This window comes from Streptomyces gottesmaniae, assembly GCF_031845845.1.
Taxonomy (GTDB): Bacteria; Actinomycetota; Actinomycetes; order Streptomycetales; family Streptomycetaceae; genus Streptomyces; species Streptomyces akebiae.
This window is the reverse complement of sequence record NZ_JAVRFJ010000046.1, coordinates 1-90362: the sequence shown is the minus strand read 5'-3', so window position 1 is coordinate 90362 and position 90362 is coordinate 1. Positions and strand designations below refer to the sequence as shown.

At 70.4% G+C, this 90362-nt stretch carries 74 protein-coding genes and 1 pseudogene; 43 read left to right on the top strand and 32 right to left on the bottom strand.

Features of this window, described 5'->3' with window-relative positions:
- Positions 1-348: 348 nt before the first annotated feature.
- The 4 genes from dnaK to RM704_RS37770 all read left to right on the top strand — a co-directional run bounded on the left by dnaK (position 349) and on the right by RM704_RS37770 (position 4585).
- The gene (gene dnaK / locus RM704_RS37785; protein ID WP_033524480.1) at positions 349-2196 is read left to right on the top strand and encodes a molecular chaperone DnaK; all 1848 of its coding nucleotides are present in this window, start codon (positions 349-351) and stop codon (positions 2194-2196) included.
- Positions 2193-2879, top strand: a complete 687-nt coding sequence (gene grpE / locus RM704_RS37780; RefSeq protein WP_033524481.1) for a nucleotide exchange factor GrpE — start codon at positions 2193-2195, stop codon at positions 2877-2879. The genes dnaK and grpE overlap by 4 nt, the downstream gene beginning before the upstream one ends.
- A gap of 69 nt (positions 2880-2948) precedes the next feature.
- Positions 2949-4127: a molecular chaperone DnaJ gene (gene dnaJ / locus RM704_RS37775; RefSeq protein ID WP_033524482.1), complete on the top strand. Its 1179-nt coding sequence runs from the start codon at positions 2949-2951 to the stop codon at positions 4125-4127.
- Between the two features lie 5 nt (positions 4128-4132).
- The gene (locus RM704_RS37770) at positions 4133-4585 is read left to right on the top strand and encodes a heat shock protein transcriptional repressor HspR (protein WP_033524754.1); all 453 of its coding nucleotides are present in this window, start codon (positions 4133-4135) and stop codon (positions 4583-4585) included.
- Positions 4586-4732: 147 nt separating this feature from the next.
- On the opposite strand, the gene RM704_RS37765 is transcribed toward RM704_RS37770, so the two are convergent.
- Together RM704_RS37765 and RM704_RS37760 are read right to left on the bottom strand one after the other, a co-directional pair.
- Positions 4733-6796 (bottom strand): PA14 domain-containing protein, encoded by a 2064-nt coding sequence (locus RM704_RS37765; RefSeq protein ID WP_052145750.1) that lies wholly within the window; start codon positions 6794-6796, stop codon positions 4733-4735.
- A 199-nt stretch (positions 6797-6995) separates the two neighbouring features.
- On the bottom strand, positions 6996-8729 hold the full coding sequence (locus RM704_RS37760; RefSeq protein WP_033524483.1) for a fibronectin type III domain-containing protein: 1734 nt from the start codon (positions 8727-8729) through the stop codon (positions 6996-6998).
- A gap of 343 nt (positions 8730-9072) precedes the next feature.
- Between RM704_RS37760 and RM704_RS37755 the strand changes: the two genes are divergently transcribed.
- Positions 9073-9663, top strand: a complete 591-nt coding sequence (locus tag RM704_RS37755; RefSeq protein WP_311592400.1) for a Uma2 family endonuclease — start codon at positions 9073-9075, stop codon at positions 9661-9663.
- A 38-nt stretch (positions 9664-9701) separates the two neighbouring features.
- Here RM704_RS37755 and RM704_RS37750 read toward each other — a convergent pair whose 3' ends face one another.
- Complete coding sequence (locus RM704_RS37750) at positions 9702-12479, bottom strand: hypothetical protein (protein ID WP_157856626.1); 2778 nt, start codon at positions 12477-12479, stop codon at positions 9702-9704.
- A gap of 61 nt (positions 12480-12540) precedes the next feature.
- On the opposite strand from RM704_RS37750, the gene RM704_RS37745 reads away from it, so the two are divergent.
- A complete protein-coding gene (locus RM704_RS37745) occupies positions 12541-13113 on the top strand; it encodes a hypothetical protein (RefSeq protein WP_033524486.1) in 573 nt (190 codons plus the stop codon).
- Between the two features lie 16 nt (positions 13114-13129).
- On the opposite strand, the gene RM704_RS37740 is transcribed toward RM704_RS37745, so the two are convergent.
- Complete coding sequence (locus RM704_RS37740) at positions 13130-13411, bottom strand: GntR family transcriptional regulator (RefSeq protein WP_033524756.1); 282 nt, start codon at positions 13409-13411, stop codon at positions 13130-13132.
- 166 nt (positions 13412-13577) lie between these two features.
- Here RM704_RS37740 and RM704_RS37735 point away from each other — a divergent pair, with 166 nt between their 5' ends.
- Together RM704_RS37735 and RM704_RS37730 are read left to right on the top strand one after the other, a co-directional pair.
- Positions 13578-13883 carry a hypothetical protein gene (locus RM704_RS37735; protein WP_033524487.1) on the top strand — a complete coding sequence of 102 codons (306 nt, stop codon included), beginning with the start codon at positions 13578-13580 and terminating at the stop codon, positions 13881-13883.
- Positions 13880-14137, top strand: coding sequence for a hypothetical protein (locus tag RM704_RS37730; protein ID WP_033524488.1), 258 nt, complete (start codon positions 13880-13882; stop codon positions 14135-14137). The genes RM704_RS37735 and RM704_RS37730 overlap by 4 nt, the downstream gene beginning before the upstream one ends.
- A 99-nt stretch (positions 14138-14236) precedes the next feature.
- Here the strand turns inward: RM704_RS37730 and RM704_RS37725 are convergent, their stop codons facing one another.
- The gene (locus RM704_RS37725; protein WP_192829530.1) at positions 14237-14653 is read right to left on the bottom strand and encodes a hypothetical protein; all 417 of its coding nucleotides are present in this window, start codon (positions 14651-14653) and stop codon (positions 14237-14239) included.
- Here RM704_RS37725 and RM704_RS37720 point away from each other — a divergent pair.
- Complete coding sequence (locus tag RM704_RS37720) at positions 14646-15440, top strand: hypothetical protein (RefSeq protein ID WP_311592397.1); 795 nt, start codon at positions 14646-14648, stop codon at positions 15438-15440. The genes RM704_RS37725 and RM704_RS37720 overlap by 8 nt on opposite strands.
- A gap of 25 nt (positions 15441-15465) precedes the next feature.
- On the opposite strand, the gene RM704_RS37715 is transcribed toward RM704_RS37720, so the two are convergent.
- The 4 genes from RM704_RS37715 to RM704_RS37700 all read right to left on the bottom strand — a co-directional run bounded on the left by RM704_RS37715 (position 15466) and on the right by RM704_RS37700 (position 19922).
- On the bottom strand, positions 15466-16005 hold the full coding sequence (locus RM704_RS37715; RefSeq protein ID WP_311592395.1) for a hypothetical protein: 540 nt from the start codon (positions 16003-16005) through the stop codon (positions 15466-15468).
- Positions 16006-16120: 115 nt separating this feature from the next.
- Positions 16121-16714 (bottom strand): hypothetical protein, encoded by a 594-nt coding sequence (locus RM704_RS37710; protein ID WP_033524491.1) that lies wholly within the window; start codon positions 16712-16714, stop codon positions 16121-16123.
- 40 nt (positions 16715-16754) lie between these two features.
- A complete protein-coding gene (locus RM704_RS37705; RefSeq protein ID WP_033524492.1) occupies positions 16755-18872 on the bottom strand; it encodes a hypothetical protein in 2118 nt (705 codons plus the stop codon).
- An 18-nt stretch (positions 18873-18890) separates the two neighbouring features.
- Positions 18891-19922: a M48 family metalloprotease gene (locus RM704_RS37700; RefSeq protein WP_311592389.1), complete on the bottom strand. Its 1032-nt coding sequence runs from the start codon at positions 19920-19922 to the stop codon at positions 18891-18893.
- A 979-nt stretch (positions 19923-20901) separates the two neighbouring features.
- On the opposite strand from RM704_RS37700, the gene RM704_RS37695 reads away from it, so the two are divergent.
- Genes RM704_RS37695 through RM704_RS37675 form a run of 5 tightly spaced genes read left to right on the top strand, consistent with a single transcriptional unit; the run spans position 20902 to position 26726 of the window.
- Complete coding sequence (locus tag RM704_RS37695) at positions 20902-23697, top strand: ATP-binding protein (protein WP_033524494.1); 2796 nt, start codon at positions 20902-20904, stop codon at positions 23695-23697.
- Positions 23690-24943, top strand: a complete 1254-nt coding sequence (locus RM704_RS37690) for a C2 family cysteine protease (RefSeq protein ID WP_033524495.1) — start codon at positions 23690-23692, stop codon at positions 24941-24943. The genes RM704_RS37695 and RM704_RS37690 overlap by 8 nt, the downstream gene beginning before the upstream one ends.
- Positions 24940-25203 carry a DUF6406 domain-containing protein gene (locus tag RM704_RS37685; RefSeq protein WP_311592386.1) on the top strand — a complete coding sequence of 88 codons (264 nt, stop codon included), beginning with the start codon at positions 24940-24942 and terminating at the stop codon, positions 25201-25203. The genes RM704_RS37690 and RM704_RS37685 overlap by 4 nt, the downstream gene beginning before the upstream one ends.
- 7 nt (positions 25204-25210) lie before the next feature.
- Complete coding sequence (locus RM704_RS37680) at positions 25211-26461, top strand: C2 family cysteine protease (protein ID WP_033524496.1); 1251 nt, start codon at positions 25211-25213, stop codon at positions 26459-26461.
- Between the two features lie 16 nt (positions 26462-26477).
- A complete protein-coding gene (locus tag RM704_RS37675) occupies positions 26478-26726 on the top strand; it encodes a DUF6406 domain-containing protein (RefSeq protein ID WP_157856628.1) in 249 nt (82 codons plus the stop codon).
- Positions 26727-27182: 456 nt separating this feature from the next.
- Here the strand turns inward: RM704_RS37675 and RM704_RS37670 are convergent, their stop codons facing one another.
- From RM704_RS37670 to RM704_RS37620, 11 genes are all read right to left on the bottom strand, one after another.
- Positions 27183-27623: a hypothetical protein gene (locus tag RM704_RS37670; RefSeq protein ID WP_157856629.1), complete on the bottom strand. Its 441-nt coding sequence runs from the start codon at positions 27621-27623 to the stop codon at positions 27183-27185.
- A 254-nt stretch (positions 27624-27877) separates the two neighbouring features.
- Positions 27878-28147: a hypothetical protein gene (locus tag RM704_RS37665; RefSeq protein WP_033524497.1), complete on the bottom strand. Its 270-nt coding sequence runs from the start codon at positions 28145-28147 to the stop codon at positions 27878-27880.
- Between the two features lie 32 nt (positions 28148-28179).
- On the bottom strand, positions 28180-29799 hold the full coding sequence (locus RM704_RS37660; protein WP_033524498.1) for a WhiB family transcriptional regulator: 1620 nt from the start codon (positions 29797-29799) through the stop codon (positions 28180-28182).
- A 133-nt stretch (positions 29800-29932) separates the two neighbouring features.
- Positions 29933-30640: a hypothetical protein gene (locus RM704_RS37655; protein WP_078936872.1), complete on the bottom strand. Its 708-nt coding sequence runs from the start codon at positions 30638-30640 to the stop codon at positions 29933-29935.
- Positions 30637-30777: a hypothetical protein gene (locus RM704_RS37650; RefSeq protein WP_157856630.1), complete on the bottom strand. Its 141-nt coding sequence runs from the start codon at positions 30775-30777 to the stop codon at positions 30637-30639. The genes RM704_RS37655 and RM704_RS37650 overlap by 4 nt, the downstream gene beginning before the upstream one ends.
- 49 nt (positions 30778-30826) lie before the next feature.
- Positions 30827-32848, bottom strand: a complete 2022-nt coding sequence (locus RM704_RS37645; protein ID WP_192829516.1) for a hypothetical protein — start codon at positions 32846-32848, stop codon at positions 30827-30829.
- 227 nt (positions 32849-33075) lie between these two features.
- Positions 33076-33636, bottom strand: a complete 561-nt coding sequence (locus tag RM704_RS37640) for a hypothetical protein (protein ID WP_052145776.1) — start codon at positions 33634-33636, stop codon at positions 33076-33078.
- Positions 33637-33737: 101 nt separating this feature from the next.
- The gene (locus tag RM704_RS37635) at positions 33738-36734 is read right to left on the bottom strand and encodes an ATP-binding protein (RefSeq protein ID WP_033524500.1); all 2997 of its coding nucleotides are present in this window, start codon (positions 36732-36734) and stop codon (positions 33738-33740) included.
- Positions 36735-36819: 85 nt separating this feature from the next.
- Positions 36820-37302 (bottom strand): hypothetical protein, encoded by a 483-nt coding sequence (locus tag RM704_RS37630; protein WP_033524501.1) that lies wholly within the window; start codon positions 37300-37302, stop codon positions 36820-36822.
- A 98-nt stretch (positions 37303-37400) separates the two neighbouring features.
- Positions 37401-37673, bottom strand: coding sequence for a TrbC/VirB2 family protein (locus RM704_RS37625; protein WP_033524502.1), 273 nt, complete (start codon positions 37671-37673; stop codon positions 37401-37403).
- A gap of 59 nt (positions 37674-37732) precedes the next feature.
- A complete protein-coding gene (locus tag RM704_RS37620; RefSeq protein WP_078936873.1) occupies positions 37733-39520 on the bottom strand; it encodes a conjugal transfer protein in 1788 nt (595 codons plus the stop codon).
- A 355-nt stretch (positions 39521-39875) separates the two neighbouring features.
- Here RM704_RS37620 and RM704_RS37615 point away from each other — a divergent pair, with 355 nt between their 5' ends.
- The 6 genes from RM704_RS37615 (at position 39876) to RM704_RS37590 (ending at position 47374) form a co-directional block, all read left to right on the top strand.
- On the top strand, positions 39876-40544 hold the full coding sequence (locus RM704_RS37615) for a hypothetical protein (RefSeq protein WP_033524503.1): 669 nt from the start codon (positions 39876-39878) through the stop codon (positions 40542-40544).
- A 49-nt stretch (positions 40545-40593) separates the two neighbouring features.
- Complete coding sequence (locus RM704_RS37610; RefSeq protein WP_033524504.1) at positions 40594-40956, top strand: DUF4913 domain-containing protein; 363 nt, start codon at positions 40594-40596, stop codon at positions 40954-40956.
- A 319-nt stretch (positions 40957-41275) separates the two neighbouring features.
- The gene (locus tag RM704_RS37605; RefSeq protein ID WP_033524505.1) at positions 41276-41965 is read left to right on the top strand and encodes a hypothetical protein; all 690 of its coding nucleotides are present in this window, start codon (positions 41276-41278) and stop codon (positions 41963-41965) included.
- Between the two features lie 6 nt (positions 41966-41971).
- Positions 41972-44059 (top strand): peptidoglycan DD-metalloendopeptidase family protein, encoded by a 2088-nt coding sequence (locus tag RM704_RS37600; protein ID WP_033524506.1) that lies wholly within the window; start codon positions 41972-41974, stop codon positions 44057-44059.
- 62 nt (positions 44060-44121) lie between these two features.
- Complete coding sequence (locus tag RM704_RS37595) at positions 44122-45573, top strand: outer membrane protein assembly factor BamB family protein (protein WP_033524507.1); 1452 nt, start codon at positions 44122-44124, stop codon at positions 45571-45573.
- Positions 45574-45643: 70 nt separating this feature from the next.
- Positions 45644-47374, top strand: coding sequence for a type IV secretory system conjugative DNA transfer family protein (locus RM704_RS37590; protein ID WP_033524508.1), 1731 nt, complete (start codon positions 45644-45646; stop codon positions 47372-47374).
- A gap of 88 nt (positions 47375-47462) precedes the next feature.
- On the opposite strand, the gene RM704_RS37585 is transcribed toward RM704_RS37590, so the two are convergent.
- A complete protein-coding gene (locus RM704_RS37585) occupies positions 47463-49232 on the bottom strand; it encodes a glycosyltransferase family 4 protein (protein ID WP_033524509.1) in 1770 nt (589 codons plus the stop codon).
- 36 nt (positions 49233-49268) lie between these two features.
- A complete protein-coding gene (locus RM704_RS37580; protein WP_033524510.1) occupies positions 49269-50414 on the bottom strand; it encodes a hypothetical protein in 1146 nt (381 codons plus the stop codon).
- 225 nt (positions 50415-50639) lie between these two features.
- On the opposite strand from RM704_RS37580, the gene RM704_RS37575 reads away from it, so the two are divergent.
- From RM704_RS37575 to RM704_RS37565, 3 genes are all read left to right on the top strand, one after another.
- Entirely contained in the window at positions 50640-51146 is a 507-nt protein-coding gene (locus RM704_RS37575) for a hypothetical protein (RefSeq protein WP_033524511.1), read from the top strand.
- A 158-nt stretch (positions 51147-51304) separates the two neighbouring features.
- Positions 51305-51676: a hypothetical protein gene (locus tag RM704_RS37570; RefSeq protein WP_033524512.1), complete on the top strand. Its 372-nt coding sequence runs from the start codon at positions 51305-51307 to the stop codon at positions 51674-51676.
- On the top strand, positions 51673-51864 hold the full coding sequence (locus RM704_RS37565) for a hypothetical protein (protein ID WP_033524513.1): 192 nt from the start codon (positions 51673-51675) through the stop codon (positions 51862-51864). The genes RM704_RS37570 and RM704_RS37565 overlap by 4 nt, the downstream gene beginning before the upstream one ends.
- Before the next feature lie 91 nt (positions 51865-51955).
- Here RM704_RS37565 and RM704_RS37560 read toward each other — a convergent pair whose 3' ends face one another.
- Entirely contained in the window at positions 51956-57550 is a 5595-nt protein-coding gene (locus RM704_RS37560) for a glycosyltransferase (protein ID WP_311592367.1), read from the bottom strand.
- A 240-nt stretch (positions 57551-57790) separates the two neighbouring features.
- On the opposite strand from RM704_RS37560, the gene RM704_RS37555 reads away from it, so the two are divergent.
- Positions 57791-58291 (top strand): hypothetical protein, encoded by a 501-nt coding sequence (locus tag RM704_RS37555; RefSeq protein ID WP_033524514.1) that lies wholly within the window; start codon positions 57791-57793, stop codon positions 58289-58291.
- Between the two features lie 27 nt (positions 58292-58318).
- On the opposite strand, the gene RM704_RS37550 is transcribed toward RM704_RS37555, so the two are convergent.
- Complete coding sequence (locus tag RM704_RS37550; protein ID WP_311592364.1) at positions 58319-58885, bottom strand: hypothetical protein; 567 nt, start codon at positions 58883-58885, stop codon at positions 58319-58321.
- 601 nt (positions 58886-59486) lie between these two features.
- Here RM704_RS37550 and RM704_RS37545 point away from each other — a divergent pair.
- On the top strand, positions 59487-60644 hold the full coding sequence (locus tag RM704_RS37545) for a sugar ABC transporter substrate-binding protein (RefSeq protein WP_052145753.1): 1158 nt from the start codon (positions 59487-59489) through the stop codon (positions 60642-60644).
- Positions 60645-60832: 188 nt separating this feature from the next.
- On the opposite strand, the gene RM704_RS37540 is transcribed toward RM704_RS37545, so the two are convergent.
- Genes RM704_RS37540 through RM704_RS37530 form a run of 3 tightly spaced genes read right to left on the bottom strand, consistent with a single transcriptional unit; the run spans position 60833 to position 64193 of the window.
- A complete protein-coding gene (locus tag RM704_RS37540) occupies positions 60833-61711 on the bottom strand; it encodes a transglutaminase family protein (protein WP_052145777.1) in 879 nt (292 codons plus the stop codon).
- Between the two features lie 5 nt (positions 61712-61716).
- A complete protein-coding gene (locus RM704_RS37535) occupies positions 61717-62652 on the bottom strand; it encodes an alpha-E domain-containing protein (protein ID WP_033524515.1) in 936 nt (311 codons plus the stop codon).
- Complete coding sequence (locus tag RM704_RS37530; protein ID WP_033524516.1) at positions 62649-64193, bottom strand: circularly permuted type 2 ATP-grasp protein; 1545 nt, start codon at positions 64191-64193, stop codon at positions 62649-62651. Before RM704_RS37530 ends, RM704_RS37535 begins: the two co-directional genes overlap by 4 nt.
- 363 nt (positions 64194-64556) lie before the next feature.
- Here RM704_RS37530 and RM704_RS37525 point away from each other — a divergent pair, with 363 nt between their 5' ends.
- Positions 64557-65633, top strand: a complete 1077-nt coding sequence (locus tag RM704_RS37525) for a helix-turn-helix transcriptional regulator (RefSeq protein WP_192829517.1) — start codon at positions 64557-64559, stop codon at positions 65631-65633.
- Here the strand turns inward: RM704_RS37525 and RM704_RS37520 are convergent.
- Together RM704_RS37520 and RM704_RS37515 are read right to left on the bottom strand one after the other, a co-directional pair.
- Positions 65596-66588 (bottom strand): LuxR C-terminal-related transcriptional regulator, encoded by a 993-nt coding sequence (locus tag RM704_RS37520; RefSeq protein ID WP_033524518.1) that lies wholly within the window; start codon positions 66586-66588, stop codon positions 65596-65598. The two genes, RM704_RS37525 and RM704_RS37520, sit on opposite strands and share 38 nt — an antisense overlap.
- Positions 66589-66610: 22 nt before the next feature.
- A complete protein-coding gene (locus tag RM704_RS37515) occupies positions 66611-67624 on the bottom strand; it encodes a helix-turn-helix domain-containing protein (RefSeq protein ID WP_078936875.1) in 1014 nt (337 codons plus the stop codon).
- A 318-nt stretch (positions 67625-67942) separates the two neighbouring features.
- Between RM704_RS37515 and RM704_RS37510 the strand changes: the two genes are divergently transcribed.
- Entirely contained in the window at positions 67943-68278 is a 336-nt protein-coding gene (locus RM704_RS37510; RefSeq protein ID WP_033524521.1) for a Rieske (2Fe-2S) protein, read from the top strand.
- Between the two features lie 216 nt (positions 68279-68494).
- Here RM704_RS37510 and RM704_RS37505 read toward each other — a convergent pair whose 3' ends face one another.
- The gene (locus RM704_RS37505) at positions 68495-68908 is read right to left on the bottom strand and encodes a pyridoxamine 5'-phosphate oxidase family protein (protein WP_033524522.1); all 414 of its coding nucleotides are present in this window, start codon (positions 68906-68908) and stop codon (positions 68495-68497) included.
- 193 nt (positions 68909-69101) lie between these two features.
- On the opposite strand from RM704_RS37505, the gene clpB reads away from it, so the two are divergent.
- The 4 genes and pseudogenes from clpB (at position 69102) to RM704_RS37485 (ending at position 74168) form a co-directional block, all read left to right on the top strand.
- Positions 69102-71759, top strand: coding sequence for an ATP-dependent chaperone ClpB (gene clpB / locus RM704_RS37500; protein WP_052145754.1), 2658 nt, complete (start codon positions 69102-69104; stop codon positions 71757-71759).
- A gap of 149 nt (positions 71760-71908) precedes the next feature.
- Positions 71909-72445 (top strand): YbjN domain-containing protein, encoded by a 537-nt coding sequence (locus RM704_RS37495; protein ID WP_033524523.1) that lies wholly within the window; start codon positions 71909-71911, stop codon positions 72443-72445.
- Between the two features lie 526 nt (positions 72446-72971).
- A pseudogene (locus tag RM704_RS37490) lies at positions 72972-73926 on the top strand (hypothetical protein).
- An 80-nt stretch (positions 73927-74006) separates the two neighbouring features.
- Positions 74007-74168, top strand: coding sequence for a hypothetical protein (locus tag RM704_RS37485; protein WP_311592356.1), 162 nt, complete (start codon positions 74007-74009; stop codon positions 74166-74168).
- A 239-nt stretch (positions 74169-74407) separates the two neighbouring features.
- On the opposite strand, the gene RM704_RS37480 is transcribed toward RM704_RS37485, so the two are convergent.
- Complete coding sequence (locus tag RM704_RS37480) at positions 74408-75091, bottom strand: TetR/AcrR family transcriptional regulator (RefSeq protein WP_033524524.1); 684 nt, start codon at positions 75089-75091, stop codon at positions 74408-74410.
- A gap of 147 nt (positions 75092-75238) precedes the next feature.
- Here RM704_RS37480 and RM704_RS37475 point away from each other — a divergent pair, with 147 nt between their 5' ends.
- Positions 75239-76270 carry an NAD(P)-dependent alcohol dehydrogenase gene (locus RM704_RS37475; protein ID WP_311592353.1) on the top strand — a complete coding sequence of 344 codons (1032 nt, stop codon included), beginning with the start codon at positions 75239-75241 and terminating at the stop codon, positions 76268-76270.
- 80 nt (positions 76271-76350) lie between these two features.
- On the opposite strand, the gene RM704_RS37470 is transcribed toward RM704_RS37475, so the two are convergent.
- On the bottom strand, positions 76351-77604 hold the full coding sequence (locus RM704_RS37470) for a pyridoxal phosphate-dependent aminotransferase (RefSeq protein WP_033524525.1): 1254 nt from the start codon (positions 77602-77604) through the stop codon (positions 76351-76353).
- A gap of 876 nt (positions 77605-78480) precedes the next feature.
- Here RM704_RS37470 and RM704_RS37465 point away from each other — a divergent pair.
- The 11 genes from RM704_RS37465 (at position 78481) to RM704_RS37415 (ending at position 90100) form a co-directional block, all read left to right on the top strand.
- Positions 78481-78885: a hypothetical protein gene (locus RM704_RS37465; protein WP_033524526.1), complete on the top strand. Its 405-nt coding sequence runs from the start codon at positions 78481-78483 to the stop codon at positions 78883-78885.
- Positions 78886-79376: 491 nt separating this feature from the next.
- Positions 79377-79898 (top strand): DUF2617 family protein, encoded by a 522-nt coding sequence (locus tag RM704_RS37460; protein ID WP_033524527.1) that lies wholly within the window; start codon positions 79377-79379, stop codon positions 79896-79898.
- A 371-nt stretch (positions 79899-80269) separates the two neighbouring features.
- A complete protein-coding gene (locus tag RM704_RS37455; RefSeq protein WP_033524528.1) occupies positions 80270-81904 on the top strand; it encodes a polyamine aminopropyltransferase in 1635 nt (544 codons plus the stop codon).
- A 151-nt stretch (positions 81905-82055) separates the two neighbouring features.
- Positions 82056-82958 carry an SRPBCC family protein gene (locus RM704_RS37450; protein WP_107072181.1) on the top strand — a complete coding sequence of 301 codons (903 nt, stop codon included), beginning with the start codon at positions 82056-82058 and terminating at the stop codon, positions 82956-82958.
- Positions 82959-83039: 81 nt separating this feature from the next.
- Complete coding sequence (locus RM704_RS37445) at positions 83040-83834, top strand: aldose epimerase family protein (RefSeq protein WP_033524530.1); 795 nt, start codon at positions 83040-83042, stop codon at positions 83832-83834.
- 32 nt (positions 83835-83866) lie between these two features.
- Positions 83867-84421 carry an orotate phosphoribosyltransferase gene (gene pyrE, locus RM704_RS37440; RefSeq protein WP_033524531.1) on the top strand — a complete coding sequence of 185 codons (555 nt, stop codon included), beginning with the start codon at positions 83867-83869 and terminating at the stop codon, positions 84419-84421.
- A 166-nt stretch (positions 84422-84587) separates the two neighbouring features.
- Positions 84588-85610: a class II fructose-bisphosphate aldolase gene (fbaA, locus tag RM704_RS37435; protein WP_033524532.1), complete on the top strand. Its 1023-nt coding sequence runs from the start codon at positions 84588-84590 to the stop codon at positions 85608-85610.
- A gap of 129 nt (positions 85611-85739) precedes the next feature.
- A complete protein-coding gene (locus tag RM704_RS37430; RefSeq protein ID WP_052145755.1) occupies positions 85740-87272 on the top strand; it encodes an MFS transporter in 1533 nt (510 codons plus the stop codon).
- A 151-nt stretch (positions 87273-87423) separates the two neighbouring features.
- Positions 87424-87837 (top strand): DUF3151 domain-containing protein, encoded by a 414-nt coding sequence (locus tag RM704_RS37425; RefSeq protein ID WP_033524533.1) that lies wholly within the window; start codon positions 87424-87426, stop codon positions 87835-87837.
- A gap of 153 nt (positions 87838-87990) precedes the next feature.
- On the top strand, positions 87991-88836 hold the full coding sequence (locus RM704_RS37420; protein WP_033524534.1) for a tryptophan 2,3-dioxygenase family protein: 846 nt from the start codon (positions 87991-87993) through the stop codon (positions 88834-88836).
- Entirely contained in the window at positions 88829-90100 is a 1272-nt protein-coding gene (locus tag RM704_RS37415; RefSeq protein ID WP_033524535.1) for a kynureninase, read from the top strand. Before RM704_RS37420 ends, RM704_RS37415 begins: the two co-directional genes overlap by 8 nt.
- The last annotated feature ends 262 nt before the right edge of the window (positions 90101-90362 follow it).

Below are 90362 nucleotides of genomic sequence, written 5' to 3'. Positions count from 1 at the left end.
CATCCCCGGAGGCCGCGCCCCCGGCCCCCTGTCCCGCCCCGGCCGCTTCCGCGAACAGGAGGCGGCGGAGCTGGGGCGGCGGGGGTGGGTGGGGTAGGGGGAGCCGGGGGTCAAGGGGGCGGGCTCAGGGGACGGGCTGGCCCGGGGCCGCCGACGCACGTCCCGCTTCCGGTGACGCGCGAGCAGCCCGATGGGCGCCGCTGCGGTCGTATAAGTGCAGGTCAGCGGACGGTTGCGTATAAGGAAAACATAAGAGTTGAGCCTCATCGACTCAGCTCTGTTGACCCAACGGTGGGCGTCATGCACACTTGAGTCCGTTCCACTCAAGTCATTGTTGGAGGAATTGAAATGGCACGTGCGGTCGGCATCGACCTGGGCACGACTAACTCCGTCGTCAGCGTTCTTGAAGGCGGCGAGCCCACCGTCATCACCAACGCAGAGGGCGCCAGGACCACGCCGTCCGTCGTCGCCTTCGCCAAGAACGGTGAGGTGCTCGTCGGCGAGGTAGCCAAGCGCCAGGCGGTCACGAACGTGGACCGGACCATCCGGTCCGTCAAGCGTCACATGGGCACGGACTGGAAGATCGAGCTCGACGGGAAGCACTTCAACCCGCAGCAGATGAGCGCCTTCATCCTGCAGAAGCTGAAGCGCGACGCCGAGGCCTACCTGGGCGAGAAGGTCGCGGACGCGGTCATCACCGTCCCGGCGTACTTCAACGACTCCGAGCGTCAGGCGACCAAGGAGGCCGGTGAGATCGCGGGCCTGAACGTCCTGCGCATCGTCAACGAGCCCACCGCCGCCGCCCTCGCCTACGGCCTCGACAAGGACGACCAGACGATCCTGGTCTTCGACCTCGGTGGCGGCACCTTCGACGTGTCGCTCCTGGAGATCGGTGACGGCGTCGTCGAGGTGAAGGCCACCAACGGTGACAACCACCTCGGTGGTGACGACTGGGACCAGCGCGTCGTCGACTACCTGGTGCAGCAGTTCCGCGCCGGCCACGGTGTGGACCTCGCCAAGGACAAGATGGCGCTGCAGCGTCTGCGCGAGGCCGCCGAGAAGGCGAAGATCGAGCTGTCCTCCTCCACGGAGACCTCGATCAACCTGCCCTACATCACCGCCTCCGCCGAGGGTCCGCTGCACCTGGACGAGAAGCTCACCCGCGCCCAGTTCCAGCAGCTGACGGCCGACCTGCTGGAGCGCTGCAAGACGCCGTTCCACAACGTCATCAAGGACGCCGGGATCGCCCTCTCCGAGATCGACCACGTCGTTCTCGTCGGTGGTTCGACGCGTATGCCGGCCGTCGCCGAGCTGGTCAAGGAACTGACCGGTGGCAAGGAGGCCAACAAGGGGGTCAACCCCGACGAGGTCGTCGCCATCGGTGCCTCCCTCCAGGCCGGTGTCCTGAAGGGCGAGGTCAAGGACGTCCTGCTCCTCGACGTCACCCCGCTGTCCCTCGGTATCGAGACCAAGGGCGGCATCATGACCAAGCTCATCGAGCGGAACACGACGATCCCGACCAAGCGGTCCGAGATCTTCACCACCGCCGAGGACAACCAGCCGTCCGTGCAGATCCAGGTCTACCAGGGCGAGCGCGAGATCGCGGCGTACAACAAGAAGCTCGGGATGTTCGAGCTCACCGGTCTGCCGCCGGCGCCCCGTGGCGTCCCGCAGATCGAGGTGTCCTTCGACATCGACGCCAACGGCATCATGCACGTGACCGCGAAGGACCTGGGCACGGGCAAGGAGCAGAAGATGACCGTCACCGGCGGCTCCTCGCTGCCGAAGGACGAGGTCGACCGGATGCGTCAGGAGGCCGAGCAGTACGCGGAGGAGGACCACCGCCGCCGCGAGGCCGCCGAGACCCGCAACCAGGGCGAGCAGCTCGTCTACCAGACCGAGAAGTTCCTCAAGGACAACGAGGACAAGGTCCCCGGTGACATCAAGACCGAGGTCGAGGCGTCCGTCGCCGAGCTGAAGGAAGTGCTCAAGGGCGAGGACACCGCCGAGATCCGCACGGCCACCGAGAAGGTCGCGGCCGTCTCGCAGAAGCTCGGCCAGGCCCTCTACGCCGACGCCCAGGCCGCGCAGGCCGCGGGCGGCGAGGCCGGCGCCGGCGCCGGTGACGCCAAGGCCGACGATGACGTCGTCGACGCCGAGATCGTCGACGAGGACCGTAAGGACGGTGCCGCGTGACGGAGGAGACCCCGGGCTTCGACGAGCAGCAGCCGCAGTCGGCTCAGCCGCAGCAGCCTGATGTCCCCTCCGGCTCCGAGGACGCCGAGTCGAAGGCCGCCCCCCAGGAGGGGGCGGCCCCGGCCGGGGACGCGGCAGCGACGGCCCAGGTGGCCGGTCTGACGGCGCAGCTGGACCAGGTGCGTACGGCGCTCGGTGAGCGCACGGCGGACCTCCAGCGCCTCCAGGCCGAGTACCAGAACTACCGTCGCCGGGTCGAGCGCGACCGGATCACGGTCAAGGAGATCGCCATCGCGAACCTCCTGACCGAACTCCTGCCCGTGCTCGACGACATCGGCCGGGCGCGCGAGCACGGCGAACTCGTCGGCGGCTTCAAGTCCGTCGCCGAGTCCCTCGAGACCGTCGCCGCGAAGATGGGCCTGCAGCAGTTCGGCAAGGAGGGCGAGCCCTTCGACCCGACGATCCACGAGGCCCTGATGCACAGCTACGCGCCCGACGTCACCGAGACGACGTGCGTGGCGATTCTCCAGCCGGGGTATCGCATCGGCGAGCGCACCATCCGCCCCGCGCGGGTGGCCGTGGCCGAGCCCCAGCCGGGGGCGCAGCCCGCCAAGGCCGAGGGCTCCGAGGAGCAGGCGGCGGCGGCCGACGACAAGGAGAGCGGTGGCCCGGACGAGGGCTGACGCCGACGGCGTCGTACACGGCGAGGTGCGCGGCGGCGTGCACGGTGAGCGGAAGGAGGGACGTCGCGGATGAGTACCAAGGACTTCATCGAGAAGGACTACTACAAGGTCCTCGGCGTCCCCAAGGACGCCACCGAGGCCGAGATCAAGAAGGCGTACCGCAAGCTCGCCCGCGAGTACCACCCGGACGCCAACAAGGGGAACACCAAGGCCGAGGAGCGCTTCAAGGAGATCTCCGAGGCCAACGACATCCTCGGTGACCCCAAGAAGCGCAAGGAGTACGACGAGGCCCGCGCCCTCTTCGGCAACGGCGGCTTCCGCCCCGGCCCCGGCGCCGGCGGCGGCTCGTTCAACTTCGACCTGGGCGACCTCTTCGGCGGCGGCGCTCAGGGCGGTGGCCAGGCGGGCGGCTTCGGCGGGGGCATCGGCGATGTCTTCGGCGGCCTGTTCAACCGGGGCAGCTCCGGCACCACGCGGGTGCAGCCCCGGCGCGGCCAGGACATCGAGTCCGAGGTCACGCTGAGCTTCACCGAGGCCATCGAGGGCGCGACCGTACCGCTCAGGATGTCCTCGCAGTCGCCCTGTAAAGCCTGTTCGGGCACCGGCGACGCCAACGGCACACCCCGGGTGTGCCCGACGTGCGTCGGCACCGGCCAGGTCGCGCGGGGCTCCGGCGGCGGCTTCTCCCTGACGGACCCCTGCCCGGACTGCAAGGGCCGCGGTCTGATCGCCGAGCACCCCTGCGACATCTGCAAGGGCTCCGGCCGCGCCAAGTCCTCCCGCACCATGCAGGTCCGGATCCCGGCGGGCGTCTCCGACGGCCAGCGGATCCGGCTGCGCGGCAAGGGCGCCCCCGGCGAACGGGGCGGCCCGGCGGGCGACCTGTACGTCGTCGTGCACGTCGACCCGCACCCGGTGTTCGGCCGCAAGGACGACAACCTCACGGTGACCGTCCCGGTGACGTACCCCGAGGCGGCGCTCGGCGGAGAGGTCCGGGTCCCGACCCTGGGCGGACCGCCGGTCACCCTGAAACTGCCTCCGGGCACCCCCAACGGCCGTACGATGCGGGCCCGGGGCAAGGGCGCCTTCCGCAAGGACGGCACCCGCGGGGACCTGTTGATCACCGTCGAGGTGAGTGTCCCGAAGGACCTGTCGGGGAAGGCTCGTGACGCGCTGGAGGCGTATCGCGAGGCGACCGCGGGTGAGGACCCGCGAGCGGAGCTGTTCCAGGCCGCGAAGGGAGCATGAATGTGATGGACGGCCGCCGTAGGAACCCTTATGAGCTGACGGAAGAGACACCGGTGTACGTCATCTCGGTGGCCGCCCAGCTCTCCGGTCTGCACCCGCAGACCCTGCGCCAGTACGACCGTCTCGGCCTGGTCTCCCCGGACCGCACCGCCGGGCGCGGACGTCGCTACTCGGCCCGTGACATCGAACTGCTGCGCACCGTCCAGCAGTTGTCGCAGGACGAGGGCATCAACCTGGCCGGCATCAAGCGCATCATCGAACTGGAGAACCAGGTCGCCGCGCTCCAGTCGCGGGTGGCCGAGATGGAGGCGGCCCTCGACGGTGCCGCCGCGGCCATGCGCCAGCGCGAGGCCGCCGTCCACGCGTCGTACCGGCGCGACCTGGTGCCGTACCAGGAAGTGCAGCAGAGTAGCGCGTTGGTGGTGTGGCGGCCGAAGGGGCGCCAGGCAGCCGACTGACGGTTCGTCAAGTGTGGGCAGGGGCCCGGAGGTTCAGGTGAACTTCCGGGCCCCTGCTGTGCCCCGGCCCGATGTCGCACGACGTATGTCTGGGTGGGATCGCTGGGGGCCTCGGGTCCGTGGAGCGTGCGAGGGGACCTCGCGTGCTCAGGGGGCCAGGGCCACCCAGGCGTCGCCGGGGGCCGATTCGGTGCCGTCGGCGTGGAGGGCGGTCACCCAGTAGAAGTGGGTGGCGCCGGCGGCGGCCGTGGTGTCGGTGTACGACGTGCCGGTGACCGGGTCGGCGGTCAGGGGCTCGTAGGCGGCGGTGGCCGGGTTCCACCGGTACACCCGGTAGCCGGTGATGTCCGTCCCGTTGTACGAGCTGGACAGCTCCCAGGTGAGATCGACCGCGGCCGCGCCGTCGGCGGCCCGTGCGTTCACACCGACCAGCCAGTCCGCAGGGGTCTCCACGGTGGGCCGCAGGTCGAGCTCGGTGACGGTCGTGGACACCATCTTGTCGGCCGACGTGTAATTGGAGTTGCCCGAGGTGTCCACCGCGTCCACGAAGTACGTGTGGTGCTCGCCGTCCTGGAGGTTCGCCGAGTCGACGAGCCGGCTGGTGCCCGCCTTGACCGTGCCCACATGCGTGTACCCGGTCCCGTCGTCCACCGTGCTGAGCCGGAACACGTTGTACTCGGCGAGGTCGGCGACCGGGCTGTCGTCCCAGTCCAGGACCGTGCCGTACTCGGTGGCGGTGGCCGTGAACCCGGTGACGAGCGGCGGGGCGGTGCCGTCGCCGTAGCCGTGGGAGATGGTCTGCGAGGGGGCCGACTCCCGGCCGAGCGCGTCGACGGTCGTCACCCAGTACACGTAGAACCCGTCGTCGGGGCTCGGCACGACCGTGGTGTCGGTGCAGGTGTAGCTGTACTTGGTGCCGTAGGCGGTGTCGGCGAGCTTCGGTGCGCAGGGCACCACCTGGGAGTCGACGACGTCGAAGGTCCCGGTCGCCTCGTCGAAGCGGCGCTCCTCGCGGTGGACCCGGAACTCGCTCGGCGCGTACGGCGACACGTCCCAGCGCAGATCGACGCCGCCGCCGTCCTCGGGCCGGTTCTCCGTCTTCCAGAGGTACGGCACCGCGAGCGGCCTGGCGATCGACACCACCGACGAGTACGCGGTATTGCCCGCCGCGTCCGACACCGCGACCTTGTAGTACGAGGTCTCCCCGTACGGGGCGGTGGCATCGGTCGCCGAGTTGCCCCAGGGGCCCTTGACCTCCTCGAACGGCCCGTCGGGCGAGGCTGCCCTCAGCAGCCGGTTCGTCTCGGCCCCCTCGGACATCCACCAGAGGGACACCCCGTCGAGGGAGGACTCACCGCTGACCTTCAGATCCCGGACGGTCGGCGGGATCCGGTCCACCGTGGTGACCAGTTGACCGGCCGTGCCCGCCGACCTGTTGCCCGCCTTGTCGTAGGCGCGGACCTCGTAGTAGTACGCCGCGCCCGACTTCGGCAGCCCGGTGTCGGTGTACGAGGTGGAGGTGGTCGTCGCGAGCGGCGTGCTGCCGAACGAAGCGCCCTTGAGTCGCCGGTAGACCTTGTACCCGGCGAGGTCCATCTCCTTGTTCTTCGCCCAGGTCAGCTTGGCCTGGCCCGTCTCCGAGTCGTACGACACCGAAGCCCCGGCCGGGACAAGGGGCTTGACCGTGTCGACGGTGGCGGAGGTGCGGGGGGTGTACGTGAACTTGACCTTGGCGGAGCCGGTCCAGTTGACGTAGTCGACGCGGAGGGTGTGCTTGCCGGAGGGGATGGTGAGGTTGAGCGTCTTGGAGACGGTCGTCGAGCCGTTCTTCCAGAGGTTGATCTTGCGGGCGTCGGTCGTGCCCGGGTCCAGATGGACGCGGATCCCGTCCAGGCCGGAGACGGAGAGCGTGAACGGGCCGCCGGACCCGAAGTCCCGGGTGACGGTCCAGCGGACGCCGAAGTTGTTGGACGGCAGCCCGGTGGCGGGCGCGCCGGTCCCCCAGTTCTGGTCGATCGCGCTGTCGCAGTCCGTCTTCTTCGGGGTGCCGGAGAAGGTGGTGTTCGCGAAGAACTGTCGCTTGAAGACGGGGGAGGTGCAGGTCACGGCTGCGGACGCGGGGGCGGCGGTCGCGGCGAGCAGTCCACCAGCGGTGGCGAGCACGACGGCGGTCGCGCCGGCCGTACGTCTGACTGGGGTTTTCGGGATCACTTGGGTCCTTGGTCCTTCTGCGCCGGTGCCTGTGTGGGACGCCTGGTGCCTGATCGTCAGCGGTCAGGGACACTACCGCCGACGATCAGACAGCTGAGGTGGGGGATTGGTTGTACGGGGCCCGTGGGGCGTGTGTGCCGGACGAGGTCAAAGGCCCCGGGTGCCCAGGTATCGGCCGCCTGTTCGTAGGGAGCGCGCGTTACGCGTCCGGTGAGCCGACCGGTTCCGTCAGGGTGACGTACGAGAACTCCTCGCCGGTGTCGAAGCGGGAGTTGCGATGGATGTCCACGGCGACGACCGCCCAGCGGACGGTCTCGCCGCGAGAGCCATACAACTCCTGGACATAACTCAGGGGTTCATCGGGGTCCGTCGATCCCTCGTCCACGGAGTTCCACAGCTCGTACTGCCAGGTGCCGTCGACGAGTTGGCCCCGGTAGACGTCATAGTGGTCCACCTCGTCCGCCTCGGGGTTGCTTCGCCATGTCAGCTCGACATCCTGACCGACGATGGCCCCGGTCAGGCCGGTGACGGCCGCCGGGCCGAGGCCGGCCGTGGGAGCCACGGCCGTTGCCGACGCCGAGGCGGCGGACTCGTTCTCGGCGAAGTCGACCGCGGTCACCGTGTAGGTGTACGCAAGGCCGTGTCGAACGCCGGAGTCCATGAACGACGTCTGCGTGGAACGCACCGTGTCCACGAGCCTGTTGCCGCGGTAGATCCGGTAGTGCGACAGATCCTGGGCGATCGGAGTCCTCGGAGCCTGCCAGGTCAACCCGATGCCGGCCGCCGGTTGCGGTGTCGCGGTCAGACCGGTGGGCGCGGAGGGGGCGTGATCACCCCGCGAGACGGGGGTGCCCGCCGACTTCGCCGACTTGTTGCCTGCCTCGTCGACCGCGGTGACCCAGTAGCTGTAGTCGAGGTTCTCCTTCACCGTGGTGTCGAGCCAGGAGGTGGACGTCACCTTCGCCACCTGGACCACGGGGTTGTCGCCGCCGTCGTCGTCCCAGCGCCGGTGGACGAGGTGGTACGCCGCGCCCGGCACGGCGTTCCAGGCCAGCGTGACCCCCGGCTGCCCATCGGTCGCCTTGACATGGGAGGGAACGGGGGGTGGGGTCCGGTCGACCGTCGTGACCGACCGGTCCGCGCTGCCGACCGACTCGTTGCCGGCCTTGTCGTACGCGCGGATCTCGTACACGTACGTCTCACCGGTCTTCGCCAGAGCGGCGTCGGTGTACGCGGCGGAGCCGGCTGCCGTATCGGTCAGCCTCTTCCAGCCGTCACTGGTTGCGGGGCGACGAAGAACCCGGTAGCCGGCTAGGTCCATCTCCTTGTTCTTCGCCCAGGTCAGCTTGGCTTTGCCGGTGGTCTTGTCGTACGTCACGGTCGGGGCGGTCGGGGGGAGCGGGGCGATCTTGTCGACGGTGGCGGAGGTGCGGGGCGTGTACGTGAAGTTGACCTTGGCGGAGCCGGTCCAGTTGACGTAGTCGACACGGAGGGTGTGTGTGCCGGCGGGGATGGTGAGGTTGAGGGTCTTGGAGACGGTCGTGGTGCCGTTCTTCCAGAGGTTGATCTTGCGGGCGTCGGGTGTGTCCGGGTCGAGGTGGACGCGGATGCCGTCGAGGCCGGAGGTGGAGAGGGTGAAGGGGCCGCCGGAGCCGAAGTCGCGGGTGAGGGTCCAGCGGACGCCGAAGTTGTTGGCTGGTAGCCCGGTGGCGGGGGCGCCGGTGCCCCAGTTCTCGCTGATCTTCGCGTCGCAGTCCGTCTTCTTCGGGGTGCCGGAGAAGGTGGTGTTCGCGAAAAGCTGCCGTTTGAAGGCGGGGGAGGCGCACGTCACGGCGGCGGACGCCGTCGTGACGTGCGCGGTGAGCAGGCCGCCGGCGGCGGCGAACACGACGACGGTGGCTGCGGCCGCCGTCGAGTGTCTGACTGAGGTCATGGGGTCCTTCAGAGGGGGTGCCGATCGTCGTCGGCGGGGGACACCGCCGGCGACGATCAGACGGTTGGGGTGGGGGGAGGGTTGTACGGGGTGGAGGGGGCAGGGGGAGGGTGGTTCGCGGAGGGCGGTGGTTCGAGGCGGGGGCTGCGGCGGGAGCCGTTTTCTGCGTCACCAGTTCGAGTGAAGCGAGGGCGTTTTCGCAGGTGAGCCTGTGTGGCCACCTAGCGTGGCGGCGTTGCTTGTGCCCCGTGTACGCCCAGCCCACACTTGAGGAGGAGGTGTCACCTTGACCGCTCTTGCACATGAGAGGCCCGAGACCATGTCCGAGGCAGGGACTGAAGTCGTGAACGGACCCAGCTTGGACGAGGCCTTGTGGCAGGTGTGGAAGGCCATGGACCCACCCGAGGGCTACCGCGCTGAGATCATTGAGGGAACCATCGAGTTGTCGCCCACCGCTCGCCGTTCGCACGGCCTGATCGCCAATCGAGTGCGACGGGCCCTGGACAGGTTCCTGGACGGCGGCGAATACGCCTGCTATCAGGACATGAATGTGATCCACAACCGCAGGGCGTGGATCCCGGGCGCCTTCGTCGCTCCGGAGGACACGGAGCCGTGCCGCGACGAGGACGACATGGGCGTGACCGCCGACTCCGTGCGCCTCGTCGTCGAAGTCGTCTCCCCGGGCAAGCGGAACCAGGACCGGGACCGGGTGAAGAAGCGGCGCGAATACGCCCGCGCCGGTATTCCGGTGTACGTCATCATCGACGACTACGACGGTGAGGGCGCCGTCACGCTTTTCACCGGGCCGCGCCCGGATGCGGCCGACTGGAGCGACATCCGCCGTGTCCCCTACGGCACGGAGGTCGCCATCCCGGAAGGGCCTGCCAAGGGCTTCGTCATCGGAGAGGCGATCACGGGGGCGAAGCGGGGCTGAATTCCGGCCCGCCCCGGTGACGTCCTCGGGCGACCCCGTCAGTCGCCCACGCCGAGCCCTGGGCCGGGGCGCTCGTGGCCGGGTGGCAGTTGCTGGGGCTGCTGGGTGGTGGGGCGCGGCGCGCCGGAGGTGCCGCGTGGACGCATGCCGACTTCCCAGAGGGGGATGTCGGGCGCGGCTCGGTCGGGGGTGGGTGGGGTGGATGCCGGTCGGCCGGGGGTGGGAGCGCTCGGGGTCCGTTCGGCGGTGGGGGGTTGTTGCCGCTGCTGTGCCTCCCTCTGCTGCGGGGTGGCGCTCGCGGGGCCCCCGCCCAGTGTTTCCGTCCCCGTCTCCGCGGCCGTTTTCGTCTCCGCGGCCGATTCCGAAGCCAGGTTCGGGCGGCGCCAGCGTTCCGGGATGGTCGACCTCCGTTGTACGGCGCTCTCGTCGCCCGCCTGCGCTGCTGCCACGGCCCGTGCGCGCAGGGCGCTCTGGCGGGCGACGGGGGCGAAGCCGGGAGCGGCGTTGCCCGTCTCGGAGGGCAGACCTCGAAGGCCCATCTCGTTCAACTGCTGCTGGAGGCCCGACTCCGGGGCGAAGATCTCGCGCGGCAGCTGCCAGGAGGCCGCGCCGTCCACGTCGACCCGGTGTTCCTTGCCGTCGACGGTGAAGGTGAGGCCGTAGCCGATGTACTGGTCGTCCTTGTCGAACTGCAGGTCGCCGGAGATCTCACCGCTCCGGTCCCGGACCTCGTTCGCGAGGACCTGGAGGGCGGGCGGGAGCGGGTTGGTACGGCCGAGGCTGGCGACGTAGCCGCCGGCCCGCACCACCTTCCGCTGTATGTTCTCGCCCTCCCCTTCCTCGTAGGCGATTTGGAAGCGGGTCTCCTCGGCCTCCTCGTCCCAGTACGTCTCGATGGCGCCCAGCCGCGCCGTGATGAAGGTCAGCCGTTTCTCGTCGGGCCCGCCGTACGCCTTCTCCATCGCCGGGAACTGGACCTGGTGCCGCAGGGCCGACGGTGGAGGCGCGCCGATGACCGTGACGTGGGCGTCCGGGTTCTGCGTGAGGATGATCTCGGCGTTGGCGACTCCGGTGCCGCCGGAGCCCGCGACGACCCAGTCCTTCGTCTTCCGCGCGTCGAAGCGGTTCTCGGCGACTTCGTCGCCGAGCAGCGCCCGGCCCGGTGCCTCCTCCCGTGCCGTCTCCCACTTCCCCGTCGCGGCGAGGGCGCCGAAGCAGTTGTCGATGCGGGCCTTGCCGGGGCCGAGGCCGACGGTGAGGGCCTCCATCAGCGGTGAGGACTTCAGGACGTCGAGGACCGTACGGGCGTCCGTGCCGCCCCGTTCGGCGTCGGTCAGCCAGGTCCGCAGGTCGCCCGCGTGGGGCAGGCCCTCGTCCTCCAACTCCCCCAGCCGGTCAGCGATCAGCCGCACGGCCTCGCTGCGGCTCTCCACACCGTCCTCCCCGCGGGGCATGCCGGGGACGACCTCGGGGGTGAGACCGGTGGCGATGCTCGGCGGGCCGTCGCAGGCGACCCACAGTGGGGGCGGGGCTTCCTTGCCGTCCTCGCCCGGTCGTTGGATCTCGGCGAGGAGTTCGCCGTTACGGCCGAGCCGCAGGCGGGCGTGGCCGTTCACGACGTCGCCCCGGGTGGCGAGTTGGTCCTCCCAGATCCGTACGGCGTCGATGGGCAGACGGTGCCCGGGGTGTTCGACCGTGGAGTGCGGGTCGACTCCCATCCACTGGGCGAGGTCCCGGTCCTGATCCGCCGACTGCACGATGCCCTGGCCGGGGTCCAGGTGCCACCGGCCCGCCGCGTCGATCAGCAGCGCGTCCGGGTCCCGTCCGGTCAGGCTCGCGCCGCCACCGATCACCACGCGACGGGTGGGGAACTCCCCCTTCGCCAACTGCCCTTCGATGGCCTCCTCGGTGCGGGTGCTGACCTGGGCGCGGTGCTCGGCCCATTGCACGGAGGCTGCCTTCAACTGGTCGCGGGGGAGGGGGAGGCCGTTCTGGTCGTAGCCGGGCATGGGCATGGTGACTTCGCGGCGGCCGATGAAGGCCTCGACCTGACGCTCGGCGCGGAGGGCGGCGTCTCGGGAGGCTTGGAGGGCGGTGACGTCGGTGGGGTCAAGGTGTTCTATGGGGTGGGCGAGGGTGGCGACGAGGTGCTTGGCCTCGTAGGAGAAGTAGTTCCGTGACACATAGCGCCGTGTCTCGGCCGCTTCCGATTCGGCTTCATACGGCTGTGTCTCGGTCAGTGCGGACACCGGTCGCAAACCGCATTGGTCGATCAGAGCCGAGAGGTCGGCACGTGCCTGGGCCCGCTGTGGCGCCGGAAGTTCCGCGTCGGAGGCACGGGCGGCGAGCCAGTTCAGTTCGGCGATGCGTCCGTGATCGCGGCTCGACAACTCATGCCGGTCGCTGATGTCGGGCTCCTGGCCGAGGAGATTCTCGCGTACAGGTGCCAGGCCTTGGCTTGAGCGGTCGCGTACTGCGATGAGTTCGCCAACCTCGTGAGCGAGGACGCGGGTCAGGAATTCGTTGGGCAGACGGTCGGATATCTGCACGACGTACTGATCCGTCGTCGTATTCGTCATCGTGTTGGCGATCATTCCCGACGTCATGGGAATGGCGTCCAGCCAGAGGTCGGCCGAACCACCCTGAGTGTCCTGCAGGGTGAAGTATTCTCTGCCGTCCTCCGATATCTGTTCTTCGATCGCTTCGAATCGGTCTCCGAGCACGACGGACGTCACCGTGCGCAGTTCACGTTTCACCGTTGCGATCAGCGCCGCCTGCTGGGCTCGCAACCGTGTGTCGGTGACCGTCGTGTCCACGTGATGTTCCTCCCCCGCCTCCGCGCCGATGTATGCGCCGAACAACCCTTAGGATCATGTCATGTTGACAGCGCGCTCCTCTGCCGAAGCACATCTGTACATGGACCTGCATCGCTGTGAGTGCGGGTCGGGCGACTTCGACCGCCAACACCGGTTGGAGCTGCACGGGGACGACTTGGTCGCGGTCTACGAGGGGGCGTGCGGGCAGTGCGGCAGGATGCGGCGCTTCGCTTTCCGGATGTCAGCGGACACTCCGCCGCCCGCGCCAGCGTTCGGTGGTGCGGAGCCGTCTCAGATCATCGACCCCGGTGAATTCGCCGAGGTCGCCTTCCGGATCTCCGAGTCCGCTGGAATCCAGATCCTCAACACGCCGAAGTCGGAGCACCACAAAATGCGCGGTGCGGTGGCCTACACCGTTGCGGCATTCGAGGAGATCCCCAAGTTCATCCCGCCGGGAGAGAATGCCGTACCGGCCAGTGCCTTTGTCTCCGAAGTGGGCAAGGCCCGCTACCGGCGCGAGCCGCGGGACTTCGAGCGCGAGATCCTGGAGATGAACATCGCGAATGCCCGTGCGGTCCTGGCCAACATCGACAAGCACAGCCCCCGGCTCGGCGGCACCGACTCCGGGGAGTGACCCGCCGAACTGTTCGCTAGGCAGGGGACGCGGGCATCTCAGGAGAGGGCGGCAGTGGGTCGGTGACGAACCACCCCCGTTGGGGTACGGCGTACACCCAGCCTTCGTCGGCCAGGAGGCCGAGCCCTCGCCGCACGGTCGTCCGGGCGATCCCGTACCGCTGCACGAGTTGGGCTTCGCTGGGCAGCATCCGCCCGGGTTGCCAGTCACCGCGCTGAATCTGCGCACGGAGGATCTCGGCCAGTTGCCGGTACGGGGTCAGTGGCGCGCCGTGATCGATCTCAGCGTCAGGGTTCATGGAATCGACGCTATGCATGGGGACTGATAGGCGCTCTTTGAGATACGTCTCGTAACGAAGCGATACAAGTCGCTACAAGACGCTACGATGAGTGCAGAGAAACGCCCCGGCCGGAAGGGTGAGAGCTTCCATGCCGGGGCTGAGCCGACTGAAGTGGAGTCGACCTATGCGCAGCCTACTGGCCGCGATCCTGAGCCTTTTCCTGCCCGCTCGCGGTACGCACCGGGCGGTCGCAACGCCGCCCAGCCTCGCCTTCTCCAGCCCGCCCGTGCCCGCACACCGGCCCGCACCCCCGTGTCCGTTCCTGGGCGACGTGATCAGGGTCGATGGGTCGCCCCTCGTCCGGCCCTACGTCGTCGTCTGGGAGCGGGAGCGGGATGAACTCGATCGTCGACGCCTGCAGCGGGCACGGCGTCGGGCGGCCGTTCTGGCGACGATGGGGCAGGACTGCCCGTGGGAGGCCGCCGTATGAGCAGGCCGCGACTGCGCAGCCTCGGCGTGGACCCGGCGACCGGCAGGGAGGCCCTCGCGGACACGCGTCCCGGCGGTCTACTCGAAGCGCTCGCCGATACACACGCACTGAAGGCCGCCGCCGTGCTGGTGACGGTCGTGGGTGCCGTGCTGGAGGTGGGGAAGGCGTCGGACGCCGAGCTTGCCGCCTTCGTGCCGGTGCTGTACGCGGCGCTCGAAGAATGCGTCGGCATCATGGCCGTGGGGAGGGAGTGACGGGGGAAGCTTGCCCGGCCGGGGAGCTGTAGCGGCGGTGGGTGGTCAGGGTCCTCCTGGGCGCCCACCGCTCAACCGCTCGCCGTGCTCGTTCCGCGTTCATTCGTTGCGGCTGATGAAGCGTCGTAGGTCGGCGCGGGGGTCGACCTGGTGTGCTTCCTCTCGGCGGGTGTTGAGGTGTTCCGCTGTGCGGATGCCGGAGAGGAGCATGTCGCGCATCTGGGAGACCGCCTCCTCCTTCGCCCTGGCGATTCGGGCGCGGCCTTCCGCGGAGTCATCGGCCGTCGCGAGCGTCTCGGCCAGTCGGCGTTCCCAGGTCTCGACTGCCTCCCAGGCGTACATCTCCATGTGTCCGGAGCCGGAGTGCTGCAGAGCGACCAGTTGCCACCCCTGGTCCTGTCTGTCCTTTGACAGGGAGGACGCGGCGGAGACCCAGCCGACGGCCAGTTCCGCCGCTCGCTGGGCCAGTTCGGGATCCGTCTGGAATCCGCCGGAGCCCGGGTCCGCAGTGATCAACGTCGAGGTTTTCGCCGACATCTACGGCCGACACTCCGTCAACCTGAAGCTGCACGACCCCGCGCGTATCGTCCTGGACGACAGCGACGCCGAGGTGGAGAAGGTCGTCGACGTCACCCGCAGGGGAACGGCTCCAGGGGCCCGGCGAATCTTCGGCGATCCTGACCCGGCGGACAAGCCGGACATGACCTGGCAGGACGTGGCCACCCAACTGAGAGCGGTCTCGACCTGGGACTGGGACGTGATTTTCGGCGCCCACCAGTGGAACCGGGCATTCGCCTCGCTCGACGAACTGGAGGGCTGGGCGCGGAGACTCGGCTGGACCGTGTCCGGCGTCGACACAACACAGTGCGTCTCCGTCACCACAGGGGAAGGCCTCTCGCTGTGGTTGCCCCCGGTGCTCCGCTACCCCGCTCGTGTGAACTGGCTGGAGGCAAAGCTCTGGAGGATCAGCTCCAGGCCCTCGTCCCGTCACCACAGGAACGTGCTCGACCCCGCCGACACCCTGTGGACGGACTGCATGGCGGCCGCCACCGAGATCCTGGGCGAACCCGGGTACTGCGGTTCCCCCCGCGGATCGGGGTATCCGAAGGAGTGGAAGAGCCGGAGCCAGGGCCTGCCCTTCCCTATCGACACCCGCTGGGTGGCGATATGGCCCTCGGCGGGCGAGCCCGCTCCCGCCATCGGGCTCTTCATGCAGGGCGGATTCCTGGAGCGGAGCTACGAGGGCGAAGCCGCGCAGCTCGACCTGCGCATCTGGCGCCCGGCCACACCCCGCGTCATCTGACCGCTGCGCCGAGATGTCGTACGGATCAGATCTCGGGTGGGCGGCATTCGATGTTGATCGAAGCGTGTCGCAGTTCGCCTGGGTCGAGTGCGGGGCCCAGGTCCACTTCCAGCACGGTGACGCGGTCCTCGGGATGGCGCTCCCGCCAGATCGTCATCCGGTAGGGGCTCATGTCCTCCAGCCGGAGATCGCGAGGCATGAGCCAGTGGTGCTCGTGCCAGGGCTCGGGGAAGTCGGGGTCGTCCCAGGCGCCCGAGAACTCCGGCTCACCGAGGATCGGCCGGAGGGCCGCTTCGAAGGCGCTCCACGCGTCGGCCGCCCGGTCGAGGACGGCGTCGTTCTCGGAGGTGTTGTCGGCGCTCAGCGCCCAAGGTGTCCAGCTGACGAGCTTCACCGGCGCCCAACCACGCTCCGCGACGGGGTAGAGACACATGCCCTGGCCGGTGGAACCGGTGACATCCAGAACCCACTCGGCGGACTGCGGCTTCCAGCCGAACTGGGTGCACCAGTCCTCCAGCGGGCGGCCCGGAGCGGGCGGTCCTGCCCAGACCGTGGGCCAGTGCACACGGTCGAGTGCCCGGAGATCTGCGGCCAGTTGGGCGGGAGTCCGATTACCTCGCGCGGTCGCCACTACCTGTCACCTTTCGCGTAAACCTTCGCGAAGATTCTCGAAGTCTGTGTCAACGGTGATCCTCTGCGCGGTGGCAGTGCAGTTCGATCCGCGTGTTCGCGCGATAAGGCCGTTCCTCGGAGCCCATGTCGAGCAACACGGTGAGTTCGATCAGCGGTGATCCCAGGCCGTCCAGGTGCCACAGCGCCAGGCGTTGCGGCCTTGGTGTGCCGCTTCGGGGATGGTGCTGTGGAACCACGGGGAAGTCGAGGGAGTTCCCCGCGCCCTGCCCCTGGGCGGTTCCCAACTCTGCGGTGATGGCATCCGCGTAGGCCCGCGCACGCTCGAAGGCCAGCTCGCGCAGACGTGGGTTCTCGTCGAGAGCCTCTCCGCGGACCGCCCATATGGTCGAGCTGATGGAGGTGATCGGCTGCCTGCCGGTTCCTCGGCGGAGGAAACGGAAGCGTCCCCCGGGTGCCGTACGCACGTACTGCCGGTTGTTGTGCTGCCAGAGGGGCTCCCAACTGAGGCCGCCGTACCACTGCTTCAGGCCCTCCTCGTCCTCCGGCATCGCGGACCAGCGGCCGGGCCAGCCGCTGATCTTGAGCGCGAGCAATTCGTCGAGCACCTGCCGCGGGGTGCGGCCGGCGATCAGGTGGGCCATGAGGTGTACCTCGTCCTTCGGCGCCTGGTTCCCATCCGACCTACTGACCGGGCCAGTTCGGCGGCGGTCCCTGTGTCCAGCCGCTCGGCGGCTGGGGCGGCTGGACCGGAGGCATCCACTGGGCCTGGGTGGCAGCCGGAGCGTACGGCTGCTGAGGTGCCCCGGTGTACGGCTGTGGGGCCGCCACGGGGGTCTGTACGGGGGCATACGGCTGCTGCGGAGCGACATACGCCTGGTCGGCGGTGATGGCGGGAGCGGGGATGTACTGCGGCGGTGTGTCGAAGCGGGGCAGCGGCTGCGTGCTCACCCGGTCCAGGAGGACGACGTTGGGGTTGCAGTCGCCGGCGTGCACCTGGACGGCGCCGCCGGGCTGCCGTTCCACCACCAGCAGGTTGAACTCGGCGAGCGACTGGAGCTGCGTGGGTTCGAGGGCGTACTCGTAGACGCGCTGCCGCCCGGTCGCCAGGCTCGTGCTGTCGCTGTCACCGGTCGTACGGGTGGTGGACTCGTTCGTGGTGTGGGTGACGCTCGTGGAGGTGCCGGTCGTCTCGCTGTAGCTGCCGCCGGAGTTGGTGGAGTCCGACGTCGAGAGCGGGTTGAACCAGCCCTGGTAGGTCGTGGAACTGCTGCTGCCCCAGTTCCGGCCGTACGTCTCCGAGTGGCTGGTGGTGGTGCCGCGGCTGACGGAGGAGCCGATCGTCTTGGCGACGGAGGTGTTGACGGTCCGGCCCTCGGTGTCCGTCAGCGAGTGCAGGACGAAGGAGTGGTGGCGGCCCAGGAAGTCGGCGGCGACCGTGGCTTCCTGGTGGTTGCCGAGCCGCATGAAGGCGACCGTTCCGCCGCCGATGAGCTCCTCGCCGGCATCCCGCAGATGCGAGTGCACGAACGTGAGTTGGGCGCCCCGGCGTTCACACACCTGGGCCAGTTGTTCGAGGTGACGACGCTGGAGGCCCTGCTCGCCGAGCATCACCACGACGCACGGGGCCTCCTCCTGGAACGAGGAGAGCCGCCGCATCACGCTCTGCAGGGCGAGGTCGGCCAGCAGTTCCGCGCTCGCCGAACCCGCGCCGAAGTCCAGCGCGACGCACGTCAGATAGCCGGGCCCACGCTCCTCACGGGCCGTTCCCAGCTGCTCCAGCGGGTGCACGAAGGACGCCAGCCGGATGAGGCTGTCCCGCATCTGGTCCTTGTTCTTGTCGCTGAACAGATCGTCCGCGATGCGGTTGCGCTCCTCCCTGCTCAGCGCCTTGGCGTCATCGGTCTCACCCACCAGGACGCGCAGCCCGGCACCGAGCCGTGCCAGGGACACGTCCTCGTCCAGCGCGCCGCACAGTTGGGTGAGGATCCGGGTGTAGACGGCACGATCGGCCCGGGCCGACTCGGGGCTGTCCCCGTGGATGGCCTCGACCAGGGCCTGCACCAGTTCGTGCGGCGCGAGCCCGCTCACGATGCCGCTCTCCGCCATACGGCTGGGCAGCAGCTGCACGTCCACGGGCACGCCGCCCGCCTCGGCGAGCACGGACAGCTCACGGCACACCAGGGCCTGGGTCAGGTCCAGCACGATCAGCGGCCGCTGGGGCAGCGTCGAAGCGCCGAAGACCGTGAGGAAGCCCTCGCGACCGCGCTGGCTGCCGCCGAAGACGTCCAGCCGCCGGGTGCCCGCTCCGAAGGGCAGCGCGCCCCAGGCGTCCAGGCCGGCGATCCACTGCGTCTGCTGGGCCTCGTGGAGTGTCCAGCGTTGGTGCCACGACTGCCAGTCCTGCTGGAAACGTTCCTCCAGCGCCTTCGTCTGGGCGGTGCGGGCACGGGTGGCGGCGGTGTACCGCAACGAGGCGTAGAGGGCGCGCACCACCAGGATGCCGACGATGACACCGCCGATGGTGAGCATCACCGTGAAGAGCAGGCTCATCAGGTAGAACACCACGGCGACGACGATGCCGATCCGCAGCGCGGAGCTGATGCGGTCCTTGCGGTCCAGCCTGGCGGCCTGCACACGGTTCTCGTAGCTGCCGTCCAGCTCCGTGCGCTGCGGCTCGGCTTCGACGAACGGCTGACGGAGCGACTCGGGGTCGCGGTAGGTCCAACCGACGCGCTGGCCGGCGTCGAAAAGTCTTTGATACGGGCCGAGCTGCCCGGCCTCGGTGTTCTCGATCGTCATGGGAGGGCTCCAGGCCGGTCAGGCGACGAAGGTCTCGATCGCGCGTATGCGCTTGTGCAGCGGCGGATGTGTGGACATGAGGCGCGCCATCGTTCGCTGCTTGCGGCGGTCGTCGTCGGCTCCCGCCGCGTGCCACGCGGTGAACACGGAGACCAGGAGCGGACCGTAGCCGATCAGGCCCGCGAACCGGTCGGCCCGCAGCTCACCCTGGCGCCCGGACCAGGCGAGCAGGAACGGTACGGCGTAGAGGGCCAACGCGGCCGGAAAGGTGAAGAGCAGGGCGATGGCCAGTACGCCGAGGAACAGCACGAAGAGCCCCGCGAGCACCTCGGAGATCGCCGCGAGGACGCGGATCACGAGTCGCAGAGCGCTCATGACGAGCCGGGCGGGCACGGCGTACCAGTGGCCGAGCAGCCCGGCCCACGCGTGGCCGCCGACATGATGGCCCAGCTCGTGGGCGAGTACGGCGGCCAGTTGCTGGGGCGGGAGGCTGCGCATGGCGCCGCGCGTGACCCCGACGATGTGGCCCGCGGCGGCGGAGGCGTTCAGCTCGTCGGTGTCCTCCATCCACAGGTCGTACTTGGACCCGTCGACGCCGGCCCGTTGGGTGACCTCGTACCAGATCGGCTGGAGCACGGCGAGCTCGCTGCCCAGGGGTTCACGCATCTTGAAGTACAGCCTCGCCAGGCCGCGTTCGGTCGGCCGGTTGAACACCAGGGCACCCGATGCGAGCCACGCGACGACGAACGCCACGTCCACACCGCTCGGCATGGACAGCGAGATCAGGAACATCACCAGCAGGCTGCCCAGGAAGAGGGGGATGTTGAGCAGCAGGGTGGTCACGGAGGAGGAGTCGGCTCCGCGGCGAACCTCGGGGGTGCCCACCGGAGCGTGGGCATCGGGGAACTCGGCACCGGGGGTGGTGGAGACGGGGGCGGGCACAGGTGGTGGTGGCGGTGCGAAGTGCGCGGGCTGGGGCGTCTGCGGAAGCGGTGCCTGCGGAGCCGCGTACAGCGGGTGGTGGGGTGCCTGGGGTGCCTGGGGTGACATCTGCGGGGTGCTGTACGGCTGTTGAGGCGCTTGATGGGGCGCTTGATGGGGCGCTGGATAGGGCTGTTGGGGCTGCGGGTGCGGGTGCGCGTACGGGGGCGGATACGAAGGCTGCTGGTACGGCGGTGGCGCGAACTGCTGGGGTGGCACCGCCTGCTGGGGCGGAACCCCTTGGTAGGGCGGCTGCGCCGGAGGCGGGTGGGCCGGGCCCGGTGCGTACGCCTGCGGGGGCTGGGCCGGGGCACCGTACGGCGGCATGGCAGGCGGTGCATCCGGAGCCTGGTACGCGGGCGGCACCTGGTGCGGCTGGCCGGGGGGAGGGTAGCCGTGGGGGAAGTCGCCCTGGGGCGGATGGCCGGGGCCGACCGGCCGGCCCGGTTGGTGCGGATCGACAGGATGGGTCACGTAAGAGGTCCGCCCTGGGAAGGAAGTGGGCCGAAAAGGCAGCCACATGTGGACAGTGGAGAAATGACCGTCCCGAGGGCGGCAGCACGTACGCCTCTGGTGATGTGAACTCGCCCCCGTGACCGCCGAAGCGGCAGCCAGTCATTGATTCGCAGCCGAAACATGCTGCACGAATTCGCCCCCCGAGTCCAGTTGGAACCACCGGTAACGAAGTCACAGTTGCAAGGCTTGGCCTGGGACCTGACCGGCTCTAGGGTATAGGTGCAAGATCGACAACGGGGGAGACGTTGCGAACCGCACTGCTTGCGCACGATTCTGGTCAAGTCAGCGATGACGTCCATTTCTTCACGTCGGCGGACATCTCCGGCAACTGGGGTGGCTTGCCCGTTTGCCGGAGTGAAGTCAGTGAACGGGCCGCTTCCTGCGCCGCCTTGCAGCGTCACGACAAAGGGCCTGACCGTCCACATCCTGTGAGCCCGGCCCGGTATCGCGGACGCGCGGGCCAGTCGTATCCGGTCGAGACACAACGGCCGCGGCTGCGCGCCGATCAGCGAGTGAGAGCGGTCCGTACCCCATGAACACCGCGCCGTACGGCGGCACATGGCAGCGCTTCCTCGACATGGACGCCTGCCTGCTGCGAGAGGTCCCTCGCCAACGCCTCACGGACGACCGGCCCCACGGGCCCGGCGACGACCTGCACGCCCAGCGGCTCGCCGCCCTGGTCTCCGCGCATCACGCTCGGCGCTCCGACGACCCTACGGGCGGAGCGGTGTTCGTGGGGTGGGCGCGCCGCGCGGCGGACCGGCCCATCGACGTGATGGTCGGAGGGAGCGCTCTGCTCGGCGGTCGTACCGACGCCGACGGCGGCAGCACTCTGCTGCGACTGCCCGCCGGCGCACGCGGACTGGCCCAGCCGACGGGAACCGCGGCATCCCTGTTCGCCGGCTTGCCGCACTGGAGCGCCGTCGCGGGTGTGACCGACGGGCTGCTCGTCGACGCGGAACCGAACACCGGGGGGAGCGGCGCCGCACGGCAGCGGCCCAGCCTGGAGGACTGCCTCCTGGCGGTGTGGCAGGAGCCCTTCGCCTGGATCGTGTTCGCCGAACCGGTGCCCGCCGACGAACTCGACGACCTCACCGGCGACATCGCCGACGAACAGCGCCGCGCGATGTCCAAGGCGGACGGCTCGCCCGAGTACGCCATCGCGGCCGCCCGGTTGGAGCGACGGCACAAGGACCTGGCCAAGGCGTCGGCCACCGGGCTGTGGCGGATACGCCTGCTGGCGGGCGGCCGTACGCCGGAGGAGGCGGCCCGTGTCGCCGCGCTCGTCTGCGCTTCGGCGGACCTGGAGGGGCTGCCCTACGCACTCCGGCCGACCGGGCGGGTCGGGGACCTGCCCACGGCGCTCGGCGGCGCTCTCCCCGCCCCCGAGGAGTACCCCTTCCACGCCGGATCCGACCTGCTGGCAGCTCTGGCCCGGCCACCCGCGCAGGAGATACCGGGCGTACGGTTCGCGCTGCGCCCGGAGTTCGACGTCACCCCGGAGGCCACCGGCCGTCCGGCCACGGCCGACACCCCGTCTCCGGTCCGGCTCGGTTCGGTGCTCGACCGCAACCGCAGTCCCGTGGGTGACCTGGAACTGACCCGCTCCACCCTCAACCGCCACACCTTCGTGTGCGGAGCGACGGGCGGCGGCAAGTCGCAGACCGTGCGCGGCCTGCTGGAGGCGGCGACCCATGCGGGCATCCCGTGGCTGGTGGTGGAGCCGGCCAAGGCCGAGTACCGGTTCATGTCGGCACGGCTCGGCGACACGAGCGAGGTCGTCGTCATCAAACCCGGCGACCCCGACGCCCTCCCGGCCGGCCTGAATCCCCTGGAGCCCTCGGCGTTCGCGAACGGCGAGCGCTTCCCCCTTCAGACGCACCTCGACATGGTGCGCGCCCTGTTCCTGGCCTCCTTCGACCCGCAGGAACCGTTCCCCCAGGTGCTGAGTGCCGCGCTGACCCGCTGCTACGAGGACCTCGGCTGGGACCTCACCCTCGGCGAACCGCTCGTGCCCGGCACCGAGCCCCGCTACCCCACCCTCGAGGACCTGGAGCACACGGCCCTGAAGGTCGTGACCGACATCGGCTACGGCAAAGAGGTCGCCGACAACGTCCAGGGCTTCATCAAGATCCGCCTGGCCAGTCTGAGGCTCGGCACGACGGGACGTTTCCTGGAGGGGGGCCGCCCGCTCGACTTCGGTGAACTCCTGCGCCGCAACGTCGTCTTCGAGATCGAGGACGTCGGCGACGACAAGGACAAGGCGTTCCTGATGGGCACGATCCTCATCCGGCTCGTCGAGTACCTGCGCATGGAACAGCGCGTGACCCGTCGACTGTCGTTCCCCTTGCGGCACTTGAGCGTCTTCGAGGAGGCGCACCGGCTGCTCCGCCGCTCGGAGGAGGGCGGCGCGAGCGCCCACGCGGTGGAGATGTTCGCCGGTCTGCTGGCCGAGATCCGGGCGTACGGCGAGGGCCTGGTCATCGCCGACCAGATCCCCTCCAAGCTCCTCCCGGACGTCATCAAGAACACCGCCGCCAAGGTGGTCCACCGCCTCCCCGCCCAGGACGACCGCGAGGCGGTCGGCGCGACCATGAACATCACGGCGGCCCAGTCCGAGTACCTGGTCACCCTGCGGCCGGGCGAGGCGGCCGTCTTCACGGACGGTATGGATTACCCGCTGCTGGTCCGCATGCGGGACGGGACGGATCGTGAGGACGCGGGGGCGATCCGGCCGGCGTCGGCGGTCGTCCTGACGGGCGAGCGTAGCCGCGCGTGCGACCCCTGCTGCACGCCTGAGCCGTGCACCCTCCGCGACCTGCGCAGGGCGCAGCGGTTGATGGACCAGCCGGAACTCCGGATCGCGTTGTGGGCGGAGATGGCGGTGGCGGCACATTTGTTGGGGTGGAGTACGCCGTTGCCGGGGGAGGCGATGCGAGAGGCCTTCGCCCCGTACCTGGCCACCGACCATGACCGCCGTCTGCTGAGCTGCGCGATCGGTCAGGCGGTCGACCGCGCGGTCCGCAGCCGCGTCGGCGCGCCCACGGCCCCGGAGGCGCTGGCCGAGCATGTGGCCGCGATGATGCGTGGCCAACTCGGCGGGGAGGATCCGTGCCCGGTGGGTGAGCCCCGGTTCAGGGCGCGGAAGGGGACGAAGACGCGGCTCTACTATCACGGTCGCCACGCGCCGTCAGTGGTCGAACAGATCGTCGGGTGTGTGGATCCCTCGGAGGAGTGGGGCAAAGAGTTCGGACGTGCCCTGTCCTGCTTCGAGCGGACGACCAGAAGGCCCCGGGCCGCGGTGGGAGGACAGGAGCGACGTGACTGAACTCCGGGACGGAGAACGGACGCCGGATGGCACCACGAGCGAGGTGGACAGGGCATCTGCATGGCGAGCGGACACGGATGCGGAGCCGAAGGAGCCGGACGACGTAGGGGACTCGTACACGCCGACCGAGAACGACCACTGGAGCGACGGCGAGACAACTGAGCCCGCGGAGCCGGAGGACATCGACACCACGGACCCGTCGGCCGAAGACGCGGGCGAGCCGAGCGAGCCTGTGGGTCCGGATACGACGACCGTTTCGGCGTCGGACGACGACCCTCTGTTGCGGGGTGAGTTCCTGGACCGGGTGAAGAGCGTGTTCGGCGGCAGCGGTGCCGATCGGGTGCGGGAAATCACGGACACCGTGGACACGCCGGAGTTCCAGTCGCCCGGAAAATCGTATCCTCCGGACCGCTACGGCACACCGCTGGACCGTCCCGACGGGACCCGGACACCCCTCTTTGATGGAGTGCCTACCCGGGAACAGACCAAGCAGGGCGAGCTCGGGGACTGTGGTGTCATCGCCACGATGGGAGCCGTTGCGGCGCATCGACCCGAGGACATCCAGGCGGCCGTCCGGGAGAACGAGGACGGCACCTACGAGGTCAGGTTGCATGCGGCCAAGTCCACGGGCGCGGGTGGGTACGAGCCGACCGGCCACATCATCAAGTTGACGGTGACGCCTGATCTCCCTGTTCACGACGAGCTGCCTGATCTGCCGGCCTTCGCGGATTCGGTGGGGACCGGCGCGGCCTGGGCGCCCGTTCTGGAAAAGGCAATCGCGGGGCTCGACCAGGTATGGACCGAGGACCGGGCCGACTCGTGGAAAACCGTACACAACTGCAAGGGGGAAATGCCCACCGGGTACGTACGGTTGGACGACGGGACGAAATCCGGTGATCGCGCCGAACTGATGGTGCAACTGACTGGCGTTCCCGCCGAGACGTGGCCGCTGCCAACCGGCTACAACTTCGAAGGACATGCCCCGAAGCGGCAGGTTCTGGACCATTTCGTGGAAAAGTTGAGCAACGACTGTCCGATCGTCGTCGGTACACGTAAGACGAGGGTGGACGAGCAGCCGCCGCCGAAGGACCTCGTCGCGGGGCATGCGTATGAGGTGACCGAGGTGGATGACAAGGGTTTCATTCATCTGCGTAACCCGTACAACAGGCAGGATCCCCTTCCGGTGACATTCGAAGAATTTCGCAAGCACTTTCTCCCGAACTACACCACTTTGGAACCGAAATGACGACTCAGGAAATCGCACTCGCGCCCAACACGCAAGCGAACAGGCCTTTTGGAAGTTTCAGTGTCATCCATGTCCATGCGCCTCAGGGGCAGGCCACGACAGTGCGGATCTCTGTGACATCGGCAGGAGAAGAGGCGCGCTACTCGCTGACAGTGGGCGATGTCTTCCCCGTCCAGGACCAGCAGTGGAAGCTCGACCGCATCGAGGACCTCCACTCCCCGAGCGGCGACTGGACGGTCGTTCTCTCCCGGGTGGAGTGAGGTCCCAGTGGGTGAGCTGTACGCGGCGGATGAGGTGCGCGACGCCGCACTTGCCCCCGAGGCGCTGACGGTCCCTGCGCCAGCGGAGCTTATGGATATGGGGGCGGAGCCCGAAGAGCCTGTGGAGTTCGAGGCGACCGAAGAGGGTGGACTGCCTGAGACTCCCGAAGAGCCCGAGGATGTCGAGGCGACGGACGCAGCCTATGGCGACGGTGATGCGACGTCTGAGAGTGAGCCGATCGAGCCCGCGGCACCCACTGACGGTGATGACCCGCCGTCCCTCCGCGCCGACGGAGAGCTTGAAGGCGCATTTCTGGGCGATGTCTGGGGGAAAATTCGGGACACGGTGTTCGATCGGAAGGCCGTCGATCAGTCGGAGGACCTGTACGCGACGGTCGACCGGCCGGCGTTCGACGAAAAGTGGGTGGAAGGGATCGGTGTCGGGCTCGTCGAATACGGCGAGCCGCTCGAACGCCCCGACGGAGATCGTGTCCCGCTCTTCGACGGGCCGCCGCGTCGTGACCAGACCGAACAGGGGAGCCTCGGCGACTGTGGTGTGATCGCGGCACTCGGTGCGGTGGCAGGGCACCGTCCGGACGACATCGCCAACTGCGTTCGGGAGAACGGTGACGGCACGTACGAGGTCACCCTCCATCAGGTGCAGAGCCGATCCGGCGACGGCTGGCAGCACTACGAGGCCACCGGCGGAAAGACGGTGCTCACCGTGACACCGGACCTGCCCGTACCGACCTTCACTCCCGAGGAGCCCGCTTACGCGTCGACGGGAGGGGGCGAGATGGCATGGGTGGCCGTCATGGAGAAAGCCTTGGCGGGCGTCGATCAGACGTGGGGAGACAAGAATCCCGACGCGGCCGAAGGGTATCGCCGTCTCGACTTCGGTTCAGACCCCGACAATCGGGCGGAAATACTTGCCCAGCTTACCGGTCTTCCGGCTTACTCGAAGAACTTTCCCGAGGATCACGACGCACAGGGGCGAAGCCCTGACCGTCAACTCCTGGATACGCTGTGCGAGAAACTTGACAACGGGTTTCCGGTGCTGATCGGAACGAATCCAGACGATCCCAAGGCTGAGCCGCTTGCCAAGGATCTCATTCCTTCTCATGTCTATGAGGTCATCGCGGTGGATGACCGGGATGAGATACATTTGCGCAACCCTCACAATGTCGATCATCCGGAGCCGTTGACGGTCGAAGAATTCAGAAGCAATGTCAAGAACCGCTACACCACGCTGGGGTGATTGTCGAGTGAGTGTCATGTTCAATGAAATCGGACTTCGTCATGCGGTTCCTGAGCGCAGAAACGGTGTGCGTTTCATTTTGCGTTATGTGAAAGCTCCGGACGATGGGCCGATGACTATTTCGCTGACTGTGGTTGCGGATGAGGAGGCGAAGTACGTGCTTGCGGTCGGAGAGACGTTCTCGGTCCGAGATGAGACATGGGTCGTGGCCCGTGTGGACCCTACGAGCGACGATGTGCGGGCGGTTCTTCGTCTGGTGGAGTAGTCACCACAGGGATGGGCGACAGGGGTCGCCGTCAGGGTCGTGAGGCTGTTGCCGCGGCTGTGCCTCCCTCTGCGGCGGGGTGGCGCTCCCGGGCACTCCCGTTTCCGTCTGCGCGGCCGTTTCCCGTGCCATGTCCGGGCGGCGTCAGCGCTCCGGGATGGTCGACCTCCGTTTACGACGCTCTCGTCGCCCGCCTGGACCGCTGACACTGCCCATGCCCCTGTCCCTGCGCGCGCAGGGGGCTGCGGCGGGCGACCGGTGCGAAGTGGGGGGTCCCGGTCTCGGCGGGGAGGGCTCGGGTGCCCATCTCGGTCGATCAGCTGCTTCGCGTCGAAGGAGAGGGAATCCATCGACGCCACCGTGCCGTTGTGGCCCACCGCCATGGACCGGCAACGGTGCCTGCGGCAGCTGAGCGCCATGTCGAGGGGCCGTCAGGACCGCGCCCTGGGAGCGGCGTCACCAGTACCGGGGCGTCGTGTCGCGCCACACCGGCGACCCGCTGCCGCTGCGCAGCCAGATCTCGCCGTCGTCGGTATACCCCTCATAGCGAAGACGGCCGTGGAATGCGTGGTTCGCGCCGACCGACCTGGCCACGTCCCGCAGTCGGCGGTCGACCTCAGCACGCGTGACATCCTGGTCGTTCACCCGGAGATATCTGATGGTCCGCGGACGGCCCTGGTCGTCGGTGCCCGCATCCTCGTCCGGGACGAACTCCCAAGCCGGCTGACGGGCCGTCGCCGGGGGCTCCAGGTCGTCCGCCTCATGGGGCGTGGTGGCGAGCTTGTTCCAGAACGCATCCTGGTCGGCCAGGCCCCACAACTGTGCCAGCGGGACTGGCGGGTGCAGCTCGATCGTCCCCCAGACGCTGTATTCGAGGCTTGCTTCTTCGTTCCCCACGGGTCCCCTCTGTGGGATCGCCTGCGGCCGCAGGCGTCCTATCCCTCTGCTGTCGGGATGACGAAGCTTTCGCCGCTCCGCGCTCAACATCGCCATGATGCTGAAGGCGGACGGCCCCGCCCGAAGGCTGCGAAGGGACGCCGCGCCGGTACTGCAGCTCTTGAGCCGCCTGCGGAACAGAGTCTCCAACTTCTCCAGGCCGCGGGCGGTTGGGTTGGGCAGGTCTGCGATGGTCGTCCGGAGTCCGCCGGACCTCAGTCCAGCTGTTCCGTCGTCCCGTCCGGGTGGATCAGGAGGCGGATCGCGCCGCCGTAGCGGTTGTCGGTGATGGTGGCCGGGGTGGGGGCGCCGAGTTGTTGGGCGCGTTGTTGGAGGATCGACAGGACGACGTCCTGGATGTCGCCGTAGGGCGGGGCGGTGACCGGGACGCCGTCGATGAGGCCGGCGTTGGGGGAGAAGACGTGGACCTGGGCATCGGACGCGGCCGAAGGGGCCGGGCCCTGGGGCGGGAACGGTTCGGTCATCGGGGGCTGGGGTTCCTTCCGGCTCGCTCGGCTCAGGCGCTCTTCGCCTCTCCCCGCTCGGGGAGGAGGGCGTCGTCGACGTCCTGGACGTCCTCGATGTTCACGACGTCCAGGACGCGAGCGTACGTGCCGCGCGAGAGGCGTTGCAGGCGGCCCGACTTGACCAGCGCGGACAGGACGTTGCTGATGGTCTTCGACGGGTCGCCGTAGACGCCCGAGGGCAGGGCGCGCAGGACGTCGCGGGCGGAGAAGGCGCCGGGGAAGCCGGCGACGGCCTTCTCGACGGCCGCGCGGATGCTGGGCGTGGAGGGGGCGCGGCGGGTCTGCCCCGCTCCTGTCCCCGAGCCCGGTGCCGTGCCTGTGGAGAGGGGTCCGGCGTGCAGGGCACGGGCCGCGGGGTGGGCCGTGGGCGTGACCGGGCGCGGGAGGCCGTCGTGGATCTCGCGGACGGCCGTGCGGATGGTCTCGAGGCGGGCGTCACCGGTGTCGTCCGAGGCGGCGGCCAGCATGGTGGCGACCTTCTCTATGTTCGCGAGCGTGGCGGCGAGTTCGCGCAGCAGCGGTTCCAGGAAGTCGCGGCGGAGCGCGGCCACCGGGTCGGTGGTGGCCAGTTCGACGGAGACGGAGCCCGTGAGGGGGCGGCGGGGAGGGAGAGGTGCCCCGTCGGCGTCCGAGGGGGCTGCGGGGTTGTCGGGGAGCAGCGACTCGACCGCCTCCCGTACGGCCGGCAGGTCCCGCGGGGCCTCGGTGGCCGGGTCGGCGCCGCCGGGCATGCACGCCAGCATGGTGACGAGCTGTTCGAGGCTGGTGAGCGCGGGCAGGGCGGAGCGCACCAGCGGGCCGAGCACGGCCTGCCGTACGGCCAGGGCGGGATCCTCGTACGAGAAGGTGATCCGTTGCCCGGCCTCGGCCGCTGCCATGGGTTCCTCGCTCCTGCCGTTCGACGGTCCGGACGTGTGCGACGGCCCGCCAGGAGGGGGCGTCTGTCTGTGGTTTGGCTGTGTGGTGATGTGCGATTGCAACAGCGATGTCAACGCGGTGCGCGGCGGGCGTTCCCTCAACAGGCTTTGGTCGTGGGTCAGTTGACCCTGCAGCTGGTCGAACGCGTCGAGTATCCGCTCCAGTTCGGGAAGGTCCGGAGCGGTCGGGCGGCGGGTTCCGGAGTGGGTCGCCGAGGACTCGTCGGCGCGGGACCTGAGCCGGGTGAGGCGCCGGGGGAGCGAGCCGGAGTCGAAGCGGACCGCGGCGTGGGCCGGCAGGTCGCCGTTCTCGTCGCCGAGGCCGAGCATGCGGCGCAGCGCGCGCCGGTCCTCCCGCGTGGTGGCCGCCGTGTAGCCGTACGGCTCGGCGTACGCGACGGCGTCCTGCAGACATTCCGCCCAGAGCGGGCAGGAGGCGCACAGGTCGCGGGCGGTGCGGAGGAGGACGAGGTGCTGGCGGCGCTGATCGGGTGGGATGCCGGGTGCCGCCGTCATCGGGGTGTCCGGGCCGTGGAGGCCGTGCGGGTCCTCCGAGTTGTCCAGCAGCGGGTGTTGGAAGACGTCCGGCCGACGCCGACAGGGCAGAGCCGCGTCGGGTATGTGGGCCTCCCGTGCGACCGCCTTGCGGGCGGGTCGCGCGGGCAGCCTGGCCAGCGTCGTATGGCTCGCCATACGCATGAGTAATAGCCCCCGTGGTGATCCGTGATCGCGGGGGACTCTAGAACACATTGTCAAACTGTTGCAACGCATGTGCAAAGTGCTGGCCTGAAACGAACAGTGCCGCGACGAACCGTTCACAAGAGCCTCAACTGTCCGCCGTTTTCCGGGCGTCACGAGGACGCGGCCGACGTATCGCCTGGCCCAGCCTTCTGACCCGGGCCGCCATGGCCTTCGCGGATGCGCCGCGCACGGCGAGCACCCCGAGCACGCCCACGAAACCGATGGGCACCCCCGCCTCTGGCGCGAACATGCCGACGACGGAGCCGATGGCCAAGATCACATCGGCGAGCACGACCGTGACACCGCGTCGGCCCGGGTGTTCCTTCACCATCCAGGCGCCGAGCAGGGCCATGCCGGTCAGGGCCCAGTAACCGAACGCGGCGGTTCCGGTGACGGCCGCGCTCGTGGTCATTCGGGCCGCTTCACCCACCGCAGAGAAGTAGCCGGTGAAGGCGGTGGTGAGGATCGTCGAGGCGAGGGCGAGGAGGAGTTGGGTGCGGCGGCGGAGGAGCCAGATCAATCCCGCGAGCAGCAGGACCACGCCGACCATCACGAACGCGGCGCCGCTTTGGGAGGCAATCGCGAAGAGGGTGTAGGCGGCGGCCAGGCCGAAGACGATGCGGGGGAGCATGCGTACGGCCCAGGGGTCGGTCTTGTCCTGGCGGAGAAGGCGGGTGAGACGGGACGGCGCGGTGCTGCCGGTTCCGGTCGGGGTGCCGGTGCCGGTGCGGGTGCCTGAAGCGGCGGCGGTGGTGCTCGAAGCGTCGGGCGTGGTGCGCGGGGCGCGGCTCATGGAGTGGTCACTCTCCCGTGGCTGTGCGGTGCGCCCTCCCGGACACCCGCCCACACCGGGGGCCGGTCCACACCGGAGAGCCGCTCCGTGTTCCCGGCCAGCTGGTCAGGATCGCGCTCGGCGGTCGGGGCGGGCATGGGGCGGCTCCTCGGTGTGTGACGGGTTCAGGTGGGCGGCCGCGGCCGGCTAGACGCGACCACTCGGCCCACGAGGGTCCCGTGGGGCAGGCGTCGGCGGCAGGGGCGGGGTTGGATCGGCCGGAGTGGTCCGCGGAGACGCCGTCGTGGGCTGTGGCCTCGGCGTGGCGGGCGTGGGCGCGGGGCTCGGAGTGGGGGTCGTGGGTGCGGGGCTCGGCGTGGGCGTGGGCGACGGCTGCGGGGTCCGCGTGCCGCTCGAACCGCTGACGCGTCCGCTGCGCCTGGGGCTGGCGGGATCCTGCCCCTCCGGCTCCTGGTCCGGCTCCGACTGGGACGACGGAGTGTTGTCGCCGTTGTTCGCCGCGCGGGCCGCTGCCCTGTCCGCACGGGCGACGCGCGCGTCCTCCTTCGCCCAGTAGGCGGACTGGTTCTGCTCGCGCTTGGACTGGCCGAGCCAGCCCTTCTCCTGCATCTTGCCGCGGTATTTGCCCTTGAAGAGGCGTTGGTCCACGGCCCAGGCCGTACCCCGTGCGACGCTGCCGCCCGCACGGACGGTGGTACCCGCGACACGGCCGCTCGTGCGGGCCGTGGAGGCCGCGAGGCCGGGAGCCATGGCGGTTGCCTTGCTCGCCGCGTCCGCGACACCGAGGGCGTCCTCCGCCCCCGCGACCTGCGGCGAGAACTTTCCGGAGAGCAGGTTCTTCAGCAGCATGATGACGGAGATGGTGACCAGCAGCAGCATCAGAAGCTGCATGCCCAGCGGAACCGGCAGCGGCAGGATCAGCTGGTAGAAGAGCAGCAGGATGGTCAGGATCACGCCGAAGCCGGCACGCAGCACGAAGCTGTGCACGAACGTCTGCCACCAGCCCCTGAGGAGCTTCTGCTGGGTCGGGTGGATCGAGATGATCGCGACCAGTGGCAGCAAGATGATCATGATGAGGGTGACCGAGTGCCACAGCAGGGTCAGCGCGCTGAGCACGACCACCATGATGCCGACGATCATGGAGGCGACGAGTGCATAGATCCCCATGGTGATGCGGTTGCCGGGCTTGTCTCCGCTCCACTGTTCGTAGAAGCGGGAATTATGCTCCCTGGCGATGTAGTTGCGCAGTTCTCCGTACTGGTTCTCCTTGTCCTTCATGACACCGCCGTCCGTGTCCGACTTTTTGTAGTAGTCGAAATTGGTGATCGACTGCGCCATGACCTGCCTGACCCGCAGATCGGTGCACCGCTTCCCGTTCGCTGCTCCGAAGTCGCATGCGGCAGTGCCCGTGTACTCGATGCGCTTCTTGCCCGGATCGCCGAACTGGCCGATGGCCCATGGGCGGAACGCCAGGGTGTCGTACATGGCGCAGCTGGATATCCGCATGCCGCGCTGCGGGGCGTTGGCGGCCAGGTCGCAGGGCGGTTCGATGTCGTCCACCGCGCCGCCCAGCACTGCCTCGGTCAGTGCGGCGTTTCCTTGGGCGATTCCGGAGTCCGCGGTCTCGACCACGCGCGTGTAGTTGTTGTCGACCAGGAACGCCGACACCGCGATCACCACGAACGCGGCCCAGCCCACTCCGGCCCAGACCTCGCGCACGTCGCCCTTGCGCCACTTGCCGAACACCCAGAGCCCGGTGAGCAGGATCATGGTGGGTACGGCCAGTTTGAACACGTTGTCGTTCAGACGGTCGACGACGCTGTTGTCGCCCTCGACGGTGCCCTCGTACAGTGCGGCCAGCGGGCTCGGGTTGGAGGAGATTTCCTTGATGCTGATCGAGCCGCGGGTGATGAACTTGCTGAGGTCGAACACCATCTGGGCGATGGAGTTGTAGATCTCGTTCTGGATGCTGCACTCGTCGTCGTCGGCCGCCTCCCCGGCCGCCGCTCCATTGTCGGTCTGCTTTGCCTGGTTCTGGCTCTGCTGAGTCGCCGCCCAGTTGAGGCCTCGCAGCGCGCCGAGTTCGTAGACCGTGTAGTCCGACGGCGAGCCTGACAGGCGCGTGGCCCCGGAGACCAGCTCACGTTTGCTGTCCCACTGCTTCACCGCAGGGAAGATGTTCTCTGCGGCACCAGGATTGTCAGCCATCTGGTTGATGCTCTGAGCCGTCCAGTCACAGGTGTCGAAGAGGGCCTTGGCCGACTGTGGTGCGGAGAGCGAGAGTGCGATCACCCCGAACACGACGAAGAGCGCGGCGCGTGCCGCGACTCCCGTAGTAACGAGCGTCTCGCGTAGGGAGCGCCTCGACCGGCACCGTGCTGGGCGGTCGGCGCGAGGCCGGCGGAGGGGCAGCATGGGAAGTCCTTCGGGACGGATCAGTCGGTGAAGTAGTCGGTCAGGAGACAGCCGTCGGCCTCTGCCGGCTCCTGCTTGTAGCCGCCGGGGATCTTGGCTTGCGCGTCGCAGACCAGGTTCACGAGGCCGGACCCCTCCAGTGCCTGGGTCGCCTCGTCGTCATACGGCTTCACCGCGAAGTCCTTGCCGATCAGGATGCCGCTATAGCCCTCCGCCTGCATGGTGGCTTGGAATTGCTTCATGCTCGAGACGAGGACCAGGGTGTTGGGGTGACCGGAGGTGTCCCTGCAGACACCGCGTTCCTTGATCGACCAGGCAGATGGGTCGGATATGGAATCACCCCAGGCGGGAAACTTGTCCGCCTGAGAAGAGTTGTCCCACTCTGCTCCAGTCTGCAGATCTGAGCAGCCGACGTACGGACTGAGGAAAGCCTCGATGGACGCCATGTCCGAAGCCGAAGGCAGTCCGCCGCCCTTCTCCTCACCTCCCGCCTCCTCGCCCGGCTTGCTCGCCTCGGTGCTTGTCTTCTCGGAGGGCCGGCTCTTGTCGTCGCCACCGCACGCCGCGACAGACGTGGACATGAGCAGGAGGGCGCCGACGGTGAGTGCTCGTTTGATTCGCATGGTCCTTCTTCGGCTGTGGGGCTTCGAGTGGGGGGAGCGGCGGCTCGGACGGGCGGAGGTCACACGGTGGCCGTCTCCGGGGCCGTCGTCTCCGGGGCCGTGGGGCGGGCCGGGTCCTCCGTCATCTCCTGGAGGAACGTCCAGTCCCACACGCTCAGCGGTGGGTTGACCCCCTGACGGGCCGGGCGGGTCGTGCCGTTGGTGTCCGTGGCCGCGAGGATCTCCTTGAAGACCAGGTCGACGGCGACCGTGCCGACGCGCTTGTCGGCGTCGCGCTGCAGGCAGACACCGGTACGGAGTTCCTGGAGGGCCGCGATGACCTTCGCGTCGTTCTCGGGGCGGCCGAGGAGGGGGGCCACCAGGGACGCCTCCTGCGCGGACTTCTGCTTGAAGGCGAAGACCGTGTGGATCTGGTTGGCGCCACCGCTGCGGGCCTCGGAGTCCTCGATCTGGACGAGGTCGATGGCCTGCTGCGTGATCAGCACGGTGACCGCCAGGTAGGAGCGGCCCTGCTTCAGGGCGCGGCGCATCAGGTCGCGGCCCGACTCCGTGGCCGTGACGACGTACGCCTCGTCCACGAACAGCGCCTTCGGGCGCAGGCCGATCTCGCCCGTGACCGGGTTCTTCTCGTAGCCGACGTCGAGCATCTGGCTGCCCAGCTCCACGACCGCCATCAGGGCCGTCGCCGCGAGCCGCTCCGCCGGGTTCCAGCTGCGCGGGTCGGAGGCGGCGGGGGACTGGAAGCCGCGGAGGGTGATGACCGTCCGGCGCTTGCGCATCGCGGACAGCGGCTGCGGGCGCTCGGCGAAGGCGAGCCGGGCGTAGGGGAGCGTGCGCAGCTCGGTGAGGAGCATCTGCGCCAGCTTCAGGTCCTTCGCCGCCTCCCGGTCGTTCGTCGCGATGGCGTGGTCGTACGCCGCCACGACCTCGTCGACGACCTGCCACAGCGTCGGGCGCGGCACCTGCTGGTCGGCGTCGCGGGCGGTCAGGCCCTGGTCGACGGCCTGCCGGATCGCGGAGTTGTAGCGGCCGATGACCGTGGCCATCGCCTCGATGACGGGGAGCCGTACGCGCTGGTAGTCCTCGTCGCCGAGGAAGCCGCGCAGCATGGACTCCGCGAGGAGACGGCCCGCCGGGACGTCACGGGCGATGACCCAGGGGTCCAGGACGCCGGCCTGGCCCTTGAGGAGGTCGACGACCTCCGTCTCCGCCCAGAACTCCGGGTTCACCGGCTGGAACTTGCTCTGCGCGGTGCCCAGCAGGCCCGTCTCGGCGTCGTTCGCGAACTCCGGGTCGTTCACCTGGGAGCCGAAGGCGAGGTAGTAGCAGAGCTGGGCGAAGTCGGTCTTGGGGTCGATGACCAGGCAGCGGACGCCCGACTCCGACTCCTCGTAGAACTTCTGCAGGGCCAGGGAGGACTTGCCACCGCCGGACGCGCCGACGATGGCGAGACCGCCGCCGTCGTTGCGGGCCGGGCCGACGTGCAGCGAGTAGTGGACCGGCATCTTGCCCGCCCAGCCGACCAGGTTGCCGACCCAGCCGAGGCGCTTGCCGGAGCGCTGCTCGGGGTTGTCGCCCAACTCCGTCCCCGCGGTGGGCAGTCCGGCCCCCAGCTGCTCGACCTCCTGGAGCCGGAGGTACGGAGCGATGGGGAGCTTCGGCGCGTCACCCGGGAGCTGGGACTGGAGCAGACGCCACTGCTGGCGGGTCGGGCGGAGCAGCGTGACCTTCAGGTCCTGCTTGAACTGCATCTCCAGGACCCGGCGGCGGCGCTCCAGCTCCTTGACGTCCGGGGCGGAGATCGTGAAACGGATCTGCGCCTCCATCCCCGGCATCTTGTGCTCCTCGATGTCGTCGACGAGCTCCTGGGCACGGGTGACCTGGGTGGCCAGCTTGGTGTCGGGGCTACGGCCGGAGTTGGCCATGTCGTTCATCTCGTCGACGAGGTTGCCGCGGATCTTGTCGGCGCGGTCCTTGAACTTCAGGTACGGGATGAGCGTGAACCGCATGTCGATCTCGACCGGGAAGTCCACGTGCTGCGCGGCGTACCGGGCCCAGGCCGTCGACTGCCGGAAGCGGGTCTCCGCGGGCCAGTTGGCGGCGACCAGCGTCGTGGTGTAGCTGGTCTGCTGTTCGCCGGTGATCTCGTCGTACTGGTTCAGGACGATGTGCGTCTTGCGGTTCTCACCGGAGAAGTCGACGACGAGGTCGAAGGCGTTGGGACCCCACGCGCGCGAGCCGAGCACCGGCTCCGGCGGCACCGGCAGGTCGCCGTGGAGGGGCTTGCGGATCAGCCAGACGAGCTCTTCGCGGGTGAGGGGGGTGCCACGGAGGTTCTCCAGACTCTCGTGGACCTCCGAGGCGACCTGCGTCCACTCCGCGACCACGGACGGGGACAGGTACTCGTCCGAGACTCCGGTCGCGGCGGCGGCGACCTGGTCTGCGGCTCCGCTCACGCCCTTGAGCAGGCCGGGGTCGTCGTGCGGCTCGTCGTCCTGCGACAGCACACCCGTCCCGCCGCCGGCGCGCTTCACCGAACCCAGCTTCACCAGCAGGATGTTGCGCTCCCGCTTGGCGCCGATGCGCTCCTGGTACTCGGCCTTGCGCAGGTTGTACGCCTTGTAGTTGTCGGTCGGGTCCCAGGCGATCGCGTTGAGGTCCTCCGCCCAGGTCAGCGCGGTGATCGGCTGGTACACCTTGCGGTAGTGGCACTCGACATTGCGGTCACCGCGGGCGAGGTTGAGCAGACCGCGGGGCGGACCCTCGGCCATCGCCTGCAGTTCGACGGCGTTCAGGTACTCGTCGATGGCGGTGGGCAGGACGAGACCCGTCCACACCGAGTCGCCGTGGACGAAGATCATGTCGTCGGCGTAGCGGTACGGGAGGCGGAGGTCCTCGCGGCGCGCGGAGGCCGAGGAGCCGGAGGACCTGGAGCGGGAGGAGGACGAGCTTCTGCCGCCTCCGCCCTGGCCCTGCTTCTTGCCCGACGAGGCGGCCATGATCATGGCGACCACGAAGAAGGCGGCCGCCCCGCCCAGAAGGATCATCATGAACATGGAGGAGTCACCTGCGGTAGATCGAGGTCGGTTTGGCGGTGGGTCGGAGATGGCTCGGTCGAGTGCGATCGTGGTGCGGTGGGGCTCAGCGGTGTGCGGCGAACGCGGTGCCGCGTTCTGCGGCCACCCGCCGCGCGGCGTCGTAGCGCGCCTGCCAGCGTGGTGAACCGGGGGTCCAGAGGATGACCTGCCAGTGCAGTTCCTCCGGTTCCTGGTCGGCGGAGAGCCCCTGGAGCCGCTTGGGCTGGAACCACCAGTCGGTCCACACCACGAGCTGCTGGCTCAGGGTGAGCGCCGAGGGGAGGGGCCGCCCCCAGACGAAGTAGACGGCGAACGGCGGTCCGAAGTAGAGGATCGACGTCCACATCGACATACCGAGGAACGGCAGGAACGCGGACAGGGTGAACAGCGCGATGAGCCAGACCAGGCCGAAGCCGAAGGCCGCGCCCAGCGCGGGCAGCAGCAGGCCGGGCAGCGGGATGTTGCCCCAGTTCCAGATCCGCTTGGGACGGTTGACCAGATCGGTGTGGTCGTACGCGACCAGCGGCTCCGGTGCTTCCTGGGCCATCGCGGCTGACTCCCCTCGTTCCTAAGGCGACTGACGCCGACTGACGGCGGTCCGACGCTGACTGAAGGCGGCTGACGGTTCGTGACGATCCGTCGACGTCAGTTGCCCTGGCCGCCCTCGCCGCCGCCGATCTGGCTGCCGAGGTCGATCAGCACACCGGCGAGGCCGCTGGCACCGCCGATGATCAGGGCGGCCAGCGCGATCATGCCGAAGCCCTGGAAGGCCTCGCGCATGCCGTCACCGCGCTTCATCGACAGGAGCATGCGGATGCCGAGGACGAGGAGGGCGATGACGGCGACCATCGTGCCGGCGTTGGTGAGGATGTCCTGGATCTCTCCGAACATCGAATCCAGGGTGGCTGCCAGGTACACGGGTGGTTCCTCTCGATCAGGTGGTGAAAAGCGTGGTGAAGAGGGGGACGTGGTCCCGCTCAGGACTTGTCGGACTGCTTGTCCTTCGAGGACTGGGGGGACTTGGAGGCGGACGGTGACTGCGACGGGGACACGGCGCTTTCCTCGTCGGGCGCCGCGTCCTCGTCCGTGGCGTTCTCCTCGTCGGGCTCTGCGGTCTCCTCGTCGACGTCGGCGCGGCCGCCCTCCGCGTCCAGCACACCGCCGCGGACGTCCTTGATGAACCAGCCCTGGGCCGTGCTCACCACGGTCATCCGGTATGAGCGGTTCACGGCCCCGCCGGCCGGGTCGGTCCAGGAGACGACCACCCGGAGCTGTACGGCCTGGCCGTCGGCGTAGGTGTACGGGTCGGTGCCCTGGACGTTCTTCGGCACCAGTGCGTCGACTTCGCTGACGGTGGGGTCGGACAGCTCGCCGGAGAGCCCGGTGGTCGCGGCCTGGGTGGCGTCGGACGTGGTGAAACGGGCCATCGCCGTGGTGTCGGACGCGCCCCACGCCTCGAAGTAGCCGGGCAGCACCTGCTCCCGCAACTGGTCGGACAGGGTGTCGTCCACGACCTCGGCGTCCTGGTCGACCGGCGGCACGTCCGCGCGCGGCGGCAGCGGCATCTGGCCGACGTCACCCGCGACGCGCATGCCCTCGCCGGTGGCGAGGTCCTTCACATAGACGGGCACGGTCAGCGTGGTCAGCTCGCCGCCCTCGCTGCGGACCTGGACACCCAGGTAGCGGCCGTGGTCGCCGTACTCGGGCAGCGTCTCGGCGGTGCCGTCCCAGGTGGCGGCGACGGCCTTGCTCGTTCCCTTGCCGTCCCAGCCGCACTCGCCGTCGACGCCGGAGGAGGTGTAGCGGGCGAGGTCGTCACGGCGCGTGGACGCGGTCTCCGGGGAGTACGTCATGCACAGCAGCGCGTACTGCTCCGCGAAGGTCGCCGCCTGCCGGGTCGGGAACTCGCTGAGGCGGTACTTGGCCGCGTCGGCGGGGTCGAGCCCGGCGGTCGCGGGTGTCGAGGACTTGCCGATCACCAGCCCCATCACACCGCACGAGCCCAGCGCGAACACACAGGTGGTGATCAGCAGGGTGGCCCGCAGGGCGACATGCGTACCACGGCCACCGGCGGGGACGCGGCCACCGGGCTTGGGGACGGCGAAGTCGCGGGAGGGAGCGGCCTTGGCGGAAGCGGAGGGGGTGGCGGCGGAGGGTGCGGCGGCGGTCCCGCTCGCGCCGGCGGCGCCGGTCCTGAGAGTGAGCGTGGCGTTGGCCGGGATGTGCGCCTGGTGCGTGGTCGCGGGACCGGCGGCGTGGGGGGCGGCCGGGGAGCCGACGGCCGCGGGGGCGGCCGCGGCGGCCGAAGCCGAGGCGGGGGCCGACGCCGGACCACCCTTCTTGCGCTGCTCCTTCGCCGCCTTCTTCTGCTCGTAGGCGGCCTTGCGGGCCGCCCGCTCGCGCTCCCGCTTCTCCTTCTTCGACTCGCTCGCGGGACGCGTCTCGCGCGGTGGCAGCGCCGGTACGGAGGCCTGCCCGGCCTGGGGTGTGTTGCGCACCCAGGCGGCGGCGACCTGCGCGCGGGCCGCGTCGGAGGGAAGCTGCTGCGGCTGGGGCTGGGAGGCGTGGGGAGCCGCAGGCTGCGCCTGGTGCGGTGCCGGCGCGTTCTGGCCCTGGCCCTGCGCCTGCCACGCCTGCTGGTGCGGCTGCTGAGGGTGCTGCGGCTGTGGCTGCTGTTGGGCCTGTTGGGGAGGACCGAAGGACCCGGGCTGCCCGGAAGGCTGGCCTCCGCCGACCGCGCCAGCAGGGCTGTTGTGGTCTGTCATCGAGTCGGTTACTCCAGCGAGTCGGTTCCCCGTCCGCCTGGGCGGGTCACGACCGCACCGCACGACGGGCCCTGGCCCAGCCAGGTGCGCAGGCAGTGTGACAAAGACCCGTCACCGGACCGCCGCCGCTTTCCTCGTCGGGAGAGTGCGGATTCCCGCTGGGAAGGTCTTCGGGAAACCGGCCGGGAAAAGTGTCAGGGACACGGCGGGAAAGTGGGCTCGCTGTCCTGACCCGCCTTGGGCCCACAATGCGCGGGGCACGTCTGCCGTACGCACGACGCTCCGGAACCCCCGCATCCGACACATCCCGCATCCGACACCCCCTGCACCCGACGGACCCGGCGAAGGACGAGAGTTGACCGACCACAACGGGCACCCGCAGCAGCAGCCGCAGCCCGACCCGCGCGCCTGGGGCGTTCCCCAGCAGACCGCACCGGTCGATCCGGCGCCGCCCGCGCAGCAGACGTCCCCGGTCCAGCCCACCCCACCGGCGCAGCAGGCGCCCGCTCCGGCACCCGCGCCCGCCCCGGCTCCCGCACCAGCCCCGGCTCCCGCATCAGCCGTCGTACCGGCGCCGCAGGCCCCACCGACTTCCCAGGCCCCCCAGGCCGCCCAGGCCCCTCAGGTCTTCCAGGCCGACCACGCCTGGGTCGACGGCTATGAGCCCGGCAACCCCTGGCAGGCGCGGCTGTGCATGGAGACGCCGTACGGCACCTTCACCTATCCCCTCACCCCGCACACCATCCCCGAACTCCTTGAGCAGATGGTCCTGGTGGCCCAGGAGCAGCAGGGGCTGCCGGTCGGCTTCGACGCCGACACCGAGTCCGGGGCGCCCCCGGAGGACGGCGAGGGCATCGACGAGGACCAGCAGGGCCAGGCACCCGGTCTGCACGGTGGCCGCGCCGCCCGGCTGACCGGCTGGGCCCTCGTCCACGACCTGTGGGAGCGCGAGGACCCGAGGGCGCGGATCGTGATGGGCGCCGTGGTCGTGGTGCTTCTGCTCCTCGGCATCGTCCTGACCTGATCCCTCCACCGTCCCCCGGCCACGAACGGCAGCCCGCAGGAGCGGAACGATGAGCGGTACCGCAGCATCCTCCGAACAGCCGGAGTTCTACTTCGCGGACGTCTACGCGTTCGTCTCCGACTACCTCGCCCAGATGGTCCGCCGCCGGGTCAACGGCGCGTCGGCGACCTGGTGCCCCCGGTGGTGGGAGCACCCCGAGGCCGGTGCCCGTCTCTCCGCGCTCTGGCTGGCCTGGGAACACCTGCGCCAGGACCCGGCGCTCGGCATGTCGACGTGGTGGCTGCACCATGCCGACCCCCATCTGAGGGTGTTGATGGACGCCGACTCGGGCCCGTTCGCCGCGTGTTCGCCCAAGGACGGGCACACGGCCTACCCCTTCGACCCGCTGCCGGTGGACGCGCGCCCGGAGTGAGCGGGGCGGACCGGGCGCGGCACCGACGTGGCCGAAGCGGGGTCGAAGCGCGGTCGAAGCAGGGGCGAGCTTGTGGGCCGACACGCGTACCGTCGGCTCCCGACCCTGTGTCCGGGGTCCGTCCAGGCGGTGACGCGAGGCGGCCCGGCCCGGCGGGAGCGTTCCGCCCTCCGCGCCCGGATGTCCCGCTCTTTCCCGACCGTGCCTCGCGCTTTCCCCGCCGGGAATCCCTCCGGCTCCCCGCCCCACACCTCGCCCTACCGTGTCCCGGTCACCCGTCGACCGCCGTACCGGCTCAGCACAAGGGAGGCGCGGGAGCGTGGAGTTGCCTGAGGAGAACAAGCGCACGGGGCTGTTGGCCCTGGGGGTGCTCGGCGTTCTCCTGATCGCCGTCCTGACCGTGTTCACCGTCTTCGACGGAGACGACGGGAGCGAGGAGGACGGTGGCTCGGCGGCACCCACCGCCACCGCCGGCCAGGGCGGGACGGGATCGGGCGGGCAGGACACCTCCGACTCCGGCGAGGACACGACGGACGGAGGCCGCGACGCGGCGACCGTTCCGATCGTCTCGGTCGCCGAGGCCGCCGAGGCCCACGGGATCATGACGCGGTACATGGCCGGCATCAACACCTACGACCACACGGCCAAGTCGGCCACCTGGCGGGCCCCGCTCCTCGAACTCACCCTGAACGACGAGCGGATGAAGGAGCTGACGGCGCTGCCCACCGGCAAGGCGTGGGCCACCTGCCAGGCCGAACAGTGCGCATCCAAGGGGACCGCCGTCGTGGAGCGCGACGCGGTGATCTCGGACGATCTGGTGCGCGGCAGCGGCCGTTCCATCTCCAGCCTGGTCGAGGTGAAGGCCACACGTACCGAGGGCGGCGAGACCACCACCGAGTCCAACCAGTGGCTGGTGAGCGTCCAGGAGGTCAACGGCAAGTGGGTCGTCTCCGGCTTCGACATCTTCGGACTCGGTGACGTGGGCGCCTCCGACGACTCGGGGGCGTGACGGGCGATGGTTGCACCGGCGGTACTGGCCGCCGCCGCGAAGGCGGCGAAGGTCGCCAAGGCGGCCAAGGCGGCGGCCCAGGTCAAGAACGGCTCGGGCGGCGGCAAGAAGAACAACAACAAGAAGTGGCTGTGGATCGCCGCCGGTGTCGGTTTCCTGCCCCTGGCCGGAATCGGCACCCTCGTCCTGGTGCTGCTGGGGTCGCTCCTCGGCGGCCTGGGAGCGGGGGCCGCGGCGGCCTCGTGCGAGGACTACGCGGACAACGCCGAGGCAGGCAACACCGACGACGCGGCGGCCACCAACCCGGTCATGCCGGCGGGCAAGATGTACACGCCGAGCGAGACGGCGCGCAACGAGATCCCGCCGAAGATGATCCTCGCCGCGATGCGCGCCGCCGCCCGCTACGACGGTCTCGACTGGACCATGATCGCCGGTCAGATGTACCAGGAGACCAAGTACGGCCAGGACCCCTCGGCCGCCCCCGGCGGCGCCAACTCCCTCGGCTACATGGGCATCCTGCAGTTCGGCAAGCCTGCCTGGACGGACTACGGCGACGACGGCAACGGCGACGGCAAGAAGGACCTGTACAACATCGACGACGCGGCCTACGCCGCGGCCAACTTCCTGCACGCCAAGAAGGCGGAGACCCAACCCTTCAGGGCGCTGCAGATCTACTCCGGTTCCGCCTCCTCCAACAGCGTCTACCCGCGTGTCGTCCTCACCCAGTCCGCCCGCTACCGGGGCGCGCTCACCGGTGACAAGGACCTCATCAAGCGCTGGTACGCCCATCTGAAGGAGACGATCGAGAAGAACCCCGACTTCCCCACCCTGGGGAAGCAGTCGGACATCCCCGAGCCGGTCGGCAACAGCGCCCAGCCCAGCCGGGCGCTCAGCATCGCCGCGAGTCCGGCCCGCTCCTGGTCGACGCCCCCGCTGGACGACAGCGGTGACGACACCACCAACGCGATGTCCCTGGCCGCGTACTCTGCCGACACCGACGCCGGCGGCGACTCGACGACCCTCGCGCTCCCCGTCGCCAAGCCCGTGACCGGCGGCAAGGACTGGCAGTGGCCCATGAAGAAGGGCACCTACCAGATGGGTACGCCCTACCACAAACAGGGCAACATGTGGAGCCTCGGCTACCACACCGGCCTCGACCTGACGGCCACCACCGGCACCCCGATCTACGCCCCGGCCGACGGCAAGGTCACCGTCGCCGGGCCGGGCGGGTCGTACGGGAACATGACGAAGATCCAGCACGCGGACGGCGTCATCACGCTCTACGCCCACCAGAACTCGATCAAGGTGTCCGTCGGCCAGTCCGTCAAGCGCGGTGACCAGATCGGCACCATCGGCGCGACCGGCAACGTCACCGGCCCCCACCTGCACTGGGAGGTCCTCGTCCCGGGCGTCGACAACCCGTTCGTCGGCGGCCAGGACCAGGGCCCCGGCATGGTCGACCCGGCGGAGTGGATGGCGGGCCGGGTCACCGCCAACCCCGACTACGGCACCGTCCCGGGCGACAGCTCCGGCGAGGGCCGCAACGCCCAGTACGAGGAGTGCGCCGAGGACAACGGCGGTGCGGCCGTCGCTCCCGACGGCGCCGGGGCCTCCGGTGTCCTCCCCGACTCCGACGACCCGGTGATCCGCGCGGTCCTCGGCTGGGCGCAGCGCGGTGTCGGCGTCCCGTACGTGTACGGCGCCCCGCGCCTCCAGGGCCGCAACCCGACCAGCTTCGACTGCTCCAGCTTCACGCAGTGGGCGTACTACATGGCCAGCGACGGGAAGATCAACATCGGTGCGACGACCCGTGACCAGCAGCCCAGGCTCCGCAAGTACGAGGTGCCGCTGTCCGAGGCGCAACCCGGTGACCTGATCTTCTTCCGGCCCGAGGGAGGCGGCTTCTCCGGGCACGTGGGCCTCGTCTGGGACGCGAAGACGAAGAAGATCATCCACGCCCCGCGCCCCGGCAAGTCGGTGTCCTTCAGCACCTGGGACGTCCAGGACGAGATCACCGGCGTCTACCGCGTCCCGATCCCGGCCGGTACGAACGCGGTCGAGGGCGACGGCAAGACCGGTACGGAGGACGCATGAGGCGCGGTCCCCGTCCGTCCCCGTCCCCGTTCCGCCGTCGCACGACGTACGGAGCGGGCACGTTGACGAAGACCCGCACGTTCCTGGTGGCCGGGACGATCCTGTCCCTCGGTCTCCTCACCGCCTGCGGCGGGGGCGGCGATCCCGAGGACACGGAGGCGACCGACGGGGCGAAGCCCAAGGCGTCCCCGTCCGCCGGTCGGCGGACGGGTCCCGCGTACGAGGGGGCGAAGCTGCCCGGCCTGTCCGCGGAACCGGTGTGGAGTCTGCGGGGCGGTGGTGCCCAGAGCTGCGTCCACGACCCGGCCAAGGCGGCGGCTACCGACGTCGTCGGCTTCGACGCGCTCACGTGTGTGCTGGGCGATGCCGTCGTCCTGACCGAGGACCTGTCGGAGCAGTCCCGGGGCGAGGAAGCCGAGGAGGCCGAGGAGACGGAGAGCCGTTTCCGGGCCCGGCTGTACGACCCGGCCACCGGCGAGGTCCGCCGGACCGTCGACGTCACGATCCCCGCCGAGTGGAACGGCGCTCGCGACCGCACCCCGGACCGGTTCATACAGATCTCCGAGTGGAAGGACGGCTCCCCGGCCCTGCTGGTCGTCTCCGGAGACGTGGTCGAGGGCGACGGTCTGAAGAAGTCCGCGATCACCACGACGTACACGATGTACGCCCCCTCCGGGAAGGAGCTGGGCAGTTACAGCCTCAGCGGTGAGGATGCCTCCGGTCTCGACGTCGAGGCGGGCCATCTGCGTAGCAAGGAGGCGTACAAGAGCGACACGTACGCCCCCATCGACGGCGGCACCCCCGTCGAGGTCCGCGACCGGGGCCTCGATCAGGAGCCGCTGGGCGCCGGCTTCGGTTACCGCGTCGCCTCCACCTGGTCGGTGGTCGACGGCAGCGGAAGCCGCCTGGTCGTCAGCGATCGCCTCACCGGCAAGGAACTGTGGGACCTCGGCGACGTCGACCGGCCGTCCGCCCTCGCCGAGGTCGAGGAATCCGGCGACCTGGACGCCCGTCTGCTCCCGCTCACCGACGACAAGGGCATCCTCGCCTGGGCCCAACCGGGCGACGACGCGGACGACGAGATCCTGACGGTCGTCGACCTCAGGACCGGCCGACTGATCGCCGAAGGGCCGGAGCAGGACCTCGACGAGCTGTCCCGGGGGTCGGGGAACATCGTCCTGGCCCCGGACGGCGGCACCGTGGTCACCCGGTTCGGTGGGGGCGCGGTCGCCTGGGACACGGGGACGGGTGCCGAGCTGTGGCGGCAGACGGACGACGAGCACACCATCGAGCCCTGGGGGCTGACCGCCGGGGGTGTCCTCTACGCCTCCGTCGACGGCATGGGGCTCACCGCGCTGGAGCTGAGGACCAAGAAGGTCCTGGACTCCGACCTCGCACCCGACCTGATCCCCGGCCTGACCGGCGACGCCGAAACCCTGCAGTTCACCACGGACGGCTACGCGGTGCTGGCGGGCTCGGACCTCTTCGTCTTCGCCCCGGGAACGAAGCGGTAGACGCGAAGGGTTTCCTGGCGGACAGCGCCCCGACCCTCAATCCCCCACCCCAGAAAGGACGGACCCGCGGGTGACCGCAGAACAGCAGAAGAAGCCCCGCGCCGAGGACGACTGGACGATCGAGATCGTCATCGTGGTCGCCATCGTGCTCCTGGGGGTCGTCGGGGCATGGCTCGCGGCGAAGATCGGCGCCCCCTTCGCGGACGCGCCGGCACCGGCGTCGAACCCGTTGACGTTCCTCGTCGCCATGGTCAAGGGCGACTACAGCTGGCCGGGATCCCCGGCCAGCGCCGTGGCCGCCGGTGAGGCCGTGCTGCTCGGCATCCTGGGCACCGCCGCGTACCGGGTGGTCCAGCGGTTCAAGAAGAAGCACAAGGTCGACGGGGCGGCTCAACACCTTGCGAAGGGTGAGGAGTTGGGCAAGCTCACCATGAAGGGCGCGGCGGCCACAGCCGAGCGGCTCGGTGTGAAGGCGCGGACCCCCGGTGTCTTCATCGGACGGTCCGTCAAGGGCCGCCAGCCACTGTTCGGTTCGTACGAGGACATGCACGTCGACATCTGGGGCCCGCGGACCGGCAAGACGACCCGACGGGCGGTCCCCGCGATCCTCGACGGGCCCGGCGCGGTCCTCGTCACCTCCAACAAGCGGGACATCGTGGACTCCACCCGGGGCCCCCGTTCCGCGCGCGGACCCGTCTGGGTCTTCGACCCGCAGCAGGTCGCCGCCGAGGCGCCCAGCTGGTGGTGGAACCCGCTGTCGTACGTCACCGACGTGGCCAAGGCCCGCAAGATGGCCGACCACTTCGCCAGCGGATCGCGGGACGCCAACGCCTCCACGGACGCCTTCTTCGACCCGGCGGGCCAGGACCTGCTCGCCAACCTCCTCCTCGCCGCCGCCTGCGGCAAGATGCCGATCACGCAGATCTACAGCTGGCTGTCCAACCCCAAGGACGACACCCCGGAGCGGATCCTGCGCGGCTCGGGCCACACCATGGCCGCCGACGGCCTCAACGGCGTTCTCACCGCCCCGGACAAGCAGCGCAGCGGTATCTACGGCGTCGCCCAGCAGATGGCGTCCTGCCTGATCAACCCCGAGGTCAACCGCTGGGTGACCCCGCCGGCCGACCCGAACGCCCCCGAGTTCGACCCGCACACGTTCGTCCGCACCGCCGGCACCCTGTACTCCCTCTCCCGCGAGGGCCGCGACTCCGCCGGACCGCTCGTCACCGCGCTGACCGTCGCCGTCGTCGAGGCGGCCGAGGAGTACGCCACCACCCAGCGCGGCGGCCGCCTCCCGCTGCCCCTCGTCGGCGTCCTCGACGAGGCCGCCAACGTCTGCCGCTGGCGCACCCTGCCCGACCTGTACTCCCACTACGGCTCGCGCGGCATCATCCTGATGACCATCCTCCAGTCCTGGGCACAGGGCATCGAGGTGTGGGGCGAGCGCGGCATGGAGAAGCTGTGGTCCGCCGCGAACATCCGCGTCTACGGCGGCGGCGTCTCCGACACCCGCTTCCTGGGTGACCTCAGCGAGCTGGCCGGCGAGTACGACCAGCGCGAGTACCAGGCGAGCCGTGAGTCGGAGTTCGGCGGCTGGAGCGGCAACCGCACGGTCAGCGAGTCCGTCAGCCGCCAACGCGTCCTCGGCGTCTCCGACCTGGGCGCCATGCCCCCGGGCCGCGCCCTCGTCCTCGCCTCCGGCACCAAGCCGGTCCTCGTCGAGACCATCCCGTGGTGGGAGGGGCCGTACGCCCGTGAGGTCCAGGAGTCGCTGCGCAAGTACGACCCCGGGGCGCGCTGAGCACGGGCCCGGCGCTCGCGTGAGCGGTCCGGGCAAGGGTGAGGACGAGGATGAGGCCGGGGCGGACGAACCGCCCCGGCCTCACACGTCATACCTCGATCTCGCCGCCGCGAGGCCCCGACAGATCCGGCGGCGGCTGCTGCGCGACCGCGGACCGTCCCGGTTCGCTCTCCCCGGTACCGCGCCCTGCGGCGGGCGGGTTCTGGTCCACGCCCACCTGCCACAAGGGCGTCGCACTCTCGGCGGGAGCGGCACCGCGAGGGCTCCCGGCCCCGGCCCCGGCCTGGGTCTGCGGGAGGCCGACTTGCCACAGGGGGGTCGGATTCTCGGGCGATGCGGCACCTTGGGCGCTCTCGGACCCGGCCCTGGCCCCGGCCTGATGCTGAGCGCTCTGCGCGTTCTGTGGCAGACCCGCCTGCCACACGGGCGCCGGAGCACCGGGTGCCTGACCCTCCTGCGCCGGCCCGTCCCGCTGCACGCCGACCCCGGGTCCCGGCTGCTCCTCCATCACGGGCGGCGCCTGTTCCGGCGCGTCGGGCCTGAGCAACTGCCCGTTGGGCCCCTGCACCGTGCGCAGCAGGTCCCGTTCCTGGGCGGTGATCAGAGTCCGGGGGTCGCGGTGCGGCAGCGGCGTCTGCTCCATCGCGGCCTGGACGGTGGCTTCGGCGGCGTGCTCCCAGGAGTACTGCTGGAGGATCTCCCGAATGCGCAGGGCACCGGCCTGGCGCTGGGGGAGGTCCTGCCTGAGTTGATGGATCGCCTGCATCCAGGCCCGTGCGCGACTGGTGCCATCGGTCGGCTCGTTCACCACGCACACGCCGCCGATCTCCGGCGGGAACCGGTCGGCATCCTGGAGAAACAGCGCGGCGCCGCTCTCCTCGTTGACCAGGACCGGAACACCATGGCCCAAGCCCTCGGACGCCACCATGCCGAAACCCTCGTGCTTCGAGGGCATGATCATCGCGTGGGCGGCTCTGATGTCCTCGTTGAGCTCGTCCACGCTGCTCGTACGACCCTTGACGGTGACGTTTCCACCACTGAGTTTCCGCAGCAGTTTGCCCTCGCGCTCCAGCTCGTGCTCGGGAACACCGCGGACGGTGAGATGAACGGGAACGCCGGCTTCGTTCAGCCGAGCCACTGCCTCCGCGGCGTCCTTCACGCCCTTGAGGGGATCGTTCACCCGGCCCATGACCAACAGGTTCAACCTGTCCGGCTCGGGGTCGTGCTGCACCGGCTCATAGATCTTGGTACCCGGTACGAACTCGTGGGAGTGCGGAATGTTCACGCCCTCCGCGGAGAGGTCCCTGCTTGCCTGCGCCAGAAGCGGGCCCACTCCGGCCACGACGTCCGAACGCTCCATCAGGCCGCGTTCGATCCCTGCGTCCTTGGCGGCCTTGGCTTCCGCCTGTTCGGGCGTCAGGTCACGTACGAACGGGAGTCGCTCGGGGCTTGTATGCAGGAAGTGCACCAGGCGCGCGTTCTGGTACCAGTTCTCGCGCAGACCGGCGGCGGCCGGTCCGGAGAAGCGCGAGTGGCCGATGATGATGTCGTACGGCTGGGCCGTGGGGTCTTCCAAGCCGTACTGCTGTGGGTCCCGACCGGCGAGTTCTTCGAGCCATTCCCGCCGTTTCATCGGCTGCGGTTCGCGCCCCGGACCCGGGTCGATCATCGGTGGCTGTGTCTGCACCGTCCTCTGTATGCCCTCGTGCGCGGGCATATCGGGATTGGCCGTGAACAGTGTGACGTTGTGCCTACGGGCGAGAGCCTCGGCCAACTCCTGGTTGAACACCTCGGCACCACCCTCGCCCCTGCCGCTGTTGTCAGAGACGACGAGAATGTTGTAGCGCGCTTCAGACACCGTTTCCCCCCGTATTCCTCAGTCATCCGTCCCGAGTCAGAAGCCGTACGTCGCCCTGAGTTCGCGGCCGATTCCCTGGGCGATGAAGTCCGTGAGGTCGTAGGCGGAGAGGTGCATGACGCCGCACTGGGCGCCCGGGTGGATCCTCGCCGCGTACTCGTCCAGGAGCTCCGCCAGGATCTCCGCGCGGACGGCGGAGATGGCGACGTCTTCGGGGTTCCCCTTCTCACGGAAGATGCGGTGTTCGTTCGCGTGGGGAGCCCTCGGCTTTCGCCCCAGCGTCACACTGCGCTCGAAACCCTCGGCCTCGGTCGCGATCGAGTCGGGAACCGGCTGCCCTTCGTGCCAGTCCACCCCCAGCAACGTATGCACCCGCGGATCGATCGTCTCGTGCCGTTCCCGCCAGTACAGCCCCGACCGTCCCGCCAGCAGGTTCTGCAGATCGTCAGCCGCGATCGTCGTCGCGGGATTCACCGAGAAGTCGCCGTGATCCCGCATGTCCTTCAAGGACGGCAGGTTCTCCGAAGCACGCCAGGCCGCCCGGGACATGGTCTCGTACCGTGTCCGCAGGTCGTCCACGTCGGACGGCCGGTGGAACACCCGCGCCACGTCGACCGTGCCGACCGGGTGCGGGGTCGGTGTGGGCTTGCCGATCGCCGCCCGAAGCTCGTCGGCCGCTTCGTGCAGCAGACGGCTCAACTCGGCCGTGTCCGCGCCGATGGTCACGGCGGGACGTCCCGCCGCCAGCCGGTGGACCAACTCGTCGAGCGGGCGACACAGCACCATCATGTGGCCCTCGGGGATCACCACGGCCCGGCCCGGCACCATGTAGTCGTCCGGGGAGGGCTTCATCCGCGGCTCGTAGGGGCCGGGATCCTCGATCAGCCGGGCCGTCCACTCGGCGACCGCCTCGGCGAAGGTGATCGGTCGGTCGACAGGACCCGCGGCCCGACGGGAGATCAGATGACGTACGGGATCGGACGGTTCACCGGCCTGCGGCTCGGGTGCCTCGGAGACGCTGAGTGCCGCCTCCAGTTCCCGCCAGGCCTCCCGGCGCTCCTCCGGCCACCCGCCCCCCGGGCTGTCCGAGCGCCACACCCGGGTCTCTTCCACCCACATCATCCGCGCCGCCGCCGAGTACACGAGGTCGTAGGCGTCGGCAAGCTGCATCTGGCCGCTCATCCCGGCTCTCCTTCACGACTGATCAAGTAACTCACATTCTCACACCGCGCTTCAGCGAACCCGTGAAGGCCAAATCGGTGTGAGCGGGTCCTTCGGTGCGCATGCGGCGAAGGACCAGGACGGCTGTCCGCACATGTCGTTCGGCTTCGGACAGCGCTGAACCATCGGGTGCGGGGCAGCGTCTCACCAGGGGATACGCGTACGTCGCCGGTTGGGGAGGCACTCATGGCCATGGTCGGACTGTTCTGGATCGCCGAGGACGGTGGCGTGTACGTCGGGGCGCAGCCGGAGGGGTTCGGGCCCGGGGTGCGGCTGACGCCGGACTGGGTGGAAGGGCTGGGGACCGGGCAGAGCGCGGTGTGGGGCTGGTCGGAGATCCGGTCGGCGGCCGTGCGGTACGTGCGGATCCGGTCCGGCGCCCGGCTGCTCGCCACCACGGCCGTCGACCTCGTGGCCAACGCCGTCGCGGGCGGCGGGGATGCGGCGGCCGCGTTCGAGGTGCACCTGGAGACCGCCGACCGGACCGTCGAGCTCAACGCGTACTCGGCCGCGGCCCTCGGCGGTTACGTCCAGTCCGAGTACGACCTCTCCGTCGCCCTGCTGGACCGCCTCGTGGCGGGCACGGCGGACGTCGAGACCCTCGCACGCTGGGGCCGCGCCCACGCCGCCGAGGGCACCCCGCGACGTGAGCAGCGGGAGGCCCTGCTGCGGGAGTGGGCGGCCGGGGACTGAGCCGCCGGGGCGGCCTCCCTCGCGGCGACCCCGCCGGTCGCCCCCTTCCCGGCCTTCCCCGGCCTCCCGCCGCTCCCTTTCGAGGTCCCGGGAACCCGGTTCCCCTCGTCCGCCGTCCCCCGCAACGACAACTGGACACCGGGTCACCGGAGGGACACATGACCGCACGGGACACTCCGTCAACCGCCCCGCAGGGCGCTCCACGGGACACCGCACACGGCACCGCGTGGAGCAGCGGTGTCTCGGTCACCCACGACCTCGAACCGCACGACTGGTCGTACGAGGAGACCGCGGCGTACGAGGCGGCGATCGAGGCCGTGAACGGCGCGGTCGGCGCCTACAGCGCGACGATCGCGGCGGAGGAGGCCAAGGACGCCCCCGACCCAGCCGTCATCGAGGCCGCGCGCGCCGCGCAGGGGCGGCTGGCGCGGGAGCGCGAGGGGCTGCGGTCGGCCGACCGGGAGCAGATCGTCGAGGCCCGCTCCCACTACGCCCGACTGGCCCGCGAGGTCATGGCGGACCTCACATGACCGACCCGGCCGAGCACCAGCGGCACCGGCTGTCCGACGCCGAGAACCGGCGGATCTTCCGCGAGCGGATCGTCCCCGACCTGCCGGCGGGCCGTGTCGGGCAGGAGACGACGCCCACCGTGGTGTTCCTGGTCGGCCGGCCAGGCGCTGGCAAGAGCCGGTCACCGAGACGGTGGCCGGCGCGCTGACTCGGCAACGGCGTCCCGGGCGGCCGAGCGCGGCCGCAGAGATGAGCAGCCCAGGTCAGGGACGGTCCTCACCTCGTGCGGCTACGTGGGGTCAGCGCTGGTTCGGTCTGTGTCCTCGCTGCTCGTCTCCGCCGCGACGCAGATGTCCGGCCTGCTCCCCCTTGCCGGGAACGGACGGTCTCGTCGGCTTCCCGGCCGCGGTCGATCGGCTCCGTGCCGCGGCTGCGGACGACCGTGGGGCATTGGCGCGATCATCGGCGATGACGATCCTGGAGGTCGGCGTGCGCCAGGCCATGGGGTTGTGAGGACTGTGGATGACCCAGTCGCTTTCGCGGAAATGGGAGGACAGGGTGCGCCCGATCCGGGTCGCGTCGAACGGACCGCTGGATTCGAAGACTCCGAGTGACAAAGGTCTGCCCAGGTCGCGCTCCCACTTGTTCGCCCACTGAGCCAGGGAGGGGAGGGCGCCCGTCACGACCTGCTTGTCGAGATATCCGTGGCCGCCCATGAAATCGCCCGAGTATCGGTCGGAATTGTTGGCTCTCCAATGCGCGCGTGCGGCCCGGACCATGGCGGTGCTGTTGAAGTCGAGGTCGACATCACTGGGCAGGGACTCCAGACCGAGGCGCCACATGGAGTCGTACGGACGTCGCAGGGGCCGATCCTGGCTGTCGCCGAACCACTCCCGCAGGCGTCGCGCCGCCTCCGGACGGGCGGCCAGATCCTCCTCGCGCGGCAGGGTCTTGTGGGTTCCGGCGAAGAATTCGGCGCCGGTTCCTTTGAGACGTACGTCGACCTGAGTCCATTCGATGCCGTCCTGCCCCAGCGCCTCGACCATTTCCGTACCGAACCGCTGGTAGAGCTCCGGGGTCATGCCCATGGGGGCCTCTCCGGTGAGCATCCACTTGATCTGGACCGGGTCGATGCCGAGAAAGTCCAAGTCGCGTCCGGTGACGGCGTAACCGGAGTCGTCGCGCGGCCACCAATTCGGGAGTGGCTCCTCTCCGGCGAGGATCCTGCGGATGCGGCTGTCCAGCGGATCGGCGGCATCGGAAGAGGAAGTGATCGTGAGAGGGAGCCAGAGGCTGCCGCCTTCCCGGGAAGCAGGCACCCCGGCCGAGGGTGGTTCTCCCTGGGCTGTGACCGGCACGGCACCCTGTGGCGATGCGCCAGTGCTCGTCGACACCGCCGCTGTGGCGTCGGCGCCCTCCGCTCGACTCGGCCCAGTACCGAGGTCAGGGGCTCCCAAGGAGACGCTGCTCGCCGCAGTCTGTTCCAGCCCGGCTGTCGAACCTCTTCCGGTGTAGACACCGTCCAGCGTCACCAGCCGGTCGCCCGGCAGCGTCACCCACTCCCGCTGAGCGAAGAAGCCCATGCCGGTCGTGGGCATGGACAGGATGTCCTGAGCGGGTTTGCGGTCGACCAGGATCACGGCGTCACCGCCTCGCTGTTCCAGCCAATCGGCGACGATCCGGCGATCCGCCGCCCAACTCGCCAGAGGCCTGTGACGAGCCTCGAAGGCATCACCCACGCTCAGGCCGACCCAGTCAGGCTGAGCCGCTTCCTCGTGCCAGGTGAGCGCTCGGTAGGCGATCACTTCGGTCACACCACGTGCGGCGAGAGTCTCCTGGGTGAGCGTGTACTGGGTGCGCAGGAAGTCACGCAGCGCGTCCCTGTTGTAGTCGAGTTCCAGGTCCACAGCGCCGCGTGTCCGGGCATCCATGCGCCACTCCAGCACACCGGTGAGTCCGAACTCCTCCTTGGTCGCCTCCTGAAGTGCCAGTACACGCACGTTGTTGTTGGAGCCGTACGCCCACGCTCCCATGACCTCGCTGACGCCGATCTGGCGGACGACGGCCTCGGCGCGCGGATCGTCCATGCGCAGTACTTTCCCCGGGGCGTGCCGGGGGTTGTCAGGGACGAGTTCGTCGACATGGAGGATGTCGGCGCCCATCGAGGGGTACTTCTCGTTGTGCGGTACGAGGACGTAGCGGTCGTCTCCCAGATGCTGAGCCATGTCCGTGCCGACGACCAGGCCGAACGCCGCCAGGGCGATCTCGGGTGTCGAGGACCTCATCCGGTTGGCGAGGGCCTCGATGGCGATGGTCTTGGCCTGGCTGGTGTCGGTGATCCGGCCGTCGTCCGTCAGCAGCGCCTCGCTGATGCGCTGCTGGTCGGCCCGCTCCTGCGAGCCCGGTGGCGGGGGCAGGGGGTGGTGACGCACAGGTGTCTGCTCGGGCAGCGCGATCTGGAGGCCAGGCGGTTGGGACAGCAGCGCGGCGGTACCGCGCGCGTGGTCTGCCACCTGGTCGAATCGCTCCATGACGACGTGGTGCAGGTCCGTACGACCGAGCCGCTCGAAGAGGGGGAGGAGCCCGTCGAGTTGCCGCCGCATGATCGCGATGTCGCCGGGGGGAATCGGGTTGTCCACCCAGGAGAACACGTGTGGCTCGGTCTGCCGGTAGAAGGTGCGTACGAACGGGTTCGCGGCGTCCGGGAGAGGGCCATGGGTCGGGGCACCGTCGCCGACCGCGATCAGGCTCTGTCGTTCACCGAGGACGAGGTGGCGCGCGGTGACGCCGTGGGCGGCGGTCAGCGAGTGGTGCAGACCGAGCAGGACTCCGTCGCGGGTCGTGGGCAGTCCCTGGTCCGCCAGTGCGTTCAGGCCCCCGCCGAGGCCGGAGGCCGGTCGGCCAGGCATGTGGTCGGTGTAGACCTCGTGCAGACCCACCGGGTGCGACAACGGGACGCGGGCGCCCACCGCCCGGCCGACATAGCCGTCGAGCACCTTCGTGGTGACATCTCCCGGACGTGCGTACTTCTCGTACACGGCCCGGGTCCCGTCGGCGAACGTGGTCAGTTCCCGGTTCGTGATGCCCTCACCGTGTTCGAGTGGCTCCCGGGCGACCACACGGCTGCCGGTGACGGGGTGTGGAGGCAACGGCAGCGCGCTGGTGGGGGGTGTAGGGGTGACGACCACGGTGGACGGCCCGCCGTTCAGCACGGCGTCGAGCTCGGCCCGTACGACCGGCCAGCTCGCGGCGAAACCGGGATGCAGGTTCAGGCCTTCCACCTCGGCCAGGGGAATCCAGGCCAGTGCGGCGGACTCGCTCCCGACGGGCCGGATCTCCGTCGCCCGGTCCACCGAGGCGAGCACGGTGTCGTACGACCAGCCACCGTGGTCGTCCCGGACGACCCGCTCGATACGGACGTGGGCGGGATCGAGGGTGCTCTCCTCGACAGCCTCGCGAACGGCGGCCCGTGCCGCGGACTCGTGACTCTCCCGCGCGCCGCCGAGCAGCGCCCACGTCCCCCCCTGGTCGGTGTCCGCTCCCCGTTGCTGCATGAGTACGTACGTCCGGCCGTCATCGGCGCGGTGGACGGGCAACAGCCCGGCTCCGCCGAACCGTCCCCAGTGCGCGTGGCCCTGGGAGCAGTTCGCCCAGCCGTCCCCCGTCATCGCCGGTAGCCCGGGTGCGTCAGGACGCCGGGCACGGCGGTCCGGCATGGCCTGGATCGCGGCGACCAGGGAATCGGCCGCACCCACCCAGGTGGTGTTGGCCTCGCGCAGATGTTGCTGCAGGGCGAGGGCGTTCGCCCGCGCCGTGGGGATGTCGAGCACGATGTTCCGCAGCTTGTCGGTCCAGCGCCCGACGTCCACCTGGTCCTCGAAGCCCTGCTCGACCAGACTGTTCCGGGTGATCTCGGAGGGGAACCGGTTCGGGTCGCCGAAGAAGGCCCCTACGCCACTGGTGCGGGGCAGCAGCACGGGGAGTCCCGCGCCCGCCGCCTCCAGCCCGACCAGTCCGAAGCCTTCCGCCCGCGAGGGCATCACCAGGACGTCGGCCTGCCGTATGTCGGCCAGGATCTCCTCGCGGTCGATGGAGAACGGCTTCACCACGACTTCCCGGCCGACGATGTTCGACAGCCGCTCCCGAACCTCTTCCACGGTCTCCGGGGCCGCACCGCGGACCGTGAGCCGGACGTCGATGCCTTCCTCATTCAGCCGGCGGACCATGAGGGCGGCGTGCTGAGCCCCCTTCTGCGGGGCGTCGGCGCGGCCGACGAGCAGGACGTGGCGGGTCCGCTCTCCGTCCCAGGGGAGCAGCTGTTGCTGCTCGAAGGGGACTCCGGGAATGATCTGGTGGACGGCGGGGCTGTGATCGCCCGGATTGGTGGCGGCGAGCCGCCGGGCCTCGTCCGCCAGCACCGGGCCGACGCCCGCGACCATGTCGGCGGCGGCGACCATGCGGCGCTCGGTGCCCTCGAACTCCACTTCCAGATCAGGCCGGTTCGCCACTCGGGCCAGCGCTCCGGTCACCATATGGATGACCTGGACATAGGGCGTGTCCTGATACAGCTGGTCACGTACCTGGAGTGCTTCCGGGCCGGAGTAGCGGCTGTGCCCGATGACGGCGTCCACGTTCTGCGGCAGGTCCTCGCCGCCGTAGACGAGTTGTTCCTGCTCGCCACGCGCCGGGTCGAACTGGCGGGGCCCGATGAGCCTGATGCGTTCACCGGGAGGCTCCGGCGGGACCTCGTGACCGACGCGGACGAAGACTTCGTGGCCGGCGGCCGCGAGCCCTTCGACGAGGTTCCGGTTGACGGCCACGATGCCGCCCTTGTGGGGGTCCCACTCGGTGCAGTACGCGAGGATGCGCATGCTGAACCGGCCGGCGTCGTGCCGCCGAGACAGTTCCGCCCATTGTGCGGCGAACTCCTGGTGCGCCTCCTCTCGACCGGCCGGGGGTGTCACTGCCAGTCGCCGCTGGTGGTCCTGGAGCAGCCGCTCGCGTTCCTCCGCGTACGCGGCGCGCAGTTCCTCGAGCCCGGCATTCGTGTACTGCCTGCGCAGGGCTTCGCCGGCACGGTCGGTCGAGCCGGGGGCGACAGCGGCGCCGGGACGGACGGGTGTCTCGCGGAACCGGCCTGCCCGTCCGTCGCCGAACTGCCATCGGCCGGGGCCGCCCTCGGTGACTCGGAAGACCCACCCGTCGTGCTGAGAGGCGCCGCTCGCCGGAGTGTCCGCCCACGGCGGCGGCGACGGGGTGTGCCCGCGGGCCATGATGTCCCGAGCCGTTCCGGCCAACTCGGTTTCCCACCGGGACCGTTCGCCACTGTCGCGAGCCTCTTCCCATTTGCGCGACAGCCACGCGTACTCGCGGGTCCGGGCGGGAACACAGTGGTCGCCGCCGGCCCGCTGCTCCGGAGCGAGTGGCTCCCGCGCGACGCCGTTTCGCGTGGCTTCCTGCGCCTCGGTGAGCTCCCGTACGGTGTCCGTGATCTCGTGCAGCCAGGTTCGCGCGAGCATGTCGGTGGGAGCGAGCCGTATCAGATGGGGGTCCGTGTCCGTGCCCGAGCGCACGTCTGTCTGGCCCATGAGCCCGGGCGCCGGGGGCACCGCCACGGGGTGGAAGTGTTGCGGCCCGAAAGCCCGTGTCTCCACTCGCAGCACTGTCCCGCCCGACACCCAGGCGAAGCCGTTCACCTCGGGGCCGAGGTCGGACATGCGGAGATCGTCGGTGCCGGCCCGGGCGGTCGACAGAGGGACGGGCCTGGAATCGGTGACGACGTACGCGGTGCCGGCGATCTCTGGAGAGGTGACGGTCACTCCTGGTCCGGCGCCCCAGGGGAACAGGTCCTGAAGACGGGTCTCGTCTCTGTCGTGCTCGGCCGCGAACAGCACGGGCTTCCTCCCTGAATGGTGGTGCTGGCCGGTCCCGGGTGAGGAAGATGCCAGGAGCATCAACGGGGTTCTGACTGTTGCGGCATCATACGCAGAAAGATCGTTTGAATTCGGGGTTTTCCGACCCCGCCTTGCGCTGAACTTCCGGTTTCCGGCGCGCTGTTGGAGACAACGGGAACGGGACCAGGAGGTCGCTTGCGCAGGGATACCGATGGCGAGCCAGGGAATCAGGGAGCATTCGTGCACGATGACGTGGTCCAGGCCCAGTACGCGCAGTTGCGGAGCGCCGCGATCGAAGTGCTCGACGCGATGCCGGGCGCGGCTGACTCATCGCCGCAATTCCATGACGCGCTCAAGAGTCTGCGTGCTGCATTGGAAGGCGAGACACCGCCGCGGTCCCTCCCGACGCGTAGTTCGCTTGATCCGTTCGAGCACTCGCTGGTGGCGAGGAGCTACGTGGGGCAGCGGGCCGAACCGATTTCTCTCGCGGAACGGGCGGTGGAGCTGCGACGGCGACTGGAAGGGGATCGCGACCTGGAGGACCGGCTGCCTGGTGAGCCGTCTCGCAATGTGGCCGTCACAGAACTGCGCGCGATGATCGTCGCGGGCCTGCTGGAAGAACTGGCGGCCAGGCTCTCACCGGGAGCGGCCTTCGGGCCGGGACGCAGTGGCGAGGAACTGGCACGCCTTGCCAAGGACTTGGCCGACGAACTCCTGGCCCAGACGTTCGTCGGCGAGTAGCGGCAGGAGCCCGGATTTTCCTCGCTCTCAGATTCCGCGCAGGAAGTCATCGGCTTGGCGGCGGAGGGACAGGGGGGCCACGGACCACGCCGGAGTGCGCATGACCTCACGCAGCTTGACCACCTTCACCTCTCGGGGGGCGTCCTTGCGCAGACCGATGTGGGACCACATGTGGTCCAAGTCGTCGTAGGGCAGATCCCAGGTCACTCCGACGCCGGTCTCGGAAGCACCAGGGTGCGGGGGCGGGACATGGACTTCGTCGGCGGTCGCGGCGGGGGTGATCTCGACGAGGGTGAGGCCGACCTGTTCGATCGCGTCGCGGAGCAGCACCCGGTGGCCTTCCACGGTGTCGGCGGAAGGCGGTTCCCCGTCGAAGAACAGAGCGAGCACCCAGCCGGACTCACCGGAGCGGGCGAGGTCCAGGACGAGAACGGTGCCCGTGTCGTCGGTGAAGGAGCGGTGCGCGAGGCTCTTCGCCGCTCCGGGGCCTTCGGTGCGGGGGATTTCTTCGAGCCGGAGCCTGCTGAGCAACCCCTGTAGCTGATCGGGTGTCAGTTCTCCCTGGGAGAGAACCCGGAGAGCGGGCCAGAGCATGAGAAGTTCCCTTCTTCGACTTTCATCGGCCGGGGGCGAGCGAAGCATGTGTGTGCCCGATCCGCTTTCCCCCATGGCACGGTAGTCGATCATTCGCGAGGCCCCTGTGGTATCGGCGCATCGGCGATCGACCGGACATCGCCGGCCGGGGAACGGCGAGGGCGTTGTACGGGGTGAGCTACGCCACCTGCCGGCGTTCCGGCTGTCGGGCGGAATTGGATACCTGGGTGTCGTTCGCGAGGAGGACCCTGGCTTTTCGCCCGGCCTCTCTCCGGCCGGGTCGGCCGCCATTTCAGCAGCTGACGTGTAAACCCATGGGCGATGTGCCGGGCTGCGATCGCGCGGGGATCGATTGATCACCGACGGCTTACACAGGGCGACCCGCGCATTTGGACACCCTCCAGCTGCAGCCGTGGGCTCGGGTGACGTGAAGGCCGCGCGGCGACAGCCGGGGCCCTTTGCTTTACCCTCTTCACACCGAGACCACACAAGGCTGTTGTCATCTCGTTAAGTGATTGGTCCTTGACGCTGAGGTGATCACCGCGTTGGCTTTCAGCCACCTGGGTCGCAGTGCTGCACCCACGCCCGGAAGGCCCTTGATGTGAACGCCCGTACCACCAGCACCACCCCCAGCACCCGTATACGTCGTCGTACCACCGCTCTGCGCCGTACCGCCACCGCCCTCGTCGCCTCGGCCGCGGCCGTCTCCCTCGCCTCCTGCGGGGTCTCGGACATCGGCGACAGCGCGGAGGCGAGCCCCACGAAGGGTGACGACATCACGGTGGGTGTGCTGTTCCCCGACAAGGACACCAAGCGGTACGAGCAGTTCGACTACCCCCACATCAAGAAGAAGATCGCCGAGCTGACCGACAACAAGGGCGTGACCAAGTACGCCAACGCGGAGAAGGACCCGGAGACCCAGAACAGCCAGATCGAGCAGATGATCGCGGACAAGGTCGACATCATCATCGTCGACGCCGTGGACTCCAAGGCCGTCGCGCCCGCCGTGCAGAAGGCGGACGACGCGGGCATCCCCGTCATCGCCTACGACCGGCTGGCCGAGGGGCCGATCGACGGCTATGTCTCCTTCGACAACCAGCTGGTGGGGCAGGTGCAGGGACGCTCCCTGGTCGAGGACCTGGGTGACAGCGCCGCCAACAAGATCGTCATGATGAACGGGTCGCCCTCCGACCCGAACGCCGCCATGTTCAAGGAGGGCGCGCTCTCCGAGCTCCAGGACAAGGTGACGATCTCCGAGTCGTTCGACACCAAGGACTGGGACCCCAAGGTCGCCAAGGTCAACATGGAGCAGGCGGTCGCCAAGCTCGGTGTGGACAACATCGACGCCGTCTACGCGGCCAACGACGGGATCGCCGGGGCCGTCATCGACGTGCTGAAGACCGCCGGCGTCGCCAAGGTGCCGCCGGTCACCGGGCAGGACGCCGACCTGGACGCGGTGCAGCGGATCCTCGCGGGCGACCAGTACATGACCGTGTACAAGTCGTTCCCGACGCAGGCCAGCGCCGCCGCCGAGATGGCCGTCGCCAAGGTCCAGGGGCGTTCCATCGAGTTCGACGCCCTCGCCAAGGACAGCGTCGACTCCCCGACCACCAAGAAGGTCCCGGCCCAGCTGGTGCCCCCGGTCGCCCTCACCAAGAACAACATCGCGGACACGGTGGTCGCCGACGGCATCTACACCGTCAAGCAGATCTGCACCGCCGCCTTTAAGTCCGACTGCGACGCGGTCAACCTGAAGTAACGGACGAGCCCTTCGGGGTTCCCTCTCGCTCCCACGGCCCGGCAGGGCCACCACCGGCTCTCCGGCCGCGCGGTGCTCCTGCCGGGCCGTACCCCTGCGTCCCCACTCCGTTCCCGCCCCCCAAACCGCCCGGGTCTCCGGACCGCCCGGGTCCTCATGCCACCCGAGTCCCCAAGCCGCCCGAGTCCTCAAGCCACCCGCGTGAACTCGATCGTCACCTCCGGCGGCCCCCCGGCCACCCCCCGGTAGATGCCCTTGTGGGGCGTCACGTCGTCGTAGTCACGGCCCCGGCCGACGATCACGTGGGACTCGTCGGCGGGGACCCGGTTGGTGGGGTCGTAGCCGGTCCAGTCGCCCGCCCAGTACTCGATCCAGGCGTGGCTCTGCCCGGCGACGGGGCGGTGGAGTTCGGCGTCGCGCTCCGGGTGGAGGTAGCCGGAGACATAGCGGGTGGGCAGGCCGAGGCCGCGGAGCATGCCGAGAGTGAGGTGGGCGATGTCCTGGCAGACGCCCGCCCCCTGCTCCCACGCCTCGAACGCGCTGGTGTGCACACCGGTCGCGCCCGGCACGTACGCGACGTGGTCGGCGACCAGGGCCGAGACCGCGATCGCCGTTCCGTGCGCGGAGAGACCCTCCGACGCCTCCCGGGCCCGGTCCAGCAGGGCCTGTGGGAGCGTCGTACGGCCCGTCGCCGTCAGGTACTCCAGGAGGCGGGAGCCCGCGGCCGCCCGGCGGATCTCCGCCCGGTCCGGCGCGTCCGGGAGCGCCTCGGGCGGGGACGTCTCCACCAGGCTGGTCGCGGTGATCGTCAGGTCGGAGTGCGGCTCGATGAGGTCGAAGCCGGTGACCTGGGTGCCCCAGTAGTCCCAGTACGACCACGTGGGCGTGGACGGGTTGACCAGGACCCGGGCGTCCAGGGTGGTCTGGCCGGGCAGCGTCAGCGGCGTCATGCGGACCTCGTTGTGGGACGAGGCCGCGGGCTGGGCGTACGCGACGCGGGTGGTGTGCCGGATGCGCAGGCGCCGGGTCGCCCGGGGAGCCGTCGCGGCCGTTGCGGGCAGGTTCATCGTGCTCACGCGCCTTCCTGGGCCCACTCGACGGGGCCCTGGTACGGGAAGAACCTCTCGGCGACCGCCTCCGCCGAGGCCATGCACGCCTGCTGGAGGTCGCGCAGCAGCGCCGGCAGCCCGGCCTCCAGCGACTCGGAGTCGAGGTATTCGAGGTGCGTGCGCAGGGCGCCGATCGGACGCCGGGCCGGGTCCTGGCGGGGGCGGCCGAGCGCCGCCAGACACTCCTCCGCCGTGGTGAGGGCGTGCAGCGCCGAGCGCGGGAAGTCGCGGTCCAGGAGCAGGAACTCCGCCACCTTGGGGCTGTCGCCGAAGCCGCCGTGCACCCGCGCGTACGCCTCGTCGGCGCCGCTCGCGCTCAGCAGGGTCGGCCAGTCCGGCGCGTGCGCCGCGTCCAGCACCCGGACCGACAGCAGCCGCACCGTCATGTCCACCCGCTCCAGGCTGCGGCCCAGCACCACGAAACGCCAGCTGTCGTCCCGGCTCATCGTGGAGTCCGCGAGCCCGAAGAAGAGGGCCGCGCGACGCCGTACCAGCTCCAGATACGCGTACGGGCCGCCCGTGCGGCGCGCGGCCGTGCGCTGGTCGGCGAGCGCGTGCCAGGTGGAGTTCAGGCACTCCCACATCTCCGACGACACCGCCTCGCGGGCGCTGCGGGCGTTCAGCCGTGCCGCCCCGAGCGCGCCCTCGATCGACCCCGTCGAGCGGGCGTCGAAGGCCAGCCGGTCCAGCACCTGCTGCATGTCGCAGTGCTGGTCGGGCGCGTCGACGCCGAGGATCGCGTAGAGCGAGCGGCAGGCCGCGTCCTCGTCGCGCCAGGGGTCTTCGAGGAGGCGGTGGAGGTAGGCGTCGAGGATGCGGCCGGTCGCGTCGGCCCGTTCCACGTACCGCCCCGTCCAGGTCAGGGCCTCGGCTATCCGGGAGAGGATCACGTCGTTCACTGCTGCTGCGCCCCTTCCTGGGCGACCACGCGGGTGCCGTCGGGTCCGAGCTGGCGCGGTGCCTTCTGCGGGAGCGGGCCGCCGGTCTCCTCGGTGCGCTGCTCGGCGGGGCCCTCGGCGAGCACCCAGGTGTCCTTGGAGCCGCCGCCCTGGCTGGAGTTGACGATGAGGTTGCCCTCCTGGAGGGCGACGCGGGTGAGCCCGCCGGGCAGGACCCACACCTCGTTCCCGTCGTTCACGGCGAAGGGCCGCAGGTCGATGTGGCGCGGGGCCATCCGTTCACCGGCGAGGGTGGGGGAGGTGGACAGGGCGACCGGCCGCTGCGCGATCCAGCCGCGCGGATCGGCCGCCACGGCCTGTCGGGTGCGCTCCAGCGTCTTCCGGTCCGCTTTCGGCCCGATGACGATGCCCTGCCCGCCGGCCCCGTCGACCGGCTTGATCACCAGCTGGTCGAGCTGGTCGAGGACCGCCTCCAGCTGTCCGGGCTCGTCCGGCCGGAACGACTCCACGTTCGGGAGAATCGGTTCCTCGGAGAGGTAGTAGCGGATGAGGTCCGGGACGTAGGTGTAGAGGAGCTTGTCGTCCGCGACGCCGTTGCCGACCGCGTTCGCCAGCGTCACGTTCCCCGCCATCGCGGCGCCCATGATGCCGGGGCAGCCGATCACCGAGTCGGGCCGGAAGTGGAGGGGATCGAGGAAGTCGTCGTCCAGGCGCCGGTATACGACATGGACCGGCATCTCCCCGCGGGTCGTCCGCATCCACACCCGGTTGCCCCGGCAGACGAGATCGTGTCCCTCCACCAACTGCACGCCCATCAGCCGGGCCAGCAGGGCGTGTTCGAAGTAGGCGGCGTTGCTGGGGCCGGGGGTGAGGACGACGACGCGCGGGTCGCCGATCCCGCCGGGCGCGGCGGCCCGCAGCGCGGCGAGCAGCCGCTGCGCGTACCCGTCGACCGGCACGACGTGCTGCTCGGCGAAGAGCGAGGGGAAGACGCGGGTCATGGCGCGCCGGTTCTCGATGACGTACGAGACCCCGGACGGCACCCGGACGTTGTCCTCCAGCACCCGGAAGTCGCCCGCCTCGTCCCGTACGAGGTCGATGCCGGCGACATGGATACGGACCCCTCCCGGGGGCTCGACACCGTGCGCGGCCCGGTGGAAATGGGCGGAGTCGAGGAGCAGCCGCCAGGGCACCACGCCGTCCTCGAAGGCCCGGCAGGGCCCGTACGCGTCGGCGAGGTACGCCTCCAGCGCGCGGACGCGCTGGGCCACTCCGCGCTGGATCAGATCCCACTCCAGGGCGTCCAGGATGCGCGGCACCAGATCCAGCGGCCAGGGTCTCTCCTCGCCCGCGAAGGCGTACGTGACGCCCCGGTCGGTGAACGCGCGGGCCATCTGGTCCGCCCTGAACCGCAGTTCGGCCGGCTCGATCGGCTGGAGCGCCGCCAGCACCGGTTCGTAGGCGGCCCTGACCTCACCCGGCCGCTCGAACATCTCGTCCCACGCGTCGGCCAACGCGTACGCGTCAAATATGTCCGCCATGGCCCGACGGTAAGCGCGCTCCGTAACGCCGCGATCACCGGAGCGTTTCCGCCATCTTGCGGGGACGGCCACGACCTGCGGAAACGGAGGGTTTGAAGTACGGCCGGGTGGGGGAGCCGGGGGTACGGTCACCCGGGCGGTCCGCGGTGCGCCAGGGCACGACTGCGCGGCGTACCGGGCCGTGCCCGGGGGCTCCCGTCGCCGACTTCAGCTTGTTGCAGAGCGCACTGCCTGAGGGGTGGAGAAAGGCGGGCGAAATCATGGTTACCGGGGCAGAAACATGACGGAGCTGTGTTGCGGTGCCGGTGTGGTGCCGCGCATAGTTGCGCTGCGAGAGGGCTGGAACCGGGGGTGAATTGGGTGATGGCCGGGCACGCGACCGAGGAGCATCCGCACGGTGCCGACCGGCTCTGCGCTGCCGGGGACCGCGTGTACTCCCGAGCCGTACGACGGGGCCGTGTCCCGCGCGCGGACGCCGACCCCGTGCCCTGTCTGCTCGAACTCGCCCTGCTGCACCCCGACCCCGACGACATGGGCTGGCTGGTGCCCACCTCGCCGCAGGAGGTCATGACCCGGCTGCTGCGCAGTGTCCACGCCGAGGTCAGCGCCAGCCAGGCCCGGATGGGCGCGGCGGTGGACGCCGTCGAGTGGTACGCGGGCCTCGGCGGCTCGCGGGCCCGGCAGGCGGCGGAGAGCACGGCGATCCGGGTGCTCGACGGGCTGTCCCGGATCCGGGCGGCGATCGACGAGGCCACCGAGCGCTGCACGACCGAGGTGCTGACCGTGCAGCCCGGCGGCATCCGGCGCGAGGACGAGCTGCGCGAGGGGCTGCACCGGGCGCTGGCGATGTGCCGCCGGGGTGTGCGGATGCGGGACCTGTACACGCATGTGGCCCGGCACGGGCAAGGCCTGCACAACTACATGGAGCTGATGGGGGAGTCGGCGGAGGCCCGCACCCTGGACGAGGTCGTGGAACGCCTCATCGTCTTCGACCGCACGGTCGCCTTCATCCCCGCGAACTCCGACCGCACCATGGCCCTGGAGATCCGCCACCCCGCGCTGGTGGAGTACCTGGTCACCGTCTTCGAACGGCTGTGGCGCCTCGGCGTCCCGCTGGCCGCGTCCCTCCCCTCGACCGGCGTCGCGGGTATCACCCACCGGGAACGGTCCATCGCGGCGCTGCTGGCGGAGGGCCACCAGGACGCGGTGGTCGCCGAGCGGCTCGGCATCAGCGTCCGCACCTGCCGGGCCCACATCGCCCGCCTCTCCGAACGCCTCGGCGCGGCCAGCCGCACCCAACTCGGCGTCCGCATCGCCGAGGCCGGCCTCGACGGCCCACCCCGCTCGGCCCCGGACGGCCTCCCCGCCTTGCCGTCCCCGGCCCCTGCGGCTCCTGCGGCTTCTACGGCTCCTGCTCCAGAATCCCCGACTGTCCGATGAGATAGCCGAGCTGAGCCCGGCTCTCACTGCCGAGCTGGGCGGCGAGCTTGGCGATGTGGAGGCGGGCGGTGCGGACGTTGAGGCCGAGTCGATCGGCGATGGACGTGTCGGTGTGCCCCTCGACCAGGAGGCGGGCGATGGCGCGTTGGCGCGGGGTGATGCCGTCGATCACGGGGAGGTGGACGGCGTCGGGGTACATGGGTGTCGCCAGGTGCCAGAGTCGGTCGAAGGTGGTGGCGAGAAAGGAGATCAGGGTGGGATGCCGGATCTCCAGGGCCAGGGTCCGCTCGGCGTCGGCGGGAATGAAGGCCACCGTGCGGTCGACGAGGATGAGGCGGTCGGTGACCTCGTCCAGGGTGCGCGCCTGGGCGTCGCCGCGCAGTTGTTCGTAGCGGGCCCGGATGAGGGGCGAGTGCCGGAGGGTGTGGGGGTAGAGCGTACGGATGCGGGCGCCCCGGGCCAGCAGGTCCTGATCGCGGCCCAGGGAGGCGGTTTGGCCCTCCAGTCCGCGCGTGCCGTGCTGGTGGGTGTGCGGCTGGATGCAGAGCAGTTCCCGGGTCGCCTCGGCCATGGCCCCGGTGATGGCGGCGTTGATCTGCTCGATGCCGCCCAGCAGGGCGATCGCCGTCGTGATGCTGTCGGCCGGCGCCGTCCGTCGCTCGGCGATGCGCAGTAACGGCTCGAAGGCCGCTGCCAGCTGTTCCTCGCGGCGCCGTTCCTCGGCGACCCGGTCCTCGATGCCGCGCAACAGCCGGTGCAGGGCGGTCGCGGGGCCGGTCGCCTCCAGCCAGCCGGGGTCCCCGACCGCCGGGTGCAGCAGTCCGGCCTGGATCAGGCAGGGCGCCGCGGACGCGTCCACGTCCCGCACCCGCCCGTCCCGCAGTGCTCGCGCGTACAACTCGGTGCCGACCGCGCAGAGTTCGTCGGTCCGGTGCCCATGGACCTCGCTGGTCACCCGCGCTCGCTTCCCTCGGCCGTCAGTGGTCCTGCCCTTGCTCCAGGATCCCCGACTGCGCTATCAGATAGCCGAGTTGGGCCCTGCTCCCGCTGCCCAGCGCCGTCGCCAGCTTGGCGATGTGAGCGCGGCAGGTGCGGACGTTCATGCCGAGGCGACGGGCTATGGCCTCGTCGACATGACCTTCGACGAGGAGCTTGGCTATGGAGTGCTGGATCTCCGTGATGCCGTCGGAGGCGGTCTCGTAGGGGGCGCCGGCGTTGAGGGGGACCGCCCGGGACCACATGAACTCGAAGACCTTGATCAGATAGCGGACCAGGCCGGGGTGGCGGAGTTCCAGGGCGACCTGACGGTCGTCACGCGTGGGGATGAAGGCCACCGTCTCGTCGCACACGATGAGGCGTTCGACCAGTTCGTCGATGGTCCGGATCTCCACCTTGCCGGCCACCTGGTCGACGTACGCCAGATTCGCGGGGCTGTAGCGGGCGGTGTGTTGGTAGAGCGTACGTATGCTCACGCCGCGTTCGAGCAGCGGCCGGTCGCGCTCCAGTCCCTGGACGATCCTGCGCTCGGGGCGGTTGGCGCTCGGCTGGACCGTGAGCATCTGGCTCTGGCACTGGGACGTGGCGAGGTCGAGCGCGGCGTTGATCCGGTCGCTGCCCTCCAGCACTGTGATCGAATGCGTGTCACTGGTCGCCCGGGCGCTGAGGGCCATGAACGGCTCGAAGGTCTCGGCCAGTTCGGTGGTCAGACGCCGACGCTCGGTGATCTCGCGTTCCAGCGGGTGCAGCCGCTGGGCCAGAGCCGCCGCCGGGGGAACCGGGCGCAGCCAGTTCGCGTCGTCCGGATCCGGCTGGAGCAGACCGAACTCCATCAGGCAGGGAGCCGTCTCCACCTCCGTACGGTCGATGCGTCCCGCGCGAAGAGCGTTCGCGTAAAGACGGCCGCCGTCCTCGCACAGTTCGGTCACCGTGTGAGGATGTGTCCCTTTGGTCCAGCTTGTTGCCAAATCTCCACCCCCCAGGGTCCTGAACATGCAGGAACATGATGCACCGATTATGTGGCCATGACGTGCCCGAATGAGCCATCGTCGTAGGCGACGGGGGAAGAGGGGACCTTCAAGTGAGGACGAAGCCGACTATGCGTAGAGGATTGCTTCGCTCGGTGCTTGTCGCCGCCTTCTCCGCCGTTATGGCCTTCGGGGTGGTAAGCACGCACTCCGCTGCGAAGAGCGACGCGCCTGCGGACAGCTACTGGGGTGGGGCGGCGGTGGAGACTGTGGACACCGCCGTGCCGGGCGACAGTATCTGGCCATTGGCGCCACAGGGTTCGGACGAGACTGTGCAGGCCTGACATGACGACTCCTCCCGACGACCGTTCCTTCCGGCGCGAGATGGCGACCGCCTATCGCTCCGGCTGGCACTTCATCGACCTGGCCACCGCCATCCCCCACAGCGGTGACTCGTTGATGGTGACCGTGTTCGGCGAACCGGTGGTGGTGACCCGGGACGAGGACGAGGACATCCGGGCGTACCGGTGTCTGCGGCGACCGCGCGGCGCGCCGCAGCCAGTGCGGTGTGCCGTTCGGTACGGGATGGTCTTCGTCAATCTCGACCAACGCGACCACCGGCTCGCCGAGCCGGAGACCCAGGCCTCCACGGCCGTCTCAGCCACCCCCCGCAGTGCCTGAAGCGATTCCCCCGTCGTTTCAAATCGCTCAGGCGCTTCCCCCCAGCAGCGGCGTCACCGTACCCTGAACACGGTGACGCCGCTGCAGGTTTACGGCGACATTTCGGGATGCCACCCGGTATCGGAAGCTCCCCACCCGCCCCTCATCTGTCCGAAAAAAGGTCAACCGGAAGCAGACGGTCACCGTCGGCGCGTCGCCGTCCTCGGGGTTCACCCCTCACCCCCGTCCCAGCGCCCCCGTCAGTTGGATCTCGATCACCACGCGCTGCGGGTTCGGCCGGGGGTCCCTGCCGTACCGCTCGGCGTACCGGCGCTCGGCGTCCGTGATCCGCTCCCGGTCCGTACGGACGAACGCGCGCCCCTCCAGCGTGGCCCAGCGCTTGCCCTCCATCTGGCAGACGGCGACCCGGGCGCCCTCCTCCCCGGCCAGGCGCACATGCCGTGCCTTCGCGCTCGTCGAACTGGTGATCACCCGAGCGAGACGCGCCCCGGGTTCGTATGTCACTCCGACGGGCACCACATGGGGGCTGCCGTCGGCGCGGAGGGTGGTCAGGGTGCACACGTGGCGCTCCTGCCAGAAGGCCAGATAGGCGGCGTCCGGGGCGCCCGGGTCCACTCGGTAGGTACTCACGGTCGTGGAATCTAGCGGTGGATCCGACTCCGGGCCCGGACCGCCCCCCGGCCCGGCTCCGGACCGCCGCCGGCTCCCTCGATCCAATCGCCGGGATGCCTCCCGACTCCACCTTGAGTGGAATAGACTCAACTTTATGCACGTTGCCCAAGTCACTGTGGCCGACGGCTGACGCAAGGAGGGAAGCGCGAACGTGGATGCCGAGCTGACCAACAGGAGCCGGGACGCGATCAACGCGGCCAGCAACCGGGCCGTGTCCGAGGGACACCCCGACTTCACCCCCGCCCACCTGCTGCTGGCTCTGCTCCAGGGCCAGGACAACGAGAACATCACCGACCTGCTCGCCGCCGTCGACGCCGATCAGGCGGCCGTGCGCGCGGGCGCCGAGAAGGTCCTGGCCGGTCTGCCCAGCGTGACCGGCTCCACCGTCTCGCCGCCCCAGCCCAACCGCGAGCTGCTGAGCGTCGTCGCCGAGGCCCAGGCCAAGGCGAAGGAGCTCGGTGACGAGTACGTCTCCACCGAGCACCTCCTGATCGGGATCGCGGAGAAGGGCGGCCAGGCCGCGGACGTACTCTCCCGGCAGGGGGCGAACGCCAGGAAGTTGCAGGAGGCGTTCCAGAAGGCAAGGGGAGGACGCCGCGTGACCACCGCCGATCCGGAGGGCCAGTACAAGGCCCTGGAGAAATTCGGGACCGACTTCACCGCCGCCGCGCGGGAGGGCAAGCTCGATCCCGTCATCGGCCGGGACCAGGAGATCCGGCGGGTCGTGCAGGTGCTCAGCCGCCGTACGAAGAACAACCCGGTCCTCATCGGTGAGCCGGGCGTCGGCAAGACCGCCGTCGTCGAGGGGCTCGCCCAGCGGATCATCAAGGGCGATGTGCCCGAGTCGCTGAAGAACAAGCGGCTGGTCGCGCTCGACCTGGGCGCCATGGTCGCCGGGGCGAAGTACCGAGGCGAGTTCGAGGAGCGGCTGAAGACCGTGCTCGCGGAGATCAAGGACTCCGACGGGCAGATCATCACCTTCATCGACGAACTGCACACCGTCGTCGGCGCGGGCGCCGGTGGCGACTCCGCGATGGACGCCGGCAACATGCTGAAGCCGATGCTGGCCCGCGGCGAGCTGCGCATGGTCGGCGCCACCACCCTCGACGAGTACCGCGAGCGCATCGAGAAGGACCCGGCGCTGGAGCGTCGCTTCCAGCAGGTGCTGGTCGCCGAGCCGACCGTCGAGGACACCATCGCCATCCTGCGCGGACTCAAGGGCCGCTACGAGGCCCACCACAAGGTCGTCATCGCGGACGCGGCGCTGGTCGCCGCCGCCACCCTCTCCGACCGGTACATCACCTCCCGCTTCCTCCCCGACAAGGCCATCGACCTCGTCGACGAGTCCGCCTCGCGGCTCCGGATGGAGATCGACTCCTCGCCCGTCGAGATCGACGAGCTGCAGCGGTCCGTGGACCGGCTGCGCATGGAGGAGATGGCCCTCGACAAGGAGACCGACGCCGCCTCCCGCGAGCGCCTGGAGCGCCTGCGCCGCGACCTCGCAGACAAGGAGGAGGAGCTGCGCGGCCTCACCGCCCGCTGGGAGAAGGAGAAGCAGTCCCTCAACGCCGTCGGTGAACTCAAGGAGAAACTGGACGAGTTGCGCGGCCAGGCCGAACGCGCCCAGCGTGACGGCGACTTCGACACCGCCTCCAAGCTCCTCTACGGCGAGATCCCCACGCTGGAGCGGGCGTTGGAGGAGGCCTCCGAGGCCGAGGAGGAGGCCGCCGCGTCCAAGAACACCATGGTCAAGGACGAGGTCGGCGCCGACGACATCGCGGACGTCGTCGCCTCCTGGACCGGCATCCCGGCCGGCCGGCTGCTGGAGGGCGAGACCCAGAAGCTGCTCCGCATGGAGGACGAACTGGGCCGCCGCCTCATCGGCCAGACCGAGGCCGTACGCGCGGTGAGCGACGCCGTACGACGCTCGCGCGCGGGCATCGCCGACCCGGACCGCCCGACCGGATCCTTCGTCTTCCTGGGCCCCACGGGCGTCGGCAAGACGGAGCTGGCGAAGGCCCTCGCCGACTTCCTCTTCGACGACGAGCGGGCCATGATCCGCATCGACATGTCGGAGTACGGCGAGAAGCACAGCGTCGCCCGGCTGGTCGGCGCGCCCCCCGGCTACATCGGCTACGAGGAGGGCGGCCAGCTGACCGAGGCCGTCCGCAGGCGTCCGTACTCCGTGGTCCTGCTCGACGAGGTGGAGAAGGCCCACCCCGAGGTCTTCGACATCCTCCTCCAGGTGCTGGACGACGGCCGGCTCACCGACGGCCAGGGCCGCACGGTCGACTTCCGCAACACGATCCTGATCCTCACCTCGAACCTGGGCAGCCACTACCTGGTCGACCCCGTCACCACCGAGGCGGAGAAGAAGCAGCAGGTCCTGGAGGTGGTCCGGTCCTCCTTCAAGCCGGAGTTCCTCAACCGCCTGGACGACCTGGTCGTCTTCTCCGCCCTGGACAAGGCGGAGCTGCAGCGCATCGCGAAGCTGCAGATCGACCGCCTCGCCAAGCGCCTCGCCGAGCGCCGCCTCACCCTGGAGATCACCCCCGAGGCGCTGGCCTGGCTCGCGGAGGAGGGCAACGATCCGGCCTACGGCGCCCGCCCCCTGCGCCGCCTCGTCCAGACCGCCATCGGCGACCGCCTCGCGAAGGAGATCCTCGCCGGCGAGGTCAAGGACGGCGACACGGTCCGGGTGGACGCGTTCGGGGAGGGAGAGGGCCTGATCGTGGGGCCGGTGACGGGCGCGTCGACCACCGCCGGGGCGGACGGCCCGACCGCCCCGTCGATGGAGAAGAACGCGTGAGCGGGGGTACCCGAAAGGTTCCCGTCCACGCTCGTAGCTGAATCCCTTCCCGGATCCGGCCAAGGGCGACGAACCACGCGGGGCGGGGGTTGCCACTCCCGCCCCCGCATGGGGGAGGATGGCGGAATCCGTACGAAGGGAAAATCACGGTGAGCATCGACCCGTCCTCGATTCCGAACTTCGGGGGCCAGCCCGAGCCGCAGCCCGGCCCGCCGCCCGGCCCCGTCGTCCCGGATCAGGACCTCGTGAAGCAGCTCCTGGACCAGATGGAGCTGAAGTACGTCGTCGACGACGAGGGTGACCTCGCGGCGCCGTGGGAGGAATTCCGTACGTACTTCATGTTCCGTGGCGAGGGTGACCAGCAGGTCTTCTCGGTGCGCACGTTCTACGACCGCCCGCACCAGATCGACGAGAAGTCGGCCCTGCTGGAGACGATCGACGACTGGAACCGCCGCACCCTGTGGCCCAAGGTCTACAGCCACACCCACGACGACGGCACGGTCCGTCTCATCGGTGAGGCCCAGCTCCTGATCGGCACGGGCGTCAGCCTGGAGCACTTCGTCTCGTCGACGGTCAGCTGGGTGCGCGCCGCCATCGAGTTCGACAAGTGGCTCGTCGAGCAGCTCGGCCTGGCCGAGGACGTCGACGAGGCCGAGAAGCCGAAGGACGACGAGGGCGACGAGTAGCCGCCCCGCACACCTCCGCGGCCCCGGTGGCCATCCACCCCCGGGGACGAGGGGAGGCCTGGCCCACGACGGCCGGAACAGCCCCACAGTCCCACAGACGCAGACAGACGTAAGACGTACGAGAGCCCGGCCGGAGCGCCCGCCACCACGGCGGTGCGCCACGGCCGGGCTCTCGCCGTGACCGAGGGGCGCCGCCGATGCGTTCGTGGGCGGGTCGGAGGCCGGGCGCTGTCGCCGTCCCCGAGTCGGCCGGGCCCCGGCCATCGACCGTCTTCCCGGCTCACCGGGCCCTTGTCCACGAGGGTCCGGCGGGCCGCTGACCTCCCCTGAGAACCGGGGGAAAGAACTACCCGCCCACCCTCCCTCCCCGGTCGGGAGGCCCGCGTCACCCGTCCGGGTGACCGGCTTACAGGTGCGGGATGCGGGCGGTTACGTTCGCCGCGACAACCGCAGACAGATACGGCCCCCGGCCGGGACTGGCATCCCGAACGAGGGCCTGACCGATCAGGAAGAAGCAAGCTTCCCGATGGCTGACCGGCAGTCTAACGCGCGCCCGCGCGCCGAGGCCGGAGCACCGACCTCCGGCGTGATCCACGTACGCACCCGCCTCACAGCCGACTTCACCGTGCTCTCCAACGCCCTCGCGCAGCGGCGCGGCAGCGCGGTCACGGTCGGTGTCGGGGCGTACATCTCCTCCCTGCCTGACGGTTCGTCCGTGAGCATCGCCTCCCTCCGCGAGCACTTCGCCGAGGGGGAGATCCTGATCTCGCGAGCGCTCAGGGAACTTCAAGCGGCCGGATACCTGGAACGCCGCCGCGAACGGACGCCCACCGGTCAGGTCCGCACCCGGACGTACTTCTACGACGTACCCGGCGGCGAACCGGGCCCGGACCCCGGGCAGGCCTCCTAGGCCCCCCAAGCCTCGTCGCCCGCGTCAGCGGACCGCCGCTGCCGCGCCCGCGTCGCCCGCGTCCGGGGCCGGGCGGGAGACGCTTGAGCCGCCCCTACGGGCGGAGGAGAAGACGGAGGAGGCAGCCGAGCCGGAGGTGGAAGCGGAGGCCGAGGCCGAGACCGAGGCACCGGTCCCGCTCGCCGACATCGACCCCCGAGCCATCTCCGTACTCGCCGGCCTCCGCCGTGTCGATCCCCGCCTCGTCCTGTCCGAGCGGGAAGCCGCCCGCCTCGCCCCGGCCGTCACCCGGTGGCTCGGGGCAGGCCTGCTGCCCACCCAGATCACCGACCACCTCACCGCACGACTCCCGGGGGACCTCCTCGTCCGCCCGGTCGGCATCCTCGCCTACCGGCTCAGTGAGACTCCGCTGACCACACCGGCGGCCGGAAGCCCCGAGGCCCCAGGCCGCCCGGCGGTCCTGAGACTGAGAATGCGGAACTGCGACGGCCGCGACCGGGGTTTCCGCTCCGCGGGACACAGCCACTGCCGGGACTGCCGGTCCAGGGACGAACTTGCCGCCGCCGTCTGAGACGGCAACGACTCAGCACGCTTGACCACGAGGGACAGTGCGCCCCGCAGAGCTTCGAGCACTCCAGCACGATCAAGTCGATGCAGTACGACACGATCGTGTCGCTCGGACGCCACGCGAAGACCGCCTCCGACGTCTACATCGACTTCCCCGCCGACGAGAACTCCGCCCCCGCTCCGGCGATCCTTCATGAGGACGCCGCCGGGAGGTCAAGCGCTACGGCTTCAAGGACGTCCTGCTGATCTCCGAGGCCGTCTCGACCTGGACGAACCACCGCGTCCCGAACCCGAGTCGGACGCCCGGTGACGTCCGATTCGTAGAGGGCTGGGCGTCTCCTCGCGCCCGCGAGCGCGGGCGAGGAGCCGGCGGAGGTGGCCCGGCGGCGCCACTGACCGGCGTCGACACCGCCGACGTCGAAGAGGGGGCGGCGGCCTCGTGGAGGACGGCCGTAGAAGACCGCCCTCCGCCCTTGCCGCGCCACTCACCTCACTCCGTCCCCCGCGACCGCCGCTTGCCCGAGGCCGTCGAGAACGAGGTCCAGCCCGAATTCGAACTCGTCACCGTAGGCGTATCCGGGGCGCATGACATGGACGGTCGCCATCTCGGTCAGGTACGGGTACTCGCCGTCGTCGAACCCGCTCATGATGGACTCCGCCAGTTCGGCGGTCTCGGCCGGGGTGTCGAAGGGCAGGGTCTTCTCCTGCAGGGCGAACCCGTAGATGTAGCTGTCGAGCACCGAGATGGCGTGGGCGGTCAGGGTGAGGGAGAACCCCGCCTCACGCAGGCATCCGAGAACGGCATCGTGGTGCCGCAGGGTGGCGGGGCCCGGGGCGGACCGCGACTCCATCAGCCCGATGGCCCAGCGGTGGCGGCCCAGCACCTCACGCATGGAGATCGCCCGCCGCCGCATGGCCGGCCGCCAGTCGTCGCCCGGTGAAGGCAGGTCCACCTCGCCGAAGACCAGGTCGACCATGCCGTCGAGCAGGTCCACCTTGTTCGCCACGTGGTTGTACAGGGACATCGCCTCGACACCCACGGCCTCACCGAGCTTGCGCATGCTGAGCGTCTCCAGGCCGCCGGTGTCGGCGAGTTCGACGGCGGCACGCAGCACCCGTGGTCGGCTGAGCGTCTCGCGGGGCGGCTGCGTGGTGTTGCGGCGGGACACGGCGGACGGTCACTCCCTCTTCCTCGACTCCGAGCGTTGACGAGCTTACGCCGTAAGTGCTCTACTTACGGCGTAAGCTCGAACTTACGATGTAAGTGCAGACTTACAGAGTAAGTAAATGATGCTGATCGAACCGGGAGTAGCGACATGGGGAACATGAGCGAGGCGACCGCGCCCGCCGATGCGACCGCGTTGATGACGGCCGTCGTGCAGGAGCGGTACGGCGCCGAGCCGGAAGCCGTGCTCCGGACGGGACAGCTCGCCCGGCCCCGTACCCGGCCGGACCAGGTACTCGTGCGGGTGCGCGCGTCCAGCGTGGACCGGGGCACCTGGCACACCATGGCCGGCCTGCCGTATCCGGTCCGGGCGGTGTTCGGACTGCGCCGGCCGAAGTACCCCAATCCCGGGCGCAACCTCGCCGGTGTCGTCGAGGCGGTCGGCGCCGACGTCACCGGGTTCGCGCCCGGCGACGAGGTGTACGGCACGGCGGTCGGCGCGTTCGCCGAGTACGTCGCCGCCCGCCCCGACAGGCTCGCTCCCAAGCCGGCCGGACTCACCTTCGAGGAGGCGGCGACGGTGCCCGTCAGCGGGCTCACCGCGCTGCAGGCGGTACGCGACGAGGGCCGGGTCCAGGAGGGGCAGCAGGTCCTGATCACGGGGGCCGCCGGAGGCGTGGGCACCTTCGCCGTCCAGCTCGCCCACGCGGGCGGGGCCCAGGTCACGGCCGTCGCGAGCACGCCCAAGCTCGACGCGGTACGGGCCCTGGGCGCCGACCGCGTCATCGACTACACCCGGGAGGACTTCCTCGCCGACGGGCGACGCTACGACGTCATCATCGACATCGCCGGCAACCGCGGCCTCGGGGAGCTGCGCCGCGCGCTCACCCCCCGCGGCAGGCTGATCATCACCGGCGGCGAGACGGACGGCCCCTGGCTCGGCGGAACCGACCGCCAGCTCCGTGCGCAGATGCTCTCCCCGTTCACGAGACAGCACCTCGGCACCTTCATCTCCTCCGAGCACGCCGAAGGGCTGCGCGACCTGACCGCGTTCATCGACGCGGGCACGCTCAAGCCCGTCGTGGACCACGTCTACCCGCTCAGCGAGACCGCCGCGGCCGTGCGGCACCTCCTCGACGGCCGCGTCGTCGGCAAGCTCGCGCTGGCCGTGCCCGGCCGGTGAACCGAGTGGCCCGGGCGCGGCGAAGCGACTGAGTGGGTCGCCCGGCGGCCCCGAGGGCGGCGTGAGGCGCGGACGCCGGATCAGCGCGTCGGTGCGGTGCCCGGCGCGGTCAGCGACTTGAGTCGGGCGGCTGCGTCCGCCAGCACCTCAGTACGCTTGCAGAACGCGAATCGCACGAAGGGTGCGCCGTGCTCGCGGTGGTCGTAGAAGACCGCGTTGGGGATGGCGACCACCCCGCAACGCTCCGGCAGGGAGCGGCAGAAGGCGAAGCCGTCGCTCTCGCCCAGAGGGCGGATGTCGGTGGTGATGAAGTACGTGCCGGCCGGGCGGAAGACCTTGAAGCCCGCCTGCTCCAGACCGCCCGCCAGCAGCTCGCGCTTGGCCCGCATGTCGGCGCGGAACTCCTCGAAGTACGAGTCCGGCAGGCTCAGGGCCTCGGCGACCGCGTACTGGAACGGCCCCGACGCCACGTAGGTGAGGTACTGCTTCGCCGAGCGGACCGCCGCCACCAGCGCGGGCGCGGCCGTCACCCAGCCCACCTTCCACCCGGTGAACGAGAACGTCTTGCCCGCCGACCCGATGGTGACCGTCCGCTCCCGCATCCCCGGGAACGACGCCAGCGGCAGATGCTCGGCGTCGTCGAAGACCAGGTGCTCGTAGACCTCGTCCGTCACGACCAGCAGGTCCCGCTCCACCGCCAGCTCGGCGATCGCCGTCAGCTCCTGGCGGGTGAGGACCGTCCCGGTCGGGTTGTGGGGCGTGTTGATCAGCAGCAGTCGCGTCCGGTCGGTGACGGCGTCCCGCAGCTCGTCGAGGTCCAGCCGGAACCGCCGGTCCCCGCCCCCCTCGCCCGACCCCTCCGACGGCCGCAGCGTCACCGGTACGCGCGTCCCGCCCGCCATCGCGATGCAGGCCGCGTACGAGTCGTAGTACGGCTCCAGGGCCACCACCTCGTCGCCCGGCTCCAGCAGTCCGAGCAGCGCGGCCGCGATGGCCTCCGTGGCACCGGCGGTGACCAGCACCTCGGTGTCGGGGTCGAACGTCAGCCCGTACCGTCGCCGCTGGTGGTCGACGACCGCGGCGCGCAGCTCGGGCACGCCGGGGCCCGGCGGGTACTGGTTGCCACGGCCGTCCCGCAGCGCCCGTACGGCCGCCTCGCGGATCTCCTCGGGGCCGTCCGTGTCCGGGAAGCCCTGCCCGAGGTTGATCGACCCGGTCCGCAGGGCGAGCGCCGACATCTCGGCGAAGATCGTCGTCCCGAACTCGGCGAGCCTCCGGTTGAGCGGCGGACGAGGGCTGCGGGCGGGGCTTGCGCTGGAGGTCATGGCCGTCATCCTGCGCCCAAGCTCTGGACTTCCTCAACTCGGCTTTGACCGGTGACACGCCAGGGCATCCCCACGTCACGCACGGCCCACGGGGGGTCTGCACGGGGGAACGAAAGGCAGGTGCCGCGATGGAGATCTTCTTCTTCCTCTTCGTGGGCGCGGTCGTCGTGATCGGTCTTGTCTCGGGGGGCCGGGGCTCGCGGCCGGGCCGTCGCCGCTCGCACAACTGGTGGGAGGACAGCGGCTCGTCCCACGCGGGCGGGGGGTGGTGGTCCTGCGGGGGCGGTTCGTCCTGTGGCGGCGGTTCCTCCTGTGGCGGTGGTGGCGGTGGAGGGGACTGAGCGTCGGTCCTGTTCGGCGGCAGCCGGCCGCGCGGGCAACCGGTGCGGGAGACAAGCTCTGGACTTGCTCAATTCGGCTTTGAGCGGTCGTCGGCGGGGGCATCCCCGCCACACGCAAGTGAGCGAGGCACCCACGGGGGGTCGCTTCGGGGGACACAGGCAAGGAAGAGGGGAGGGTGGGCCATGGCGGAAGCCGGTTTCATCCTGGTGCTCAGCGCCATCGGTGTGGCCATCGTCGTCGGAGTCGTCAGGAGTTCCAGGCGGCGCGGCCGGCGCGGCAGCTGGTGGGCGGGCGGGGGCTCGTCCGGGGGATCGTCGTCCAGCGGATCCTCGTGCGGCAGCAGTGGCTCGTCGTGCGGAGGCGGGTCCTCCTGCGGCGGAGGCGGCGGCTGCGGCGGCGGCAGTTGACCACGCGCTTCGAGCGGTCGTGGTCGGGGTCGGGGGCGTGGTCGTCGGCGGGGGCATCCCCGCGACACAGAAGTGAGCGAGGCACCCATGGGGGGTCGCTTCGGGGGACTCAGGAACAGAGGGGAGGGGTGACGCCATGAACGCGATCGCGGTGATCGGCATCATCCTGGTGATGGTCTGTGTGGTGACGGTGATCGTCGTGGCCGTCAATCGCGGCAGGGCGAACGCGGCACGTACGGCGGCGCGACGCCGTCGGTCGTCCGGCCGGGGCGGCAGCGCGTACCGCGGCGGCCGGGGCGGCGGCGGTTCCCACAACAGCGGCTCCGACAGCAGCTGGTGGGTGTTGGGGGCGGCGGCCGTCGGCGACTCGGGGTCGTCCCACTCCTCGTCGAACGACGACCGCGGTTCGTCGTCCGGCGGTGGTGGCTCGTCCTGCGGCAGTAGCAGTGGGTCCTCGTGCGGCAGCAGTAGTGGCTCGTCCTGCGGTGGCGGGTCCTCCTGCGGTGGCGGCGGCGGGGGCGGATGCGGTGGAGGCAGCTGACACGGGGCAGCCGAGCTCCACGACACGAGCGCCCGCCGGGACGAACTTCCCGGCGGGCGCTCGTGTGTGTAGTTCCGCCAGAACGGGGCAGGCGCACCGATGTGGTGCCATTTCACGCCTGAGTACGCCGGGTGGGCCCGGTTGTCCGGCAGGCGCTCCCCTAAGTTCGCGCGCCCGGCTCGACGGGCGCGCGGGGAGCACGTCGGTCGACGGGGCGCACGCCTGGTTGAACAGTTGAGCTGGGCAGCCCTCGGGGGGATGGAAAGCACGTCAAGTTGGGTAAAAACGCTGTGGTGGCGCCACAGTTCATGATTCCCTATAAATCGCCAACGCAGCCCCCGGACGTCCCTCCCGGCAGGCCTGATCTGGCTGACCGGACCGACCGGGACGTCGTCCTCACCCGACCTGGCTGACCGGACCACATCCCCCGGTGCCGACCGGGGTGCGCCGGACCCACTCCTCTTCTCTTTGCGTCGCTGCGGAGCCGACCCATGCTCACGACCCTGAACACCGCCTACACCGACACGCGCGCGGCAGACCTCGCCTGGGCCCTGGGGCGTGAGCCGCTGCCCGCGCTCGCCACCCTCGATCTCGAACTCACCGGTGCGAAAATGCAGTTGAGGCTGCTCGGCGCGTCCCACCAGGTGCTCCTGGAGGAGGAGCGGGGGAGCCACTGCTCGGAGACGGTCGCGTGCATCCCGGGATCCAGCACACCCCTCCCGCTCGGCGTGGCCAAACGTGTGGGCGACTGGGAGTACGAATTCGCCGCCCGGGTCGAGGTGTTGTCGCCGGGATCCTTCGCCGGACGTGCCCAGGAACTCCTGGCGCTCGTCTCCGACCATCCCCATGGGCTGGCCGGGGTCTTCCCCGGCAGCCCGCACGCGTTCACCGCGATGCTCGCGCAGCGCCATGAGGGGCAGGTGCACTGGCGTACCTGGCACGCGTATCCACAGGACGGGCAACTGGTGGCCACCAGAACGAGGGTGGGGGTGAGAGTGCCGGTGGCGCTGTGAGGGGTGGGTGACCTGGGTTTTCGTTTTTGGTGGGTGCGTGGGTGCGTGGGTGCGTGGGTGCGTGGGTGCGGTCTGGGGTGGGGTGGTTGTGGTGTGTGGGCGGGTGCGGGTCCGGTGGGGGCTGGTCGCGCAGTTCCCCGCGCCCCTGAAAAGCAGGGGCTGCGCCCCTTGCTTTTCACCCCTCGGCCCCGTGGGCCTGAAAGGCAGCGGTTCCCTTCGGGCCTGAAAGACAGCCGTCCCGCGGGCGCCGTGATGTGCCCGTGCCCGCCCGGGCACCCGAACCCCCGAGCTATTGCGCACCCGCCCAAGCTCCGCAGACCACTCGTGTGGGTGACCCAGCGCAGCGTGACCGTGACGGTAGCGTGCCAGGAGTGATCGAGCCGCACGCCCCCGCACCCCCCGGCGCCCCACCCCCCTGGCGCGGCCACGGCGGCCCGGGTGCCCAGGCGTGGCTCCCCGTCCGCCCGGGAATCGGCCGCTTCCTCGTCCTCGCCGGGGTGTTCGTCTGCGCCGCCTGCGGACTCGTGTACGAACTCGAACTGGTCGCCCTCGCCTCGTACTTGATCGGCGACTCCGTCACCCAGGCCTCCGTGGTCCTCTCGGTCATGGTCTTCGCCATGGGGATCGGCTCCCTCGCCGCCAAACGCCTCCGCCCCCGCGCGGCCCTCGGGTTCGGCGCCATCGAGGCCGCCCTCGCCCTCGTCGGCGGTTGCAGCGCCCTCGCGCTGTACGCGGCGTTCGCCTGGACCGGCGACTGGGGCGGCATGTGGGCGAGCGGCTCCCGCTATCTCCTCGTCGCCTTCTCCCTGGCCATCGGCCTGCTCATCGGTGCCGAGGTCCCGCTGCTGATGGAGCTGATCCAGCGCATCCGCCGCCAGGACGCCGGCGGCGCGGTCGCCGACCTGTTCGCGGCCGACTACGTGGGCGCGCTCGTCGGCGGCCTCGCCTTCCCCTTCCTCCTCCTGCCCTGGCTGGGCCAGCTGACCGGCGCCCTGCTCACCGGCACGGTCAACGCCCTCGTCGGCGGCGCCCTCGTCCTCGGCCTGTTCCACCGCGACCTGAGCCGCCGCGCCCGCTGGCTGCTGCTGGTCACCAACCTCGCCGTCCTCGGTCTCCTCGCCACCGCCGCCCTGCACGTCGACGACTTCGAACGCGCCGCCCGGCGCGCCGTGTACGGCAAGGACGTACGGGTCGCGTGGCAGACCGGCCGCCAGGAGGTCGTCCTCACCGGCGGCCGCGACGGCCGCCCGCTCTCCCTCTTCCTCGACGGCCGGCTGCGGATCAGCGGCAGCGACGAACAGCGCTACCACCGGGCCCTCGTCCACCCCGCCCTGGACGCCGGACCGCACGCCCGCGTCCTCGTCCTCGGCGGCGGTGACGGCCTCGCCGCCCGCGAGGTGCTCCGCCACGACGGCGTACGCCAGGTGGACATCGTCGAGATCGACCCGGGCGTGGTGCGCCTGGCCCGCACGGACCCGGCGCTCTCCGCGCTCAACAGCCACGCCTACGACGACGCCCGGGTCCGCGTCCACACGGAGGACTCCTTCGCCTGGCTGCGGGGCGCCCGGCCGGCCGAGCCGTACGACGTCGTGATCTCGGACCTCCCCGACCCCGGGATCACGGCGAGCACCAAGCTGTACTCGCAGGAGTTCTACGGGCTGGCCCGCGAGGTCCTGGCGGCCGACGGGCGCATGGTGGTGCACGCCGGGCCGGTGGCGTCCCGGCAGCGGGTGTTCTGGACGGTCGACGCGACCGTCCGCGCCGCCGGGCTGCGCACCACGCCCTACCGTGTCACCGCCGCCGACCCCGGTTTCGGCACCGGCCCCGACCGTACGGCCCACACCTCCGGTGCCCCCCACGACCGGGGCTTCGTCCTGGCGACCCGCCCCGACGACGGCCCTCGCCCACCCCTGGCCCTCGGCACCGGGACCACCCGGCTCACCGCCGCCGCCGGGGTACGGGACCTGCCACCGTCGACGCTGGTGCACCCGAGGTACGGGGGCTGAGGCGTACGCCGTGCGTGTGTCATGCGTCCGGTGTGTGACGTAGGGGGCGTGGTGGGGCGCATGGGGTCGAGTGGGGCCGCGTGGGCGGAACACGAGCAATAACGCGTATGTACGGGTGCGGTGCGGGGCCTCGTGGGTAGGCTCGACTGCCATGGAGCATGAGGTGTTCGTTCCGGTTCCCGTCGGCCGCCTCCGGGAGGCGCTGTCCGACCCCGAGCGGGTGGCCCGGGCGGTCCCCGGGCTCCAGCAGGACGCGGGCACGCCACCCGTCGCCGGCCGCCTGAAGGTACGGGCCGCGGGCCACACCATCACCTACCGCGGCACCCTGCGCGTGACCCCCCAGGAGGACGGCTCCTACGTCGTGGAGGGGGACGCCGCCGAGGTCCGAGGCTCCGGCACCGTGAAACTCACCCTCACGCTCCGCCTCGTCCCGGCCGCCGAGGGCGCCACGCTGGCCTGTTCCGCCACCGCCACCACCACCGGCCGCATCACCGAACTCCCACCCGACCCGGTGACCTCCGCGGCCACCCGCCTGCTGGAGAAGTTCGCGGAGAACCTGGCGGCCGAGCCCGAGACCACTTCCGAGACCGCTCCCGAGTCGCCCGAGACCGCTCCCGGGCCCGAGCCGAAGCCGACGGCAGCGGACACGTCGACGCCGCCCGAAGGCCCCCGACCCACTGAGGACACCGCAGGCCGGGACGAGCGCGACGAGCCCCGGACGCCCCCGAAGAACGAGCCCCCGGCCCCCGCCGAGGACGAGCCGTCCGCCTCCGACTTCGAGGCCGACGGCCCGCCGTCGGTACCGGACCCCTTCGGCGAGGGCGGCTACGTCGCCGGCGACGAACCGCCGGCCGAGGCCGCGCACGCGCGCCGGACGATGATCGGACGCAGCGCGGAGGAGGTCGACCACGCCCCGCCCCGCGGCCGGTACGCCCCGGTCCCGGCGCCCGAAGCGGTCTCCGCGAGCGCCACCCTCCGCTGGGCGGCCCCGGCGGCGGCCCTGGCCGTGGCCTCGGCCATCATCGTGAGCCGCGCCCTGCGCAAACGCCGCTGACCCGACACCCCCCCCCACGGCTCCGCCCGGACCGGGACGGTAGGGCAACTCACCGGTGGGTTCGACCAGTAGGGTCGAGGGGTGAGTAGTGAAGAGATCACGTTGGCCGCGGGTGACGCGGAGGTCGTGCTGGCGCCGGCGAACGGCGGCCGGGTGGCGGGGCTGCGGGTCGGTGGGGTCGAACTGCTGCGTCAGGGCGAGCGGTTCGGCTGCTTCCCGATGGTGCCGTGGTGCGGCCGCATCCGCGACGGGCGCTTCCTCAGCGGCGGTTCCGTACAGCAGATGCCCCTCAACGCCCCGCCCCACGCCATCCACGGCACGACCCGCGAGGGAGCCTGGCGCGTTGCCCGCCACGACGCCACCGAGGCCGTCCTCACGTACGACCTGGTCGAGCCCTGGCCCTACCCCGGCCGCGTCACCCAGGTGTTCACTCTCGCCCCGGACGCCCTCACCCTCACCATGTCCGTGGAGACGTACGACTCCTCCTTCCCGGCGCAGGTCGGCTGGCACCCCTGGTTCAACCGGGCCCTCGGGGACGGCGGCGAGGACGTGCGGATCGACTTCCACCCCGCCTGGCAGGAGGAGCGCGGCGCGGACCACCTCCCCACCGGCAACCGCGTCGATCCCCGGCCCGGCCCCTGGGACGACTGCTTCGGCATGCCCGACGGCGTCGACGTCACCCTCACCTGGCCGGACCGGCTGGAACTGAAGGTGACCTCGCGGGAGGAGTGGGTCGTGGTCTACGACGAGCAGGCCGAGGCCGTGTGCGTCGAACCGCAGACCGGCCCGCCCAACGGCCTCAACACCCACCCCCGCCTGGTCACCCCCATCGACCCCCTGGAAGCGGCCACGACCTGGACCTGGCGTCGCCTGTAAGCGGACATAAGGGCCCCCTTAAGCTGACTGCCATGACTGACGTGGACGTACGTGGATCTCTGCTGCGGCAGATCAAGGACAAGGCCGTGGTGCACGGCAAGGTGACCCTGTCGTCGGGTCTGGAGGCGGACTACTACGTCGACCTGCGCCGCGTCACCCTCGACGGCGAGGCCGCCCCGCTGGTCGGGCAGGTGCTCCTCGACCTGACCGCCGACCTCGACTTCGACGCGGTCGGCGGCCTCACCATGGGCGCCGACCCGGTCGCCGGCGCGATGCTGCACGCGGCCGCCGCCCGGGGCCGCAGGCTGGACGCGTTCGTCGTGCGCAAGGCGGCCAAGGCGCACGGTATGCAGCGCCGGGTGGAGGGGCCGGACATCAACGGCCGCCGTGTCCTCGTCGTCGAGGACACCTCCACCACCGGCGGCTCCCCGCTCACCGCCGTCGAGGCCGTCCGCGAGGCCGGTGCCGAGGTCGTCGCCGTCGCCACGATCGTCGACCGCGCCACCGGCGCCGCCGAGAAGATCGAAGAGGGCGCCGGGGTGCCGTACCGGTTCGCGTTCTCGAAGGACGAACTGGGTCTCGACTGAGGTCGGCACGCCGGGCGGAACACCAAGGTCAGGGGTTACCGAACAGTTCCGGACACCCTGGCCGGAGCATCGGGTCCCGTCTGGAAGGATGGGGCCGACGATGACGTCGCAACCCTAGGTCAGGGACCGTAAGCACAACGCCACCCGCACATACAAGGAGCGGACCATGCCCATCGCAACCCCCGAGGTCTACAACGAGATGCTCGACCGGGCGAAGGCAGGCAAGTTCGCCTACCCGGCCATCAACGTGACCTCGACCCAGACGCTGCACGCCGCGCTGCGGGGCTTCGCGGAGGCGGAGAGCGACGGCATCGTCCAGATCTCGACCGGCGGAGCCGAGTTCCTGGGCGGTCAGTACAGCAAGGACATGGTGACGGGTTCCGTCGCCCTCGCCGAGTTCGCGCACATCGTGGCCGAGAAGTACCCCGTCACGGTCGCCCTCCACACCGACCACTGCCCGAAGGACAAGCTGGACGGTTACGTACGTCCGCTGCTGGCCGTGTCGGAGGAGCGCGTCAAGGCCGGTCGGAACCCGCTGTTCCAGTCGCACATGTGGGACGGCTCGGCCGAGACCCTCGCCGACAACCTCTCCATCGCCCAGGAACTCCTCGCCCGAGCCGCCGCCGCGAAGATCATCCTGGAGGTCGAGATCACCCCGACCGGTGGCGAGGAGGACGGCGTCTCCCACGAGATCAACGACTCCCTCTACACGACGGTCGACGACGCGATCCGCACCGCCGAGGCGCTCGGCCTGGGCGAGAAGGGCCGCTACCTGCTGGCCGCCTCCTTCGGCAACGTCCACGGCGTCTACAAGCCGGGCAACGTCGTCCTCCGCCCCGACCTCCTCAAGGAGCTGAACGAGGGCGTGGCCGCCCGCTTCGGCAAGGAGTCCCCGTTCGACTTCGTCTTCCACGGCGGCTCGGGCTCGACGGAGGAGGAGATCCGCACCGCGCTGGAGAACGGCGTCGTCAAGATGAACATCGACACCGACACCCAGTACGCCTTCACGCGTCCGGTCGCCGCGCACATGTTCCAGAACTACGACGGCGTCCTGAAGGTCGACGGCGAGGTCGGCAACAAGAAGACGTACGACCCCCGCACCTGGGGCAAGCTCGCGGAGGCGAGCATGGCCGCGCGTGTCGTCGAGGCGACGCAGAACCTGCGCTCGGCGGGCCAGAAGATCAAGTAGTCCCACCGCTCGGTCCACCGCGCGGTCCGACCGCGTGGTCCCCCGCGTACGTCACTGTCGTACGGCGAGCCCGGTGCCATCGTGGCGCCGGGCTCGCCGCGTGTGCGGGGGCGGCTGTATACCTGATCCATGCCCGACATCCGGCTCGGCTCGCCCCAGGGCAAGTGGGTCCTGTTCACCACGATTCTCGGCTCCAGCATGGCGCTGCTGGACTCCACGGTCGTCAACGTCGCCCTGCCCCGGATGGGGGAGGACCTGGACGCGGATCTCGCGGCCCTCCAGTGGACCGTCAACGCGTACATGCTCACCCTCGCCGGTCTGATCCTGCTGGGCGGCGCACTCGGCGACCGCTTCGGCCGCCGCAAGGTGTTCGTCATCGGCGTCGTGTGGTTCGCCGCCGCCTCCCTGCTGTGCGGTCTCGCGCCGAACGTCGGTGTCCTGATCGCGGCCCGCGCGCTGCAGGGCGTGGGCGGGGCGCTGCTCACCCCGGGCTCGCTGGCCATCATCCAGGCCTCGTTCCACCCCGACGACCGCGCGCGGGCCGTCGGCCTGTGGTCCGGCTTCGGCGGCATCGGCGCGGCCGTCGGCCCGTTCCTCGGCGGCTATCTGGTGGACGGCCCCGGCTGGCGCTGGGTCTTCCTGCTGAACGTCCCCCTGGCGCTCCTGTGCGTGCCCGTGGCCACCCGCCACGTCCCCGAGTCGGGCGACGGCCGGACCCACGAGGGCCGCTTCGACGTGCTGGGCGCGTTCCTCGGCGCGTCGTCGCTGGCGTTGGTGACGTACGCCCTGATCGAGGCGGCGGAGGGCTCGGTGGTGGTGACCGTCTCGGCCGTCGCCGGCGTCGCGGCGGGCGTCGCCTTCGTGTACGTCGAACGCGCTCGCCCGGACCCGATGATGCCGCCGGAGATCTTCGCCTCCCGCCAGTTCACGACGGTCAACCTGGTCACCCTGTGCGTGTACGCGGCGTTCGGCGGCTTCTTCTTCCTCGCCGCGCTCCAGCTCCAGGTGGTGTCGGGGTACTCGGCACTGGGCGCGGGCACGGCCCTGCTCCCCATCACGGTCCTGATGCTCCTGCTCTCCTCCCGCGCGGGCGCGCTCGGCGAACGGATCGGCCCCCGCATCCCCCTCACCGTCGGTCCGCTGCTGTGCGCGGCGGGCATGCTGCTGGCCCTGCGGGTGGGGCCGGACGCGTCGTACGTCCGCGACGTCCTGCCCGCGCTGCTCGTGCTCGGCCTCGGCATGGTCACCCTGGTCGCGCCGCTGACCGCGACGGTCCTGGCCTCCGTCGACACCGAGCACGCGGGCCTGGCGAGCGGCATCAACAACGCGGCCGCCCGCGCGGCCGGTCTGGTCGCCGTGGCCGCGTTGCCGCTGATCGCGGGGATGGGACCGGAGGCGTACCGGTCGGCGAGCCAGTTCGACGAGGCGTTCGGCACGGCGATGATCGTCTGCGCCGCGACGCTGGTGGTGGGCGCGGTGCTGTCCTACACCACGATCCGCCGACCGGAACCGGACTGCCGCCACCCCGAGTGCCGGACGCACTGCGGGGTGGTCTCGCCGCCGCTGGAGGCGGGTGAGGTGGGGGCGGCCGGCAGAGTGACGGGCGACCCGGGGGCGGGCGATCCGGAGGCGGGCGGTCTGGAGGGCGGCCGGGAGAAATGAGGAGACGTCGGTCCGAGAGGACACCGCGTCGACGAGGCGGTGTCCTGACGGGGGCGAGAGGGTCGGCCCGTCCGCCGGACCGGCTTCGCGCCCGGTGAACCACTCCCGGGAGGTGCCACGACCCGCACGCTCATGAGCCAGACTGGAACCCATGACGATTCACGAGAACCTCCTCGGGGGCCCGCCCCCGACGCACCTCCCCGACGACCCGGAGCCCCGCGAACTGCTCGCGAACGGCACACCGCCCGCCGACGTCGCCGCGAAGTACCCCACCTCCTCCCTGGCCTGGGCCCGGCTCGCCGACGACGCGTACGAGCGGGGCAGCGTCGTGGAGTCGTACGCCTACGCCCGTACGGGCTACCACCGCGGTCTGGACGCCCTGCGCCGCAACGGCTGGAAGGGCCACGGGCCCGTCCCCTGGGAGCACGAGCCGAACCGCGGCTTCCTGCGCGCCCTGCACGCCCTCGCCCGTGCCGCGGGGGACATCGGCGAGCAGGAGGAGTACCAGCGCTGCTCCCAGTTCCTGAAGGACTCCTCCCCGACGGCGGCGCAGACGCTGGGCTGACCGGAGGGTCGTTCGCGCGGGTCCGCCTGGTGTGACCGGGCGGACCTTGCGGTGCGGGGGTGGTATCGCCGACCATGCCGGTGGGGACCGGGGCCCCCGTGTCGGAATCGGCAGGGGCGGACCGCTACCCGGAGTACACAACAGGAGACAGCGATGTCCCAGCAGGCTCAGCCCCATGAGGCTTCGGAGCCCGAGACCCCGCATCTCGACTTCCAGGGCACGACCCCGTACGAGGACTACGTCCAGGCTGACGTCCTCACCCACCTCCAGCACCCCCTCTCCGACGACCCCGGCGAGATGGTCTTCCTGGTGACGACCCAGGTCATGGAGTTGTGGTTCACCGTCATCGTCCACGAGTGGGAGACCGCGACCACCGCGCTCCGGGGCGACGACGTGGCGCGGGCGAGGGACGCGCTGAAGCGTTCCGTACGCGAACTGGAGGCCCTGAACGCCTCCTGGCGCCCGCTCGCCCAGCTCACCCCCGCCCAGTTCAACTCCTACCGCGCCGCCCTCGGCGAGGGCTCCGGCTTCCAGTCGGCGATGTACCGCCGGATGGAGTTCCTGCTCGGCGAGAAGTCCGCCTCCATGCTCGTCCCGCACCGGGGAGCCCCCCGCGTCCACGCCGAGCTGGAGAAGGCGCTGCACGAGCCGAGCCTCTACGACGAGGTCCTGCGGCTGCTGGCCCGGCGCGGCCACGCGATCCCCGAGTCCGTCGTACGCCGTGACGTCTCCCAGCGCTACGAGCCGTCCCCCGAGGTGGAGGAGGTGTGGACCGCGCTGTACTCCGGCGACCCGGACCACGAACTCGCCCGCCTCGGCGAGGCGTTGACCGATGTCGCCGAGCTCGTCTGGCGCTGGCGCAACGACCACCTCGTCGCCACGCGTCGCGCGATGGGTGCCAAGGCCGGCACGGGCGGCTCCGCCGGTGTGGCCTGGCTGGAGAAGCGCGCCCGCAAGAACGTCTTCCCCGAGCTGTGGACGGCGCGCTCCCATGTCTGAACTCACCGCACTCAGCGCTGAACTGGCCGCCCGGGCAAGTGAGTTGGACGCCGCCGACGAACTGTCCTGCCTGCGCACCCGCTTCGTGCTCGACGACGCGGTGTACCTCGACGGCAACTCGCTCGGCGCGCTGCCGGTGTCGGTCCCCGGCCGGCTCGCGGACGTCGTGTACCGCGAGTGGGGCGAGCTGCGCATCCGTTCCTGGGACGAGAGCGGCTGGTGGACCGCACCGGAACGCATAGGTGACCGCATCGCCCCGCTGGTGGGCGCGGCCCCCGGCCAGATCGTGGTCGGCGACTCCACGAGCGTCAACGTCTTCAAGGCGGTCGTGGCGGCGGTCCGGATGGCGGAGGAGGAGGGTGGGGGCCGACGCGACGAGATCCTGGTCGACGCGACGACGTTCCCCACGGACGGTTACATGGCCGAGTCGGCGGCCCGTATGACCGGCCGCACCCTCCGCCCGGTGACCCCGGCGGAGGTCCCGGCCGCCCTGAGCGACCGTACGGCCGCCGTCCTCCTCAACCACGTCGACTACCGCACGGGCCGCCTGCACGACCTCCCCGGTCTGACGGCGGCGATCCACGAGGCCGGTGCCTACGCCGTCTGGGACCTCTGCCACAGCGCGGGCGCCCTCCCCGTCGGCCTCGACGAGCACGGGGTCGACCTGGCGGTCGGCTGCACCTACAAGTACCTCAACGGTGGCCCCGGCTCCCCGGCCTACCTCTACGTCCGCCGAGACCTCCAGCCCCGCTTCGACTCACCCCTCCCCGGCTGGACCTCCCACACCGCCCCCTTCGCGATGCACCCGAGCTACGAGCCCGCACCGGGCGCGGTGCGGGGCCGGGTCGGTACGCCCGACATCCTGTCGATGCTGGCCCTGGAGACGGCACTCGACGTCTGGTACGGCTGGAGCGGCGGGGGCGACGCGGGCGGCGCGGCGCACGAGGCCGGGGCGATGATCGAGTCGGTCCGCGCGAAGTCCCTCGCCCTGACCGACTTCTTCCTGCGCTGCGTGGCGGCGTACGTCCCCAAGGGGCGTGTCGAGTCCCTCACGCCGACCGCCCACGCGGAGCGCGGCAGCCAGGTCGCCCTGCGCTGCGACGACGCGGGCGACATCATGAAGCGCCTCATCGCCCAGGGCGTCATAGGCGACTTCCGCCACCCCGACGTCCTCCGCTTCGGCTTCACCCCGCTCTACGTCACCTTCGCCGACACCGAACGGGCGGCTCGGGTGCTGGCGGAGACGTTGGAGGGGGCGGGGTAGGCGGCGGGGGAGGGGCTGGGGCGCGGCGGCTGCGGTTGCGGGGGACCTTCGCTGGGGCGCCGCGCGGCCGGGGCGGCACGGGTGGGCGCAGGCGGCACCCGGCGAGCGCCGGTGAGCGGAACCCGCCCCCGCCCAGCCCCTGCCCCCCGGGGTCGACCCCCACCCTGACCCCCCGTCACATCCCCGTGTCCGCGCACGTCACCGGCCTGATACCGTCCCCGCCAACGGCAGGCGCCCTTTCCCCGGCAGGCCCCCCCCCAAA

What these genes read in the sequence shown, in the direction of transcription:
- RM704_RS37630 (WP_033524501.1), bottom strand. Translation starts at nt 37,302, where the DNA reads ATGGCCCAGGAAGCACCGGAGCCGCTGGTCGCGTACGACCACACCGAT.
- dnaK (WP_033524480.1), top strand. Translation starts at nt 349, where the DNA reads ATGGCACGTGCGGTCGGCATCGACCTGGGCACGACTAACTCCGTCGTC.
- RM704_RS37745 (WP_033524486.1), top strand. Translation starts at nt 12,541, where the DNA reads ATGTTGACAGCGCGCTCCTCTGCCGAAGCACATCTGTACATGGACCTG.
- RM704_RS37655 (WP_078936872.1), bottom strand. Translation starts at nt 30,640, where the DNA reads ATGAGCCGCGCCCCGCGCACCACGCCCGACGCTTCGAGCACCACCGCC.
- RM704_RS37530 (WP_033524516.1), bottom strand. Translation starts at nt 64,193, where the DNA reads ATGGCGGACATATTTGACGCGTACGCGTTGGCCGACGCGTGGGACGAG.
- RM704_RS37460 (WP_033524527.1), top strand. Translation starts at nt 79,377, where the DNA reads ATGCTCACGACCCTGAACACCGCCTACACCGACACGCGCGCGGCAGAC.
- RM704_RS37600 (WP_033524506.1), top strand. Translation starts at nt 41,972, where the DNA reads ATGGTTGCACCGGCGGTACTGGCCGCCGCCGCGAAGGCGGCGAAGGTC.
- dnaJ (WP_033524482.1), top strand. Translation starts at nt 2,949, where the DNA reads ATGAGTACCAAGGACTTCATCGAGAAGGACTACTACAAGGTCCTCGGC.
- RM704_RS37415 (WP_033524535.1), top strand. Translation starts at nt 88,829, where the DNA reads ATGTCTGAACTCACCGCACTCAGCGCTGAACTGGCCGCCCGGGCAAGT.
- RM704_RS37695 (WP_033524494.1), top strand. Translation starts at nt 20,902, where the DNA reads ATGAACACCGCGCCGTACGGCGGCACATGGCAGCGCTTCCTCGACATG.
- RM704_RS37640 (WP_052145776.1), bottom strand. Translation starts at nt 33,636, where the DNA reads ATGTCCACGTCTGTCGCGGCGTGCGGTGGCGACGACAAGAGCCGGCCC.
- RM704_RS37635 (WP_033524500.1), bottom strand. Translation starts at nt 36,734, where the DNA reads ATGTTCATGATGATCCTTCTGGGCGGGGCGGCCGCCTTCTTCGTGGTC.
- RM704_RS37610 (WP_033524504.1), top strand. Translation starts at nt 40,594, where the DNA reads ATGAGCGGTACCGCAGCATCCTCCGAACAGCCGGAGTTCTACTTCGCG.
- RM704_RS37450 (WP_107072181.1), top strand. Translation starts at nt 82,056, where the DNA reads ATGGAGCATGAGGTGTTCGTTCCGGTTCCCGTCGGCCGCCTCCGGGAG.
- RM704_RS37580 (WP_033524510.1), bottom strand. Translation starts at nt 50,414, where the DNA reads ATGAGCGGCCAGATGCAGCTTGCCGACGCCTACGACCTCGTGTACTCG.
- RM704_RS37705 (WP_033524492.1), bottom strand. Translation starts at nt 18,872, where the DNA reads ATGACGATCGAGAACACCGAGGCCGGGCAGCTCGGCCCGTATCAAAGA.
- pyrE (WP_033524531.1), top strand. Translation starts at nt 83,867, where the DNA reads ATGACTGACGTGGACGTACGTGGATCTCTGCTGCGGCAGATCAAGGAC.
- RM704_RS37565 (WP_033524513.1), top strand. Translation starts at nt 51,673, where the DNA reads ATGACCGACCCGGCCGAGCACCAGCGGCACCGGCTGTCCGACGCCGAG.
- RM704_RS37575 (WP_033524511.1), top strand. Translation starts at nt 50,640, where the DNA reads ATGGCCATGGTCGGACTGTTCTGGATCGCCGAGGACGGTGGCGTGTAC.
- RM704_RS37540 (WP_052145777.1), bottom strand. Translation starts at nt 61,711, where the DNA reads ATGAACCTGCCCGCAACGGCCGCGACGGCTCCCCGGGCGACCCGGCGC.
- RM704_RS37430 (WP_052145755.1), top strand. Translation starts at nt 85,740, where the DNA reads ATGCCCGACATCCGGCTCGGCTCGCCCCAGGGCAAGTGGGTCCTGTTC.
- RM704_RS37420 (WP_033524534.1), top strand. Translation starts at nt 87,991, where the DNA reads ATGTCCCAGCAGGCTCAGCCCCATGAGGCTTCGGAGCCCGAGACCCCG.
- RM704_RS37525 (WP_192829517.1), top strand. Translation starts at nt 64,557, where the DNA reads ATGGCCGGGCACGCGACCGAGGAGCATCCGCACGGTGCCGACCGGCTC.
- RM704_RS37735 (WP_033524487.1), top strand. Translation starts at nt 13,578, where the DNA reads ATGCGCAGCCTACTGGCCGCGATCCTGAGCCTTTTCCTGCCCGCTCGC.
- RM704_RS37465 (WP_033524526.1), top strand. Translation starts at nt 78,481, where the DNA reads ATGAACGCGATCGCGGTGATCGGCATCATCCTGGTGATGGTCTGTGTG.
- RM704_RS37685 (WP_311592386.1), top strand. Translation starts at nt 24,940, where the DNA reads ATGACGACTCAGGAAATCGCACTCGCGCCCAACACGCAAGCGAACAGG.
- RM704_RS37645 (WP_192829516.1), bottom strand. Translation starts at nt 32,848, where the DNA reads ATGGCTGACAATCCTGGTGCCGCAGAGAACATCTTCCCTGCGGTGAAG.
- fbaA (WP_033524532.1), top strand. Translation starts at nt 84,588, where the DNA reads ATGCCCATCGCAACCCCCGAGGTCTACAACGAGATGCTCGACCGGGCG.
- RM704_RS37620 (WP_078936873.1), bottom strand. Translation starts at nt 39,520, where the DNA reads ATGACAGACCACAACAGCCCTGCTGGCGCGGTCGGCGGAGGCCAGCCT.
- RM704_RS37550 (WP_311592364.1), bottom strand. Translation starts at nt 58,885, where the DNA reads ATGCTCTGGCCCGCTCTCCGGGTTCTCTCCCAGGGAGAACTGACACCC.
- RM704_RS37660 (WP_033524498.1), bottom strand. Translation starts at nt 29,799, where the DNA reads ATGGCGAGCCATACGACGCTGGCCAGGCTGCCCGCGCGACCCGCCCGC.
- RM704_RS37570 (WP_033524512.1), top strand. Translation starts at nt 51,305, where the DNA reads ATGACCGCACGGGACACTCCGTCAACCGCCCCGCAGGGCGCTCCACGG.
- RM704_RS37700 (WP_311592389.1), bottom strand. Translation starts at nt 19,922, where the DNA reads ATGTCACCCCAGGCACCCCAGGCACCCCACCACCCGCTGTACGCGGCT.
- RM704_RS37425 (WP_033524533.1), top strand. Translation starts at nt 87,424, where the DNA reads ATGACGATTCACGAGAACCTCCTCGGGGGCCCGCCCCCGACGCACCTC.
- RM704_RS37510 (WP_033524521.1), top strand. Translation starts at nt 67,943, where the DNA reads ATGACGACTCCTCCCGACGACCGTTCCTTCCGGCGCGAGATGGCGACC.
- RM704_RS37665 (WP_033524497.1), bottom strand. Translation starts at nt 28,147, where the DNA reads ATGACCGAACCGTTCCCGCCCCAGGGCCCGGCCCCTTCGGCCGCGTCC.
- RM704_RS37470 (WP_033524525.1), bottom strand. Translation starts at nt 77,604, where the DNA reads ATGACGGCCATGACCTCCAGCGCAAGCCCCGCCCGCAGCCCTCGTCCG.
- RM704_RS37730 (WP_033524488.1), top strand. Translation starts at nt 13,880, where the DNA reads ATGAGCAGGCCGCGACTGCGCAGCCTCGGCGTGGACCCGGCGACCGGC.
- RM704_RS37760 (WP_033524483.1), bottom strand. Translation starts at nt 8,729, where the DNA reads ATGACCTCAGTCAGACACTCGACGGCGGCCGCAGCCACCGTCGTCGTG.
- RM704_RS37770 (WP_033524754.1), top strand. Translation starts at nt 4,133, where the DNA reads ATGGACGGCCGCCGTAGGAACCCTTATGAGCTGACGGAAGAGACACCG.
- RM704_RS37475 (WP_311592353.1), top strand. Translation starts at nt 75,239, where the DNA reads ATGGGGAACATGAGCGAGGCGACCGCGCCCGCCGATGCGACCGCGTTG.
- RM704_RS37650 (WP_157856630.1), bottom strand. Translation starts at nt 30,777, where the DNA reads ATGCCCGCCCCGACCGCCGAGCGCGATCCTGACCAGCTGGCCGGGAAC.
- RM704_RS37675 (WP_157856628.1), top strand. Translation starts at nt 26,478, where the DNA reads ATGTTCAATGAAATCGGACTTCGTCATGCGGTTCCTGAGCGCAGAAAC.
- RM704_RS37485 (WP_311592356.1), top strand. Translation starts at nt 74,007, where the DNA reads ATGCAGTACGACACGATCGTGTCGCTCGGACGCCACGCGAAGACCGCC.
- RM704_RS37515 (WP_078936875.1), bottom strand. Translation starts at nt 67,624, where the DNA reads ATGTTCAGGACCCTGGGGGGTGGAGATTTGGCAACAAGCTGGACCAAA.
- RM704_RS37710 (WP_033524491.1), bottom strand. Translation starts at nt 16,714, where the DNA reads ATGGCCCACCTGATCGCCGGCCGCACCCCGCGGCAGGTGCTCGACGAA.
- RM704_RS37740 (WP_033524756.1), bottom strand. Translation starts at nt 13,411, where the DNA reads ATGAACCCTGACGCTGAGATCGATCACGGCGCGCCACTGACCCCGTAC.